Origin of the sequence: Tenacibaculum xiamenense, from assembly GCF_964513065.1 — a bacterium.
In the GTDB taxonomy this organism is placed as follows: domain Bacteria; phylum Bacteroidota; class Bacteroidia; order Flavobacteriales; family Flavobacteriaceae; genus Polaribacter; species Polaribacter xiamenense.
This window is the reverse complement of sequence record NZ_CAZEQU010000015.1, coordinates 1-105,271: the sequence shown is the minus strand read 5'-3', so window position 1 is coordinate 105,271 and position 105,271 is coordinate 1. Positions and strand designations below refer to the sequence as shown.

Genomic DNA, 105,271 nt, shown 5'->3' with positions numbered 1-105,271 from the left:
CCCATAGGCTTATGTACGATCCTCTCCCTTGGCAACAAGGGAGAAGGACACTCTTTAGATAGAAGTTAGAATTGAGAAGAGAGAATTTAGATATATCTAATCTCAATACTCAATACTAAATTCTCAATACTTGATAAAGCGATATGATTTTAGCAATATGTTAACTTATACAGTTGAGAGATACTGAAACGATTTAAGGTGATTATAGCAATGGGGCTCACCTCTTACCATTCCGAACAGAGAAGTTAAGCCCATTAGCGCCGATGGTACTGCCACTGGTGGGAGAGTAGGTCGTTGCCTTTCTTTTAAAAACTCCTCATTACATTAAGTAATGAGGAGTTTTTTTTTATCCTTATTTTACTTCTAATATCATTGAATTAAACAACATCTTAAAATACCCGTTTTAGCCAACTTTTAGATTGAAATATCTAACTTATCTATAAGTCTAATAGAATGAAGAGAGTGAACTGTCAGGAGACTATTTATAATAGGTTTTAAACTTGATGTTATTCTCTATTTAGTAATGAGGAGTTTTTTTATACCTATATTTTGGAGTAAATTTGCCCTCTAAAAGTACCTATCTCTTAAATAATGAACAAAGCAATATATATAGCAGCTACAGAAGCTAATTCTGGTAAATCTATGCTTACCCTTGGATTAATGCAGTTACTGCTTAGAAACAATCCTAAAGTGGGTTATTTTCGGCCCATAATTGATAATCCTATTGATGGGAAAAGAGACAATCATATAAATACTATTTTAAGCTATTTTAATCTTACTACTAACTATGAAGATTCTTATGCATTCACTAGATCAGAATTAGTTAATAAAATTAATAATGATGAGGAAGATGAAGTAATTAATACTATCATTGAAAAGTATAAGAAACTCGAAGCAGAATTTGATTATGTAGTCATTGAAGGAAGTGATTTTTCGGATCATGCGGCAATAATCGAAATGGATTTGAATACACTTATAGCAAAAAACCTTGGAGTCCCAGTAATAATTGTTTCTGGTGGAATCGGAAAAAGTCTGGAAGATTTCATACAAGGGCTTCGTTTGACTTATGATTCATTTTCAAATAAAGACGTGGAGGTTATAGCAGTTGTAGCCAATAAGGTTCAACAAAAGAATATACCTATAATTTTAAAGGAAGTTGGAGAGAATTTACCAAAATCTGTATCAGTCAATGCTATTCCTATTGATGAAAAGCTTAATAATCCCTCGGTTAAGGAGCTTTTAAATGGAATTAATGCTAATGTACTATTTGGTGATCAGTATTTAAACAATACTACTGGTGGAATCAAAGTAGGAGCAATGCATTTATCAAAATTTCTAAGTCATTTAACTGAAGATTGTGTGGTGGTAACTCCTGCTGATCGATCAGATATTTTATTAGGAACTTTACAAGCAAATATATCTAGTAACTACCCCTCTGTATCGGGTATTATTCTAACAGGAGGAATTGATTTAAGTTCTTCAGTCATTAAGTTAATAAAGGGACTAGAAAAGATTGTACCTATATTATGGGTAGAGGAAGGAACATTTAGCGTAGCTTCGAAGCTAGGAACTATCCGCTCTCATATTTATGCTGATAATAAGAGTAAAATTAAAATGTCTATTGCAATGTTTGAAACATATGTAAATGTAGAGACATTGAAAGAAAAGCTCGTTAGCTATAAAAAATCGGATACACTTACTCCGAGGATGTTCCAATACAACCTTTTGCAAAGTGCAAAAAAAGAACGAAAACACATTGTATTACCAGAGGGTTCCGATGATCGTATATTAACTGCTGCATCACAATTACAAAAAATAGATGTAGTTGATGTTACCATATTGGGTAAAAGAGTTAATATAGAGTCTTCAATTAAAAGGTTAAATATACCTTTCGATTTTGATAAAACACCTGTAATTAATCCAATAGAGTCTGAATATTTTCAAGATTTCGCTGCGACCCTATATGAATTAAGAAAGCATAAAGGTTTAAATTTAGCCATGGCAGAAGATTTAATGGCAGATGTATCGTATTTTGGAACAATGATGGTGTACAAGGGACTTGCTGATGGTATGGTTTCGGGAGCTGCTCATACTACGCAACACACCATAAAACCTGCTTTACAATTTGTAAAAACAAAACCTGGTTTTTCTGTGGTTTCATCCATCTTTTTTATGTGTTTAGAAGACAGAGTATCCGTTTTTGGAGATTGTGCTATTAACCCTAACCCAACGGCTGAACAGCTGGCAGAAATAGCAATTTCTTCTGCTGATTCCAGTATTGCCTTCGGAATAGATCCTAAAATAGCATTGTTGTCGTACTCGTCAGGAGCTTCAGGAAAAGGAGAAGATGTTGATATTGTTAGAAAGGCTACTGAAATAGTAAAAGAAAAGAGACCTGATTTAAAAGTAGAAGGTCCTATTCAATATGATGCAGCTGTTGATCCATCCGTAGGTAAGAAAAAATTACCGAATTCAGAGGTAGCTGGGCAAGCGAATGTATTAATTTTCCCAGATTTAAATACTGGAAATAATACTTATAAGGCAGTACAGAGGGAAACTGGAGCTTTGGCAATTGGACCAATGCTTCAAGGGTTAAATAAACCAGTAAATGATTTAAGTAGAGGGTGTACAATAGATGATATATTCAATACTGTAATATTAACAGCAATTCAAGCTCAAGGATAAAATTGATTTACATATGAAAATTTTAGTTATAAACTCAGGGAGTTCATCAATAAAGTATCAATTATTTGTGATGCCTGATCAGCAGGTAATATGTTCTGGAGTAATTGAGAGGATAGGACTAGAAGATAGTAAAGTTCGTTATAAAACGAAGGAAGAATCTCTTGAAGAGGTTTTGAATATAAAAGACCATAAAGAGGGCTTGGAAAAGGTTGTTACGTTATTACTTGATTCTAAAGTTGGTGTTATTGCTTCAACAGATGAGATTAAAGCGGTTGGTCATAGAGTAGTACATGGAGGGAGTTCTTTTACGGAAACTATAGAGGTAAACCAAGAAGTAAAAAATAAAATCAAAGACTTATTTCCTTTGGCTCCTTTACATAATCCAGCAAATTTAGAGGGAGTAAATGTTGCAGAAGGTATTTTTAATAAGGCGAAACAGGTAGCAGTTTTTGATACGTCGTTTCATCAAACGATTCCAGAAAAAGCATATAAATATGCCATTCCAAACGAATTTTTGGATAATGAAAATATTCGATTATATGGGTTTCATGGAACGAGTCATAAGTATGTTTCTGAGAAAGCGATCGATTATTTGAATAAAGAAAACTCGAAGATCATAACCATTCATCTTGGTAACGGATGTAGCATGACAGCTATTAAAGATGGAAAAAGCGTTGACCATAGTCTTGGATTTGGACCTGCGACAGGATTAATAATGGGAACACGCAGTGGAGATGTAGATCACAGTTTAATTTTTCATTTAATTAACTCTCTTGGTTATACTTCTGAAGAAGTAAATAAAATGCTTCATCAAGAAAGTGGGATGTATGGCTTAACTGGTTATAGTGATTTAAGAGATATCGAAGACGCGGCAGATAAAGGTGATAAATTGTGCCGACTAGCATTGGAAATGAATGCTTATCGTGTAAAGAAATATATAGGCTCATATCTTGCTGCAATGAATGGATTGGATGCTATTGTGTTTACGGCAGGAATTGGAGAGAATTCTCAAAAAATGAGAGAGTTAATTTGTAAAGATATGGACGGATTAGGTATTTCTTTAGATGAGAAAATCAATGATCAAAGAGTAAGTGAGTTCACTGATATTAGCGCAAAAGAAGCTAAGGTAAAAGTACTGGTGATTCCAACTAATGAAGAACTAGAAATTGCGAGACAATCTTTTGAATTATTGGGAAGGTAATTAAACCTATTTTGACACTATCCTAAAAAAGTAAGAGGTTTTCAAAATTTTATGAAAACCTCTTTTATTTAATTCAATGATTTTTTTCTGTATTGTACTAAATTTATTAAATCAACTTCAATGAAGTACTTAGACAATTTTTTGTTAGTATGCTATAACTGTTCTTTTAACTTTTACTTTTAAGTATTTATCATTATCAACCTTTAATAAAAAGTATAGATCTTTGAATAAAATATTAGGGTTATGTTCTTTCCAAGAATTATTTTGAAGCCATTTATAATCAACTAAATTCAAAGAATTAATATCATAACTCTTAATATATTCTATTTTACTACCATAGACTTTTCTAAATATTAATTCTTTTGGTCTTTTATAAAGTTGATAATTATAAAATGTCCCTTCTTTTTTATCTCTTAATATTTTCTTTTCTCTATTTTCATATTCAGTTCTATTATACAACCTAAATTTACTAGTTTTATTATTTATTACATTAGGTTTTAAAATATAATCTTTATGTTTTTTATCTAATATATAGAAAGCATCATCATTTATTGTTTGAGCATTTGATAAAAATGAAAACAAAAAAGTTATAATAGTAAGTTTAAATCTAATTACATTCATTTGTTCCTGAATTTTTAAAATTTCTTATTGAATTTAATATTCTTCGTTGTTCATTTTGAGTATATACAGGATCAGCAAACATGTTATTCCATACATTAGTGTTGTGCAAACCAGACCAAGCAATGTCTTTATATAACTGTTCTGGATATGTCTCTCCAATTAATTGAGCGTATTCCTTTAAACCATTTTCCATGGCTTCTCTGTAATAATCAGCCATATAATTATGTTGAGGATTATCAGGGTAATCATTATAATAATCAAAAAGAGTGGGGAAATCAGCTCTAGATCCATCAGGTAAATGATAAGTATTAGTATATTGATTTAGAACTAACTGACTTCTAGTCCTTATCATTCTATAAATTTTAGCATGAATAGCTTCATGTAATATTGTATGAGCTCCCCAAAGCGAAAGTGTATTATTCATATCAGAAGTATCTAATGTTATGGTTATTGTATCACCATAATCTGTTTCTCCAGAGACCCCATCTTCTTCTATATCTTCTTGTAAGATCTTTAAATTTACTTGAGCTTCTTCTCCTTCAAACTCATCCAATGTTTTATTTATTAAACTATTATTTTTCAATTTATCATATACACATTTTGCTTTTCCAGTAAGCTCGTTAATAATCTGATCATCTTCCTCGACAATTTTCACACAATCATATCCTATTTTTTGATACCCAATAGGACAAGGTAATTCGTCTCCTGTTTCATCATTACTACTTCCTGAGTAATTTCTTTGGTCGTTGGTATTAAAATTAGGACCTCTTGAACCTCCTCCAGTTCTTGAATCAAAAAAATCTATATATCTATTACCTCCACCTGAAACCCAAACCCATCGTAAAGCTTATTACTTAAATTAAATTACTATTTTTTATACTGGGTAAGCTTTGAATTATTTTCAGTTTACCTTAAACCCTCTTGTTCCTGTATAAGTCCAATCAACATCATATTTCAAAATCTTATCGTTATATTTTTCTACAATAATAACTTTAAAATAATTGTGGTTTTTGGTTATAGGCATTGGATATTTATTTTTTTTATCTTTCCAATACTTATCTTCCTTTAATTTCTGTTTAATAAATTCAAATTCGTTACTAGATAATTGATTGGCTTTTGAAAGTTTAATTTTTTTTAGATACTTGACATTGCATGTATCTATTTTGTTTTCTTTTTGAGAAAATTTAAATCTTTCTCCTTTTATATGAAAATACGTTTCTTTTTTAGATTTTATTTTTTCATGAATTTTTGGGTTAAAAAGTATATATTTAATTGGTTTTAAATGTTTTTCTCCTCCTTTATGAAATACAAAATAATCGCGTTCTTTTTCCTGAGAATGAGATAGGATAGTAAACCCTAATAATAAAACTAAAAATATTTTATCCATAATTAATTGCAATTTGAAGTTCCGTTAAAAAAATGTTCATTTAGTATATTGGTAATAGCTTGCTGTTCTGCAAAAGTTAAATTTTGCCAAGCAACAGTACTTTGATTATTTTCTATTTCACCCAAACCAGCCCATGCTATAGCCTCGTAGGTTGAACGAGAAAGATAATTATTATCAAAATCTTGAATAATATCTGCTAAAGTATTTCTATAATGAGTAGCCATCATATTGTGATTCCAAGTTGGCCTTATATCTTTTCCAATAATAGTCGTATAGACCAGGGAAATTATCTTTTAGTGAATTAACATACTTATCTGCCATATGTTCGTGTTGAGCTTGTCCTACTAGACCTTTATATTGCTATTTTAAAACATATATCCATTCTACCTCTATTTTACGAAAATTTCCATCTTCCATCGGCTCTATTAAAAACAATTTCAATATTTTGTTATTAAGAGGTCTAGGATATACAACAACTCCCTCTTCCTTTAGTCTTTTATTTATTTCTTCCTCTTTAATTTCTCCTAATTTCTCAAGTGTAGTTAATTTTAACTTATCTATACACTCTGAATTACAAAGTTTAACTACATGCTCTTCTTTTCTATGTTCTAGCATTGAATGATTAAAATAATAGACCACAGTATTTTTATTTTTATTAACTACCCTAACTTTGTTGTCTAACATTATGTTTCCAACAATTTTTTTATACTTTTTCCCATCTTTAAACAATGTATAAAAATCATTTTTATTTTGAGAGTAGCTCGTAATACTAACAATAAAAGTTAATAAAATTATTATAAATCTATTAGTTGCAATCGCTTGTTCCATTTGTAAAATAATTTGATATATTAGAATTTATACGCGATTTTTCATCTGGACTTAAATTATTCCAAGCTACAGAAATTTCAGAACCGCCAGTATTAGGGTTATTAATTATTGTTAATCCAGCCCAAGCAATATCTTCGTATACTTGTCTAGTTAATGTGTTATTATCAAACTCTCCTACTATATCTGCTATTGTAGATATGTAATGTTGAGCCATTAAATTATGATTCCAAGTAGATCTATATCTATCAACATAATAATCATAAATACCTGGAAAATTATTTCTTAAATTATTAATATAGTCTATTTGTTGCTGTTGTGTCATATTATCAGGATCTAAATCTCCTCTTTGAGCTGCTGATAGCATTTTTCTAAAAATTTCAGCATGGATTGCCTCATGAGCAATGGAAACAGCACTTCCTAAATCAGAAATATTTTCTAATTGAGTATTGCTAAATTGAATTTCAATAACAAAATTATTGGGAGGCATTGTAATTCCATAATTTCCATTAGATAACGTATTATTTATTGTAAAATTCAAATGACTAACAGGAAACTCACCGTCAAATTTTTTGATCATGTTTTTAAACCCTGTACTAGAATTTTTTAATGCATCGAAAATACATTTTGCTTTTCCAGTAAGCTCGTTAATAATCTGATCATCTTCCTCGACAATTTTCACACAATCATATCCTATTTTTTGATACCCAATAGGACAAGGTAATTCGTCTCCTGTTTCATCATTACTACTTCCTGAGTAATTTCTTTGGTCGTTGGTATTAAAATTAGGACCTCTTGAACCTCCTCCAGTTCTTGAATCAAAAAAATCTATATATCTATTACCTCCACCTGAAACCCAAACCCATCGTGAGGTTGAACCATTGTAAACTGTTTTTATATAAATGTATTTATTTCCATCAGTATGATAATAAATGGTTCCATCACTATTATCGCAGGTATTGCACATATTGTACCAATCTGTATAATTTCTAGTAGTTTCTAAAACATAACCACCACCGCCACCTCCAGCACCAGAGCCTGACCCGCTTCCATCATTTGAGCCAGTACAATTTTCTATTGGATTTCCGTTTAAATCGGTACAATCATCAAAATCGGCACTAGAAGCTGCTCGTGAAAATAATATATCAGTATATTTTCCTTTTCTATTATCTTTATTTTCATTAAAAGAAGCTATTTTATCTCCACTTTGGTAAGTGTAAATATCTTGAATTATTCCTAGCTCGTTGAAAATAAACTTCATTCCGCTAAACCCTTCTAAATTAGTTTCGCTTGGACTAACATTTAATGAATTTTTAAAAGGCTCATATCTTAAGATCGTAAAATCAACCTGATCTTCTTTTTCTGAAACAATAAGTTTAAAAATGAGTTTGTCTACAAATAAATCTGAACTATTAATGATTGACTCTTTTAATTCGATTGAATATTGGTACGTACCTCTTTTTTCATCTTTACTTAATTCTAAAATATTTGGTTGATTCCAATTAACATAAATATTGTCTTCTCCTAAGTTGAGTTGTTTACTTACTAGTTTAGTTTTAAATAACTTTTCAAATTTGTTTTTATCCTGAATATTTTCAGGTAAATTTTCGTTATCATCGTTTTGGCAGTTAAATAATAAAAAAGTTAAGCTACATAGCAATACAGCAATTTTAAATAAATTCGTAATTTTCATAATAATAGTTTTTCAAATTTTCACAATAATTTTTAATTCAAAAAGTAAAATAGGTGGGGCAATTTTTCGGTTCTTCAAAAGTATAAATAACTTATAAGGAAGGCAATACCTAGTATCCCTGAAATTATAGTCAGGGTTTTCCCTTGATTTATAAATTGTTAGTTATCAGTTGTCAATTTTGGGGGTTAGAATAGTTTCGTTTAATTGTATATCTTTTTTATGACGAGTATAAAAGCTTCGGCGAGATCGCTGAAGAAATTATAGTTAATACAAAAGTCTTAGCGACATCGCTGAGCAAATTATAGTGAGTACAAAGTGTTCAGCGACGTCGCTGGACAAATTATTGTCAATACAAACCAATTAGCGGCATGGTTAAACAAATTATAGTGAGTACAAAGACTTCAGCGATATTATTGAGTAAGCTAAATATGAAGTGAGAATTAAAAGTTTAAACTTTTGGGTATTCTAATAACCTTGAATGAAAAGAAAAACCCAAGTTCTTGAACTTGGGTTTTTCTTTTTTATGATTGACTTTGTTGCCATTTCCAGGCTGATTCCAAAGCTTCATCTAGTGTTTTTTCTGTTTTCCAATTGAGTTCTTTACTTGCTAATGTGGTATCGGCATATGCTGCGGTAATATCTCCTTCACGTCTACCAACAATTTTATAGTTTAACTTTTTGTCAGCCACTTTTTCGAAAGATTTTACGACCTCTAAAACAGAGCTTCCTTTACCAGTACCAACATTGAAAAATTCAAAGTTAGCTTTATTCTTTTTGTCTAATAATCGCTGAAGGGCAGCAATATGAGCTTTCGCTAAATCAACAACATGAATATAATCTCTAACAGCTGTACCATCTTCAGTCGGATAGTCATCGCCAAAAATAGAAAGTTCTTCTCTTATCCCAGCTGCAGTTTGAGTAACAAAAGGAATTAAATTTTGAGGAACTCCTAACGGCAATTCTCCTATTTTAATACTATCATGCGCTCCCACAGGATTAAAATAACGCAAGGCAATGGCATTAAAATTATGAGCATTACAAGCTTCTTTTATAATTTCTTCTCCAACTTGCTTTGTATTTCCATAAGGTGATTCAGCAGTTTTTACGGGAGCATTTTCGGTAATTGGTAGTTCATCCGCTTGACCATAAACTGTACAAGAAGAACTAAATATAAAATTATCGAAATTTCGATCTCTCATTTCTTGTAAAAGATAAACTAAGCTACCAATATTATTTTCATAATACTCCAATGGTTTTTGAACACTTTCACCAACGGCTTTAAAAGCTGCAAAATGAATAATTCCATCTATTTTGGTTGTATTAAAGAATTCTTTTACATCAGATTTAATTCTTAAATCTAATTGATGAAAGTCAGGTTTTTTGCCTGTAATCTCAACAATATTATCTAAAACTTCTATCGAAGAATTTGATAAATCATCAATTATTACAACGTCAAAGCCTGCATTTTGTAATTCTACTACAGTATGTGATCCAATAAAGCCCAATCCTCCTGTAACTAGGATTTTTTTCATGTTTGTTTAATTTTTTAGAGGTTAAAGAATTTAATTATTTCATGTTAGTGTAGTTAGTTTAAAAAATTTAAAACAGTTTGGCTTATAAATTCTAGTTGTTCAGTATCTAGTTCGGTATGCATTGGTAATGAAATAACTTCATCAATTAATTGATTTGTAACTTTAAAGTTGTCTTCATTATATCGCTCATCTTTATATGCTTTTTGAGCATGTAATGGAACTGGATAATAAATTGCATTTGGAATATTATTATCTAGTAAATGTTGGTGCAACTCATTTCTTTTTCCATTCGTAATTCTTAATGTATACTGATGAAAAACATGAGTAGTAAAAGCACTGATCACAGGAGTAACAATATTCTCGTTATTTTTAAAAGCATTTGAATAAAACTCTGCTGCCTTTCTTCTTGCCTCACAATAATTATCTAAGTTAGGTAACTTAGCTTTTAAAATAGCAGCTTGTATACTATCTAATCGAGAGTTTACTCCAACCACGTCATGATAATATCTTTTATACATTCCATGATTAACAATTCCTCTTAAGGTATGCGCTAATTCGTCATCATTGGTGAAAATAGCCCCACCATCACCATAACACCCTAAGTTTTTCGAAGGGAAAAATGATGTTGTTCCAACATGTCCAATAGTTCCAGCTTTTTTTACTGTACCATCAGCAAAGGTATAATTGGCTCCAATAGCTTGAGCATTATCTTCAATAACAAAAAGATTATGTTCTTTGGCTACTTCTAGAATGGCTTCCATGTTAGCGCATTGACCAAACAAATGAACGGGAACTATAGCTTTTGTTTTTGGAGTAATTGCTTTTCTTAGAGCTTCAATATTAATATTAAAAGTATCTATTTCAACATCGACTAAAATTGGAGTTAATTGTAATAAACCAATCACTTCCACAGTTGCAGCGAAGGTAAAATCAACAGTAATAACTTCATCACCAGGTTTTAATCCAAGCCCCATCATTGCAATTTGCAAAGCATCCGTTCCATTGGCACAAGGAATAACATGTTTTACATCTAAATATTTCTCTAGGTCAGCTTGGAACTCTTTTACATACGGACCGTTAATATATGCTGAAGAGTTTAAAACTTCTTCAATTGATGTATTAACAACGTCTTTTATTTTTTGATATTGACTCTGTAAGTCGACCATTTGTATTTTTTTCATTGTATACGTTTTATCGATTCAAAAATACGACTATAATTTGTTTTTTTAAAGGTGATCAAAGTAAGTTATTTAGGGTGCATAGAATGATAAGCCAATATTAAATGAATTTGAATAATATAAATTATGTTGAAACAACTCTCCGCTAAAATTTACTGTAAAATATTTTTGCAAATGGAAATTAAACTTCGCACGATAACGTGAAAAATATGAAGAGTAACTATCATAGAAATACATACCATCTAAAAGGATGAAAGTTTTGTCGATATCTGTATTTAATTGATATTGGAGCCCTCCACCAGCAAAATGTCGGTTAGTGGTCATCCAATAAGGAATACCATCTAAATTCGTCGTACCTAGAGAATGAGAACTTTCAGCAACTGTTCTAAAAATATTATTTCCATATTTGATAACTGGGTAATTCATAGCTAGAGAAAGAGTAACATCTGAGTTATTATCGGTGTAATAATTACTTTCTAAGTAGGCGGTGGTACTTATTTTATTTTTAAAATTTTTCTCATAGTAAAGTCCTAAAGAATTAACATACAAAAAATCGTTAAACCCTACATTATTTCTTACAGGAGAAGCCTTATAATTTAAAGAAAACAAACTACTTTCAAGATTGTAGCTTCCTTGGATTCCGAAGTGATAAAAATATTTATTTCTATCCGTTTCAAAACCAAAATTACCAGAATATTGAAATACTCGACTGAATGATTTTGAATTTTCAAATTTGTAGTCTAATCCATATAATGAAAAACTTTTTCCATTTCTATTTACAATATCATTAACTAATGAATGTGTGAATGAAAAATTATGAACATGTTTCTTTTTGTTAATTAAACTATAGGTAAATCTTTTATCAAAGGTGCTTATATCGGCTCTGTTTGTATTTAAAATAGATCGAATACTGTATACGTTGTTTTCTTCTATCATAATAATACGTTGAATACTGTCTCTATTTTTTTTATACAAGAAAGGATTATTATCAAGTATTCGCTTTTGAATATTCCTATTTTGGTAAAGAAAGAATGTATTCAGTTTTTTCCGAATGGATTTATATTCGGGATGTGATGGATCGATTTTAGAAGCAATATTCCAAGCTTTTAAAAACTTTTCTTTCGCTAGATAAAGATCAATCATGGTTTTGTCAGCTAAGAACTTTTCTTCAACTGATGAATACTTATAATCGATATAGAAAGACTCTAATTTCTTATAATTCTTAGTTTCAAATAACCAATAAAGTTGCGTGTCAATAGTAATTTTATCTGAGATAGAAGCCCATTGAATAGCTTTTGATAATTGTTTTTGTTCATAGAAATACCAAGCAAGTTCATTTGATATACGTTTGTAATCACTATTGATGCGAACAGCTGAAAGAACGCCTAATTTGTCATTACTTTCACTCCACAAGTAGGCAGATATATAAGCAATTTTATTTTCAATTGTAGGATTTAATTCAGCCATTAACTTAAGCTTTTCTTGAATAGCGATTCTATTGTTTTTGCTATTATAATTTTTGATATACTCTTCCAGTAAGCTAAGTTTTGTTTCAATTTTGTTTGCCGTTATTATTTTTCGCTCTAACCATATTAACTTACTTCTCTCTGAGGGGTACCAAATAAATTTAGCCATTAACTCTGGTAAACAAGCGGCCTGGTAGTTTTGATGTTTGTAATAGTAAAGTTCTAAATCATTCCAAAAAAGATTCTCTTGCTTAGCCCATCCAGCATATTTAGCATATTTATTCCACGTTTCTATAGATGCTTCCTTGCTTTTAAATATTTCGTCTCGTAGAAACTTTAATTTTTCGCTTAATAACTCTTCATCTGTTTCCTTATAATTTCGGAAATTATTGAATTCAGTTATGAAATTAGAGGAAACTTTTCTAGATGTTTTTTTATCTAAATTAGGGATACGAAGTCTCCCATTGGGCGTTTTTATGTTAATAATAAAACCATCAAGTAGTTTTGTTTTTGTAAAAGGATAATTGTTGTCAACCAAGTATTTAAAAAATGTTCGTGAATTATTAGTTGATATATATACCAACCAATCTTGTTGATTTTGTTTTGAGGTTAAATTATGAACGGTATAGAGCTCATTGTTTATCTCATGTTCAAAGTCGTCAACTCTTAATTTAGAAACAAGTTTACCAGCAGTTTTTACATCAGGGAATTTTGTAAATGGGTAATTTTTAATATGATTTTGAATTAATTTTTCAAAAGTTGGATACATACCAGCTAAATTCTGGTCGTTAGTTTTTCTCCAGTTTAACCCAAGCTTATTTCTAAAACTAAACTCTCCTTTTGTTTTTATGTTTCCCATTGTGGGAATTTGATAAACATCATCTGGATGAACAAAATGCGACCAAATACCAGTATATAAAAACATAGATTCCTTTAAGTATTTTTTGAAATTATTCAAATAAAAACCAGAGGTGTTTCTTGGAAAATCAAACATTTCATGTGTGTAGGGCTCTGGATTAAACTCTCGATCTCCTCCTTTTTTTAATTTACCAGTATAAAGACTGCACATGTATTTTAAAGAAGGTAAGCCAGCATGTAAGGCAAGTACCCCTTGCTTATCAATATAATTGGAAGGAGGAATGTAAGAAATAGGGTGATGGCCATAATCGCTAACATCCCACATTTTTTTTACAGTGTTCATGGCTATTTTAATGTTCTCCGATGTCCAGCTTTTTTTCAAAAGAGAAACATGATTGTAGCCATGTATACCCAATTCGTGATTCGTATTTAATACATCTTGAGTTATTTGATGTGATATGGGAACAAAATTATCTCTGGCCAAGTTCCATTGTTTATAAGAAAAGGGAGGTTCTACATTTTCTTCATAATCAAAAATAATAGTGGTTGTATAATGGAGATTGTATTTTTTTGCGAGTTTTAACATATCAGGCCACCAAATATCTTTAACAAATTTTTGACTCGAAATATTGAATTCGCTGAGTATAGGTTCTTTCATGAAAGGGTAAACAGGGCTAGGGAAATCATCAAGAAAAATAGTGTTTACATTGGCTATTGGATATGGTACACCTTCAAGGGATGATATAATACAGGGAAATAATAATCCTCGTTCGTATTTAGATATTTCGAAAGTTGTATTAAAAAGAATAACCTTTCCTGAACCAATAGTGTTTTCTAAAATAACAGGATAGTTTTTTTCATTTATTGAACTAAGTATTGTTTTTACATTTTTATGAAAACTCCGTTTATTGAAACCATAGTGAATTAAATCTTTAAAAACACCAACCTTATTAAGATTAGGAGTGAAGTTATTTTCGAACAAAATTCCTTTAGCGGTAGTGTTGTATGAATGTAATGAAGTTTTTTTTTGAAGTCCAATTAAATAATTTAAACGCTGATCTGTTGGTAAATTTGTTAGTATGATAGTGCCACCTTTTGCAGTAAATTGAATGAGTTTTTCTATTGCTTTTAACGTTAATGACTCCGTTTTGTCAAGACAAATAACTTTTAAGGAATTTGGAAGTTGATAGTTTTCATCTATTAAGTTATCTAGAGAAATTGAATAAAATGGAATTTTCGTATAATCACATAGCTGTTTTATATGATCTAATGTACTATTGTTATGTAAGGAGTTTCCTAAAAAACTAATTAAAGGGCTTTTTTTGTTAACAAAGAAATTACTCTTGGAAAACTCTTTTTTTGAATTAGAAATACTTGAGTTTAAAGGGCTATTATTTTTTGAGTAAAACCCATAAACAGAGCAAGCAAATAGGAATAGTATAATGCCTATTTTGATAAATTGGTTAGCTTTTCTTTTCATAAGAATAGATTTAGGTTAAGCACTTGTTTTACCTCCAAAATTTGATTTTAAATTAAGGAGCCATTTCTAGTTGTATCTTTATTGCCTGTGGGAGGAATTAAGAAGGTTTGGACTATCTATATTTATTATTAAACAATCATATCTTATAATCTTTTATCGTAAAACAACATTTTATTAATATCACTGCTGTTTTTCTTATTTATTATTTTATAAACTCTTATTCTTTCAGTATTTACATAAGTTGATATTTCTCGTCCTCTCGATTTCAAAATTTTAATAATACTGTCATTTTGTTTTAGTTGATTTTTAGGGGTTAAGAAACCAATACGACTAACATTTTTGTCAACTCCGAGTATTTCAAATAAAAACACGCTGTTCGGAATAATTGCATTTGGATTATTTTTTAAAAAATTTTCTTTTTTCTTATTGTTATGGAACAGGGAGTCTTTTTCAATATAGGTCTCGTTGAGTTCATGGTAGTTAATAAAGAAATGACTTGACTTACTAAATGTCATGGCTCCTTCGTGGTTTACCACAGCGAAACTATACGGTAAATGAGTCGTTATTATTTTGTCATAGGCGGAAAGGAGTTGCCTATTCGTTTCATTAGATTTTTTAACCTTTTTTATAAAGTCTTTTTGTAATATTCCACCAAAAAAGAAAACAAAGAAGATAAAGAAAAACGCAATATCTCTAGAGTTTTTGGAACGAGTCCATTGAATATTATTAAAAAAAAGATCTGAAATAATACACCCAACATTTATTGGAGTAAGAAAACTGAAAATAGTTAGTAAAAGCGTTTTGTCAATAAGGAAATGTTCAGTATGATAAAGTGCCGATATAAAAAGATAAAGAGTACATAAAGTAATAGAAATTAAGTTAAATCTATAGGTTAAGATGTTAACTAAAATGGTTGCTGTACACAATACTGATATTGACTGAATAATAATTTCATAATTAACAAATAGACTTTCTGTTTTTGTAAAATTAGATACCTCAATAAAACTATTCTTTATAAAAAAATCAATATCAAAATGACCGTACTCATAAAATGCCATAAAAAATGTTAGCGTGAGTAATCCAACAGTAAAAGGTAAAAGAGATAATGTTATTTTTTGACTTGTTGTTTTACTGCGATCAAAAAGAGTAAGAATAACAAATGAAGGAATTACCAAAATAAACATAGAAGCAAATGAAGTCAAGGTAATGGCAACAAAGGCAAAACAAATTAAAATCAAGTTTGTCCTAAATTTGTAGTAATGCTGTTTTTCGGATGTTTTTGCTATAATCGGAATTAAAATAAAAACAACGGTAAAAATTTTTTGATGTTTAAATATTGACGCGAGATCGATAGGTAAAATACTTAAGCCAGCAAAAAACAAAAACGAAATAATTAGCGGTATAAGTATTTTATCTTCTTTACTTATGGTTTTTATTATAAAAAATGTCAAAACGGACAGTATAACAGTTTGTAAGAGTCCGAACATTTGCAAACTCATTCCAGAACTAACTTTAAATATTAGACTAAACAAACTAATGAGAACATATTCTCCCATTTCTTGATATTCAATATTAAACCATTTCTGATTTTGTATTAGTGTAAGTTTTTCATAGTCACTAAACCAATTTTCTGAAAAGAGGAATAAATCATTTGTATAGAAATACATTCGAGTGAAAAACACAAAAAGGATAATAATCAATACAGAAAAAAGATCGTAAAGCTCATGATTGCTTGGTTTTTTCGATTTGATGTATTTTAAGATAGAATTTTTCTTTTGAGAGCTTTCTATGAATCCGATATAGTCTGTTGTAAGTTTTTCAAAGGAATGTTTTAACGAAGAATAAATGATTTTTGGATGGTTGAAGTTATTCAAATCGAAAATCAGAAAAACAATGACAAAACATAAGTAATTAAATAGATTAAAGGCTCCTATAAGAGTTAATAGAAAAATGATAACAATACTTAATGAGGCATATTTGCTAATATTGACAACAAAGAACTTTGAAAATAAATAATCACCTTTCTTTTTTGAAGATTTCCTTACAAAATAAAAAAGAACAAAAGTGAATACGAACCTTACCAAAGCATAAAGGAAGCTAGTTTCATGTATTTTCATTAGTTATTATTTAAAGGTAGGTTTGCTTTGTAAATCAATTTGTCCAACAAATATTTCCCATTTAAACTTTTTTAGTTTTCTGAGAATTTTGTTTTTCCCTTTATCACTGTTCATATATTCGATAACGATAAAAGGGAGGTTATACTTTTTCTCAATTTCTTTGATTTTAATTGCTTTTCGTTTGAATTCTTTTCTATCTCTAAACTGATATTTCCTTTCATCGAAACTATAAGAAGTAATTATTGATTCTATGGCTATGGCATTTATTGATTCGTGTGTTGCTTCAATTAAATCTAGCCCAGCATTTTGCATTAAAAAAATAGTAGGGAAAGCATTCTTAATATCTCTTATGAATGCTATTAAATGTTTCTTTAAATGTTTTTGTGTACCATATATCCCGTAATTATCAATATTATCTAAGAATAATCCATCGAATCCCTTCATTTGAATTTTTTCTTTAATATCTTTTAGTAGTATCTTTTGAAGTGGTTTTTTTTCTAAATCTAAATAATAACTATCCCATACTTTATTTTTACCAGAGAGAACAAAGGGTTTAGCTTGTTCATAAAAAGAGGTGAATTTATTTACTTCTCCTAAAGAAATATAACATATCACGTAACGATTGTATTGTTTCAAAACAGCTACTTCACCTGCGGTATAATGACTAGCTTCAACGATAACATAGGTGTAGTTTCGTATTTCATGTACAGGAACTTTTCCATAACATAAAAATACATTCTTAAGATTAGCAAAAGATTTAAATGATAGAATCGAGCTAAGTAATAAAATAAGGTATTTATAATGTAGCATAATAATCTATGTTTTTATAAACTTTTATATTTTCCTTAAAACTTAAAAAAGTAAAAGCAACAGAGGCTATTAGCATTCCATATACACTATCTTCATAAGAAAATAAGCGACTAAGTATTAATCCCGAAGTAATGTTTATAATGCAAGAAAAAGAGAGAATAAGCAATACTTCTTTTTGTTTTTTCATTGATAATAAATAAGATGAGTTTAGCATTCCACAGCACAAAAACAAATAACCGATAACTCCAATATTGGCTACTTTTATATTAATGCCTTTTAGGGGTTCAATAAAAAAGTGATTATACCCCCAACTTCCATAAAGGATGTATAGAATAATAAAATATATTGGAAGAGAAGCTATGAAAATAAGTAACAAGTTTTTGATGTAAAGATTTCTTACTTTGCGTTTATAACTTTTTAAATTGACAAGAGTGGTTTTGTTTTTATAAGTATTTAATAAATTAAATAAAGAGATGTTTCCATATTCAAGAATTCCAGCGAGAAGAAGAAAGAATACAATAGAAATATCCATACCAATTTCATAATCTTTTTCGTAATAAATGGGCATAAAAAAAATTCCGACTTCAGTACCCGACCATGCAATTATTCTATCAATAAAAAAGAAGATGTTGATTAAAATTCCATAGATAAAAGGATGTAGATTATTATAAAATATAGCTCCTTTATGAATTTTTATTTTTGAAGAGCTATGATGTCCTTTTTTTAGCTTAAAATAAATAATGAGGAATATTATAACAGTTGCAATTGCGACGAATAAACCTAAAAAATGAAGTTGATAAATATTAAAAAAAGTATTATCAGTTAATGGCAAGCAGGTTAGAGTGGCAACAATGGTGGCTAGTAAAATGATTTTCCGATTTCTTATTACATGCAGCGGAGCAAAAACTAAAAATAGCATAGCTACCCAGAAAGCATATGAACTAATTAATAAGGCTGTTTTTACAGGATAAAAAGGTAAGGCCAGATTAACTAAGAAAAGTAAGGCAATACAAGAAACAATAAACAAAGTACCTTTTTTTAATAGATAAAAAGTCATCTCCTCTACAAGTCTGAAGTCTTTTAAATAAAAGTGTTTTGATACTTGATTACCTATTACCTGTATAAAACCTCCGCTAATAATCATTCCAATAACAATACCTAAAACCACTACGGTCGATTGAACATGATTAAAACCAGTGTATATATATATCGAAAATCCGTAAGCAATAATAGACGTAAGTTGAATAGCAAATGCCAAAAGATATGAAGTACTCAGAAAATACTGCTTAAAAAAAAGGTATGCATTTAGTGCTATTTTTTTTGGTTTTTCGTCAATAGAACTTTCTTGGTCTAGCTGTTTGTTATTCTTAATAAGTGATTTTACATTAACGGTTAGCTCTTGAAAGATATATGTAGCTAATTCCCAAGAGTTTTTATAACCAAAATCTTCTTGGACATTTTCACTTTTTATACCTAAAGACTCTAAGGTTGCAACAACGACATCAACGGATACAGGGGAGCCGATTTTTTCTTTAATTTTTTGGAGTAGTATAGTAGTACTTTCCTCAATGTTTTTTACCATTGGTTAATAAAAAGGGGTTAATTTTTTTGCAGGTGATTTTTTGGGGGTTAGTTTTTCATAGGTTTCTTCGTACGATTGAATGATCTTGTCCAAGGTGAAATTTTCAAGCACTCTTTTCCGAGACTCAATACCCATATGTTTTCTTATGTCATGGTTGTTAAGTAAGTAAACAACCCTGTCACCTAGAGTTCTATAGTCTTTGGGTTTACAAACGAATCCTGTTTTTTCCGTAATGGCCTCGGCAACGCCACCAACATCAGTTCCAACAACAGGCACTCCGCAGCTCATTGATTCAATTACGGTATAAGGAAATCCCTCAGATATTGAAGTAAGTATTGAAATATCTCCTTCTAAAAAAGCTTTATTAGGCTGGCTGTGATGCCCTGCAAGTATGAAGTTTTCTTTTAAGTTGAGTTTCGCTATTAAAGTCTCACATTCTTCAACATAATCCAAATCTGCTTTTTTATCACCGTAAACGATAAACCTAACCGAGGGAATTTGATTTGCTACATATTCACAGGTTTTGATCATTGTGATGATATCTTTTAAGGCAAATATTCTTGCTATGGCAACAACAGTTGGAATGTTTTTTAAATGATCTGGCTTTTCACCAATATTAAATCGATTTTCATCAACACCATTGTAAATTACTTTGGATCTTTCTTCGTCCAAACCATATCTGAACTCCCACTTTGTATTGAACTTACTTACAGAAGTTACTAAATCAGCTTTTGTATAAGCGAGCCTACAAATTGATTCAGAACTTTTGATGATAAAGTTTTTAACGAAAAAAGACATCGACGAGCTGCTAATGTTAATCATGTTTTCTCTAATAAAAACCCCATGCTCAGTTGCCATTATCGATGCATTATATTGTTTTTTAGCAATTAATGCAGGCAGAATGGGTAAACCAGCTAATGTAATATGTACAATATCTACCTTAGGAATTGGAATGGCTAAAGGTAAAAGTAGTTTGCTTATATATTGAAGAGAAAAAGCAAGATCACTAATAACCAATTCATCAGGATTATTACTGCTTTCTTCAATAATTTTTTTAAATTCTTTCCATACCAATTGATGCTTTAGAGTAATATCAAAATCGTATTTTTCAAAGTATTCCCAAAGCTCATAGATACTCTGTTCCAACTTATCTAGATCTCTATCATTACCAACTAAATTGGAAACGAATATTTCGAAAGGCTTTAGAAAGTAATATTGTATACTAATGTTATTGGTGTTTTTTTTCTTATTAACTATATGTTTATAAGAATAACCATAATTCATTATATCGCATAAGTCATACGAAGCCCAAAGAGGAACTTGAATAATGTCTTTTACATTAGTATGAATACTATACTTTGGCTTCTCTTCATAGTGAGCATTCAAAGCATAAATAATATAATCTACCCGTTTAGTTAAGTTGCACAATGTATGTGACCAACTTGAGACCCCGCCGTAATTATAAGGATAGGTACCTTCGGTAACAAGAAGAACTCTTTTGTTTACAACAGATTCTCTTATTTTTTTTAATTTCATTTCAAATTGTTTAAAATTTAAAATAAGAGCTCGGGGGGAACCGCAAATTTATGTAAAAGGTATAAGTCCGGGGATAAGGGTTTTTGCTGAAACTTTACTAGGGGTTTTACTAGATGTTTTTAGGGTTTGTGAGTGGTTTTCGTGAAAGTATGCTGGTAATCATTAAAAATGAGAGGGTAAAAAAATATTTCTATCTATATTTATCATTGTAAAATTTTCAAAAATGAATTTATTAAAAAGGATTTTTAATCGAAAGATTGTAATATCTGTGTTTTTATTATTAATAATAGGAGGCTTTTTGTTTTATAAAAGTTTGAAACCAACTTACAATGGAGAACTAGATTTGAAAGGTATTTCGGAATCTGTGACTGTATATTTTGATGAAGTTGGGGTACCTCATATAAACGCAAATAATAATATTGATGCTTACACGGCTTTAGGATATGTTCATGCTCAGGACAGGTTATGGCAAATGGAATTAATTCGAAGAATTGCTTCTGGAAGACTTGCTGAAGTTTTTGGTAAAGATATGGTCCGAGTGGATAAGTTTTTTTCAGGATTAGGAATAGAGGAAGCTGGAGCAAAAAATATAGAGAGAGCCAATAAAAGTAGCGAGTCATATAAAATGGCCTTGGCTTATTTAAATGGAATAAATCAATTTATAGAAAACGGACCAACTCCGATAGAATTTTACCTTGTGGGAGTTGATAAGGAAGAATACACCTTAAAAGATATTTATAATGTTTTTGGATATATGGCATTTAGTTTTGCTGTAGCTCATAGAACAGATCCAATGCTTACCGAAGTTAAAGAAAAACTTGGTGAGAATTACCTTCAAGAGTTGATAGGGGCTGAGTACTCGAATTTGACATTGATCAAAAACCAACAAAACCCAGAACTCAAAGCGGACTTTGCAGGAGCTATCAATGACATTATGGACAAACTACCTGTATCACCATTTATTGGAAGTAACTCTTGGGTAATTGGCGGGCAGAAAACAAAAACAGGAAAAGTACTTTTTGCAAATGATCCTCATATTGGATATTCACAACCTTCTGTTTGGTATCAGTCACATATTAAAACTCCAAGTTATGAGATGTATGGTTTCAATTTGGCATTAACTCCTTTTCCGTTACTAGGACATAATAGAGAATATGCCTATGGAATGACGATGTTCGAAAATGATGATGTCGATTTTTATATTGAGGAGAATTCTGAAAAGGATGACATGTATTATAAAACCAAAGAAGGTCTGAAGAAATACAATTTGATTGATAAAAGAATAAAAATAAAAAATGAACCAGATACAACATATCAAATAAAAGTGAGCCAACATGGACCCATTATGAATGGTCTTATTGAACATCTAGAAGATTCTCGTCCTATAGCAATGCAATGGATTTATACTAAAATCGAAAATGACTTACTTGAAGCTTCTTATCGATTGTCACATTCGAAATCACTTTCACAATTTAAAGAAGGTGCGGCTATGCTTCATGCACCAGGATTAAATGTTATGTATGGTGATTCAAAGAATAATATAGCATGGTTTGCATCAGGAAAATTGTATAAATATCGAGATAGTTTATACACAAAAGTCTTTTTAGATGGTGCTTCTGGAAAAGATGAAATTATTGAGTATTTAGATTTTAAAGAAAACCCTCAAGCCATTAACCCCGATTGGAATTATGTGTACTCAGCGAATAATCAACCTGATACTATTGCTGGAATATTGTACCCAGGATATTATTTACCCGAAGATAGAGCAAGAAGAATTGAGAATTTATTAGACGCGAAGGACGACTTTTCTAAAGAGGATGTTGCAAAAATGATATATGACGTAACATCTGTTACTGCTCCAGAAATTATTAAATCATGGTTAGCACATGTTGACAAGAGCAACCTGACACCAAGTGAGGCAAAGGCCATGAATATTTTAAAAGAATGGGATGGGTATTTTGGTAAGGATGAAATAGGACCAGTACTGTATAATAGAATGTGGTATGAGTTTGCGAAAAACACCTTTAAAGATGAAATGGGAAAAGCTTTCAATCTTTTTATGAATACACCTTTTGAAGAAAAGGTGGTAGCTGCTCATGTGAAAAGAGAAGAGTCCGTATGGTGGGACGATGTAAAAACAACGGATAAGAAGGAAACTAAAAAAGATATTATTATAAAATCGTATAAAAATGCCATCGCATTTCTTCAAAATCAACTGGGCGAAAATGTTGACGATTGGAAGTGGAAAAGGGTTGCTTCTGTAGAGCATGAGCACGCCATAGGAAAAGCAGGAGGAGTTTTAAGGGAAATTTTTAATGTAGGGCCTTTTGAAACGGTTGGAGGAGATCAGGTGATTAATAACCACATTTATAAAATTGACAGTACTGGGTATTATAAAACTCATGCTGGACCTTCAACAAGAAGAGTTATTGATTTTTCAGATATAGAAAATAGTATTACCGTAATTCCAACTGGACAATCAGGAAATGTGTTAAGTCCATATTATAAAGATCAAGCAGAGAAGTATTTGAATGGAGCATTTGTTAAAATGAAGCTCAATCAAGAAGAAATTGAAAGTTCAAAGAGTGTCCTCATTTTTAAACCTAATTAATAATAAAATAGGGAGGTTCAAAACCTCCCTATTTTATTCTATTTTTTTATAAACTTCATTAAAAGGTATTCTGAATCGTTCACCATAAACACCTTCAGGTTTTCTAATCCCACAAGAAACAACCATATTTATTTCGGCTTGATAAGGTAAGTCTAATAAGTATTTTATACGTTTGGTGTCAGAGCCTTCCATAGGGCAGGTATCATAACCTTTAGCAGCCATTGATAACATAAAAGTTTGGGCAGCAAGACCGCAAGTTTTATGGGCTACTATGCGCATATCACTATTACGAACTTGCCTGTATATTGGGCGAAACAATCCAGTAATTGAAACCATAAAATATTTTAACCAACCAAAAACTCCTAAAAAATCAAAATAAGCAAAAGGAATAACCTTTCCATAGTAGTTTCTCGCTACTTTTTCACGCTTACGCCATTCAGATTTAGGCTTGTTTTTACCAAAAACCCTATCCATAAAATCTAAGTTAGCCTTGGCTCTTTTTTTCCATAAATCTTTTCTGACAACAAAAACAACTATTTGTTGAGCAGTTTTAGCGGCATTTTGATTAAAGCATAAAGGAGCTAATTTCTTAATTATATCTTTTGAGGTTATATGATAAAACTCCCATAATTGCATATTACTGCTGTTCGGAGCTAAACTTGCTAACTCTAGGCATTCAGTAATAATTTTTGAGTCAATGTTTTTTTCAGGATCATATACTCTGATCGATCTTCTAAATTTGATCGCTTCGGATGTGATTTTTTCAGACATTAAAGTTTTTTATAATGGTTTATCCTAGCTTCATTAAAGTTTTTAATTGCTTTAGCTTCCCTTTATACGGTGCATATCTCGTAGGGATGTCTAACCAAGTACCTCGTGAAACAATACCTTTTTTATGTGTAAATGTATCAAAGGATCTCTTTCCGTGGTAACTTCCTATACCACTTTCTCCAACTCCTCCAAAAGGAAGCCTGTGATTGGCGAAATGAACCGTTGTGTCATTAATTGTTCCACCACCAAAGGAATACTCTGATATCATTTTACGTATAAAGTTTTTCCGATTTGAAAAAATGTAAAAAGCCAAAGGTTTGTCGAATGACGATATTACGTTACCAATTTCTTGTTCAGAGGTATAAGAGATAATAGGTAAAAGTGGACCAAAAATTTCTTCTTGCATCACCTTACTTGTTAATAACGGTTCGTCAACAATGGTTGGAGAGATATAACGGTCTTCTTTGCTTGTTTTTCCACCGACAGCTATTGTTTCACCCTTAATCATATCAGAAAGTCTCTCAAAGTTTTTTGAATTAATAATTCTAGCATAATCTTCTGAAGATTTTGGTGCTTCTCCATAGGCTTTCTGTAACTCCTTTTTAAACAATTTAATAAATTCAGCTTTCGCCGATGTATGTATTAGAAGATAGTCAGGAGCAATGCAAGTTTGACCACAGTTGATAAATTTACCCCATACAATTCTTCTAGCAGCAAGTTTCAAACTTGCCGTTTCATCAATAATACAAGGACTTTTACCTCCTAGTTCTAAAGTTGTTGGAGTCAAATATTCTGCAGCAGCTTTTGCTACTATTTTACCAACTGAAACGCTTCCTGTGAAAAAGATATAATCCCATCGAATATTAAGTAGTTCTTGAGAAACGGAAACACCTCCTTCAATAACCGAAACATGGTCTTGTTGAAATATTTTGTGAACGATCTCGCTTGTTATATTACTAGTGTTTGGAGTAAGTTCAGAAGGTTTCAGTAAAACAGTATTTCCTGCTGCAACTGCACCGATGAGTGGGGCGAAAGCCAATTGAAATGGATAGTTCCATGGTGATATTATTAAAGTATTTCCAAAAGGTTCGCTATAAATTTTAGCAGAAGAAGGGAAATTCAATAAAGAGGGTAAAACTCTTTTAGGCTTACTCCACTTATGAATATTTTTAATAGTTAATTTTAATTCAGATAAAACAATTGATATCTCCGTCATTACCGTTTCATATTCTGATTTTTTAAAATCATTATGAATAGCGTTAATAATATCCTTTTCTCTCGCTATAATCTCTTTTAAAAGTGATTTTAAAACTTTTTTTCTAAAAGAAATGTCCTTCGTTTTTTGAGATTTGAAAAAGTCTTTTTGCAGCTGAACAATATTTTGAATACTCATTATTCTTGTAATACTTTGAGTTTTTTATTCATTAATTTAAACCAAATAGGAGGAAACAATGCTACAAGCATCATCCCTGGATATCCTGTAGGCATTTGCGGGCTTTCAGAAAGTGATTTTAAAAGTTGGTAGTGCTTACTTCCATTATAGTGATGATCCGAATGTCTTGAAAGGTTAAATAGCATATACTTACCAATAATATGATCCGAATTCCAAGAATGAGTTCTTTTTACTCGTTCATAACGCCCACGTTCGTTTCTTTTCCTTAATAATCCATAGTGTTCTATATAATTCACTGTTTCTAAAAGTAAAATTCCGACTACAGCAGCACTTATAAATGCAATTGCAGCTTTGAGTCCTAAAAAAAAGAAAATTAAAGAAATCAAAGATATAGACGATATTGTGTATATAATCATCCTGTTTTGATAATGAAACCAAGGGCGATTACTTGTCAAAAGCCTTTTATTTTCTAATCTCCAGGCTTGGTAATAACTTTGAAAATGAGAACGAATCCAGAAAAAATATAAATTTTCATTCTTTCTTGCTGTGGCTGCATCTTTAGGAGTTGCTACATTAAAATGATGCCCTGCGTTATGGTAAGGAAGAAAATGAGTATTCAATGAGGTAAGCAATAGGATTTCTCCTAAAAATTCATCCTTTCTATTATTTCTATGCCCCAATTCATGGCCAACATTAATACCAATAACTCCGCACATTAACCCCATAGAAAAAGTCTTTCCTAGAAGATCCGAAAGAGGCATGTTTTGATGCACAACAAATAGTAGAAACCATCCTAAGAAAAAGAGATGTATAGGAATGGTAAAGTATAAAATATAGGTATATAATTTATTGCTTTTTGCTACCTCCTCTTCCTCTGAGTTGAAGTTGTTATTGTTTGGTTTACAAAATAGTTCGAGTAAAGGAACAAATATAAAAAACGTAAAAATAGGTAAATACGTCAACCATCCTTCCTGAAGGAAAGAAATAGAAACCGTCAAAGGTAATATAAGGAAAGCCAGATATTTAAGAGGACGCATTAGGAATATTTTTCCTAAATATACAAAATTAGGAACAAGCTTTCCAAATAGAATTTTGAGGTGTAGGAGCAGTTATTTTAATGTTTTCCTTACTCACAGGATGTGTAAATTCAATCTTTCTTGCATGTAAAGAAATACCTCCATCATCATTACTTCGTTTATCACCGTATTTTAGATCACCTTTTATAGGATGATTTATGTGAGACAACTGAACTCTAATTTGATGATGCCTACCCGTTTCTAAGTTTATTTGAAGCAATGAATAATTTTGAAGTTTTTTTACGAGGTAATAATGAAGTATAGCTTTTTTGCTACCGGTTATTTCTTTTTTATAAACAAAAGATTTATTGAGCTTTGGATTTTTCTTGAGGAAATTTGAAAGGCTTCCTTGTTCATTTTTAGGATGACCTTTTACGATAGCCCAATAGGTTTTGGTTACTTTTTTATCTCTAAACATTTTATTTAAACGCTCAAGAGCTTTTGACGTTTTAGCGTAAATAACAATACCAGAGGTGGGGCGGTCTAACCGATGTACAGTTCCTAAAAAAACATTACCTGGTTTATTGTATTTTTCTTTGAGATATTCTTTAATAATATCACTTAATGGTGCATCACCCGTTTTGTCTCCTTGTGTAATATCTCCACAACGCTTATTTACAACAATGATATGATTATCCTCGAATAATACCTGAAGAGATTCTTTTGTTGTGTGCATTTTAATTATTTGAAATCTTGTGCAACATCCTCATTAACCTGTTCTATAAATTTAAGAAACTCATCTCTACCAAAATTATTGGCAGATGAGGTAATGAAAGACATAGGAAGCTCTTCCCAGTATTTTAGTAACTCTTTTTTATATGAAGTTATTTGTTTTCCTAGCTTTGAACTACCTAGTTTGTCTGCTTTTGTAAATATAATACAAAAAGGAACCTGATTTTCCCCAAGAAATTGCATAAAATCTAAGTCTATTTTTTGAGGATCATGCCTAGAGTCAACTAATACAAATGCACAAACCAACTGTTCCCTTTCTTTGAAGTAGTATTCAATGAATCCTTGAAATTTGGCTCTTTTTTTCTTTGAAACTTGGGCATAACCATATCCAGGGAGATCAACTAAAAACCATTCATTATTTATTTTAAAGTGATTTATTAGTTGAGTTTTTCCAGGTTTTCCAGAAGTTTTAGCTAAGTCTTTTCGTTCCATGAGCATGTTAATCAACGAAGATTTACCAACATTAGAACGACCAATAAATGCATATTCAGGAATGCGTTCTTTAGGGCAGTTAATTACATTGGTATTGCTAACAACAAACTCAGCAGACTTTATTTTCATTTGATTATATTTAAATTAAATACTTGTCATTAAAAGATATAAAAACAAGGTAGTATTCTATAAACCGAACACAAATTTTGTAAAAAGCAGATCAGTTTTGTTTTATTGTATTGAAAGAAGTTTAGGCTATAATTAAATATTACGCTCAATAAACCACTTTTCTAGAATATCGTTAAATTCTTCTGGTGTTTCCATCATTGCGGCATGACCACAATTATCAATCCAATATAAATTAGAATCAGGCAAAAGTTTATGGAAATCTTCAGCAACTTCAGGAGGAGTAACAGTATCTTGTTTACCCCATATAAGACATGTAGGTTGATTCATATTAGGTAAATCTTTAGCCATATTATGTCTCACGGCACTTTTTGCAATAGCTAATGTTCTCACTAAAGAGTTCCTATCGTTGATAACATCATAAACTTGTTCAACCAATTCATCCGTAGCAATTTCTGGGTCAAAGAAAACTGCGCGTGTTTTGTTACGAACAAATTCTTTATCACCTCTTCTTGGGTAATTATTACCCATAGAGTTTTCGTACAAACCAGAGCTACCAGTTAAGACAAGAGCGGAAACATCCTCAGGGTATTGTTTTATGTAATATAAGGCAATATGACCTCCAAGAGAATTACCTAATAAAACAACGTCTTTTAACTTTTTGAATTCAATAAACTCATGCAAAAATTTAGCTAAGTTTTTGACGTTAGTTTTTAATAAAGGTAATGTGTATAGAGGAAGTTCTGGGATGAAAACTTTGTATCCTTTTTCTGAGAAATATTTAAAAGTTGCGTCAAAATTACTCAATGCTCCCATGAGTCCGTGTAAAACGATAATAGCTTTTCCTTCTCCTGCTTCTGCGAACGTAAATTTGCCTTCTTTCTTTAAAAATTCAGTCATAAAAAGTTTGATTTGACTTACCGACAAATGTAGTTTTTTTTTACCACATTTTCATTTTTATTATTTTATTGAAGGAATTGATTTTATTTTAGAGTGCTAATACCTTGTTTTTTAAAGCTAAAACGATTGATTACTAGTGTTTAGAGGAATAGCTCTATAAAAGAAACAAGCCAGCACTTATTGCTGACTTGTTTATGTTTTAGGGGTGTTTATTTGTTTTCAAAAGAATTATTTCTTAATAAATTTTCTTGAAACGGTAACTCCATTATCTAACTGTATTTTTATAATGTAAACTCCTCTATTCAATTTGCTAATGTCAATATTGTTAACCTCGTTGTTTTTATCAGATTTATAGGTCATTTCTCTTTTACCCAAAACAGATACAATATCGTATTTTGTAATCTTCTGTTTTCCGGTATTCAGATAAATGGTGTTTCTTGTTGGGTTTGGATAAATACTTAGGTTTTCTGATTCGTTTCTATTTTCATCCAAGATAACACCGAATAGCGCCTTTAATTCCTCTTTTTGTTTTTCCGATAACACAGGACCAGTATTAGAAGACCTGTGGTTGTAGGTAAGTTGGTATGTCCAGCCTTCATCTAAACAACAATCAGGATTTGGAGGTGTGTATAATCCTATTAAGTATAAAGTGTCGTCATCAAAAGGATAGCCTGGAAAAGTTGTTGTGAGGTTCCATGCTGGTCCTGTTCCAGAACCAAATGGGGTTGTTACGTAACTACTTCCAGTGTTTCCCCAACCTAAGGTAGTAATATCGTACGTAAGAGTTCCTCCTGTATATCCTGTGACTTCAATAACATACCAGAAATAATCAGCTTGTCCAGCAACTGAACTATCACATAGTAATTTGTCATCTGAAGCGTCAATAGTATTGATAGATCCTGTAATTTCCTGCGGGTTTCCTTGATGTTGTACTGTAATACTGTATGCTGGATCATCTAATTGTTGAAGAGAAATATCGTCTATAGCTACGTCATTTCCATCTCCCAAACCATCTTCTTTCAAAACAAATTGAATGGTTATATTTCCTAGTCCATTGAAAACAGCGCTTTCCAGTTGCCAATCACAAGGATCAGATTCATCAGTGTTTACTGTAAAGAAACCAGAATTATATGTTGATGCTCCAGTTACTCTTATTTCAATTTCAGGTAAAATATCAAATGTAGCTTGGGGCATATTCTTGAAGTTTGCGCACAATTTGTATTTTTTTTCTTCTTGATCATCACTACTACCTAAGGTAATATTCTGTTCGTAGATTACACTTTCGGTTCCAGAAGGTTGGGTTGTTCTACCGTTAACAAATAGTACTTCATCATTAGTGCTTCCAATTGTACAGGAAGAATGGTCATTAATATTCCAAAGAGGAGAAATGTTTAATCCATCCGCGTTTGTTCCTACATAATATTGTCCAGGAACAGTTCCATAAAGGCTATTTGTCCCTACTGAATAGCTGCTAGAAAAACCAGAATTTCCGTTTTCGAAGTTTCCGTTTCTTATTTCATTTACATCTGAATCGCAGCAATAATCGGTTTCACCTTGAGGTTGAGTGTCGTCTACAGTTAAGCAAAAGTTGTCAAGACCAATGTATCTTTTCCCTCCTCCATCGCCATAGCTAATAACAGTATCGCTATGGGTAATCATTATGTGGGTAATGCTAGGGATGCTCATTCCTGCTGTCGCAATTGTAATACTTACATTTTGTTTAATGTTACTGCAGTCGCCTGTTATAGGTATTGTACCTAAAAGTACCGTGTTTCCAGGAAACAAATTTAAGTTGTCGGGAGTGAAATTTGAACTAGGAGTGGTACCCAAACTGGCTCCCGGGTTGTATATTCCATACACTCCGATTTCTACATCGGCATCAACGCCAGAATCTTTGTATAAACAAGCAACATCAAATGTAAAATCATAATTTCCAGTATTTGCAGGAATTGGGGTTAAAAAGGTGTTGTATAAACCTTCTCTCCAAGTTGTGTTTGGAAAAGGATGGTTTGAAATCCAAAAACCAGCATAATTGCCAGTGGCAGGAGCTGGATAAGTAAAAGGTCCAGCATTGAAGGCATAGAAATCAGCTAGTGATCCTGAGCCCCAAATAGCACTAAATCCTTGAGCGAGATTAATGTCTTGGTCGGATCCAGTCGGGGTTCCGATTTCTAGGTCTCCGTTGTCAAAATAATTTCCAGGGCAAAATTCTTGTTGACTGAAGCTAAGTGTATTAACCGCAATCAAAAAAATATACAGAAGGTAGTTTTTGAAATTCATGATAAAAGTTTTTATATATCCTACTCTTTTTAGGCTTTTCGGTTTCTGCCTTTTTATTGTATATCAGTAGTTCAGGTTTTTTGTTACCCCATTTTTCTAATTTTTTTATTTCGAGTTTATCTTTTATTGAATATTGCTTGCTTAATAGAGAAAGGAGGGAAGTGGTGAGGTGTTTAATTGGGTGCTTCAAAGTTTTTTTTGAAAATGTTTAAAGGGAAGATTGAAAATAAATTCATTAATGTCAGAAGTTGATGAATAACGTTTTTCTCCGTTTGTTCTGAACCTGTTGAAATATAAAACTGTGTTTGTGTCTTACTGTTTGCTAATCAAATAATTAGGTTGATTTGTAAAACTTATCAACAAAGTGGGGTAAAGTGGTAAAATGTGGTATTTTTTTTATACTTTTGGTGCAAACTATCAATTTATTAAGTGATAAGCCTAATCGGGACATATGAGTGTAAGATGGATGCGAAGGGTAGAATGATGATGCCTGTTGCGTTTAAGAAGCAGTTGTCTTCTGTTTTGCAGGATGGGTTTGTTGTGAAAAGATCGGTCTTTCAATCTTGCTTGGAAGTATATCCGATGCAAGAATGGAATTTGATGATGGCGAAAATAAATAAATTGAATCGGTTTGTTAAGAAGAATAATGATTTTATTCGACGATTTACAGCAGGGGTAAAGGTAGTGGAGATAGATGCTGCGGGAAGGTTTTTGATACCTAAAGATTTATGTCAATTTGCTGGGTTAGCAAAAGAGCTTGTTTTGTCATCAGCTGTAAATGTGATTGAGATTTGGGATAAAGAAAAGTACGAAAAGATAATAGATGATTCTGTTGTTGATTTTGCTGATTTAGCAGAAGAGGTGATGGGTAATATTGATTTGGATGAGTTATCATGATTCAGTGTTGTTGAAAGAGAGTATTGATGCTCTTAATATTAAGCCAGAAGGGGTTTATGTTGATGTAACCTTTGGTGGAGGAGGTCATTCTCGTGAAATTTTGAGTCGTTTAGGAGAGGAAGGGAAGTTGTTTGCTTTTGACCAAGATCCTGATGCACATGAAAATACTATTGATGATAAACGGTTTGTTTTGATTGGAGAGAATTTCAGATATATCACGAGGTTTTTGCGTTTTTATGGAGTGAAAAAAGTTGATGGTGTGTTGGCTGATTTAGGGGTTTCTTCTCATCAGTTCGATGCTGCTGAAAGAGGCTTTTCTACTCGTTTTGATGCTGATCTGGATATGAGGATGGATCAGAAATCGGAGCTTTCTGCAAAAAGAATCATTAATAAATATGACGAGAAAGACTTGGCGGATGTTTTGTTCTTGTATGGAGAGCTTCGAAATGCAAGAGTTTTAGCTAAAACAATTGTTGAGGCAAGGTTGAATGGAGAAATTAAAACAAGCTTTCAGTTAAAAGAGGTGCTGCAAAGGTTTTTGCCAAAAGCTAAAGAACATAAAATACTAGCTCAGATTTTTCAAGCGATCAGAATTGAAGTGAATCAGGAGTTAGAGGTACTGAAAGAATTTTTAAATCAGATTCCAGATTTACTTAATGAAGACGGTCGTTTAAGTGTGATATCGTACCACTCTCTTGAAGATCGATTGGTGAAGAGGTTTATTAGAACGGGAATGTTTAGTGGCGAACCTGAAAAGGATATGTTTGGGAATACAGATGAGCCTCTTAAAAAAATTGGAAAGTTAATTATTCCAACGAAAGAAGAGATTAAGGAGAATAATAGGGCAAGAAGTGCAAAGCTAAGAATAGCTACATTAAAATAAACGATGTCAAAAGTTAAAAGAAATATTTATGATGTTTTAAGAGGAGGTTTTCTAACTGATGATAGTTCCTTGAAAAACTGGAAGATGTTGTTTTTTGTCGTGGCGCTACTGTTGGTTATGATTTCTATAGCCCATAGTGCTGATGCAAAAGTGGTGAAGGTGGCTGAGTTGAATAAAGAGAAAAGAAGGTTGAGGGCCGAGTATGTTGATACAAGTACCATATTAATGCGGATGAAACTTGAAAGTAGTATAAGGGCCAAAGTAAAAGGTAAGGGGTTGAAACCTGCCCAAAAACCACCGAAAAAAATTAAAGTAACAATTAAACAAGAATAGAAAAATGGTAATAAAAAAAGGCATATTAAATAAACTCTATATAGTAGTGGTTTTAATGGCGCTTTTTTTTGTGGTTATTATTTTTAGAATTTTTGAACTTCAATATATAGACGGTGATAAATATCGAAAATTATCACTGGCTAAAACCCATAAAAACGATACTATTTTTGCTAACAGAGGTAACGTGTATGCAGCGGATGGAAATTTATTGGCAACTTCAATGTCAAAATTTACCATCAGAATGGATGTGATGTCTGTTAAGTCTACTGTTTTTGAAAGAAATATTAGAGCGTTGTCTGAATCCTTATCAGATTTATTGGGTAAAAGTGCAGATTACTATCAAAGGAAATTAAGGGATGCTAGAAAACGCAAGAACCGATATTTGTTGATAGCTAGAAATATAGGGTATAATGATTATGCCAAGATGAAACAGTTTCCCATATTTAAACTCGGGGTGTATCGAGGTGGTTTTATTGCAGAACAACAAACTGTCAGGGTACACCCAATTGGGAAAATAGCAGAAAGAACTATTGGTTATGATGACTACCGTGGTGGAGCCGGAATTGAAGGTGCTTTTGCTGAGTATATGCAAGGTGAAAATGGCTGGAGACTAAAGCAAAAAATAGCAAAAGGTCAATGGAAGCCAATAAATGACGTAAATGAAAAGGAGCCAATTGATGGTCATGATGTGATCACTACAATTGATGTAAATGTTCAAGATATAGCACATCATGCTTTGTTAAAACAAATGCATCATTTTGAAGCTGAACATGGCTGTGCTGTTGTGATGGAAGTGAAGACAGGAAAGATAAAAGCAATTGCAAATTTGGGAAGAACTTCTAAAGGAACGTATTACGAAAAAAGGAATTATGCGGTTTGGGAAAGTCATGAACCTGGGTCAACATTTAAACTGGCTAGTTTAATGGCGGCTCTTGAAGATAAGGTGGCTGACACGTCTACTGTTGTTGATTGTGAAAAAGGAAAGATTTATATAAATGATAGAAAGGTTGAAGATAGCAAGATAGGTGGGTATGGAAAAATTTCATTAGGAAGAGTTTTTGAAGTGTCTTCAAATGTTGGAATTGTAAAAACAATTCAAAAGCATTACGATAAAAAGCCGAAAAAATTTGTTGATAGAATTAAGTCATTTGGTTTAGATCAGCAAACAGGGGTTAAGATTAAAGGAGAAGGTAAGCCTTTGATAAGGAATCCACAAGATAAAAAGAGTTGGAGTCCAATAGCTCTTGAATGGATGGCTTGGGGATATGGTATTTCGTTAACACCATTACAAACCTTGGCTTTTTATAACGCGGTAGCTAATAACGGAAAGTTAGTGAAGCCTTACTTTGTTAAGGAGTTGAGGGTTGGCAATAAAGTTGATAAAAGATTTGGAACAGAGGTAGTAAAAGAGAAGATAGCGTCTCAAACAACCTTAAATAAAGTTCGAAAGGTGATGGAGAATACAGTTAAAAAGGGAACTGCAAAGAATATTTACTCTTCAAATTTTTCCATGGCCGGTAAAACAGGTACTGCAAAAAAATATATTCCCAGACATAAAAACTCTCAAGGGAAAATGGTTGGGGGTTATTATTCAAATTCAAAGTATGTAGCGTCCTTTGCGGGGTTCTTCCCTGCTGATAAGCCAAAGTACTCATGTATTGTGGTAATTCATGAGCCCAAAAAAGAAAAAGGGTATTATGGGGCTCAAGTAGCAGCACCTGTTTTTAAAGAAATAGCTCAGAAAATATATACAACTACTCCAGTAGATAATCAGTCGGTAACGGATACGATATCCTATGCTAAGATTGATAAGGATTATGATGAGTATTATTTAAAGTTAAAAAAGTATAAAACAATCATGCCTAGAGTTGTTGGTATGAGTGGAATGGATGCTGTGTCTCTATTAGAGAATATGGGATTAAAAGTGAAATTTACAGGAATGGGTAAAGTGGTAGAGCAATCTGTTCAAAATGGAATTAAAGTCTCAAAAGGGGCTACTATATATTTAAGGTTATCGTAAGTGAAAAAATTAAAAGACATATTATATAAGGTATCGGTGAATTCAGTTTATGGAAGCACTGATGTTTTAGTAAATGAGGTTTGTTTCGATAGCCGAAAGGTGAAAGAGGGGAGTCTTTTCTTGGCTCAAAAGGGAGTTCAAGTTGATGGGCATCGATTTATTGGAAAGGCGTTGGGATTAGGTGCTGCAGTAATTGTATGTGAAGTGCTTCCCGAGGAAATAAAAGAAGGAGTAACTTATGTTGAAGTAAGTGATTCGAGTACTGCACTAGCTGTGATTTCTGCGAATTTTTATGATAACCCATCCAAAAAAATAAAGTTGGTTGGAGTTACTGGAACGAATGGTAAAACAACGATAACGACTCTTTTGTATCAATTATTCAAAAAAACAGGAGCTAAGGTAGGTTTGTTGTCTACGGTAAAAGTTGTAGTTGATGATAAAGAATACGAAGCGACCCATACAACACCAGATTCAGTAATGATAAATAAGTATCTGGCTGAAATGGTGGAAGAAGGAGTGGAGTTCTGTTTTATGGAAGTGAGTTCTCATGGAATTCATCAGAGAAGAACCGAGGCTTTACATTTTGAAGGAGGTGTTTTTACCAATTTATCACATGACCATTTAGATTACCATGAAACTTTTGCAGAATATAGAGATGTCAAGAAGTCGTTTTTCGATAACCTACCAAAAACATCTTTCGCTTTAACCAATCTTGATGATAAAAATGGTCAAATAATGCTGCAAAACACAAAAGCCAAGAAGCAGAGTTATGCACTTAAAACCATTGGAGATTTCAAAGGGAAGGTTTTGGAGAAAAGTTTCTCTGGAAGTTTGTTAGCATTAAATGGTGTTGAGGTTTGGTCAAAATTGATTGGGGAGTTTAATGCATATAATTTGTTGGCTATTTATGGAGTTGCAACGCTGTTAGGGCTTGAGAAAATGGAGTCACTAAGGTTGTTGAGTGAACTTGAAAGTGTTAGTGGGAGGTTTCAATATACAGTTTCAAGTGATAACGTTACTGCAGTGGTAGATTATGCTCATACACCAGATGCCTTAAAGAATGTTTTACAAACTATAAATGATATTCGAACAGGAAACGAAAATGTTATCACGGTAGTAGGTTGTGGAGGAGATAGAGATACTACCAAAAGACCTAAGATGGCGAAAATAGCATCTCAATTAAGTTCACAGGTTGTTTTTACATCAGATAATCCTAGAACTGAAGATCCTCAAAGTATTATTGATGATATGGAAAAAGGTGTGGCGCCTGAGAATTATAAAAAAACATTATCAATTTTAGATAGAAGACAAGCTATAAAAACAGCTTGTAAATTATCTGAATCAGGAGATATTATTCTTATCGCAGGAAAAGGGCATGAGAATTATCAAGAAATAAACGGAGAACGATTGCATTTTGATGATTTAGAAGAAGTCATGAATTGTTTTAACCAGCTAAAAACATAAAATAATGCTGTATTATATTTTTGAATATTTAGAAAGTGAATTTAACCTGACAGGAGCAAGTGTGTTTCAGTTTATAACCTTCAGGTCTGCGTCAGCATTTATTTTGTCGTTACTTATAACTATGATCTTTGGAAAGAAGATTATCAACTTTCTTCGAAAGCAACAGGTAGGTGAAAGTATAAGAGATTTAGGTTTAGAAGGGCAAGTTCAAAAAGCTGGAACCCCTACTATGGGAGGAATTATCATAATTCTAGGAACTTTAGTTCCAGTATTACTTCTCGCTCAATTGGAAAATATCTATATCATCATATTGTTAATTACCACATTGTGGATGGGGGTAATTGGTTTTACTGATGACTATATAAAGGTGTTTAAAAAAGATAAGCAAGGGTTAAAAGGGAAGTTTAAGGTGTTAGGACAGGTTGGTTTAGGGTTAATTGTTGGATCAATGCTGTATTTTCACCCAGATGTAACTATCAAGGAGCATCTACCCGTAGAGCAACAAATAGTTCAAGAAAACGGTAAAAAGGTTGTGTTCGGAGAGGCACATAAATCTACCAAAACGACAGTCCCTTTCCTAAAACATAATGAGCTTGACTACGCAAAAGTTCTTAGTTTTTTAGGAGATGGATATGAAAAATATGGGTGGATAGTTTTCATTTTTGCCACAGTGTTTTTGGTTACCGCAATATCTAACGGGGCTAATTTAACAGATGGTATCGATGGGCTCGCTGCAGGTTCTTCTGCAATCATGGTTGTTGCCTTAGCAATTTTTGCATGGATTTCTGGAAATATCATTTTTGCTGATTATCTCGATGTGATGTACATCCCTAAATCTGGAGAAATGACTGTATTCATCTTTGCTTTCGCCGGGGCTTTAATAGGTTTTTTATGGTATAATACATATCCTGCACAGGTTTTTATGGGAGATACAGGTAGTTTGACTATTGGAGGAATCATTGCGGTTATTGCAATTGCTATAAGAAAGGAGCTCCTGTTACCCGTTTTAGCAGGGATTTTTGTCGTAGAAAATTTATCTGTGGTATTACAGGTGTCTTATTTTAAATACACTAAAAAGAAGTTTGGTGAAGGTAGGCGAATATTTAAAATGTCTCCGTTGCATCATCACTACCAGAAATTGGGGTATCATGAAAGTAAAATAGTAACGCGTTTTTGGATTGTTGGAATTCTATTGGCTGTATTGACAGTGGTTACTTTAAAACTAAGGTAAATGAAAAAGAAGCTAGTTGTACTTGGAGGAGGAGAAAGTGGTGTGGGAACGGCTATTTTAGGGAAAGAAAAAGGGTATGATGTTTTCGTTTCTGATAAAGGAGCGATAACCGAAAACTATAAAAAAGTTCTTAAACAATATGAGGTAAGCTTTGAGGAAAGACAGCATACTGAGGAGATTATATTTCAAGCAGATGTTGTAATGAAAAGCCCAGGGATTCCTGATAAAGTGGAGCTGATTCAACAATTGGTTAAAAAAGGTATTCCTGTAATTTCCGAAATAGAGTTTGCAGGGAAATATACTGATGCTACTATTGTTGGTATAACTGGATCAAATGGTAAAACAACTACCACCATGATAACGCATCATCTTCTTGAAAAGGCAGAATTTAATGTTGGGGTTGCGGGAAATATAGGTGATAGTTTTGCTAAGCAGGTAGCTGAAAAGGAATATGATGTATATGTATTAGAGTTGAGCAGTTTTCAGTTAGATGGAATTGAGAGGTTTAATTCTCATATAGCGATTCTAACCAATATAACACCTGATCATTTAGATCGATATGATTATAATTTCGATAATTACATCGAATCAAAATTCAGAATAACAAAGAATCAAACTGAAAGTGATTATTTAATCTACGATAGCGATGACGAAGTAATCACTGGATGGTTAAAAAGAAACACAACAAAAGCAACATTGGTGCCTTTTTCATTAGAAAAGGAACTCGAATATGGAGCTTTTATAAGAGAAAATAATATTATAATAAAATTTAATTCGGAAGAAGTATTAATGAACGTTTCAAATTTAAAATTACAAGGAAAACACAATACTAAGAATGCAATGGCTTCAGCAATGGCAGCGCGATTATTAAAGGCAAGGAAATCAACGATCGCTGAAAGTTTGTCTGATTTTGAGGGTGTTGAGCACCGATTGGAAAATGTGCTTAAAATAAATGGTGTACAATACGTAAATGACAGCAAAGCAACTAATGTAAATGCGGCTTATTATGCGTTAGAGTGTATGGATACTCCAACGGTATGGATTGTAGGAGGTGTTGATAAGGGAAATGACTATGCCGATTTGTTGCCTTTAGTTAGGGAAAAAGTGAAAGCAATTGTTTGTTTAGGATTAGATAATACAAAGATTATTGAGACGTTTCAAAATGTAGTAGATATTTTGGTAGAAACCGCAGGAGCGGAAGAAGCGGTAAAGGTGGCTCATAAAGTTGCTGATAAAGGAGATACTGTGTTACTATCGCCAGCATGTGCAAGTTTTGATCTATTTACTAGTTACGAAGATCGAGGAGATAAGTTTAAAGAAGCTGTTAGAGGTTTATAAAAATTAAGGAATGAAATCCCTATTTCAACATATAAAAGGAGATCGAGCAATATGGGCTATTGTAGCTGTATTGGCAGTGTTTTCGTTTATGCCAGTATACAGTGCTAGTACTAATTTGGTATATGTTGTTGGTAATGGGTCTACTTTAGGTCATTTAGTAAAACATATTGTTTTATTAATTTCTGGTTTTGCAATAATTTATGGTGTTCATAAGGTGCCGTATAGGTATTTTAGTGGAGGTTCCGTTTTAATGTTACCTATAGTTGTACTATTGTTGATTTTTACAATGTCTCAAGGTACCCTTATTGGTGGAGCTAATGCAAGTAGATGGATTCGTATTCCTTTTGTAGGGATTGGTTTTCAAACTTCTACTCTAGCTGGATTAGTGTTGATGGTGTACGTAGCCAGATATTTGGCCAAAAACAAAGAGAAACCGATTCAGTTTAAAGAGAGTTTATTGCAAATGTGGTTGCCTGTTGGTTTGGTGTTAATTTTGGTTTTACCTGCTAACTTTTCTACAACGGCAATCTTTTTTACCATGATATTGTTGTTGGCTTATATAGGAGGCTACCCATTGAGGTATATTGGGTATATACTAGGAATTGGATTGTTTTCTTTACTGTTTTTTATTCTGGTAGCAAAGGCTTTTCCAGATGCTATGCCAAACCGTATCCATACCTGGCAAAGCCGATTGGAGAATTTTTCGAATCCAAATGGAGCCGAAAATTACCAGGTGGAAAAAGCAAAAATTGCTATAGCAACAGGAGGTGCTATAGGGAAAGGACCAGGGAAGAGTATACAAAAGAATTTTTTACCGCAATCATCTTCTGATTTTATCTATGCTATAATTGTTGAAGAGTATGGGTTGGTAGGAGCCTTGTTGGTAGTGTTTATTTATTTCCTATTACTCTTTCGGATATTAATAACAGCAAAAAAAGCGAACACAATTTTTGCAACATTGTTAGTTATAGGTGTTGGAATACCTATTGTTTTTCAGGCCCTAATTAATATGGCCGTAGCTGTAAATATTTTACCAGTAACAGGTCAAACATTACCTCTTATTAGTAGTGGAGGTACTTCAATCTGGATGACATGTTTTGGGTTAGGAATGATACTAAGTGTCAGTGCCTCTAAAAACGAAACAGAAGAAACAATTTTGGATGATAATCCTTTAGATATTTTGCATGAAACAATATAAAGACTAAGAAGAGAACTAACCAGAGTTTAATATGAAAGAATCGATTAATGTTATCATAAGCGGTGGGGGTACAGGAGGTCATATTTATCCTGCTGTAGCTATAGCAAATGAAATAAAGCTTCGTTATCCTGAAGCAAACATTTTATTTGTTGGAGCTAAAGATAAAATGGAGATGGAGAAAGTGCCTCAGGCTGGATACGATATTAAAGGGTTGTGGATTTCTGGTATTCAAAGAAAATTAACATTAAAAAATTTAGCATTCCCATTTAAGCTTATGAGTAGCTTGTGGAATGCGAATAGAATAATAAATAAATTTAAGCCTGATGTTGCTGTAGGGACTGGTGGCTTTGCTAGTGGACCAACCTTAATGATGGCTAATAAAAAAGGTGTTCCAACGCTTATTCAAGAACAAAACTCTTATCCTGGAATTACCAACAAATTATTAGGGAAGAAGGCCAAAAAAGTATGTGTAGCGTACGATAACTTAGAGCGTTTCTTTCCTACTGGAAATATTATAAAAACTGGAAACCCGGTAAGACAGGACCTGCTTTTTATTCATACCAAAACTGAAGAAGGAAAGGAGTTTTTTGGGTTGGATAGAAAGAAAAAAACATTATTGGTGTTAGGAGGAAGTCTAGGTGCACGGAAGGTAAATCAATTGATAGAATCTCAACTTGACTTTGTCAAAAGTCAAAATGTTCAACTTATTTGGCAATGTGGAAAGTTGTATTATGAAGAGTATAAAAAACATAATGAACTTGAAAATGTTCAGGTTTATCAGTTTCTAGATAGAATGGATTTGGCTTATGCTGCAGCAGATTTTATAGTGTCAAGGGCAGGAGCAAGTTCTGTTTCGGAATTATGCATTGTTGGTAAACCTACTATTTTTATACCTTCTCCTAACGTAGCAGAAGATCATCAAACGAAAAACGCCAAGGCAATAGCTGATAAGCATGGGGCTATATTGATAAAAGAGAATGAGCTTGAAACATTTCCAATAGTTTTGGAAACGTTATTAAAAGATGTTGGTAAACAGGAGAGTTTAAGTGATAATATAAAAACACTGGCGTTACCAAACGCAACCAATGATATTGTAAATGAAATTGAAAAAATTATTAAGAAATAGATAGGAGAGAGTAGATGGATTTGAATAAAATACATAATATATATTTTATTGGAATAGGAGGGATTGGAATGAGTGCTATTGCTCGTTACTTTTCAGCTAATGGGAAAAAAGTTGCTGGTTATGATAAGGTAAAAACACCAATAACTAATTCGTTGGAAGAATTGGGAATTCGTGTACATTTTGAAGATGGAGTCAAACACATTGATTTGGCTTTTTTAAATAAGGAAAAGACGATTGTTGTTTATACTCCGGCAGTTCCATCGGATCATCAGGAGTTGACTTATTTTAAAAATAATGCTTACACCGTTTTAAAAAGATCTGAAATTCTTGGTGAAATCACTAAGAATACTTTTTGTTTAGGGGTTGCAGGGACACATGGAAAAACAACAACTTCTGCCATTTTGGGACATATAATGGAGCCATTGAAGGCAACATCATTTTTGGGAGGAATTTCAGAAAATTATAATTCTAATTTAATTCTTGGTGATGATAAGGTGTCTGTTGTAGAAGCTGATGAATTTGATCGTTCTTTTTTAAGGCTTTCACCAAACATAGCGTGTATAACGTCTATGGATCCTGATCATCTCGATATTTATGATAAGCCAGATGCTTTGCAAGAATCTTTTAAAGAATTTGCAGGAAAAGTAACGGATACTTTAATTGTTGCTGAAGGTTTGCCTCTTGAGGGATTAACATATGGTTTTGGAGATTCTGCAGCTTATCAAGCCTTAAATATTGAAATTAAAAATGGAGGGTATTTCTTTCATGTTAAAACTCCAACTCGCTTAATAAAAGAGATAGAGTTTTATTTACCAGGGCGCCATAATTTGATGAATGCCTTAGCCGCGTTTGCAATAGCAGATGTTTATGGTGTTTCATCGGATGTAATAAAAAAACAATTAGCCAGTTTTAAAGGTGTTAAAAGAAGGTTTTCATACAAAGTAAAATCAGAGAAAATTGTTTTAATAGATGATTATGCTCATCATCCAACAGAAATAAAGGCAGTTGAAGCTTCTGTTAGAGAAATGTACCCAGGTAAAAAGGTGTTGGCTGTATTTCAGCCTCACTTATTTAGTAGAACTAGAGATTTCATTGAAGACTTTGCTAATTCGTTATCAAAATTTGATGAAGTTTTATTACTGGATATATACCCAGCACGAGAATTGCCTATAAAAGGAGTTACGTCAGGATGGTTAATGGAGAAGATGACGCTTCAAAATAGGAAGCTTATATCAAAAGTGAATTTATCTGAAGAAGTTCTTAAGTCAGAAGCAGATGTTGTTGTGATGATAGGGGCAGGAGATATCGGTTTAATGGTCGATGATGTGAAGTTTAGATTGGAAGAAAAATTTAGTTTATTAAAGTGAAAAAAATAACAGCTTACATAGCATTTGTGGCGCTAATTGCTTTTTTGTTCTTTCTATATGGATTTTCTTCTAATAGAAACGGTGCGAAAAAGGTGAAAAATACAGTGGTTGAGTTCGAGGAAGGAGATAATAACTTCTTGACCCACAATATGGTTGATAAAATGTTAATACAAAATCAAAAATTTGTTGAAAACCAACCGAAAAGTGTAGTAGATTTACACTTTCTAGAAACTAATGTTTCAGCAAACCCTTATGTGGAAAAAGCAACCGTTTTTTTAACAATAAATGGGGTGTTGAAAACGCTTATAAAGCAACGTAAGCCCGTGGCTCGCATTGTTAATAATGACTCGATATTTTATGTTGATAATTTTGGAATGAAAATTCCTTTATCAACTAATTTTTCGGCTAGAGTACCGTTAGTTTCGGGGGTTGGAAATGCTGAAGAAATCAAAGAACTCATACAGTTACTACAAGCCATTTCAAGTGATGATTTTTTTAAAAAAGAAGTTATTGCCATTGAAAGAGATGCTCAGAATGAATATTTTTTTACAGTTCGTACTGGGGATTACAAAATAGCGTTTGGAAAGTTAGAGTCAGTCCCCCTGAAATTTAAAAAGTTAAAGGCATTCTATAATAAAGCACTTATAGATGGAACTATAAAGAAGTATAAAGTAATTAATGTAAAGTATCACAACCAAGTTGTATGCACAAAACATAATCAAGATGGAAAACAATAAAATAGCAGTTGGGTTAGATATTGGAACAACCAAGATTGTTGCCATGATTGGTCGCAAAAACGAATATGGAAAACTTGAAGTTTTAGGTATTGGTAAAGCGAAAAGTTTAGGTGTTAAACGAGGCGTGGTAAATAATATTACTCAAACGATTCAATCAATTCAACAAGCTGTTGATGAGGCTCAAAGTGTATCGGGATATCAAATTGAAAATGTAGTAGTTGGTATTGCTGGTCAGCATATTCGTAGTTTACATCATAGTGATTATATAACTCGTGAGAAGTCTGATGAAGTTATTGATAATACTGATATTGATAATCTTGTTGAGCAAGTGCATAAATTGGTAATGCTTCCCGGAGAGGAAATTATCCATGTGTTGCCACAGGAATATAAGGTAGATAGCCAACCAGATATTAAAGAACCTATTGGGATGTATGGTGGGCGACTTGAAGCTAATTTTCATGTAGTTGTAGGGCAGGTATCTTCTATCAGAAATATTGGACGTTGTGTTAAAAGTGCCGGACTTAGTCTTTCTGATATAACATTAGAGCCATTGGCTTCTGCATCGGCAGTGTTAAGTCAAGAAGAAAAAGAAGCTGGTGTTGCGCTTATAGATATAGGTGGCGGTACTACTGATTTGGCCATTTTTAAGGATGGAATTATAAGGCATACTGCTGTAATCCCATTTGGAGGAAACGTAATTACTGAAGATATAAAGGAAGGTTGCTCTATTATTGAGAAGCAAGCAGAGTTGCTTAAAATAAAGTTTGGTTCAGCTTGGCCAGGTGAAAATAAAGAAACAGAAATAGTTTCTATTCCAGGGTTAAGAGGTAGAGAACCTAAAGAAATTACATTAAAGAATTTATCTAAGATAATTCATGCACGTGTTCAAGAAATTATTGAACATGTGTATTTAGAAATAAAAAATTATGGACATGAAACGCAAAAAGGCAAACTAATTGCAGGAATTGTTTTAACAGGAGGAGGTTCTCAATTAAAACACCTTCGCCAGTTAGTTGAATATATTACAGGAATGGACGTTCGTATAGGATATCCAAATGAACATTTAGCAGGTGATTCAGATGATGTATTGTCAAGTCCAGCATATGCAACCGCTGTTGGTTTGTTAATGGAAGGACTTGAAAGAGAAGAAGAGGTAGTGGAAGAAATTACGCCAGAAGTGGAAGAGCCCGTTTTTGAGAGAAAAGAAGAGGAAACTGTAGTAGAAGAAGAGCCTATTAAAAAGGAAGAAATACAAAAAGGAAAATCTAAATCATTCTTTGAGAAGTTTACCGAAAGGTTCAAAGAGTTTTTAGATAACGCAGAATAAAAAGTAAAGTGAAAGCTCTGAATTTGTCCCCTATAAGAGTTGAATTAAATCATAACCATTAAAAGAAAAGTTATTATGAGCGCAGAATTTGATAACATTTCATTCGATATGCCTAAAACGCAATCTAACGCCATCAAAGTTATCGGTGTTGGCGGGGGTGGTAGCAATGCCGTAAATCACATGTATAATAAGCAAATTCACGGAGTAGATTTCGTAATTTGTAACACCGATGCACAAGCCCTAGAAAATAGCCCAATACCAAACAAAATCCAATTAGGAGCACACTTAACCTCTGGTTTAGGAGCGGGTGCGAATCCTGAAGTTGGAGCACAAGCAGCTGCAGAAAGTATTCAAGAAATTCAGCAAATGCTAAACACTCATACCAAAATGGTGTTTATTACTGCTGGAATGGGAGGTGGAACTGGTACAGGTGCAGCACCAATTATAGCCAAAATTGCAAAGGATATGGATATTTTGACGGTGGGAATCGTTACAATGCCATTTCAGTTTGAAGGAAGAATGCGCTCAAAACAGGCTCAGTTAGGTATTGACGAGCTCAGAAAACATGTTGATTCGCTCATCGTTATTAACAACAATAAGTTACGTGAGGTTTATGGTAATCTTGGTTTTAAAGCCGGATTCTCAAAAGCAGATGAAGTTTTAGCGACGGCAGCTAAAGGTATTGCAGAGGTAATTACACATCACTACAAACAAAATATTGATTTACATGATGCTAGAACTGTGTTATCTAATAGTGGAACAGCAATCATGGGGTCAGCAAAAGAAGCTGGTGCAAATAGAGCCAAAAATGCTATTATAAAAGCACTTGATTCTCCGTTATTAAATGATAACAAAATTACAGGAGCTAAAAATGTATTATTGCTAATTGTTTCTGGAGCGAATGAAGTAACGTTAGATGAGATTGGAGAAATAAATGATTATATTCAGGAAGAAGCTGGTTATGATGCCAATATAATCATGGGTATTGGTGAAGATGAGTCTCTAGAAGATGGAATTTCGTTAACAGTTGTTGCAACGGGATTTACGGCTGATCAACAAGGAGATATATCTAACACAGAAATAAAGAAGATTGTTCATACCTTAGAGGACGAACAAAAGGCTACATATAGTTTTGAAGAGAAAAAGGTAGAAAAGGCACCAACAATTGATGAACCTTTGACTCAAAAACCAGATGATAAAATAGTACATGTTTTAGGGGAAGATAAAATAGAGGAAAAGCCAAAGTTTAATCTTATTCCTACCACTGAAGCTATAAAGAATATTGACGTTGTTTATGAAGAAATCTCAATAGAATCAGTTTCTGAAGATGATTTTATTATAACTAATGTTTCAGAAACAAAAAAGGAAGTAAAAGAACCTAAGCAAGAGTATATTCAACAAGATCTATTATTTGATTTACCATTAAATTCATATGAAGAAATTAAGCCAACAAGTAGTATTGTTGAAACAACAGAGAAGATTAAAAATATAGAAGTAGAAGCAGAGGTTGTTGCTCCAAAGAAAGAAGTTCATAAGCGATATGTATTAGATGATTTTAGCGCAGAACCTACTATTGGGAAAAGTTCTACACCAACAATTACTAAGGAGGAAGACGAGTCTTTAAACTTCGAAGTAAAAACAAAATCAAAAGAAGATGAAGTATCTGAGGCTTCAAATGATGAGGCATCTCCGTTAAGTTTAACCATTTCTGAATTGCAGAAAAGAGCTCAAGAAAGACGCGAGAAAATGAAAGGGTTTAATTATAAGTTTGCGGATCAAGTAAGCAAAAATATTGACGAAATTGAGCGTCAACCAGCTTATAAAAGATTAGGAGTCGATATTGATGCTAATCAAGATATAAGTAAGACAGATAAGGCATTAAATAACGATAAAGATGATTTATTACGATCTAATAATTCGTTCTTGCACGATAATGTAGACTAATTAGTACCTTTAGTTCGTATAAAAAACTTTTATTATGAGTATACAAAAAGAGATAACTCAAAAAATGAAAGAAGCTATGAAATCGAAAGATACTGTAGCTTTAACGGCATTAAGAGCTTTAAAATCGGCTTTTATGTTGGCAAATACAGAGGCTCGTGATAGTGAGCTAACTGATCAGGATGAACTTAAAATTGTTCAAAAACAGGTAAAGCAACGTAAGGATAGTGCAGCTGTTTTCAGTGAGCAAGGAAGAGCTGATTTAGCTGAGCCTGAATTGGCGGAAGCCGCTGTGTTAGAACAGTTTTTACCTGAAGCTTTGAGTGAAGAAGAAATAGAAAAAATAGTTGTTGATGTTATTGCTAATGTTGGAGCTGAAGGAATGAAAGATATGGGGAAAGTAATGGGGATAGCTTCAAAGCAATTAGCTGGTAAAGCAGATGGAAAAACAATTTCTAGTATTGTAAAGAGTAAGCTTTCAAACTAATTAACGTGAAAGTTTTAAGAAAAATAAAGACCTTGTAGTTCAATTGGATAGAACATCAGATTTCGGCTCTGACGATGAGGGTTCGAGTCCTTCCTGGGTCGCTTTTTAAATTTACAACCTCTTATTTTATAAGGGGTTTTTTTATTTTCTGTTTATTAACAAGCTAAGTATTTACTAAAAAAGAAAAACACCCAATACTGCATTATAGGTGTTTTTTAATTAGAGGAAATTAACTTATTCTAGAGAGAAAACTCTCTTCAACACAACTGCAATAATAACTACAGTTTGTTGGGGTGTTATTCTGAAAGAATCAAGGGAAACTTTCACTTAAAACTAACTATATAATTCTTGAGACAAGCGCTTTTTAGGTACTTGTTAAAAGGAATTACAAGTAGCTTAGTAAATGTAAAATAATTAGAAAACTGCTTATGTAACATAAGTTACATAACTTTGGTTTTTACGATTTCTTTAACAACTATAGAGGTTAAATTTCTAATACTTGAATGAGGTTTCTTTGCAACTTAATTTTGCCTTGTTTTTCTAGTGATTTAAGAAGTCGAGAAACAACAACTCTTGAAGTGTGTAAGTCGTTAGCTATTTCTTGATGGGTTACGCTAATAGAATCATTGTGATTAACCAGAGCCTTGTCTCTTAAGTATTTAAATAAACGTTGATCCATATTTAGGAAAGCAATGGTATCAACAGCTTCGATGAACTCCTGAAGACGATTATGATAACTTTGTAGTATAAATTCTTGCCAAGATTTATATTTACTGAGCCAATCACTCATCTTCTCTTTAGGAACCATAAGTAATTTTACATCAGTCTCGGTAACAGCTCTAATTTTACTTTTAGTTTGACCAACACAACATGAAAGTGTTACAGCGCAAGTATCTCCTTTCTCTAAATAATATAAAACTAATTCATCACCATTTTCATCTTCCCTTAAAATTTTAATAGCACCTTCTAAAAGTAGTGGAATTGAAACAATATAGCTATTTGTATCAATAATAGTTGTACTGGATTCAAACTCTTTATAAACACCTATTGAGTGTATTTCGTTTAGTAAATCTTCTTCAAATAAATAGCCATAATTAAATTTTAATTCTTCTATCAAGGTAAACGATTTTAATAAATGAAATAATTTGCTGTATAATTAGTAAAGATACCTAATATAATAGGAAAATAAAACAATTCTTTTAATGATAAATGTCAGTATTTCACGTCGATTATTTATTGAAATTTGATATAGAAATTAAAGTAAAAATCATTTAATACCATGAAAAAAAGAACGCCTGTATCAGTTATAATGAGTAAGAACGTAATTACCTTAAATAAAACCGATGATTTAACCACAGCGGAAAGGTTGTTTAAGGAAAATAATATAAGACATATACCAGTGGTTAGTGGTAACACAATCGTAGGAATGTTGAGTTATACCGATTTATTGAGAATTAGTTTTGCAGATGCTATTGACGAAGATGAAAGTGATGTGGATACTGTAGTTTATAATATGTTTACTATAGAGCAAGTAATGGCTAAAAATTTAGTAACTGTGAGTCCTACAAATACCATAAAGGAAGTAGCAGAAATATTATCTAAAAAAGAATTTCATGCCTTACCGGTAATTGAAGGGGGTAATCTTGTAGGGATCGTAACAACAACAGATTTGATATATTTTCTTTTAGAACAGTTCAACTAGTTCAATAAAAAAAGCAGTAAGATCAATCTTACTGCTTTTTTTTACTTTATATAATATGTAATTAATTGACTATTGTTTTTAAATTTTCAATAGTTGCAATTGGGTCTTCACTTTTAAATACAAAACTCCCAGCTACTAAAACATCAGCACCAGCCTCAATTAATTGATTGGCATTTTTATCAGTAACTCCACCATCGATTTCAATTAATGTTGAAGCGTTACTAAATTCGATTAAGTGTTTTAATTGATTTACTTTTTTATAAGTGTTTTCAATGAATGATTGCCCTCCGAAACCTGGGTTAACACTCATAATACAAACCAAATCTAAGTCGGCGATAATATCTTCTAAAACCGCAATTGGAGTGTGAGGGTTTAAAGCGACACCAGCCTTCATTCCTGCAGCTTTTATTGCTTGCACTGTTCTGTGCAAGTGTGTACAAGCCTCATAGTGTACAGTTAAGATGTCGGCTCCTAAATCGGCAAATGTGTTGATGTATCTGTCAGGATCAACGATCATTAAGTGAACATCGATCGTTTTTTTCGCATGAGTAGAAATAGATTTTAAAACTGGCATTCCGAATGATATGTTTGGTACGAAAACGCCATCCATAATATCTATGTGAAACCAATCAGCTTTACTTTCGTTCACCATTTCTACATCTCTTTGCAGATTTCCGAAATCAGCTGCTAAAACTGAAGGAGCAATAAGTTTTTCCATTTAAATAAAAATTGTTGTGTTGTTTACGCCGCAAAAATACATGAATTTTTTCATTTAAAATTATGAGAAAATAACTGAGAAATTGAAATAGTTGTTAATGAAAGTTTAGGTGTTACTTAAAACGAAGAAAGCTCTCAAAACTGAGAGCTTTCATTCATTAATCAAAAAACGAATAGTTATGATAACTATTTGTTGCTGTAAATATATTATTAATAGAAAAATTAACCTAAATAAGTCATTAAAATCTTACTACGAGATGTGTGTTTTAGCCTTCTAATAGCTTTTTCCTTAATTTGACGAACACGTTCACGAGTTAAATCAAAAGTTTCACCAATTTCTTCTAAAGTCATTGGTTGGTGCTCTCCTAAACCGAAGTATAATTTTACAACATCAGCTTCACGAGGAGTTAAGGTTTCTAACGCACGGTTAATTTCAATACGTAATGATTCATGTAATAATGTTTTATCTGGATTTGGTGATTCACCAGAATTTAATACGTCATACAAGTTCGAATCTTCTCCTTCAATTAATGGAGCATCCATCGATACGTGACGACCAGAATTTTTCATTGACTCTTTAACATCATTTACAGTCATGTCAAGTTTCTTAGCAATTTCTTCAGCACTTGGTGGGCGCTCGTTTTCTTGCTCTAAGAAAGCATACATTTTATTAATCTTGTTAATAGAACCAATTTTGTTTAATGGTAAACGTACAATACGAGATTGTTCAGCTAATGCTTGTAAAATCGACTGACGAATCCACCAAACAGCATAAGAGATAAATTTAAATCCACGAGTTTCATCAAAACGTTTCGCAGCTTTAATTAAACCTAGGTTACCTTCATTAATTAAATCAGGTAATGTTAAACCTTGATTTTGATATTGCTTAGCAACTGATACCACAAAACGAAGGTTAGCTTTTGTTAATTTCTCTAAAGCTCTTTGGTCACCTGCCTTTATTCGCTGTGCTAATTCTACTTCTTCATCTGCGGTAATTAAATCTACCTTTCCAATCTCCTGTAAATACTTGTCTAATGAGGCGGTTTCCCTGTTGGTAACCTGTTTTGTAATCTTAAGTTGTCTCATGTAATAAGGCTTGTGTTTTATTAATTATCTATTGCTCTTTATTTACTTATACGGAGCATTTACATTAAATGTTACAAAAGTTTTTATTTTTTTTAAAAAAAGTTTCTCCACCGTTAAAGATTTGTTAAATTTGATTTAATCAAAAATGAAAAAGTGACCATTAAGAAAAATATGTGTCTTAAAAAACAAAAGTCTAAACGAAACATTAACCGAACTTAGCCGTTGAAGAGTATCGATGTTACAAAAATGAGTGACGAAGAGTTGGTCAAAAAAATAGTGGAGAAAAATGATACACATTTGTTCGCTGTTTTATATGATCGCTACGCTGGTCTTGTGTATAACAAGTGCTATGGTTTTTCTAATAGTAAAGAAGAAGCACAGGACTTAACACATGATCTTTTTATTCGCTTATTTGTAAAATTGCGTACCTTTAAAGGAAAATCAAAGTTTTCTACTTGGTTATATTCTTTTACTTATAATTTTTGTGTGAATTATGTTCAACGTAATAGTGCAAAAAAGAAAGAGAGAGTTACGGTTGTTACGGATCAAATCAAGGAAGAAGATAGCGGTTTAGATGAAATAGATGATGCAACTTTATTTGAGTTAAAATCAGATAAGCTTGCTAAGGCACTTGAGCTAATTTCTCCTGCTGAAAAAATGATTTTATTAATGAAATATCAAGACGATATGAGTATAAAAGAAATAGCAGGGTCATTAGAATTGGGAGAAAGCGCAGTAAAAATGCGATTAAAACGAGCAAAGGCGAAAGTCGTAGAAACGTATAACGAGTTGTAATTATTATGGATAATCCATTTAAGAAAATATTACATGACGAAGAGTTGCCAGAGGTACTTAGAGAAAAAGTACTTAATGATGTGGCAATGATAAAGCTTTCTATTGATGTAGCCGACTTGTTTGTTGTTAAATACCCCAATGCAATAGCCGACTTACTTAATGGTGGAGGAGCACGACCTTCAGATGATATGAATAAAGATGATAAAAAAGAAACGGATTAACATCATAAACTAAACTAATACTATCATGATTCCATTGCAAGAAAACATTTTAAAACCATTTAGGGATACTTTTGACGGGATAGTTAAATCATTACCAAAGGTAGCAGGTTTCGTGGCCTTTATCGTTGGTTCTTGGTTGGTAATTAAGCTATTCTTATATATTGTTCGAAAAGCTTTGGCCAAAACTAAAATTGATGAATGGTCTAAGAAATTGAGTAACACACAGATTTTTGGAGATACTACAATAAACATCGTTCTTACGAATGTAATATTAGCCGTTTTAAAATGGTTTTTGATATTTATGTTTGTGATGGTAGGTGCAGAGATATTTGGATTGGATGGAGTTTCAAGTGGGATAAAGAGCTTCTTTGCATATTTACCAAAACTATTAACCGCTTTAGGGATTTTTGTTGCGGGTGCCTATTTAGGTACCATGGTAAAAAAAGCTATTCAGTCAATGTTTAAATCGTTGGAGCTCTCTGGAGGAAATTTAGTCGGAAATATAGCGTTCTATTTAATAGTAGTGTTTTTGTCAATAACAGCACTAGATCAGGCGGGAGTTGATACGTCCATTATAAAAAGTAACTTAACATTACTAATAGGTTCTATCTTATTAGCTTTTACTATTGCTTTCGGTTTAGGAGCGAGAGATGCTGTTGGTAGATTGCTTTTTGGATATTATTCGAGAAAAAATATTGGTATTGGAGAGCACGTGATAATTGGAGATATAGAAGGCGTTGTTACTGCAATTGATAACATATGTATTACATTAAATACCAAGGATGGAAAAGTGATTTTACCTATTAAAGACGTGGTAGACAGTAAAATAGTGTTTAAGAAATAAAAAAAAATATATATATTTGCGTATCTATCAGAATGATATTAATGAAATTGGAACAAAGAGTTAACGATAGATTTCGGGGGACTTCTATCTAATAAGTGAAGGTTAACTTTACATATTCGAAAGGCTATCTTAATTGATAGCCTTTTTCATTTTCTATATTTAAGCGACTATTTTTTACGATAATTTTAATTTAAACTGTGACTTATTAAAAAATAATGTGTCACAACAATACACGAGATAGATTTCGGGGGACTTCTATCTAATAAGGTTAAAGGTTAGTATCCTTTTAAGAATGGCTTTCAATTATTGAAAGCCATTCGTTTATTTTATAAATAAGTATTTTAATTCGAAGGAAGGAATTACCTAATTGAGTTTCAATTTTACTCAAAGGCAAGGTGTAAGAAAACGCCTCTCGTACCTAAAAAATCTATTGGATCAGTCCAAGGACTGTTAGGACTGTTGTCGTAAGTTAACTCGTTGTTGATGGCAAAAACACCACGTATAGAAGGAGAAAGCTTGAAATAGTTAAGATATAAATCAATACCAATACCTAGTTCGTACATAAAATTACTAGTCTTTGTTCTAAAGTTTCCAGCAAAGTTGTCATCGCTATTGTTTTCATTACTGGAAAAATTATAATCATAAGAAATACCTCCTAAAACATAAGGTCTAACATTATTAATTCTGTTGGTGCTAGCCTTCAAAATTAAAGGTAAATGAAGAAATGTAGCTCCGACTTCTCTCGTTCTTCTATTTTCATTAGTAGAAGACATGTGGTTAAAAACAAGAGTTTTAGTATTGGACATTAATCCTGGCTCAAAACGCAAGTTTAAGTTGTTATGCAGTCTAAGGTCTCCTATTAGACCTACATTAAAACCAACAGACGATTGAACTTCTACCTGAGGAGTAATACGTTGCTGATCTAAAAAACTAGGTTTATATGAAACTTTGTAGCCATTTGAATTTAGTCCTAAGTAAAAACCGTAATGAAACAAAGGTTTATCAAAACTAGGAAGGTTCAGAATTTTTTCTCTCTGACCAAACGATGTGAAAATTGCACTAAAAAGTATTGCAAATACTAAAAATCTTCTTGCCATATTATTTAAAAGCTGTGTATATTGAAGCTACTCCAAATGTTACGGGTAAATTCTTTGCATCTTTAAACCCATTTTTTTGTAAAATATTGTTGAAAGCCTCTCCAAAAGGAAAAGAATTTGCACTTTCTGATAAATATGAGTAGGCAACTTTATCTTTTGAAAACAATTTTCCTATGATAGGTAAAATAAAGTTGGTGTAAAATTTATATCCTTGCTTGAAAGGGAATTTAGTGGGATTAGATGTTTCTAAAACAACAAATCTCCCTCCAGGTTTTAATACTCTTAATATTTCTTTTAAACCTTTATCAAGGTTTTCAAAATTTCTTACGCCAAAAGAAACGGTAATAGCATCAAATGTATTATCGTCAAAAGGGATATTCTCGCTATCTCCAACAACCATCTTAATTTTATTGGATAAATTCGCTTTGTCTATTTTAGATCTACCAACTTCTAACATACCTTCAGAAATATCTAAACCAACAATTCTATCAGGATTTAACTTGGTCATCATTAAAGCGAGATCTCCAGTACCTGTAGCAATATCTAAAATTTGTTTTGGAGAATTTTCTCCCACAAGTTTTACCACTTTTTTTCTCCAGCTTACATCAATTCCTAATGATATAACACGGTTTAAGCCATCGTAGTCTTTAGAGATGTTATCAAACATTTGAGCAACCTGCTCTTTTTTTCCTAGTTCGGAGTCTTTGTAAGGTTTTATTTGTTCAGACATAGAGTACTATAGATTATCCGTTTATTGCAACTACTTCGTTAACTTGATTAGGTAGCATTTCTTTCAACATGGTTTCTATACCGTTTTTTAGAGTAATAGTAGAAGAAGGGCACCCACTGCAAGCACCTTGTAAAATTACATTAACTTGCTTTGTAGATTCATCGTAAGATTTAAACGCAATATTTCCTCCGTCAGAGGCAACTGCAGGTTTGATGTACTCGTTAAGAATATCGACAATTTTAGCTTCGGTATCCGATAGGTTTACTTTCTCTTCAACTTGAGTGGTTTTATTTTCCTTAACCTCTGGTAATTTCGATATTATAGTTTTACCATCAAGAAGATAATTTCTAATGAAAGCGCGAACATCGTGGTACACTTCAGTCCATTCAACCATATCGTATTTCATGATCGAAATGTAATTCTCAGAAATAAATATTTCCTTCACAAAAGGGAAACTAAAAAGTTTTTGGGCTAATGGAGAAGATTTACTGGCGTCATCAATATTTTTTAATTCAACATCAGTTTGAGTTAAGACCTTATTTGTTCCGAACTTCATAACACTAGGATTTGGTGTTACTTCTGCATAAACCTCAATAGGGTCTTTTTTTTCAGTATTCTCTACAACAACAGGATCTCCTTTTTGAAGATAGGATTCAATTTGTTCCTTAACTCCATCGGCAACATCATCCCACTGAACAATATCATAGCGTTGAATTGCTATAAAGTTCGCCGTTACAAATACCTTCTTTACAAAAGGTAAATAAAACAATTGTTGAGCTAAAGGTGAGTTTTTAGCTTCATCAATATTGTTATATTCGTAGCTTCCACCATTGATTAAAATTGTACTACTTACAAACTTAATTATGGTTTCATTGTTAGTTTCTTGTATATTTATTGTAATCGAGTCCATATCTAATTAAATGAAATGCAAAATTACGGTAAAAAACTGAGAAATAAGAACACAAATGGGCTCGTAATTACGAGCCCATTTGTGTTCTTATTTTAGATTAAGTCCTCTTTGGTTTTATAGATTAATGGTAAGGGTTCCTGAAATTCTTGAAGTATCGTTGTTAAGAATAATGTCACCCGGATTATATATTGATTCAAACTCTTTATTCTCGAATTTGCTATAAGATAAATCAATTTTTATGTTACCAAAGTTATAACCTAAACCAGTAGAGAAGCCTTTAATGTTGTCTTCATTAGTTCCACCTCCAAAAGTAGCTAAAAGATTAGGGTTTTTAGAGTAATGGTATCCTCCTCTTAAGCTAAGTCTATCAAAACGCCATTCCGTACCTAAATTAAAAGAGTGTGTTGCTCTATAGTCAGTAGCAAAACCTTGATTTGCATTAATAAAATCAGAATTATTTTCTCTATACTTCAAATTTGGGTAATCTCTGTAGGTGTAATCAAAACTAATCAAACCTTGCTTTCCAAAAATATAAGCACCACTGGCCGTAATTCTACTATTGGTTCTAAATCGGTAAATAGCTCCTTCTTCAATTGGAATAATTCCTGTTCTAAGGAATCCGAGGTCGCTTATTTCATTATGAACTAAATCTTCGTAGTAATCTTCAGTTATTTCATTATACCATGTAGGGGTTTCATAGGCAAGCCCTAAGCGTAAATTCTGGTTAAATTTATAAATAAAACCTAAACTAAGAGAAAAACCATTTCCTTGGATACGTGTATCAATTAAGTTTTTAGCAATAAGAACATTCCCGTTTACGTCGTCATTATTTTCGGTTAATCGAGATATTCTGTTTAAATCTATATCATGAAAGTTAAGAGAACCTCCAATAAATAATTTGCTTTGATGTACTGCCGAAAAACCAAAGTTCATTACACTCGATCTACCGCGCTTTTCTGCAGAAAAATTTTGTTCAAGAGATCTGTCAAACTGAGTTTTTGGTGTATTGGGATCATCTAAATGTTCTACATTGTATAAATATTGACTGTTTCCAATAACTCTATAGAAAGAGCTGAAATCGCTTTTTATTCTGTAGTTAGCGGTAAACGCAACTCTATCCCAATCTTCTGAGTTTGTGTCAAAAGTTAAAATAGCTCCAGCTTGCGATAAATTAAAGGAATCATTTACTGAATTGGAAGAGCTTCCATAATACAATGAAGCATAATCGGTGTTTTTATTACTTAGCGTAACCGATGCGCTACTCGCTATTGCAACTGCACTACCAGCAGGATTTATTCCAAAAGCTGATATGTCTCCTCCAAGGGCTCCAAAAGCTCCACTCATTGCTTCAAACCTAGCCGTTCCGTAATTGTCATCTTGAGAAAAAAGTAACCCAAGTTGATTGTAATTGAGTGGTTGATATTCAAATCTTTGGGAAAATGAACTTAATGAAGTACATAGTAGCACTCCTACGAATAATAATCTTTTCATTATTTTAATTTTTTGTGGTTGAATATGACTTAAAATAGGCATGTTCACTTCCAAGCATAAGTTATAAATCTTTCAAAGATAAGACTATATGCTTATGTTAATAAATTGTTTTTACAAGTTTTGGTTTCTGTGTTTTTATCTTCTTCTTCCGCTTGATCTAGAACCGCTACTTCTCGATGAACTTCTTCCCGAAGAATAACTTCTAGAAGAGCTTCTTGATGAAGATCTAGATGAAGAGTAATTAGATGAGCTTCTCGATCTTGAAGGAGAGTAACTACTTCTTGAAGAGTTACTGCTTCTTGATCTTGAATAATTACTACCAGATGATCTGCTTGAACTTCTTCCAGGAGAATAACTACTACCTCTACTTCTTCTTGAGCTATTGTTGTAGCTTCTTGAACTTCTTGAAGGAGTACTACTACCATTAGAGTAGTTTCTGGTTCTAGCTCTTGATCTTACTCTAGATGAACTACGATTTCCGTTTCGGTATCTGCCTTCGGAACCTGCACTGCGAATGCGTCTGCTGGTAGTTCTATTATTTCTATAAACATTTGAAGAACGTCTTGATACATTTGATGAGCGTCTTGAAGTTGTAGTTCTTCTTGAATCGTAATTTCTATATGTGTTATAACCTCTTCTTGAAACAGCTGTTCTGTAAGGATTCGATCCTCTTCTATAATAAGGTCTGTTGTATGCATATCCATAAGGAGGGCAATAGTTATTCCATCCCCATCTATTACCATACCAGTAACGGCCTCTCCACCAACGGTTGTTCCAGCGCCAGTTATTCCAGCCCCATCCCCAGCTATTCCAACCTCCGTTGTTCCAGCCCCAATCGTTCCAGCCATATCGCCAATTGTTCCAGCCCCAGTTATTCCAACCCCAGCCCCAATCGTAGCCCCAGTTGTTCCAGCCCCAGTTAGGATTTGTATTTATATTGATTACAACATCGCTGTCATTTGAGTTATACCCCCAAGGAGCATTAGAATTGTAGGTAATTCTTGTTTCTGGCTCTTCAGTTACAATATTATCTTCTGGTTCAAATTCGTTTGAAGTAGCTGACTCATAATTTTCGATATCAGTAAAGATATCTGTACCATTAAGTAAACCAATTCTTTCAACTTCTTTAGTGAAATAATTATCTTCATAATTTTGATATCCTTTGTCGTCAGTTACAATTACTCTCCTTTCTGGAGATTCTATTGGAGCTGCAGGTTCATCATTATAAATTCCATCATTGCTTGCTACAGTTTGAGTTGTACCGCAAGAAGCGAATGATGCTGAGATAATCAGTAAAATAAAGTTCAGGTAGAATATTCGGGTTTTGGTATAATTTAGTATCATGTCAGGACTTATTTAAATTTGAACGATTTGTTTTTTCTCTTACCTTTTTATGCAAAAAACTCTTTTTTGTTGGGCTAATTGCCTTTTTAATGTAGTTTTGCAGGTACAATTTACGCATAAAAAATAACAAATTTTGTGCCAAACTTTTGAATATGAGTAAACATTTAACAAAAAGAGCAGAAGATTATTCTAAATGGTATAACGAGTTGATTGTTAAAGCCGACTTGGCTGAGACATCAGCTGTTAGAGGATGTATGGTAATTAAACCGTATGGTTTTGCAATTTGGGAAAAGATGCAAGCCGAATTAGATAGAATGTTTAAAGAAACAGGACATCAAAACGCTTATTTCCCTCTTTTTGTACCCAAAAGTTTGTTCGAGGCAGAAGAAAAGAATGCTGAAGGTTTTGCTAAGGAATGTGCAGTAGTTACACATTATCGTTTGCAAAGTGATCCAGATAAAGAAGGTAAACTAAGAGTAGATCCAGATGCTAAATTAGAAGAGGAATTAGTAGTACGCCCAACTTCCGAGGCTATTATATGGAATACTTATAAAGGTTGGATACAATCTCATAGAGATCTACCTTTATTAATAAATCAATGGGCTAATGTTGTTCGTTGGGAAATGCGTACGCGCTTATTTCTTCGTACTGCTGAATTTCTATGGCAAGAAGGTCATACGGCTCATGCAACAAAAGATGAAGCTTTGTTTGAAGCGAAACAAATGCAGGAGGTTTATGCAACTTTTGCGGAAGAATTCATGGCGATGCCAGTGGTAAGAGGAGCAAAATCAGAAAGTGAACGATTCGCTGGAGCTGATGCTACCTATACAATTGAAGCATTGATGCAAGATGGAAAAGCATTGCAAGCAGGAACTTCTCACTTCTTAGGTCAGAACTTTGCTAAGGCTTTTGATGTAAAATATACATCAAGAGAAGGAAAGCAAGAATATGTTTGGGCTACATCTTGGGGAGTGTCCACTCGTTTAATAGGAGGTTTAATAATGACTCACTCTGATGATGCAGGATTGGTTTTACCTCCAAAATTGGCACCAATTCAAGTGGTTATTGTACCTATATATAAAGGTGAAGATCAGCTGAATGCTATTTATGATAAAATGAGTGGTTTAATTTCAGAGTTTAAATCAAGAGGTATTTCAGTGAAGTTTGATGATAGAGATACGATGAGACCAGGAGCGAAATTTGCAGAATACGAGTTGAAAGGTGTGCCTGTAAGAGTTGCAATAGGGAATCGTGACTTAGAAAACGGAACAGCTGAGGTGGCAAGAAGAGATACTTTTGAAAAGCAGACTGTACAACAAGATCAATTAGTAGAACATATTACTGGCTTATTAGAGGATATTCAAGAGAATCTTTATAAAAAGGCGTTAGATTTTAGAGCCGATCATATTACTGAAGTAAACTCTTTTGAAGAGTTCAAAGATGTAATTGAAAACAAGGGAGGCTTTGTTTCGGCTCATTGGGATGGTACTATTGAAACAGAAGATAAGATAAAAGAATTGACTAAGGCAACTATTAGGTGTATACCTAATGATGTTGAGGATGAGGATGGTAAGTGTGTCTTAACAGGTGCCTCTTCTCCTAGAAGAGTGTTGTTCGCAAAAGCTTATTAAAAAAATAATTAAAAAAGTTTTGGTGTAAATTAAAATAGTTCATATATTTGCACCCGCAATCACGAAATAAGTATTGTGATGGTCCGTTCGTCTAGGGGTTAGGACGCCAGGTTTTCATCCTGGTAACACGGGTTCGATTCCCGTACGGACTACAAAAAGTTCTTAATAGCTCGGATACATTATCGGAGCTTTTTTTATCAAAAAGATAAAATTAGAATTATATTGCAGGTATAAAAAAAAGTTATATATTTGCAGCCTCAATCGAAATAAGATTGAACCAAATGGTCCGTTCGTCTAGGGGTTAGGACGCCAGGTTTTCATCCTGGTAACACGGGTTCGATTCCCGTACGGACTACAAGTTTTTTATAAACAATTAACGTCTAAGTAAAATGGCAAATCATAAGTCAGCATTAAAGAGAATAAGAAGTAACGAAACGAAGCGCTTAAGAAATAAATATCAGCATAAGACTACACGTAATGCTGTTAGAAAATTAAGAGCTACTACAGACAAGAAGGAAGCAGAAGGAATGTTTTCGTCAGTTGTTTCTATGCTAGATAAGTTAGCTAAGAACAACATTATTCATAAAAATAAAGCGGCTAACTTAAAGTCTAAATTGGCTAAACACGTAGCAGCTTTATAAAGTTTTAAGGTTAGTTAATAGTTAAAAAGGTACCTCGTTGAGGTGCCTTTTTCTTTTGTTTATATATTCTTCTTTGAACTAATGAGCAAGACCTATCTTAATAAATCATGTATCCTCTTATTAGGGTAATTTACCTGTAATTATCTGCATCTCATGGAAGGAAACGAACTCATTTTGGATGAAATTGCTAAATTTTCAGCTTTAAACGCAAATTTCTGTCTTAATGGATATGAGTTTTTTTATGAGAATAGGGAGATTAAATACGTTTGAAATAAGAAATAATAGTTTTTTACTAGGCGTAATTTCCCCAACTTTATATGTGTACGTAATATTAGTTCAGTATTTAAATCCGAATATAGTAGTGTTACCGTTCGCAAAGGAAGGGTTTGCAATGATGTTTTTAGGTTTTGGTTTACTTCCTTTAACTAGGAATAGAAAATTACTTAGCTATTACGGTCTTTTCGTTTTTGTAGCATTTTTTGCGTTTGAATACTTTTTAATTTATACACTTGCAGAAAACAATTTCTCGATAGATTGCCTACTGGGCGCTTATATTCTATTGTTTGGAGGAATTTTAGCAATTAACAATGCTTTGCTGCTTATTGTTTTTAGTTCCTTTCAATTATTACATATATTTTATAGACTTCAGGTAGGAGGGTTTGATATAATTACAGAGAGTGCCGTTTTAAGTTCAGCTTTAACGTTGTTTACATATTCATTTATTATCATAAATGGTTTTAGCAAACATAGAAGAAGTTTAGAAAGCACCAATAGTCTTTTAGAACGTAAAGTGAGTGAGCGGACTCGTGATTTAAAGAAAAGAGCAAAAAAGCTTTATGAGAGAAATAAAGATTTGGAAGATTTTGCCTTTTTAGTCTCTAATGATTTAAAGCGACCACTTCGAAATATACTTAATTTATCAGAGTGGTTAATATCTTCAGAAAATGTTAAAGATAATTTACAGGGAGAAAGAGGGGAGATTTATCAAGATCTAATCATAATTAAAGAACAGGTTGTTCAAATGGATATGTTAATTAATGGAATTTTAAACTATTCATTGCACTTGGAGAAAGAAAAAGAAATAAAAAAAGTCGATTCTTCCTCTCTTGTTAAGAGAATTATTATGGTAAATAGTTCTGAGAACTGCCGTATTCGAATGATAAATGAATTTCCTAGTGTATCTTTTAATGAATCGCAATTATTACAGGTTTTTCAGAATTTGATACAAAATGCTATAAAACATAATGATAAGGATTTAGTAAATATAGATTTGAATGTCAAGTACGAAGGAGGTTTTTATATTTTTTCTGTTTCTGATAATGGCCCTGGAATCGAAAAAAAGTATCATCGCAAAATATTCCAGCTATTCCAAAAATTAGAACTAAAAACACATGTTGATTCAATTGGTATTGGATTAGCTCTTGTGAAGAAAATTGTAGAGAGAAATGGGGGTAAAGTTTGGTTAGAAAGTAAGCTTGGCAATGGAACCACGTTCTTTTTTACTATTAAAAAGTGATACATTAGAAACAAGATACTTTACTTTAGGCGTATTAGAATTATACTTTTTGATATTAAATCATTAACTTTTAGATCTTAAACATAAATTCATGTCTTAATGGATAAGAGTTTTTTTGGAGAGTTAGGGAGGTTGAAATCTTTTGAGATTAAAAATAATGGTTTAGTACTGCGCATTATTTCCCCAACGTTGTATTTATACATCATGTTAATTGAATACTTGAATCCAAGTATATTTATTTTACCTTATTCTAAGGGGATTTTTGCTGTTTTTTTTCTAATTGTAGGAGTGCTTCCATTACTAAAGAATGAGAATATATTAAGACATTATGGGATATATGTATTTTTTGTTTTTTTTTCATTTCAATACTATTTGACCTATACACTTGCTGATAATGATTTTGCTATAGATTGTATCCTGGGTACCTATATAGTTATGTTTGGGGGGATTCTAACCATTAATAATAGTTTCTTATTAGTGTTATATAGCTCTTTTCAATTGTTACATATGATTTATAGGGTTGAAACACATCAGTTGGACAGTATCACGGAAGTCGCAATTTTAGGTTCTACCATAAGTATATTTACTTACTCGTTTATTATTCTTAATGGAAGTTTACGTCATAGAAGAAAGCTGGAGGATATGAATTCTCAATTAGGAGAGAAAGTTGTACAGCGTACAAAAGATTTAGAGAAAAGAGCTAAAGAGTTATATGAACGAAATAGAGATTTAGAAGACTTTGCGTTTATGGTTTCAAATGATTTGAAGAGACCGTTACGTAACATTCTCAATTTGGCGGAATGGTTAACTTCTAAAGAGAATGTAAAGGAGAGTCTGTTAGGAGAAAGGGCTGAGATTTATGAAGATCTTTTTATAATTAAAGAACAAGTTATTCAAATGGATATGTTAATCAATGGTATTTTAAGTTATTCATTGCATTTGGAGAAAGAAAAAGAGATCAAAAAAGTAAATCTGTCCTCACTTATTGACAGAATTATTCTAGTGAACAGTTCTGAAAACTGCAAGATAGAAGTGAAAAGCGAGTTTCCAGATGTGTACTTTAACGAATCTCAGTTGCTACAAGTTTTTCAAAACTTAATCCAAAATGCCATAAAGCATAATGACAAAAGTAATGTATATATTAAGCTTGATTTTGTAAATGAAATGGACTGCTATGTGTTTTCTGTTTCAGACAATGGTCCAGGGATAGAGAAGAGATATCATCGCAAAATATTTCAACTTTTTCAAAAGCTAGGTTTAAAAAAGCATGTCGATTCGATAGGTATTGGATTGGCTCTTGTAAGAAAAATTATTGAAAGAAATGGGGGAGAGGTATGGCTAGAAAGTAAATTAGGTGAAGGAACAACGTTTTTCTTTACCATAAGAAAAGATTAAGGCTGGTCCTTTGGTTGTAAAATTTTTTAAAACATGTATTCCGTTTCGCAGAGTTATTAAGAGAAATCTACCAGTCGTAAGATTTATGGGCATCTAATCTTATAAAAATAAACAATAGTAATGTAAAGCCCCATAATGATGAGCCTCCATAACTAAAAAAAGGAAGAGGTATTCCAATAGTTGGTAAAATTCCGATGACCATTCCAATGTTAACAATTATATGAAAAAAGAGTATTGAAGCGGCACCATAACCATAAATTCTTCCAAATTTGTTGGTATGCGTTTCAGCAAGATAAATAATTCTAAGGAGTAAGAGTGAAAAAAGAATAATTACAGTTGAACTACCTAGGAACCCCCATTCTTCGCTTACAGTACTGAATATATAATCCGTGTCTTGCTCAGGAACAAAGTTACCTTGTGTTCTATCTCCTTTTAAAAATCCTTTTCCGCTAAATCCTCCAGAGCTAATTGTTAATTGAGCTTGGTAAGTGTTGTAGCCGATTCCCCGATTGTCTTTAATTTTACCAAGTAAGATGTCAAAACGATCTTTTTGATGTTGTTCGAGAATATTGTTATAAGTATAACCTATACCTACAATAAAAATACTTGTAACTATATAGGTACTAATTACTCTTAAAAGATTAAAACGAAGAAACCTTTTGTTTTTGTAAGCTGCATATATTACATAAATAGATATTAAGGTTAAAGAAATTACTAATACCCACGTAATTCCAAAAGAAATAGTTAGTAAGAATAGTAATACTGATAAGGCTCCTAATACAAAATAGGCTAGTGTAATGCCTTCACGATTTAAAACCAGGAAAAAGGCAAAATAAATTACGACCGAACCCATATCTGGTTGTAAAGCGATTAGAAAAGCCGGAGAAAAAATTATAACGAATGCCTTTATTTGATTTTTAAGAAGGTCTAAATTATATTGTCGATCACTCATTAATTTGGCCAAAGCTAAGGCAGTAAAAGCTTTGGCAAATTCTGAAGGTTGTAACCCAACTCCTCCGAAATTATACCAAGAGGTTGCTCCGTTAATTTTTTTACCTAAAACAAGTACTCCTGCTAACAGAAGTAAAGAAAAGAGGTATAAAATGCTCGAAAATTTTTCGTAGAATTTAGAATTAAAAAACAAAACGAAAATAATAATTGGAACGCTCAGTCCTATCCAAATAAGCTGTTTTCCATATCTCGATGAAAAATCGAAGATTTCACGACTGTTTTCGTTAGAAGATGCGGCATAAATATTTACCCATCCAAAAACGACGAGTATGATATATAGAAATACCGTTATCCAATCTATTCCGGCAAATATGTTATTTCTCTCCTGACGCAATGGTGTCTATTTTAGGGATTAATTTATCGTATTCTGTTTGCAAGCTTAGGTCCAGCATTCTCTTTTCAACGTATTTTCTTTCTATTTCTCCTTTTAAATATTTTTCAATGAGGAGGCTAGTAATTGGGGCTGCTATGGTTGATCCATAGCCACCATTTTCAATATAAACGGCAAGAGCTATTTTAGGATTATCTTTGGGGGCAAAAGCGACTAAAATAGAGTGGTCTTCTAATTGCTTGCGTTTACCATTAATTCTAATAAAGTTTTCAACTGTCCCAGTTTTACCGCATATTTCAATTCCGGGTACTTGACTGCCTCTAGCAGTACCTTTTGTGAATACCTCATGCATAGCTTCGACAGCAATATTGAAATGCTGAGGATCGATGGTTGTGTTTATTTTTTCTACGTAAGCCTTATTTTTAATCGGATTGTCGTCTATTTTTTTTACAATATGTGGACGGTAGAAGTATCCTCTATTCGCAATAGCGGCAGTCATATTAGCCAATTGCATAGGGGTCGTTTCTACCTCTCCTTGACCAATGGAGTTTGAAATTGTCGTTGTTGGTCCCCATCTAAAAGTATATTGCCTATTGTAGTAAGTTGAGTCGGGAATTCTACCTTTTTGCCCTGTAGGTAGATCATAGCCGAGATAGTTTCCAAGACCAAAACTTTTGGCATGTGTACTCCAGTTCTCTAACCCAATTTTTGAGTTTTCCGCTTTATCGATTATTCGTCTGTAGGTGGTGGCAAAATAACTATTACATGACTTCGCGATGGCGGTTTTTAAACGAATAGGATACCCAGTGATTCCACAGTGACATCCCATAAATTCATTTTTTCTTTTACCATATCTATATCCACCATAGCAACGTACAGAAAATCTATCATCGATAACTCCTTCTTGCAAGCCAATTAAACCATTTATAATTTTAAAAGGTGATCCAGGGGCATACATGGCCTGTAAACCTCTATCAAAGGTAGGTTGGTTAATGGAATCGTAAAAAAGCTTTGTTGAATTCTTTGAACGTTTTCTTCCGACTAGTAAATTCGGATCATAAGAGGGAGCAGATATTAAAGCTAAAATTTCGCCTGTTTTAGGTTCAATGGCAACAATTCCTCCTCTTTTCCCTTCCATAAGCTTTTCACCATATTGCTGTAATTCAGTATCAATGGTAAGTGTTAAATCTTTTCCAGAGATGGCAAGTGTATCTAGTTTACCGTTGTTATAAGACCCAGTTATTTCATTTAAATTGTTTCTTTTGAAATACCTTTTACCTTTTACTCCTCTCAAGACTTCTTCGTATTGTTTTTCAATACCCAGCTTACCAATTAATTCACCTTGTTCATAATAACTACTCGATCTGGCTTTTTGTTCATTAACTTCTCCAATAAACCCCAGTACATTTGCTGCAGATTTAATAGGATAATTTCTAATAATACGTTTTTGAACATAAAACCCTTCAAATTTGGATAGTTTTTCCTGAAGAAAGGCAAAGTCTTCTTTAGATAATTGTTTTAAAAATACTGAAGGAAGCCACCTAGCGTAGCGTTCGGCTTTATTAAATCGTTTTAAAAAGTTCTCTTTAGTTATTTTAAGTAGCGAACAAAATTCTAATGTGTCTAACTCTTTCACCTCTTTCGGGATAACCATTACATCATAAGAAAGTTGGTTTGCTACTAAAAGTTTACCATTTCTATCATAAACATAGCCTCTTTCAGGATAATCGTACTCAACTTTGACTGTTGAACTAAGAGTTGGATTTTGTTTTTTGGCATGAAGAATTTGTAGCTGAAATAATCTTCCGATATAGATAACAGCAACTAAAACAATTAGAAAGACCAATAAAAAACTTCGTTTCATGATAGCTTTTTTCTAAAAATAAAACTTCCTAAAAAATATAATATTAAAGTGAATAACGTTGAAAGTAGTGTATTAATTATAACACTTGAAAAATTACTGAAACTAAAGTTAATAAAGCTAAACAATATAAAATGATGCAAAACTGTTAAAATTGCTACATAATTAAATACTTTATCAAATGTTTCCAATCGTAAATCAAATAATAGGTAATCCGATTCTGTTTTTTTGAAAATAGTTCTTACCAGAAACAGACGTATATAAGCTATAAATAAAGTAGCAAAAGCATGAATACCTCCTGAGTTAGAAAATAAATCGACACATAAACCAAGAAAGAAGCTAACGGTTAAAAAAGGAATTCGTTTTTGGCTAAGAGGAAATATAAAAATATAAGCTATGTATAAATATGGATTAATATAACCGAATAACAGAATATTATTAAGAACTAGAACTTGTAAAAGAACAAAAAACAAGAATAATAAAATAAGTTGTATGGTTTTATTCATTTGGGTTGCTTAAGTCTTTGATTTCATTTTTATGAAAATTAGTAATGATATTCACACTTCCAATATTTGTCATGTCATTAAACAGTCGAATGTTAATTGTGTTAATGGCCGAAACTTTTTCAGGAATATTTTCTACAGTTCCAATAGGAAGTCCTTCGGGAAATATAGAAGATTTTCCTCCAGTTATGATGGTATCTCCTATGGTTAATGCAGCTTGTCTTGGTATGTCAGAAAGTTGAACAATATTAATGTTTTCTCCATTCCATTCTAGCGTGCCAAAATGATGGCTGTTTTTTAGTCGAGCATTAATTTTACTATTCTTATTTAGAATAGATTGAACTCTGGCATAACTACCAGAAACATTTTCTGTAATACCAATAATTCCTTTACTGTTAACTACGGCCATTTCATGAGCAACATTATGATGCTGGCCTCTATTAATTGTAAGAAAGTTATAAGGAGTATGGTAATTGTTGTCAATTATCTTTCCGCTTATGTATTGATACTTTTGTTTGTAATATATACTATCATCCACAGTTCTTAACTGAGTTGTATCAATAGTGGTGTAAAGCTGTTCAAGTTTGTTTTTTAAAGCGGTGTTTTCTTCTAGTAATAAATCGTTTTCGCTTTTTAGTTTAAGGTATTGATTTATGTTATTCGTTTTATCTAGAAGACCACCAGAAATTACATTAGCGGAATTGATAAACTTACTTTTATGGAAAGAGTGATTATTGATGATTAATGCAACAGCTATAATTTCTAGAAAAATGAAATACAAGAAATATTTATACTTCTGTAAGAAATAAATAAGCTGTTGCATAAATAATCATCACGTTTATTTGATTAATACTGATTTGTATTTTTCTAAGTTCTTTAAAGCAATTCCGGTTCCACGAACAACTGCCCTTAAAGGATCTTCTGCTACATAAACTGGTAAATCTGTTTTACGAGACAAACGTTTATCTAAACCTCTTAACATTGATCCACCACCAGCTAAATAAATACCAGTGTTGTATATGTCAGCAGCTAATTCTGGAGGAGTTTTTGATAGGGTTTCCATAACAGCATCTTCTATACGTAAAATAGATTTATCAAGAGCCTTAGCAATTTCTCTGTAAGAAACTTGAACCTGTTTTGGTTTTCCGCTTAATAAATCTCGACCTTGAACCATCATATCTTCTGGTGGGGTATCGAGATCTTCAGTAGCCGAACCTATTTGAATTTTTATTTTCTCAGCGGTGGTTTCCCCAACATAGAGGTTGTGTTGTGTACGCATGTAATACATGATATCACTTGTAAATAAATCACCAGCGACTTTTACCGACTGATCGCAAACAATACCTGCAAGGGCAATTACCGCAATTTCGGTAGTACCACCACCTATATCAATAATCATATTCCCTTTTGGTTCCATGATATCAATTCCAACACCAATTGCAGCTGCCATTGGTTCATAGATTAAATATATTTCCTTGGCGTTCATATGACGTGCGGAATCAATAACCGCTCGTTTTTCAACTTCAGTAATACCTGAGGGAATACAAATTACCATTCGTAACGAAGGAGGGAATAACTTCTTTTTGATAGCAGGAATTTTCTTAACAAACTCCTTTATCATTTCCTCTGAAGCTTGGAAATCAGCGATAACTCCATCCTTTAATGGACGAATGGTTTTTATGTTTTCATGAGTTTTTCCTTGCATTCTATTGGCTTCATGACCTGTGGCAATAATTTTACCAGACAGCCTGTTCCTAGCAACAATAGAAGGGCTGTCAATAACTACTTTGCCATTATGGATTATTAGTGTGTTTGCAGTTCCTAAATCAACTGCAATATCTTCGGTCATAAAGTCGAAAAACCCCATAAAATGTTTGTCTTTTATCTAAATTATTGATGCGTTTACACAAATCTATAAAAAATATACATTGTTTTTACATCAAAAATAATTAATGTTTAAAATGTCTTGTCCCAGTGAATACCATTGCTACGTTGTTTTCATTACAATAGTCAATGCTTAATTGATCCTTAATTGAACCTCCTGGTTGAATTACACTTTTTACTCCAGCATTATCTGCTATTTCAACACAGTCAGGGAATGGGAAAAATGCATCGCTAGCCATTACTGATCCAGACAAATCGAAATTAAAACTTTTCGCTTTTTCAATTGCTTGTCTTAAAGCATCAACTCTACTAGTTTGCCCCGTTCCGCTTGCACATAATTGTTTGTTTTTAGCCAAAACAATTGTGTTTGACTTTGTGTGTTTGCAAATTTTAGAAGCAAATAATAAATCTTCTAACTCTTTTTCAGATGGTTTATTGTTTGTAGCATACGTTAAATCCTCTAAAACATCTGTTTTATTATCTTTATCTTGGACTAATACTCCATTTAAAGCAGTTCTTACTGTTTGTTCAGGAAGAGCAACATCTTTTTGAATTAAGATAACTCTGTTTTTCTTTCCTTTTAAAATCTCTAAAGCGTCATCATCATAAGAAGGAGCAATAACAACTTCACAGAACAATTTATGAATTTCTTCGGCAGTTGCCTTATCTATTTTATCATTAGCTATTAAAATACCTCCAAAAGCAGATACAGGATCTCCAGCCAAAGCATCTACATAAGCTTGGTGCATTGTATCACGTTGAGCAAAACCACAAGCATTATTATGTTTTAAAATAGCGAAAGTAGGAGCCTCTCCCTTAAATTCGTTCATTAAATTGACAGCGGCATCAACATCTAACAAATTGTTATAACTTAACTCTTTACCATGAAGCTTATCGAACATTGCATCCAAATCCCCAAAGAAATATCCTTTTTGGTGAGGGTTCTCTCCATAACGTAAAGTTTTTGAAGTGGTTTCACTTGCTTTATATACTACTTCATCTTCATTAAAATAATTGAAAATAGCAGTATCGTAATGAGAAGAGATATTGAATGCTTTCGCAGCAAACTTTTTTCTTTCAGAAATACTTGTTTCACCGTTATTCTTATCAATGATCGATAAAAACTCATCATATTGCTCCATTGATGAAACAATTACGGTATCTTTAAAGTTCTTAGCTGCCGCCCTAATTAAAGAGATTCCTCCGATATCAATTTTTTCGATAATGTCTTGTTCAGCAGCTCCAGAAGCAACTGTCTTTTCAAAAGGATATAAATCAACAATTACCAAATCAAGTTGAGGAATATTATATTCTTGCATTTCTGCAACATCACCTTCATGATCCTGTCTGTTTAATATACCTCCAAAAACTTTTGGATGTAAAGTTTTTACTCTTCCTCCCAAAATAGATGGGTAAGAAGTTACGTCCTCAACAGGTACTACGTTAATACCTAGATCTTTAATAAACTTCTCAGTACCGCCAGTTGAATAAATAGTAACATTTAACTCATTAAGTTTTTTTACTATTGGCTCTAATCCGTCTTTATGAAATACGGAGATAAGTGCTGATTTGATAGTTTTTGTGTTGCTCATTTTTGTTGTGTTGTTAAACGAGCAAAAGTACTAAAACCCTGAGGGTTTTACAATAGAAGAATTTAACTTTTTTACATTAAAAAACGCTGTCAAAATATAACATTTTTAGACAGCGTTTTTAACAATCAGATAAAGTGAGAATTTAGTTTTCACTCTGCATTTTCTAGAAAATTTCTAAACCATGTAGTAAATTTCTCTATTAACGATTGTTGAGCTCTGTTCTGAGAATTAGTATCACTCAGAGCGGCGTAAGTGGGGAATTCTTTACGACTCATAAACTAAGGGAATTAAATGTTAATAAAGTTGTTAATAAATATTTTATCAAATAAAGTAAAAAAAACTTTAATAATCAAGTATTTAAGTGTATTTTATACAAAATTGCTAACTTTCTCGCAAACAAACTCTAATAATTCTTCGTCTGCCTTCGAAAAAGGATTAATTGAATGCGAATCGATGTCAATCTGTCCAATGTTTTCTCCATTGACAAAAATTGGAATTACAATTTCGGATTTAACTTTCCAACCACATGAAATATAGTTGTCTTGCTCACTAACATCTTGCACTACAAAATTTTCATTACTGACAGCAACCTGACCACAAATTCCTTTTCCAAAAGGAATTATTGTGTGTTCCGTAAGTTCGCCATTAAATTGAGCTAATTTTAACTCTTCTTTATCTCCGTTTCTAAAGTAAAAACCTACCCAGTCATAATAAGAAATCTCAGACGCTAGGTGGTCGCAAATTTGTTGAAGTTTATCTTCCTTAGAAATCGGGGAATCACAAATTTTTCCAATTTGTGTTTTTATTTCTGCTATTTTATCCATAATTTAAGGTTCAAATAATAGTTGATAACAACGATGCAAAAATACTTTTAAGAAATGTATTGAGAAAATATTTATCGTTTTTTATAACTTTGCTTTAATGAGAATTTTATTCCAGAAAATATCATCTGTATTTTTAGCACTCATGCTAATACTTTCAACGATTTCTTTTACCGTTGAGAAGCATTTCTGTGGTGATTCTTTGGTGAATATCTCTTTTTTAGGAGATGCTGGCGCTTGTCAGGATGAGCCTGATGATGATTGTGCCGATTCATTGTTGACCTTAGAAAAGGACTCTTGTTGTAAGAATGAGATTACCTATTTAGAAGGACAATATGAGATAAACAAAGCAATAAAAGAGAAAAGCCTTTTTAATAAGATAAATAGTGTTGCTGTATTAAATGAAGAAAAGGTATTTCAGTTCTTCGGTGTTGTAGATACTCTCGACCTATTAAACCAGGAATATTCACCCCCTCAAATAACATACGATATCCAATTACTTTACGAAGTTTTTATCATATGATTTGTATTTAAACCTCAGGTTTAGAATAGAAATAATTGATAAAATAGAAAAATATGAAAAGTATAATCAGTACAATGGTGCTGTTTATAAGTGTAGTATCTTTTTCTCAAAGTCCCCTCAAAGGAACAATTTCATATATAAATGATTCAGGGATTGAAGAGTCAATTCAAGGAGCTTCGGTATATTGGTTGGGAACGCAAGTAGGTACGTTTACCAATGAAAGAGGAAGCTTTGTATTACCTTATAAAAAAGAGTATAAAAAAATAGTAGTTAGTTTTGTAGGGTTCAAAACTGATACGATAATAATAAACAAAAACACCCCATTAAGTTATGTTTTAAAAGAAGAAAATACTTTAGAAGAAGTAGAAATAAGAGTGGAGAAGGAGGCAACTCAACGATCTTTCTTTGAAGCGCAAAATGTTATGAATGTAGGAAGTGCTGAGTTGTTGAAAGCAGCTTGTTGTAATCTATCTGAAAGTTTTGAAACAAATCCATCAATTGATGTGAATTTTTCTGATGCTTTAACAGGAGCAAAGCAAATACAAATGTTAGGATTGAAGAGTCCTTATCTTTTAATTACCCAAGAGAATATTCCATCTATACGCGGAGCATCTCAGGCTTTTGGCTTGACATTTACTCCAGGAACATGGGTCGAAAGTATCCAAATAACAAAAGGAGCTGGAAGTGTTGTTAACGGTTTTGAAAGTATTTCTGGTCAAATTAATGCTGAGCTAGTAAAACCTTTTAGTGATAGTAAATTTTTTGTCAATTTTTATGGAGCGCTAGGAGGTAGATTAGAGTTAAATACGCATATCAACAGAAAAGTTTCTGATAAATGGCAAACAGGAATTTATGTTCATGGAAATCATAGAGGACAGAGGTTTGATCGTAATAGTGATGGTTTTTTGGATAATCCATTGGCAAATCAAATAAATATCATGAATAGATGGCAATATACCGACTCGGAAAAAGGTTGGGTTAGCTTTATTAATTTAAGGTATTTAAATGATAGCAAGCAGATGGGGCAACTCAATTTTGATTTTAATGAAGGGAAGGGGAGTACTGAAGTTTGGGGAAGTGAGATTGAAACTTCAAGATTTGATTTATCTACCAAATTGGGATATGTTTTTCCTGAATTACCCTTCCAAAAAATTAGTTTTCAGCTAGCATATTCCAATCATGATCAAGAGTCTTATTTCGGATTACGAGATTATAATATCAATCATAAAAGTTTTTATGGAAACGGACTGTTTAGTTCTATTATAGGAGATACAAGGCATAAGTTTAAAACAGGCTTTAGTTTCTTATATGATAAATATTCAGAATTAGTTATTGATAACAGCTTTGGTAGGACTGAACGCGGAGTTGGAGCTTTTTTTGAATATGCTTATGACAATAATGACAACTTTAGTTTAACAGCAGGGCTTCGATTAGATACTCATAATTTATTAGGAACGTTTGTAACACCAAGAGTTCATGTTCGATATACTCCTTGGGTAAAAGGAGTTTTAAGAGCTTCTTTTGGAAGAGGAGTAAGGAGCGCTAACATTTTTGCTGAAAACCAACAGTTGTTTGCTTCATCGAGAGCTATAAATGTGCAGAGAGAAGGAGGGCAAATTTATGGGTTAAACCCTGAAGTTGCTTGGAACTACGGTTTTTCCTTTTTGCAAGGATATAAATTGTTCGGACGTAAAGGTAGTTTTAGTGTTGAGTACTATCAAACTACTTTTCAGGATAAAGTTGTTGTCGATTGGGAAAACTCTAGTGCTATTTCGTTTTATAACTTAAAAGGAGATAGTGAGGCTAAAAGTTTTCAGGTTGAAGTAAATCAAAATTTGATACCTTATTTCAATCTTCGATTAGCGTACAGGTTGAATAACGTTACTACTGATTATAATGAAGGAAGATTGACAAAGCCATTATTGGCAAGAGATCGTTTTTTTACGAGTATATCCTATGAAACACCGTTGAAAGCGAATGGAGCCAAGTGGAAATTTGATACTACTTACAACTGGTTAGGAAAACAACGATTACCTGGAAGTCAGGAAGATCTTCTTAATAGAGGTTTAACCCAATATGCTCAATCATTCAGTACACTTAACGCTCAAATAACAAAAGTTTTTTCGGAGAAGTTTGAGGTTTATGCTGGAGCTGAGAATATTACAGATGTTCGTCAAAGTAGTCCAGTGTTAGGTAGTAATAATCCTTTTGGGGAAAATTTTGATACAACGATAGTTTATGCGCCAATTTTTGGTAGCAATTATTACACAGGTTTAAGATTTAAATTAAATTAATTATGAAGAAAATAGTTTTAATAGTATTGTTAATTATGGCAGGAATATCGGTTTCTGCTCAAAAGAAAAAAAAGAATGCAAAAGCGGTAATCAAGGTTGATGGCGTTTGTATGATGTGCAAGAAAAGAATAGAAAAAGCAGCCTTGTCTACAAAGGGAGTTAAATACGCCATTTGGAACGTAAATACTCATGACCTTAGTTTGATTTTTGATGAACGAAAAACTAATTTAAAATCAATTAAAGAAGTTGTTGCTAATGTTGGGCATGATACAAAGGAAATAAAGGCAACAAAAGAGGTTTACGATAATTTACATCCTTGTTGTAAATACCGTGATGAGGAAGTAAGAGATGATCATAAGCAGAAAGGAAAGTAAGTTTAAGCAAAATCCCGAGTTCAACTCGGGATTTTGTTATATCATATGTAAATTATTTAATTCTTGATTGGTAAGCTCTCTCCATCTACCACGAGGTAAATTCTTCTTTGTTAGTCCTGCGAATATTACACGATCAAGTTTTGTGACACTGTAATCAAAATGCTCAAATATTTTACGAACAATTCGGTTTCTTCCTGAGTGAATTTCAATACCAACTTCATTCTTTTTTCCACCTTCTACATAAGAAACAGCATCGATAAATACTTTTCTTCCTTCAATAACAACATCACCTCTCAATTTTTCCAAGTCAGCTAAAGTTAGCTTTCTATCTAAAGTTGCGTGATATAACTTTCTTACATTGTGTTTAGGATGAGTTAGCTTCTTGGCTAGTTCTCCATCGTTTGTAAATAAAAGTAAGCCTGTTGTATTTCTATCAAGTCTTCCGACTGGATAAATACGCTCAGAAGTAGCATTGCCAACTAGCTCCATTACTGTTTTTCTACCACGATCATCTTCCATAGTGGTAATGTAGTTCTTAGGCTTATTTAATAAAATATATCGTTTCTTTTCCATTGAAAGTAATGTTCCATCGAAACGTACTTCATCACCTGGCTGAACTTTATACCCCATTTCAGTAACTAATTTACCGTTAATAGTAACGCTACCATGCTCTATAAAGGTGTCGGCCTCTCTTCTTGAACAAATACCAGCATTTGCTATGTACTTATTTAAACGAACACCTGACTTTGCCTCTTGTTGAGGTTTTGTATTATCGGGTTTTGATTTTTTAAAGTTTTTCTTGAATTGAGGTTTGTTATGAGGATTGCTGTTTCTTCCAGCATGTCGTCCTCTCGACGAGTTTTTTGAATTCATATCTATGTTTTAAAAACGCGTGCAAAAGTACACTAATTATTTGAAAATTAATCCAAAACGTGAATTACTTTGTCTAGAATCAACGTTTTATCTATAAATAGTAGGCTAAATACACCAATTAAAAGTAATAGTTTCAGTATATTATGTAGCAAACGATATTGGTTTTTCTCTTTGGCTTTGTTTATATAAAACCCAACAAAAAATAAAATAAAAGCTGCGAAGTAAAAGTAATACTTCATATAGGTAATTGCTGGATAATTGAATAATATGGCTACTGGTAGTAGTGTTAATATTAATAGGAAAATAATTACTTGTTTCGACTTTTTTTCCCCATACTTTACAGGAAAGGTGTTGTAATTGTTAGCAATAGCTCCTTTTATGTTTTCTAAATCCTTAATTATTTCTCTAACCATGATAACTAAAAATAGGAAGCACGCATGAACAAATATTACTTTAGAAAAGTTCTTAAAATGAACTAAAATCGCAAAGAATGGTAGTATGGTCAAAACAGTAACCGAGGTAAGTCCAACGATTGGATATTTTTTGAGTTTATGGGAATAAAACCATATTGCAAAAATATAACAAGCAAAAAAAAGAGCAGCGCGCCAAGAAACCAACCATCCAAAACAAAAGCCAATAAAATTAAGGATAAAATAGAGAGATAGTTTTGTTTCTTGTTTTACAAAAGAATCTAATCCAGCTTTAATAGGACGGTTAATTCGGTCTGCTTTTACATCATAAAAATTATTAATAATATAACCTCCCGCGATTACACATGTAGTGGCCAGTACTAAATACAATAAATGAAAATCAAGAAGTATATGTTTTAGCGACTTTTGTTCAGAGAAAATAAAAATAGCAGCTAGATATTGGGCTGCTATTAATATTAATATATTATATCCTCTAACTACTGATAGAAGACTGAAAATTTTATAGAAGAGTGTATTTGCTTTAGATGTAGTACTCATAGCAAAATAAGTGTTTTAAAAACGATACACTAATTCTAATTTATAATCTTTTAAACTGTTTTTGGCTTTTTCGAAGTCCTCGGTAAAACCTAAAATATATCCGCCACCACCTGATCCGCATAGTTTCAGGTAGTAATCGTTTGTTTGAATACCATTTTCCCAAACCTTATGAAAGGCTGAAGGAATCATAGGTTTAAAATTCTTTAAGACTACTTTAGACAGTTTTTTTACATTTCCAAATAGAGATTTCATATTTCCTTGTAAGAAATCTTCGATACAAGCATCAGTATGAATAGAAAACTCTTCACTTAACATTTTTCTAAAGCCTTCATTTTTCATCTTATTCATAAAAATGCTAACCATTGGCTCTGTTTCTCCTATTTGCTCAGAATCTAGTAGAAATACAGCTCCTTTACCTTCTTTTTGAGAAGGTATACCCGTTGCTTCAATATTTTCTTTAGAATTAATTAATATTGGAAGACTTAGGTATGAGTTTAGAGGGTCTAAGCCCGAACTTTTTCCATGGAAATACGATTCCATAATAGAAAAAATTTCTTTTAGCTTCAATAATTTATCTCTGGTTAAATTTTCAAGAACTGTAATTTTGTTAATGGCGTACTTATCGTATATAGATGCAACTAAGGCACCAGAGCTTCCAACTCCATATCCTTGAGGGATTGATGAGTCAAAATACATTCCATTATCAATATCACTCTTAAAGCTTTTAAGGTCAAAATCCACAAGCTCAGTATCGAGCTTTGCTAAGTAGTCGTAAAGTCCAATAAGACTTGAGTTTGATTTCTTAGCTTCACCTGTTAAAGTTTTTACTGATTTGAGAGCTCCTTTATATGAGTTAAAGGGGATTGCTAGCCCTTTGGAGTCTTTGATAATACCATATTCTCCAAAGAGTAAAATTTTAGCATAAAATAAAGGTCCTTTCATAGATTCTTTGTAATTACAATATTGCAAAAATACGAGTAATTGTTCTAGTTTCCAATTTATTACTTCGTGTTTTTGTGGAATGTCTTCCAAATACCTGATTTCTCGTTATCTCGATATTTACCTTTTTCTTTTATTTTTCCATTTTTATAAAAGATTTTCCACATACCAGAACGTTTTCCTTGGTCATATCTTCCTTGTTCTTTGAGTTCGCCTGACTCATAATATACTTTTCTTAAACCGTGGAGTTTGCCATTTTTGTAATTTGCTTTATGAGAGGCATTCCCATTTTGGTAGTAATAAATTACTAAACCATCAAATTCTTCTCCTCCTGGAGTGTTCACGCTACTGAATCCTTCCATTTGAACTTGACCATTCTTATAGTAATCAACAATCCAAAACCCATTTTTAATCTTCTTTGGGTTAGGACGATAATACTCTCCTTCTGATTTGTTTGTTGGTTGCCAGTTTGCATCAAACCATATAGTTTCCTGTGCTATAATAGATGATGTTGAAAACCCAACAAACATTATATAAAATACGATGGTTGAAATTTTCATAATTAAAGAGGTTAAATGTTAAAAAGTTTGTGCCCCGAAGCCTGTATTATCACAAATATACTGATTTTTTTGGCAAAATTTTAACAATTCTGCATTTATGAATTCTTCAACTTGCTGTTTTTCATTGTGTGGGTATAAAACGTGGACATTTGCCCCGGCATCTAATGTAAAGCATATATTAGAGTTAGATTTCGAACGGTATTCCCATATTTTATTGATAACTTCAAGTGTATTAGGCTTCATAAGTATAAAATAAGGATTGCTCGTAAGCATCATGGCATGAAGAGTCAGGGCTTCACTTTCCACAAGCTCTATAAAATCTTTTATTTTTCCTTCCTGAAGTATTTTGGAAATCTTGGTTAAATTGTCATTTGCTTGTTTGAATCTCTGTTCGGCAAAAGGATGATCATGCATTAAATTATGACCTACAGTACTTGATACTTGCTTTTCGCCTTTGTCCACTAACAATATGCAATCTTGATAATTTTCAAAAATAGGGTGAACTTTATAAGGGAATTTAATGCCATAATTATCTGAACTTCCTTCAATATCGGGATGTTCTCCCCAAACGACCAAAGGACCTTCGATACTTCTACTTGCACTTCCAGAACCTAATCGAGCTAGAAAAGAAGCTTTTTGAGTTAGGTAGTTGTCATCTAGATTTGGATTCAACTCTTTTTCTAAACTGGTTAGACATTTTGCAATGGCAGACATTCCGCTTGCAGAAGAGGCAATACCACTACTATGAGGGAATGAGTTTTCAGAATGTATTACCATAGAGTAATTAAAGATATACGGGCAATATTCCTTAATTCTGTCGAAAAACTTGGCTATTTTTGGTTTGAAGTCATCTTTTCTTTTTCCTTCAAAATAAAGATCAAATTCAACTTCTGAACTTTTTTGAATTTTTTGAAATTCTATTTTCGTTTTAGTATGGCAATTATTTAATGTAAAACTAATAGACGCATTTTTGGGAAGTTGAGGTTCTGTTTTTCCCCAGTACTTTACAAGCGCAATATTACTTGGAGTTTGCCATTGATGTGTAGCTTTTTCAACCAATTTAACGGCTTCTTGAAAAATAAAATTGACCATATTAAATATGTAGATTTTTTAGCAAAAATACATGATTTTTTCCATTACAGTTGTCCTCTAAAAAGTAAATATACTCTAGGCAAAGAATTTTTGAATTAATGGAAGATTATGAGGATTACATACCTTGTTTTTCAGTTAAATGGAGCTAAGTTTTTGTAAGACATCTTCTTTATAACTTCTGCTAATTGGAACGGACTTTTTGTTAATTTCAATATATTCATTGGTGAATGATACAATTTGTTTAATTGAAACAATGAACGATCGATGTACTCGAATAAAATTATGGTTTGGCAACTTACTTTCTAAGTTGCTTATAGTTTCTCTAGTGACAATAGTTTTTGATTTTGTATGAATCTTTACATAATCACTCAAACTTTCTACATAAAAGATGTCATCAAAATCAACTTTAATCATTTTTCTATCAGAACGCAAGAATATAAAATTATTAGTATGTGAGCTTGGTACGGCGATTCCTGATGATGCTTCCTGGGGTGGATTTGAGGTTTCGAATAACTTGTTTACTGCTCTTAAAAATCTGTCAAAGGCAATAGGTTTTAGTAAGTAGTCGATAGCTTGTAAATCGAATCCTTCGACAGCATATTCTCTATATGCCGTCGTAAAAATTACTTTAATATTTTTTTGGATGGATTTAGCAAAAGTTAGCCCTGATATTTCAGGCATGTTAATATCTAGAAAAATTAAATCAATAGCATGATTATTAATTAGATTCAATCCCTCCATTGCACTTGAGCAACTTTTTATTAAGTTTATGTTTGGAATTTTATCTATGTATGTAGCAAGAATTTCCCTAGCCATAGGTTCATCGTCTATAATTATGCAATTAACTTGTTTCTTCATTTTTTAGTGGAATTGTTAATGTTGCTGAAAATACTTGTTTATCGATGCTTGTATTTAAAGAGTACTTGTCTTTGTATAACATAAATAATCGTTTTTTTATGTTTTCTAATCCAATTCCCTTAGCATTTTTGTTTGATGGTTTGGCACTATTTTTAACTTCGAAATAGAGAGAGGATTGGTTAACTTCTAGTCTAATATTTATTGATAATACTCCTTTTATAGGAACACCGTGTTTGAAAGCGTTTTCAACAAAAGGAAGTAAAAGCATCGGAGCTATTTCAATATTTGTTTTATTAACTTCTTTTAGAAATTGGATCTTAAGATTTTCTTGGAACCTCATTTTTTCAAGGGTGATATAATCTTCAATGTGTTCAACTTCATTACTTAATGGTACCAAGGGTTTTTCTACTTGGTATAAAATATAGTCCAAGAGATTTGATAACCTCAGGATCATATCAGGAGCTTCATCGGCTTTTTTTAGAGCAAATCCATATAATGTATTTAAAGTATTAAATAAGAAATGAGGGTGGATTTGCATTTTTAAAAACTTAAGTTCTTGCTCCTTTAATTCTAATTGAGTTTCGAGAAATTTGTTTTTTAAATTTTGCTTTTCATCAAGTACCCTATAATTACTCATTAATATTTTGAATCCACTAACCAATGTGATAATCAATAGCACGCATATTGAGATAACCGAAGGATTTTTAATTAATACAGGCATTTGTTGATATTCAAGGTTGAAGAAAAATGTAAACCCCAGAATTATGGTTAGTGTAACTCCGAATAATGTGAAAATTAGAGTGTATACAGTGTATAGAGCAAATTGCCAATATTTTTGAGTTAGTAAAAAATCAGGTATGAGTTTGCTAATAAAAACATAAGTAGCAACAATAGTTATTGAAGCCATTATGATTGAGAAAAAAAGAAGGAAGGAATGGTTTTGGCTTCCTGAACTAAAGAAAAGATAAAAAAATCCCCAAACGATTCCCCAAAACAAAATATGTAATGGAACCTTTTTTGAGAATGATATTATAAGCTTTTGCATCATGCAAAAAAGTGAAAAATAATTTAATTTGCCTGCTAAATATAGATGAAATACTAAATTAAAGATGGATTCGACTTAATATTTTATTATTTAATGAAATATTGAGATCATTGCAGAATCAAGAAGGAAAATTGTTGTTAGTCTCAAAATATTCAATTGAAGTTAAAAGCGGGTATACATTAGCGACAGAAACAATTAAAAAATTTATTATGACTATTTTACAACAAACGAGAGAGTTAACATCGGCTGAAATGGATGCACTTATAGAAGAAGGAGGTAGAAGTAGTGTTAACATATTAAATGAGGGAGGTTATTTATTTATGATTCCCTTGCTTATTCTTTTATTGGTGGTGGTTTTTCTATTTATTCGAGGGTTTAAATCTAATACTGAAAAGAATGCTCAATTATTAAAATCTATCGGGTTATTTTCGTTAGCCTTTGGTGTTTTAGGTTTTATACTAGGGATGTTAGGTGCTTTGGAGGCAATTGCACTTGCGAATAGCATTAGTCAACAAGTTTTGGCAGCTGGATTAAAAGTAGCGCTTATAGCTCCGACATTTGGATTGGTCATTTTGGTGTTTGCTAGATTATTTGACATTATTCTCCTTTGGATGAGAAAAGAAAAGGAAGAATAAGAAGTATAAAAATTGAAAAGGTAAGCTTAAAAGAGCTTGCCTTTTTTATGATATAGGGGTATTTAAATTGCAATCATTTTAAAAATAGAGTTTTAATGGTTTTTAAAATTGAAAGACTAGGGAAAACCCTTATGTTAAATCTAGGGTTTTTGAGTAGTGATAAACTTATAAATTTTAACATATTAAACAGGTAAACTATTATAACTTTGCAACTGTTCTAGGAGACGTCTTAGAATTTTTCTTTTTCATAGCAATTTTCCCGCTCTATTTTGGAGCGGGTTTTTTTATCCTTTAATTCAATAGAATACATCTACAGAAATCTACCTTTTGTCGAAGTAGTTGACGTTTAGTTTTTTATGTGTTTTATATTTACACCAGTAACAAAGAAAACAATATTCCCCTTATATATTTTCCCCTTGAATATTAGCAGGAAGACTTCAAAAAGAAGTCTTCTTACTGTTTTATAGAGGTTCGTTTAAATCTTTATATAGGTCTAATTCAAATTTGCAAGATTCTTAAATAAGCTTTAAGTTTGAAAAAAATTGTAATAGATAATACCCAGAAAAAACATACCAAAAAAATACTTTACTTACACTTTAACCGTTTAACCTTTGCGATACATAATTTATTTAAATAGTTAAAATGTTAAGTGTCCAAGATAGCGTCCCCTCAAGTAAAATCTTAGAGAGCTAAGTTTTGTTCTCATTTTAAATTTATTTAATTATTAAAATACCTATTTCTGTTTTGGAAATAGGTATTTTTGCGTAAACAAATATCCGTGAGTAGAAAAATCAAATTGATATGGGACTTTAAAGGTCCTGAGGGACTTGAAACAGCGAAACATCATTGCATTCATTTGAAAGAGTTTGCTGAAATAGATAATCTAACATATCATGAGGTTAATCATGAACAACTTCATGAGTTTCATGTGATAGCTTTCATTACAGTAGATGAAGCCGATATGAAAACATTTAGAGATGCGTTAAAACCGCATCGAGGAGTTCTAGCAAACTAAACAGAAGAATTTTAAGCTACAAATAAACTTCTAGTTAGGAAGTTGTTTTCTTTCATTTTTATAACTAGAAAGTAATTAAACTGTATATAATTCAGTCGTTGATGGCTATTTCCAGTGTTTTTAGCTAAAAAAAAAGGTAAATAATTATATACTGATTCATTTTAGGCAATACTAAATTAAACAAGCATTGTTCGAATGAATTATAGAAAACAACTTTACTTATTTCTTTTTTCCGTTATATCAATCTCTTGTAGTCAAAAACAAGAAAGCTATGATTTAATAAAAGAAAATTTATTTACTGGTGGAATAGAAGGTCCAGCTACAGATTATTTAGGGAATATTTATGCAGTTAATTTTGAAAAAGAAGGAACAATTGGTAAAGTAACTGCTTCTGGTGAAAGCAGTATATTTCTCGAGTTGCCTAATGGAAGTATTGGAAATGGTATTCGATTTGGTGATAAAAATCAAATGTTTGTTGCTGATTATACTAATCATAATGTTCTTGAAGTGAATCTTGAGACGAAGGAAATTCAAGTTTTTGCGAACCAACCTTTGGCAAATCAACCAAATGATATTGCGGTATTGTCTAATACAACGTTATATGCTAGCGATCCAAATTGGAAAGAAAGTACAGGGAACTTGTGGAAGGTGACCAAGGAGAATGGTTTTGAATTGTTAGAAAAGAACATGGGGACTACGAATGGAGTAGAGGTGAGCCCTGATGGTAAAAAGCTATATGTAAACGAATCTGTTCAAAGAAAAGTTTGGGTGTATGATATTAAAGAAAATGGTGATGTTGCGAATAAAAAGGAATTGATTTCATTTAAAGACTTCGGATTGGATGGTATGCGTTGCGATAAAGACGGAAACCTTTATGTTTGTCGCTACGATAAAGGTACAGTGGTAGTACTTTCACCAGAAGGAGAAGTGGTAAATGAAATACATCTTACAGGGAAAAAACCAACCAATATTACCTTTAGTCAAGATTATTCTAAATGTTATATTACAGTTGCTGATAGAGGTTGTATTGAAGTGATTGACTTAATATAGTCATATCAACTATTAGCTATACTTTGGGCGCATATGTAGCCTCCTGTCCAGGCGTTTTGAAAATTGAATCCACCAGTAATGGCATCTATGTTTAAAATTTCACCTACAATAAATAGGTTTTTATGGATTTTGCTTTCGAAACGCTTGAAGTTAATTTCTTTGAGGTCAATTCCTCCTGCGGTAACAAACTCATCTTTAAAAGTAGTTCTACCATTGGCATTGAAGAGCCCTTGAGTTAATTGTAGAGACAAGGCGTTTAATTGTTTATTACTCAAATCTGCCCAATTTGCTTTGGCTGAAATTTTAGAAGCATTTAGTAAGCGTTCCCATAGCCTTTTAGGAATGTCTGAAAAGGGAGATCTTAAATAAATCTGTTTTTTAGAAAACTCTTGTTTAAAGTTATTGAGCATTTCAAGAGCTAAATCGGTATCCATACCAAGCCAATTAACAATAACATTGTATTGATAGTTCTTTTCAGCTAATATTCTAGCTCCATAAGCAGAAAGCTTTAAAACAGCGGGCCCACTCAGCCCCCAGTGGGTAATTAATAAGGGACCAGAATTTTCAAGTTTTGTTTTAGCGATTTTTACGATGGCTTTAGGAACGGATATTCCTCCCAAATCAATAATACGAGGATCTTTAATGTTAAAAGTAAATAAAGAGGGTACAGGTGGAATGATTTTATGATTTAGTTTTTCGGCTAATTCCCATACTTTTTTACTACTACCTGCTGCGATAACTAAAAAATTACATTGGTAAGTTTCATTTTTAGTAATGACCTCCCATGTTTCACTTTTATGGGAAATATCAATTACATTTTGTCCCGTGGCGATTTTAATATTGAGTTTATTCGTTAATTCCGAAAAACAATTAATAATTGCCTGAGAGGTATTTGCCTCTGGGAATACACGGTTATCATCTTCAATTTTTAATGGAACTCCTCGGTTGTCGAACCATTCGAAAGTATCACCAGTCATAAATTGATGGAAAGGACCGAGTAATTCTTTTTCTCCTCTTGGATAATGTTTCACCAGTTCTTTTGGTTCAAAACATGCATGAGTAACATTACAGCGTCCACCACCTGATATTTTTACTTTTTGTAAAACGTCTTTTCCTTTTTCTAGGATAGTAATATCTAGCTCTGGATTTAATTCTTTCGCATTAATAGCTGTAAAGAAACCAGCTGCTCCGCCTCCTACAATAATTACTTTCTTTTTAGTGCTCACGATGTTTGTTTATGTTTAATGACATAAGATAAAGGTCAAATCCTTTAGCCCAAAAGTCATTAGTTATGCTGTCTGTTTGAAAACCTAATTTTTGATAAAATTTGAATGCCAATTGTGAAGTTCTCACAATAATGGTGTCAATGTTTCTGTTAGATTTTATAAGCTCAATTCTGTGATTGACTAGTTGCTTACCAATACCTCTTCCATGATGATTTGGATGAATAATATCCCAAGAAATTCTAGCTTTTTTATTTTCAATATCATAATTAATACCACCACAGCCAATAATTTCATTATTTACTTCAAAAACAAAATAATCTTCGATTTCATTTTTCAAATAACTTATATAGTCAAGTTTTTCAGAAGGATCGAAATACCTTGGAATATTTTGATCGAGTAATGCAATTAACTTATCAGTATCTTCAATGGAGTATTGTCTAATCATGACGTAAAATTAAAGAATCATTTCTGAGTAACTTAAAACAGTAGTATATCCTTTATTTTTAAAATACTTTGGAGTATCATCATTTCCGGTAGCCAAAACAAAATCGCCACCCCAAGCTCCTAAACTTTTCACTTCTCCAAAATAATCAGGAAACAATCTTTTCTTAACAGGTTCTTGCTGTATAATTTTACTTATTATTAGCTCGTGCTCGTTAATAAGAGTATTAAAATCGTTAATAGATTTAGTATTTAGAATATTGTGGGAAATTTCGTTTATCGTTGATATATGTTGAAGAGCTTCCTCTTTCGCTTTTCTATACTGTGCAATTCCCTCTCTACTGTTTTGCTTCTGATTTAAGTGAATAAAAAATAGTTGATTCTTAAAGTCGGGATTAAAATTGACTTCCTTTATTGTAGGGGTCTTTTCCTTAACACTATATAAAATTGGAGTATTATGTTTTGCACAAGCAATGTCGTAACCACTTCCTGAAAAAGAATTCCACAAAAGAGTAAATGGATTAACCTTTGCCCAAGAAGCAATATTGTTTATTAAAGTAGAAGAACTTCCAAGTCCCCAATTTCGAGGAAAAGACAAGTTCGTCTTAACAATATATCCCTTCAGGCTATTTAAAAACTCTGGATTTAATTTTTTGGCTTCTTGAAGAATTGTTTGAAGTGTTTCAGCAATAAACTCAGAACTTCCTTCTTTATCAGAATTAAAAGTAGCTGAGGTAAGTCTAAGTTTAGGTAAGTCAAAACTGGCTTCAAACCAGCATTCTCCAGTATTTGTAAAACTACCCCAAATTAACTCTGGCTCATCAATAGCTTCTACAATTAAATCTTGTCCAAATTTTGTTGGAACAGCCAAAGCTTGCGCACCATCAAGAACAAGATATTCACCTGTTAGTAATAGTTTACCATTACTGTAATGTTTTTGTGAACTCATTTAAACTTTCTTTCTTAAGTTTTCGAGTGCTTCAACAACACCACTATGAGATACTGTTTTGTTTTCAAACTCTTTTGAAATAAGCTCTTTTTCTTCAGAAGTCGCTCCCATTTGATTTAAAATATTCATCAAGTGCATTTTCATATGACCATGTTGAATCCCTTTTGTGGTTAGGGCCCTTAAAGCTGCAAAGTTTTGAGCTAAACCAGCGGTAGCCATAATTTCCATTAATTCGGGAGCTGATGGTCTTCCCATCATATCTAAAGATAATTTGGCCATTGGATGTAGAGCTGTTAATCCTCCAACAGTACCTAAAGCCAAAGGAAGTTCAATCCAAAATCTGAAAATGCCATCTTTCACCTCACAATGAGAAAGACTACTGTAACTGCCATTTTTTGAAGCATAGGCATGAACTCCAGCCTCAATAGCTCTAAAGTCATTACCTGTTGCCAAAACAACGGCATCAATACCATTCATAATTCCTTTATTATGAGTAACCGCTCTATAAGGTTCTATCTCAGCTATTTTTACAGCCTGTTCAAATTTCTTAGCGAATTTTTCTGGATTTTCACCACCTAAATCTTCTACTTTACAAGATACTTCAGCTCTAACTAAACATTCAGGAACATAGTTAGACAAGATGCTCATTACAATTTCAATATCATCTCTTCTAAACTGATTAGCCATAGCTTCAAGGCACGAATTGATAAAATTCGCTCCCATTGAATCTTTGGTTTCGAAAGTAACATGAAGTTGATAGTAATTCTCTAATTGTTCTGTTTTATCAACAAGAACAATATCTAAAATACCTCCTCCACGTTTTTCCATATTCTTGGTAATGGATGAAGTTGCTTCTCGAAGTTTTGGCTTTTGTTCTTCAAAGTAGTTAAAGAGGTCTTTTTTATCACCTTCAAACATGAAGTGAACATGTCCAATTTTTGTAGTAGAAATAACTTCAGTTTTGAATCCTCCACGTGTACTCCAAAATTTGGCTACCAAAGAAGCTGCCGCTACCACCGAACTCTCCTCAACAACCATAGGTATTACATGCTCTTTTCCATTGATAATGAAATTTGGGGCAATACCATAAGGCATATAGAAATTGGTAATGGTGTTTTCTATGAAATCGTCATGTAGTCTTTGTAGTCCTTCATCAGCATTCCAGTATTGCTGAATTGTTTCTATGATTTCGTTTTGGTTATTAAAAAAATTCTTTGCTAACCAATCAATCTTTTCTTGTTTAGAAAGTTTGGAAAATCCTGAAATAACTTTCGCCATTCTGTGTGTAAATTTTAAGGATTCAAAGATAAATGAATCCAGTTAAATTAGCGGTGTTTAAAGATATTTATGGGCATTTTAACCTAAAAATTAATGAATTTTCCGTAAACTTGGCAAACTTTTTACTTAAACAGCAACTAAATATGAAAAAACTGTTAATATTTTTTCTTGGGTTTGCTTCTTTGATGCAGGCTCAAAAAAAAGATATTTCTCTAGAAGATATTTGGAAAAACGGCACATTTAGAGCCGATTACATGAATTCTTTAAACTCCATGAACGGAGACTTTTATTCACTTCTTAACTATGATAACTCAGGAACATCAGTGGATAAATACAGTTATGAAACACTAGAGAAAGTTGAAACTATCGTACATAGTAAAGACTTAAAAGAAATAAAATACTTCAACTCTTACGAGTTTAACAATGACGAAACAAAATTAATTTTAGGAACTAACTTCAAACCTATATTTCGTCATTCATTTTTAGGAACATTTTATGTTTATGATATTGCAACTAAAACGTTATCGTTAATAGGTGAAGATATCCAAGAACCTACATTTTCTCCAGATAGTAAAAAGATTGCTTTCGCTAAAGGAAATAATCTTTACATCAAAGATTTTTCAAGAGATGAAACAATTTTTCAAATTACTTCGAACGGAGCAAAGAATAAGATAATTAATGGTATTACGGACTGGGTTTATGAAGAAGAATTTGGTTTTGTAAGAGCTTTTGAATGGAGTGGAGATAGTAAGAATCTTGCTTTTTTACGTTTTGATGAGAGTAAAGTGAAAACGTTCTCAATGGATATGGTTGGTGAAGAAAAGTACCCTTCTCAGCATGTGTTCAAGTATCCAAAGGCTGGAGAAGATAATGCAAAGGTTTCTCTGCACATGTTTTCATTAGAGACGAATAAAACAGCTGAAATTACTGTTGGAGAGTATGAATATATTCCAAGAATTAACTGGACTAAAGATGACAAAGTGTTAGCGGTAAGAACTTTGAATCGCCACCAGAACGATTTAAAATTATACTTTGTAAACGCTAATACATTTAATGCTCAAGTAGTTTTAAATGAAACTGATAAGGCTTATGTTGATATCAATGACGATTTAACTTTCCTCGATGATAATAGCTTTATTTGGACTAGCGAAAAAGATGGATATAATCATATCTATCACTATGACAAAAAAGGAAAGTTAATCAATCAAATTACTCAAGGAAATTGGGAGGTAACTTCATATTATGGATTCAATCCAAAGAAGAAAACAATTTACTATCAATCAGTTGAAAATGGATCTATAAACAGAGGGGTATATAGTATTTCAATTAAAGGAAAGAATAAAAAGTTATTGAGTAATCCATCAGGAACAAACTCAGCGGCTTTTAGTAAGAACTTGAACTACTTTATTAATACATTCTCTGATGCAAATACTCCACAAGTTTATACTTTGAGAAATGCGAAAGGAGAGGTGTTAAAAACAATCAAGGATAATGCAGCTTTAAAAGCTAAAGTTGCAGAATATAATATGGGAACAAAAGAATTCTCAACTATTTCTGTGAATGGTGAAGAATTGAATATGTACATGATTAAACCTGCAAATTTTGATCCTTCAAAAAAATATCCTCTATTTATGTATCAATACTCTGGGCCAGGATCTCAGCAAGTAGCAAACAGATGGGGTGGAGCAAATGATTATTGGTATCAGATGTTAGCTCAGCAAGGCTATATTGTAGCTTGTGTTGATGGTAGAGGAACTGGATTTAAAGGACGCGATTTTAAAAAGGTTACCTATTTGAATTTAGGAAAGTACGAAGTAGAAGATCAAATTGGAGCAGCGAAAGAATTAGGAAAGTTACCTTATATTGATGCTAACAGAATTGGTATTTGGGGATGGTCTTATGGAGGTTATATGAGTACAAATTGCATTCTTAAAGGAAACGACGTTTTTGCTGCGGCGATTGCAGTAGCTCCTGTGACTACCTGGCGTTTTTATGATAGCATCTATACAGAGCGCTATATGAGAACTCCAGAAGAAAATGCTTCAGGTTATGATGATAACTCACCGTTAAGCTACCCTGAGTTGTTAAAAGGAAAGTATTTATTAGTGCATGGAACTGGTGATGATAATGTTCACGTTCAAAATGCCTACAGAATGGTGGAAGCTTTAGTTCAAGCGAACAAAGATTTTGAATGGGCAATGTACCCAGACAAGAACCATGGAATATATGGAGGAAACACACGTTTACATCTATATACTAAAATGACTAACTTTATTAAAAATAACTTATAATACAATCATTATGGCTGACTCAGTAACCAATAAATATCGGGAAAAAGAAATTTTAGGGCATCCTGCCGGTCTATACGTTTTATTCTTTGTGGAAATGTGGGAACGTTTTTCTTACTATGGAATGCGTGCAATTTTAACACTTTTCTTAGCAGCTCCAGTTTTACTAGGAGATCCGCAATCAGGATACGGATGGACTAATGCCGAAACCCTATCTTTTTATGGAACATATACAATGTTCGTTTACTTAACATCGATTCCCGGAGGTTGGATTGCTGATAAATTTATCGGTCAGAAAAAAGCAGTAATGCTTGGAGGATTGTTATTATGTGCAGGGCATGGAATTTTAGCTATTGATGCACAATGGGCCTTTTTTACTGGGTTGATTTTAATTGTAATTGGTGTTGGTTTTTTAAAACCGAACATTTCAACTATGGTCGGAGGTTTATACAGACAAGGTGATGATAGAAGAGATAAAGGATTCTACATATTTTATATTGGTATTAATTTAGGAGCTTTTTTAGGTGCTCTTACCGTTGGAGCTGTTGCGGCTAAATATGGTTGGCACTATGGTTTCGGTTTAGCTGGAATCGGAATGGCTCTTGGACAGTTAGTATATATGTTCGGATTAAAATATTTAGAAGGTGTAGGTGAATTTTTAGGAAAAAAAGACTCTCCAGACAAAGAGTTAATGAAGAAGCCCTTAACTCAGGTGGAGAAAGATAGAATGTTGGTAATGTTCTTATCATTCCTTATTATCATTGTTTTCTGGGGAGCTTTTGAGCAAGCTGGAGGATTAATGAGTTTATACACTGAGCAAAAAACAAATAGAATGCTTTCGTTTTCATTACCATTGGTTGGAAATGAAATTCCTGCCGCAGTTTTTCAATCTATTAATGCGTTTTTCATTATTGTATTGGGTACTGCAGTTGGTGCATTCTGGTATAAATGGGGTAAAAAAGGAAAGGAATCTTCTTCATTATTCAAAATGGCTGTAGGAGTTATTATTATGGCTTTTGGATTCTTCTTTATGAGTAAAGCAAGTACTGAAGTTGTAATGAATGGAGATGAGGTTGTTGAAAAGTCAGCTATGATATGGTTGGTTTTAGCATACTTATTCCACACGATTGGTGAATTATGTGCTTCTCCAGTAGCATTATCTTTTATCACAAAATTAGCTCCAGTAAAGTATGCCTCTTTTATGATGGGAGCTTATTTCGCAGCAACGGGGCTAGGAAATAAGGTAGCAGGGTTTGTAGGAGAATTATCCGAAGGGGCTGGAGAGTTCCAGGTTTTTACTGGAATAGCTGTCTTTTGTACCATATTTGGAATACTAATAATCGCTTTGCTGAAACCATTAAAACGATTAACCCATGGTGCGGAAGACATTAATGGAACTTCAAAAGAAGAAGCAGAAGGATTTGAAATAGCAGATAATAATTAAAAAATATAAGAAGCAAGCCTCACAGTTTTAAAATTGTGAGGTTTGTTGCGTTTATAAACTAAATACTAGAAATACATGAGTACAGATATTGAAAATCTATTTAAAGATAAAGTATTAGGGCATCCAGCTGGGCTGTTTGTACTATTCTTTACGGAAATGTGGGAACGTTTTTCCTACTACGGAATGCGTGCATTATTAGTAATGTTTTTTACTGCATCTATTATGGATGAGGGATGGGGCTGGCCTAGAGAATGGGCTTATGCTATCTTCGGAACCTATACTTCATTAGTTTATCTTTCTACTATGTTAGGAGGATACTTTGCAGATAACGTAATAGGAATAAGAAAAGCCGTTGTTGTAGGTGCTTTGTTAATGACATTGGGGCATGGAGCTATGGCTATTGAAACACCTTTCTTTATTTATACAGGATTAACCTTATTAGTATTTGGTAGTGGATTCTTTAAACCTAACATGACTTCGATTATCTCCGAAATGTATACTGGTAAATCAGAGAAAAAAGATGGTGCCTATACGATTTTTTATATGGGAGTGAATGCAGGAGCATTTTTAGGAATTTTATTGTGTGGTTATTTAGGAGAAAAAATTGGATGGTCTTGGGGATTTGGTGTTGCTGGAATCTTTATGTTATTCGGATTGTTACAATTTTGGTTTATCCAAGGAATATTTGGTGACATAGGTAAAGAAGCAAAGAATAAGAATGTAGATGTTTTAGATGAGGTGTTAGATACAACAAATCCATCAGATAAGACAGATGAGATTAAAAGAAATCCTTTCACAGGAGTACAAAAGGTATTAATTGCTGTTTCGTCTATATTAGGATTGCTATGGATATTTAATGATCCAATCTCTAAAATTTCCGAAGGAAAATATAATGTATTTCCATTTGAGTTCGCTGGATATTCTGGATCGACAATAGCTATTATCGTCGCGTTCTTAATTTTTATAGCTCTGTTGGTAATGCGTATTCCAAAATATGATAGAGTTACTCGTGATAGAATGTTAGCAGTAATGTTTTTCGCCTTTGTAACTATATTTTTCTGGGCGATATTTGAGCAATCACCAAGTTCATTAACAATCTTTGCTAAAGATTATACCGACAGAGTACTGGAAGGAAGTGCAGGTATGATATTCAAGGTAGTAAATTCCTTAATGACCATTATACCTTTGGGTATAATAACTTGGGTGTTGTTCTTATTATTTAAAAAGACATTTGGAAAATATAAGTTATCTAATATATTTTTAGGAATTAGTTTTGTAATTATTTGGTATATAGCGTTATGGATGCTGAATGAGGAGTTTCAAAAAGATACGGCAGAAATTCCAGCTTCTTGGTTTTCAGTATTAAACTCGTTATATATTATTACGTTAGCACCACTATTTTCAAAATGGTGGGAAAGCAAGTATAATCCTAATGCTAATATGAAATGGGCAATTGGAATGGGATTATTAGGTTTAGGTATGGCTGTGATTGCGGTTGGAGCAAATGGAATTGAACCTGGGGCTAAAACAGCTTCGGTAAGTATTATTTGGTTAATTCTAGTTTATTTATTCCATACAATGGGTGAATTATGTGTATCGCCTGTAGCACTTTCTTATGTGTCTAAATTAGTACCAGGAAGAATGATAGCATTTATGTTCGGTATTTGGTATTTAGCAGTAGCGATTGGTATGAAGTTAGCCGGTGTTTTCGCTGAATCCTCTGAAAGTATTGCTCAGGAACAAGGATTAAGTAGTTTCTTCTGGTTATTAACCTTTATTTCGTTCGGATTGGCGGTGTTATCAGCAGTTCTATATCCTGTTATAAAGAAACTTATGCACGGAGTTAAATAGCACTTTTTTAAAAAGTTAAATAATATTAAACCTGTTAATTCGTTAGAAATTGACAGGTTTTTTTGTAAATTTGGAATAGTTATTGAGACCAAGAAGATATGAGGAAATTTATTTTTATAATAGTAGCTTTAGTTTCTTTGAGTGTTACTGCTCAGAATCAAAATAAGATAGAATGGTTGTCTTTTGAAGAAGCTATGGAGAAAAACGAAAAGGAACCAAAACCAATTTTAATTGATATTTATACAGATTGGTGCGGATGGTGTAAAAAAATGGATAATACAACATATAAAAATGATGTTATTGTCAATTATATAAATGAGAATTATTACCCTGTTAAATTAAATGGAGAGGATCGAAATGATATTAGTTTTCAAGGGAAAACATTCACTTATAAAGCTCAAGGAAGAAGAGGGTATCACGAATTGGCAGCTGCATTAATGAAAGGGAAGTTAAGCTATCCTTCAACAGCATTTATGAATAAAGACAAACAGTTATTACAAAATGTTCCTGGCTATATGGCAGAAAGGAAATTTGAAAAAGTATTAGCTTTTTTTAATGATGAAAATTATAAAAAAACAAGTTGGAAAGATTTCGAGAAGAATTTTAAGAGTTCTATTTAGTTCGTCTTTTTAATTTAAAATATAGGCACCATTTTTTTCAGTAGAATAAAATGGTGTTTTTTGTTTTCTACAAGCCTCCTCCCATTTTTGTATGAAGCTTTTGTAATTGCTACCATCGGCAATCACCATTTTGGGGTTGTTATTGATTAAGACCCTATTTAAGTTAATTTTAGGAGAATTACTCAGTAAAATAATCAGGTTTCCCTTTAAGCCTTTAATCATGGAAAAGTCATCGTTTTTCATAATAAATAGAATATTTTCTTTATGTCTTAAAATGTCTGGAACTCGTTTTTCTAAGGTAATATCTAAACTTTCATTTTTTTTGAAGGGAGAGATAATGTAATCTAAATTAGAGTCTTGGATTTTATTGTAAATAGTCATGTTTTTCCCTCTTTGTTTACCAATAATAGTCTCTCTGCTTTTGTGAAAAACAACTAAGGAATTCTTTGTGCTTATTGTTTTCTTTTCATGTATAAATAAAAATTGGAGAATTATAAAACTGATTAGAGCAAAAAAGGTTGTTTTTTTATTGAATTTATAAAGACTTTTGATACCTGCTATAATTATTAAATACCAAATAATTGTTTGAGTTTGATTTAATGAAATTTCATGTAATACAAATTGCTCAAAAGAAGCCATCCATTCAACAAAGGTATTCATCTGAATTATTATGAAATCATATGCTGAAACAATAAACCTGGGTAGTGTATTTGAAACAGCAAACAGGATTATTAGCATTCCTGAAATTAAAATAAAGCCCAAGAGAGAAACAATTACCAAATTAGAAATTAAGAAAAGTAAAGGGAATTGATGAAAGTAATAAATACTTAGTGGAAGTACGGCTATTTGAGCCGAAATGGATACTATAGACAATTGCCAAACTTTTTTTATGATTAAATATCGAGGATTCCATAAATTAAATAGAAGTGGATATATCCAGATAATTCCGAATACTGCTAAATAACTTAGTTGGAATCCTACATTGTATAAATTCATAGGGTTAATTAACAATAAAATAAACATTGAGCTGATAATAGAGTGTTCACTAAAAGTTTTTCTATGAAACAGATTGGCTAGAGTAATAAAGGAGAACATGGTAGCTGATCGAGTTACTGAAGGTGATAAACCAGAGATAAAAGCAAAGCCCCAAAGGATAAGGATTACAATAATTATCCTGATGTGCTCACCATATATGAAATACTGTAGAGGTTTTAAAATGAAGTTTATAAATATCAGTAGTATCCCTAAGTGTAAACCAGAAATGGCGAGAATATGAATTACCCCAGCATCGGTATAACTAGTTAATGTTTCTTTGGAAATTTCTTTTCGCTGCCCCAAAAGAAGTGCTTTCATGATTGAAAGAGCTTTCTTTGAAAATGGTTGGTTCTCTAGAGATTCTTCTAATTTAATTCTAATGTTTTCAGCAATACCCTTAAGAGTATGTTTTTGTTTTTCTATAACTTCAAACTCTCCTTTTCTTAAAAAGACCTGTTCATAAACATATTGCTTTGCTAAGTAATTGCGATAGTCAAATTGATAAGGGTTTAAAGGCGGGGAAATCGATTTGAAATCAGGTTTAGCTACTATTAACTGATCAATATTTAGCGTTTGAGAATACTTTTTTTCAATACTTAATAGAATGTTTCCTGTAGAAGAAAAATTACTTATAGCTATTATCTTTCCGATATACTTTTGATGAAACTTAGTTGATTTGAGTTTTTCTTTTATCTGAATTGTTATGACTTTATTTTTAGAGTTGTAATTTTTGTAATAGTTATAGTGGTTTTTGGGGTTTTTAATATGAGCAGTCAAATAACCAATACAAATAAATGAAGTAATTAGGATAGGAGGGAAGTATTTATTGTTTGAAGATCTTTTACTAAGAAACAATAAAATAACAAGGAAAATTACAACAATTAATATTTTAGAAATACTGATATGAAGATGAACGAGTTTATGATTTAGGTAGATTCCTATAATGAGGGAAACTACCATGTAAAAGGGTAGATATTCTAATAATTTTTTCATAGCACTATAAATTTATGAAAAATATTTAATTCAGGACTGGGGAGAGAAAATTGAGTTAGAATTTGTGTTTGTCTTGAAAAAAAAGGATATAAAAAAGTATTTTAGATCTTCATTTGTTTGTTTTGACACTTTTTTCACATTTGATAAACAACTTTTTACATTTGATGAATGAGAATGTTGAAGGTTGACGGTAAATTTGTGTAAGCATTAAATACTATTGGAAAAACGATATAGTTTTTGAAATAGTTGCTCTGGTTTTTAATTACTAAAAAATGAAAAGATGAAAACAAAATTTATTTACATACTAAGTATCGCAGTTATTTTTTCCTTGGCATTATATGGATTTAGTAATAATCAAAAAAAGAAAAAGAAAATGGTTTGTAAATCAACATCTGGAATTTCTTATGGTTTTGACTTGCCAGATAAGCCCAATAAAGAATTAAGCTACGTAATTAAACGTAAGGATAATAAAGTTGTGATATCTGAAAAATTAAAGAAGGCTAAAAAACTATCTGATTTTATAGATTACTTTCCGCACAATTGGATTTATGAATACGAATCAGTCACTATTGGAGTTCTGTCAAATGGTGTTGAAGAGAAAGCTATATCTAAGAATAACTTTTTAACAAAAGAGCAAGAACGTTTAATTAGTAAAGCGAAAATGTTTGATCTAATAACGGTGAAAGTTCATTATGATTCGAAGAACCCAGTTACAGATAAAAGAGAAAAGAACATCATGAATTTCGCACTAAGAGTATCGCCTAAGCATGAGGCGGAATATGTAGGAGGTTATTATAAAATGATTCAATACTTAAAGAAAAATACAGGAATTGAAGTATTAAATTGGTCGACTGATATTAAAAAACGCGCGATCATTCATTTTTGGATAGATCAGAATGGAGAAGTAACGAACTTAACTGTGAAAGAATCTTCTGGTCGTAATAATGTTGATGAGAAACTAATAAAATTACTGAAGAGCATGCCAAAATGGACACCAGCAAAAACTAGTGACGGCGAGCCAGCAATGCAGGAATTCGAATTTGCAATAGGAGGAGATATGTGTTAAATTTATTTACTTACTAAGTAAGCTTTAAAAGCTTCGGCACTTGTGTCGGAATTTTAAAAGTTGTTTCCTTTGAATGCCTTGTGAGCTTGCTCCAAGGTAGTTGGCTTTAATCCACACTAATGAGCGTGTTACTTTTTATTTGTTTGATTACGAAAGAGCTTTGAATATTTGAAATAATTTCTAATTGAGACATTTCTTTTAAAACAAAGTTTTGATATTCATCCATATCTTTTAAAATAATCTTTAATAAGATATCAAAGCTACCTGCAATATAGGATACTTCAGCTATTTTAGGCACCGAGTTAACATAGTCTTCAAACTTTTTAAAAGCGTTATCCTCATGTTGAACTAATGTAACTTGGCAATAAACAATTAATTTTTTGCCCAACATTTCAGGTTTAACAATAGCAACATATTTTTCAATTATCCCAGAAGCCTCAATTTTTTTTATCCTTTCATGAGTTGGAGTAATGGAAAGATTAATCTTTTGAGAAATTTGTTTAATTGATTGCTTACTGTCCTTTTGCAATTCTTCAATAATTTTCAGATCTATCGAGTCTAATGAAAGCATAGAATATTTTTTTAAAAAGCGTTTGTTTTTATCGAGTGTAAAGTTACTATATTTTGTTTAAATGTGGTTTTGCGGTAAAATTTCCTTAAATATACTTATGTGTGAAGTATTTTATTCTTTGTTTGTAACTTTGATAAAAAATAGTCAATATGCAATCATTTAGTAATATCTACAATAGAATAAAAGAAAGTTCAAATAGTTTTTTGGGTTACCCTTTGGCAAAAGATTTCAGTTTCAGCGAGTTTGCTCCATTTTTAGATTTATGTATAAATAACGTTGGAGACCCTGAATCTGATTCTACATTAACAATTGATACCAAAGAAGTAGAAAGAAAATGTGTTTCTTTTTTCGCAGATATGCTAAATGCTTCGACAGAAGAAGTATGGGGATATGTTACCAATGGAGGAACTGAAGGAAACCTTTATGGCCTTTATTTGGCAAGAGAATGTTATTCTAATGCAATTGTTTATTATAGTGAATCTACTCATTACAGTGTTAAGAAGAATCTACATTTATTAAACATGCGTAATGTTGTTGTAAGAAGTCAGGAAAATGGTGAAATTGATTACGAGGATTTAGAGCAAATATTAACGATTCATAGAGATAAACCTGCAGTATTCTTTTTGAATATTGGAACAACAATGACCGAGGCTGTTGATGACTTAGAAAAGATTAAAGAAATAATAAGAAAGTATGCTATAAAAAATTACTACATTCATTGTGATGCTGCGTTTCTTGGAACAATAGCTCCTTTTGTTGAACCAAGACCTAAATTCGATTTTGCTGAAGGAGTGGATAGTATCTCTATATCCGGTCATAAGTTTATTGGTGGACCAATACCATGTGGTGTTGTTATGTGTAAAAGAGCTCATAGAAATAGAGTGGCAAATTCGATATCATATGTAGGAACATTAGATACTACAATTACTGGATCAAGAAATGGATTGACACCATTGTTCTTATGGTCAGTTCTTGAAAAAATTGGCAAGGAAGGGTTAAAATTAAGAGTGCAGGAAGCACAAGAATTAGCTGCATATACTGAAAAAGAGTTGTCTGGTTTAGGTATGAATGCTTGGAGAAATAATGAGGCTTTAACTGTTGTTTTTGATAAACCTTCAGATGAGTTATGTAAAAAATATCAGATAGCTTCAGAAGGAAATATAGCTCATATTATATGTGTTCCAGGATTAACCAAAGACAGAATAGATGTGTTTTTAAGGGCATTGGAGTTAGAGGTTCAAGAACTTGTTGGTTAAGGTTAAGGAAAACTTTTATAGCAAAACTACTTTTATAATTAGTATGTAGGTTTTTAAGTTAAAAAAATGTACCTTTAAATAGTAATTTCATTTTCGGGGGGTGACTAGTTTATTAAGTTAAATAATGTATTAATATGCTATTGATCCAGAATGAATTAATCAATGCTTCTGAAGTGAATAATTCGGAAGCAAAAAAGCTCTTAGAGTTAGCTGAGCGGAAAAGTTTAAAGTATTGTAATTCTTTGTATTTAGAATTTTTTAATCAATTCTATACAAGGACTAATTGTAAAATCGATCATTTTTTTGACATTAACTTTGGAGATTCTCTTATTGAAGTAAAACAGAAACTCCGAGTTATCTATTCTATTATTGCTGTTAGGTCTTTTCTAGATGTCTTATGTTATAAGATAAGAATAGGAGAACATAGGATAGAGGTGGAGTTACATTTCTACAAAAATAAATTAGTGTTTTTTAAATACGCGTTTCCTTTTATTAAAGATAGAACTGATATTATTAGTCATTTAAATCAAAAGTACTTTATGAACATGAATCATATAGATTTTATAGACGAAGGTGCTGTTGATCTTGATGACAATTTTGTGAGAGTATGCGAGAAAGAAGTCTTTACTGTGATGTATTTATCAAGAGAATCAAGGTTTTTAGAGTATTTAAGCCAATTAGAAAACTTTGATATGTGTGCTAAAAAGAAAATAAAAAAACATATCGCTGGATAGCATAATTTTATACAAATAAAAAGCTTAAAAGCGATCTTGAAATAATGTAATAGCAAAATAAAGTGTTTAAAACAAGGTTTTTAAGTTTAAAAAGTGTATATTAGAAGAACATAGAGATTCCATGGGGGGTGATGAGTTTATTATAAAAAAATAGTAATATGCTGCTGATCCAAAGGAAATTGTCTGAATTACTGGGTAACAAGAGGTACTACAGTAATTATTATAATCAATCAATCTCTAAATATAGAGACATAAATTGTTACCTCTCTGTATACGATAAACTGCCAGAAAAACATTGCTCAATTCTTACTGCAGAGAAAATTAATCATTCTGATGATGTAAATTTCGGAGATTCGATTTATAGTGTTAAAAAGAAGTTGAATGTTGTATACTCAATTGTGAAGGTACAAAAGTACTGTCATGTCTTATTCTATAAGATGAGAATAGGGATTTACAAAATTGTTGTTGAACTTCATTTTTTTAAGAGCAAACTAGTATTTTTTAAATATACTTTTCCATCTATAAATAAGAGGTTAGAAATAGAGAAGTTTGTAAAGAAAAAATATCTTGATAGTAATAGATTGATAGATTTTAGTAAGCAATGTATAGTTGATAAATGGAATAACCATCTTCGGATTGAAAATGAAGTAGCGTTTAGCTTATATTATGCGTCTATGAAGTTTGGCTTTGCTGACTATCTAAAAAAGAAGAAAAAGACGATTAATAGGAGAAAAGTAAATCGTGAAAAGTATAACTTAAATGAATTATTAGAACGACTTTAAACTTTTCTTTGGTAAGAAAAAAGACCCCTGAATAAAAAATCAAAGGTCTTTCGTATTTATTTAAACTCCACGTTGTTTATTTATTTCATCTTGAAGTTTTCTTCTTAATTGTTGTTCCTTTTCGAGAGATTTCTTTTTATGAAGCTCGAATTCTTCCTCAATTTCGTTATAAGCTAATTGTGTTTTTTTAGTAATACTATTGCTATTTTTAAATCGGTAAATAAAAAATAGTAGTGATACAATTAAAACTGAGATAATACTCCAAACAAATAAATTATAACTTGTTTTAGTCAAGTTAATACCTAAAAAAGAAATCTCATTCTCTTGGGTTAATGAAACTTCTAGTTTTTGGTTTAATTCAGCGATTTTATTTTCCAGAGACTTTGATGTAGCTTCTAGAGTGGTAATACTTGTTTGTTTTAATTTGATAGTATCTTCAAGCCCTTTTACTGAGTTTACTACGTTTCCTTTAAGAGCTGAATAAGCTTTCTTATCAATTACTTTGTACTTTTGATAAGAACTAGACTTTTTATATAATTCTTCAAATTGGTTTTGAATTAACTTACTTTCTGAATTGTTTCCTTTGTCTTGAGCAACAGATAAAGATGTAGTTGTAGTAATAAAAATAAATGATAAGACTTTTAATAATTTCATAAAAGATTTTTTAAGTATAAATAGATGTTAGTAAAAAACCCAAACGTTAAAGTTTGGGTTTTTATTATAAGCAAGTTTATGAAACTTATTTTACTTTTTCTACAATGGCCTTAAAAGCTTCTGGGTTGTTTACAGCTAAATCAGCTAAAACCTTACGGTTTAACTCGATGTCATTTGCTTTAACTTTACCCATAAACTGAGAGTAAGACAAACCGTACTGACGGGCTGCAGCGTTAATACGCTGAATCCATAATGAACGGAAGTTTCTCTTATTGTTTTTACGGTCTCTATAAGCATATAATAATCCTTTTTCAACCGCGTTTTTTGCTACTGTATAAACGTTCTTTCTACGTCCGAAGTAACCTTTTGCTTGCTTCAAGATTTTCTTTCTTCTATTTCTTGAAGCTACTGAATTTACTGATCTTGGCATAATTCAAATTGTTTTTGTAGCAGGCGATTACAATGTTTCATGTAATTCTTTTATGAGCCCGACTCCATGGTTAATAATTAATTTACTACCTAGCTAACAATTATTTTAATACTAATTGTTGCTTAATACTTGCTTCATCAGACTTATGTACTAATGTAGCATGTGTTAATGCAAGCTTACGTTTTTTAGACTTCTTTGTTAAGATATGACTTTTAAACGCGTGCTTTCTTTTGATTTTTCCAGAGCCAGTTACTTTAAAACGTTTTTTGGCACTAGATTTTGTTTTAATTTTAGGCATTTTTGCTTTTCGTTTTTATCTTGCTTATATTCTTTCTTACTTATTTCGTCTTCTTTGGAGCAATAAACATAGTCATACGTTTACCTTCTAATTTAGGCATTTGTTCAACTTTTCCATAATCTTCAAGTTCTTGAGCCAATTTTAATAACAAAATCTGACCTTGTTCCTTGAAAACAATAGAACGCCCTTTAAAAAATACAAAGGCTTTTAATTTAGCTCCATCCTTTAAAAACTTAATAGCATGTTTCTTTTTAAACTCATAGTCATGCTCATCAGTCTGCGGTCCAAAACGAATTTCTTTAACAACTACTTTAGTTGCTTTTGCTTTAAGAGCTTTTTCTCTCTTTTTTTGCTCGTACAAGAACTTTTTGTAATCAATAATCTTGCAAACAGGAGGAACTGCTTTAGGTGAAATTTCAACTAAATCTAACTCCAATTCCCGTGCAAGTTCTTTTGCTTTGGATAAAGGGTATACACCAGTTTCAACATTATCGCCTACAAGACGCACTTCATCAACATATTTAATCTTTTCGTTGATTCTATGTTGATCTTCTTTAATTACTCTGGTGTTTCTTACACCTCTTCTTCTTTTGATTGCTATGACTTATAAATTTAAAATTACTATATACTATTTTAAAAAGGAACTAAGGTTTTATTAACTTCCTCTTTAATCAAAGATACAAAATCTTCGATAGAAAGTGCACCAATATCTCCTTCACCATGCTTCCTTACAGAAACAGTGTTTTCATCTTGTTCCTTCTCTCCGACAATCACCATAAATGGTATTTTACTTACTTCGGCATCTCTAATCTTTCTACCTGTTTTTTCATTTCGATCATCGATTAGGGCGCGAATTTCGGAATTTTCTAACAAATGTAAAACTTTTTCCGCATAATTTTGATATTTCTCGCTGATTGGCAGAATAATAACTTGTTCAGGAGTTAACCATAGAGGGAATTTTCCTCCTGTATGTTCCAGTAATATGGCAATAAAACGTTCCATAGAACCAAAAGGAGCTCTATGTATCATTACAGGTCTATGAAGCTTATTGTCTGAACCTTTGTAAGTTAATTCAAAACGTTTCGGTAAATTGTAATCTACTTGTATTGTTCCTAATTGCCAGCTTCTACCTAGGGCATCTTTTACCATAAAGTCCAGCTTAGGACCATAGAAAGCGGCTTCACCTTCCTCAATAACAAAATCAAGACCTTTATCCTTTGCTGCGTTGATAATAGCATTTTCAGCTAATTCCCAAGTTTCTTTCTCTCCGATATACTTATCAAGGTTCTCCATATCTCTAATAGAAACCTGAGCAGTGAAATTTTCAAATCCTAATGAAGTGAAAACGTAAAGAACTAAATCGATTACATTTTTAAATTCTGAATCAAGTTGTTCTGGAGTACAAAAAATGTGTGCATCATCTTGAGTAAATCCTCGTACTCTAGTCAATCCATGCAATTCACCACTTTGCTCATATCTATATACCGTACCAAATTCTGCATAACGAATAGGTAAATCTTTATATGAATAAGGCTTGTGAGCATATATTTCACAGTGATGAGGGCAGTTCATTGGTTTTAATAAAAACTCTTCATCATCTTTTGGAGTCGTTATAGGTTGAAAACTGTCTTCACCATATTTCGCATAATGTCCAGATGTTACATATAAGTCCTTTTGACCTATATGTGGAGTCATTACCATTTCGTATCCAGCCTTCTTTTGCGCTTTCTTTAAGAAATCTTCTAATCTACTTCTTAAAGCAGCACCTTTAGGTAGCCATAAAGGAAGTCCTTGACCAACTTTTTGAGAAAAGGTGAAAAGTTCTAATTCTTTTCCTAATTTTCTATGGTCGCGCTTTTTTGCTTCCTCTAATAGTTCTAAATATTCTTTAAGTTGTTTTTGTTTCGGGAAAGAAATACCATAAACACGAGTTAACTGGTTGTTCTTCTCATCTCCTCTCCAGTAGGCACCAGCAACATTCATTATTTTAACAGCCTTGATTAACCCCGTATTAGGTATATGACCTCCTCTACATAAATCTGTAAAGTTACTATGATCGCAGAAAGTAATGTCTCCATCTTCTAGTCCTTCGATGAGTTCTACCTTATATTCATTATTTCTACCTTTATAGTATGCCAAGGCATCAGCTTTAGAAACCTCACGCATTTTAAATTCTGCTTTCTCACGAGCTAATTCTAAAAATTTTTTCTCTATTTCAGGAAAATCCTTTTCAGAGATTACATCATCACCTAAATCAAGGTCATAATAAAAACCATTATCAATAGCAGGTCCTATAGTCAATTTGGCATTTGGATAAAACTCTAAAATGGCTTGAGCTAATACATGGGCAGAAGAATGCCAGAAAGCCTTTTTACCATCTTTATCATTAAATGTGTATAAAACTAAAGATCCATCGGTCGTTAAAGGAGTGGTTGTTTCAATGGTTGTTCCATTAAAACTAGCAGAAATAACATTTCTTGCAAGTCCTTCACTAATACTTTTAGCTACGTCAATAGGCGTGCTATTCATTTCAAATTCTTTAACGCTTCCGTCTGGTAATGTAATTTTAATCATTATGTTTTATATAAAATTATACTTAATTTCCTTACAAGTGGAAATTTTCGAAGGGCAAAGATATTGCAAATGCATTTTGTGTACAATAATATAGGTATATAATTAATGCAACTGTAATGCAGCTGTAATCCAATGAAAAGCAATACTCCTTATATAATGATACTAATTTAGGATTATTCCTGGTGTTCAGGTGTTGTATAATAAGGGAGGATGTGTTTAGGGTGTCGGTGTTTTTCGGGAGGGAAGCACTTTAAAAATCGAGTTTTAAAAAAGCTTAAAAAAAGTTAACGGCTTAAGTAGTTGAAAATAAGTTTGTTTATAGGTTAGGTTAAATGAGTTTTAAAAAAAGCTTAAAAAAAGTGTTGTTGGAATAAAAAATGGTTGTATGTTTGCAGCCGCTAACACGGAAACACAGACACGGCGTTAGCAAGTTCATTGAGGTTAGGGTTGGATTTAAAGATAAAATGAGGTTGAAAAAATAAGTTAAAAAAAGCTTGTTTAAATGATTTTAAAGTAAGTATCTTTGCAGTCCGATTTTAGACGGAAAGTTCATTGATTTGGTGTAAAGTTTTAAACGGAAAACGAAACAAAAAAAACTTTTAAAAAAAAAGTTTGTCAGTTTTAAAAGAGTTTATATCTTTGCATCCGCTTTCAGAAGGCGACACGATCACAGAAATTTTGGAATGATTTGTAATAAAAAAATCAGTTAGTTCGATTCTAGCATTTCTACAAGAAGTTGATTAAGATTTTGATTGAAAAAGTATCAAGTATTGCAATTAACAAGTTCATTG

The 105,271-nt window shown here is 32.2% G+C and carries 92 protein-coding genes, 3 tRNA genes and 1 rRNA gene; 43 read left to right on the top strand and 53 right to left on the bottom strand.

Annotation, left to right across the window (positions count from 1 at the left end):
* The first annotated feature begins 194 nt into the window (after positions 1 to 194).
* From rrf to ACKTTV_RS06845, 3 genes are all read left to right on the top strand, one after another.
* A 5S ribosomal RNA gene (gene rrf, locus ACKTTV_RS06855) occupies positions 195 to 303 on the top strand.
* A 288-nt stretch (positions 304 to 591) separates the two neighbouring features.
* The gene (pta, locus tag ACKTTV_RS06850) at positions 592 to 2,685 is read left to right on the top strand and encodes a phosphate acetyltransferase (RefSeq protein WP_408030080.1); all 2,094 of its coding nucleotides are present in this window, start codon (positions 592 to 594) and stop codon (positions 2,683 to 2,685) included.
* Between the two features lie 13 nt (positions 2,686 to 2,698).
* A complete protein-coding gene (locus ACKTTV_RS06845; RefSeq protein ID WP_408030079.1) occupies positions 2,699 to 3,886 on the top strand; it encodes an acetate/propionate family kinase in 1,188 nt (395 codons plus the stop codon).
* A 144-nt stretch (positions 3,887 to 4,030) separates the two neighbouring features.
* Here ACKTTV_RS06845 and ACKTTV_RS06840 read toward each other — a convergent pair whose 3' ends face one another.
* The 13 genes from ACKTTV_RS06840 to pelF form a co-directional block, all read right to left on the bottom strand.
* Positions 4,031 to 4,507, bottom strand: coding sequence for a hypothetical protein (locus tag ACKTTV_RS06840; RefSeq protein WP_408030078.1), 477 nt, complete (start codon positions 4,505 to 4,507; stop codon positions 4,031 to 4,033).
* Entirely contained in the window at positions 4,494 to 5,162 is a 669-nt protein-coding gene (locus tag ACKTTV_RS06835) for a hypothetical protein (RefSeq protein WP_408030077.1), read from the bottom strand. Before ACKTTV_RS06835 ends, ACKTTV_RS06840 begins: the two co-directional genes overlap by 14 nt.
* 246 nt (positions 5,163 to 5,408) lie before the next feature.
* Complete coding sequence (locus ACKTTV_RS06830) at positions 5,409 to 5,894, bottom strand: hypothetical protein (RefSeq protein ID WP_408030076.1); 486 nt, start codon at positions 5,892 to 5,894, stop codon at positions 5,409 to 5,411.
* Between the two features lie 2 nt (positions 5,895 to 5,896).
* A complete protein-coding gene (locus ACKTTV_RS06825) occupies positions 5,897 to 6,121 on the bottom strand; it encodes a hypothetical protein (RefSeq protein ID WP_408030075.1) in 225 nt (74 codons plus the stop codon).
* Between the two features lie 133 nt (positions 6,122 to 6,254).
* Positions 6,255 to 6,722, bottom strand: a complete 468-nt coding sequence (locus ACKTTV_RS06820; protein WP_408030074.1) for a hypothetical protein — start codon at positions 6,720 to 6,722, stop codon at positions 6,255 to 6,257.
* Entirely contained in the window at positions 6,700 to 8,412 is a 1,713-nt protein-coding gene (locus ACKTTV_RS06815) for a hypothetical protein (protein WP_408030073.1), read from the bottom strand. The genes ACKTTV_RS06820 and ACKTTV_RS06815 overlap by 23 nt, the downstream gene beginning before the upstream one ends.
* Before the next feature lie 521 nt (positions 8,413 to 8,933).
* Positions 8,934 to 9,944 carry a UDP-glucose 4-epimerase GalE gene (gene galE / locus ACKTTV_RS06810; RefSeq protein WP_408030072.1) on the bottom strand — a complete coding sequence of 337 codons (1,011 nt, stop codon included), beginning with the start codon at positions 9,942 to 9,944 and terminating at the stop codon, positions 8,934 to 8,936.
* A gap of 53 nt (positions 9,945 to 9,997) precedes the next feature.
* Positions 9,998 to 11,125, bottom strand: a complete 1,128-nt coding sequence (locus ACKTTV_RS06805) for a DegT/DnrJ/EryC1/StrS family aminotransferase (protein ID WP_408030071.1) — start codon at positions 11,123 to 11,125, stop codon at positions 9,998 to 10,000.
* Between the two features lie 69 nt (positions 11,126 to 11,194).
* On the bottom strand, positions 11,195 to 14,926 hold the full coding sequence (locus tag ACKTTV_RS06800) for a DUF2194 domain-containing protein (RefSeq protein ID WP_408030070.1): 3,732 nt from the start codon (positions 14,924 to 14,926) through the stop codon (positions 11,195 to 11,197).
* A 143-nt stretch (positions 14,927 to 15,069) separates the two neighbouring features.
* Positions 15,070 to 17,043: a hypothetical protein gene (locus ACKTTV_RS06795; RefSeq protein ID WP_408030069.1), complete on the bottom strand. Its 1,974-nt coding sequence runs from the start codon at positions 17,041 to 17,043 to the stop codon at positions 15,070 to 15,072.
* 6 nt (positions 17,044 to 17,049) lie between these two features.
* Complete coding sequence (locus ACKTTV_RS06790) at positions 17,050 to 17,853, bottom strand: endo alpha-1,4 polygalactosaminidase (RefSeq protein ID WP_408030068.1); 804 nt, start codon at positions 17,851 to 17,853, stop codon at positions 17,050 to 17,052.
* Entirely contained in the window at positions 17,840 to 19,435 is a 1,596-nt protein-coding gene (locus ACKTTV_RS06785; RefSeq protein ID WP_408030067.1) for an MATE family efflux transporter, read from the bottom strand. The genes ACKTTV_RS06790 and ACKTTV_RS06785 overlap by 14 nt, the downstream gene beginning before the upstream one ends.
* A gap of 3 nt (positions 19,436 to 19,438) precedes the next feature.
* Entirely contained in the window at positions 19,439 to 20,971 is a 1,533-nt protein-coding gene (gene pelF, locus ACKTTV_RS06780) for a GT4 family glycosyltransferase PelF (RefSeq protein ID WP_408030066.1), read from the bottom strand.
* Positions 20,972 to 21,194: 223 nt separating this feature from the next.
* Between pelF and ACKTTV_RS06775 the strand changes: the two genes are divergently transcribed.
* Positions 21,195 to 23,582, top strand: a complete 2,388-nt coding sequence (locus tag ACKTTV_RS06775; RefSeq protein WP_408030065.1) for a penicillin acylase family protein — start codon at positions 21,195 to 21,197, stop codon at positions 23,580 to 23,582.
* Between the two features lie 33 nt (positions 23,583 to 23,615).
* Here the strand turns inward: ACKTTV_RS06775 and ACKTTV_RS06770 are convergent, their stop codons facing one another.
* From ACKTTV_RS06770 to ACKTTV_RS06740, 7 genes are all read right to left on the bottom strand, one after another.
* Complete coding sequence (locus ACKTTV_RS06770) at positions 23,616 to 24,353, bottom strand: nitroreductase family protein (RefSeq protein ID WP_408030064.1); 738 nt, start codon at positions 24,351 to 24,353, stop codon at positions 23,616 to 23,618.
* Positions 24,354 to 24,372: 19 nt separating this feature from the next.
* Positions 24,373 to 25,746, bottom strand: coding sequence for an aldehyde dehydrogenase (locus ACKTTV_RS06765; protein WP_408030063.1), 1,374 nt, complete (start codon positions 25,744 to 25,746; stop codon positions 24,373 to 24,375).
* Positions 25,746 to 26,783, bottom strand: a complete 1,038-nt coding sequence (locus ACKTTV_RS06760) for an alkane 1-monooxygenase (RefSeq protein WP_408030062.1) — start codon at positions 26,781 to 26,783, stop codon at positions 25,746 to 25,748. The genes ACKTTV_RS06765 and ACKTTV_RS06760 overlap by 1 nt, the downstream gene beginning before the upstream one ends.
* Positions 26,784 to 26,811: 28 nt before the next feature.
* Positions 26,812 to 27,498 carry an RluA family pseudouridine synthase gene (locus ACKTTV_RS06755; RefSeq protein WP_408030061.1) on the bottom strand — a complete coding sequence of 229 codons (687 nt, stop codon included), beginning with the start codon at positions 27,496 to 27,498 and terminating at the stop codon, positions 26,812 to 26,814.
* Positions 27,499 to 27,503: 5 nt separating this feature from the next.
* Positions 27,504 to 28,115 carry a ribosome biogenesis GTP-binding protein YihA/YsxC gene (yihA, locus tag ACKTTV_RS06750; protein ID WP_408030060.1) on the bottom strand — a complete coding sequence of 204 codons (612 nt, stop codon included), beginning with the start codon at positions 28,113 to 28,115 and terminating at the stop codon, positions 27,504 to 27,506.
* A gap of 132 nt (positions 28,116 to 28,247) precedes the next feature.
* A complete protein-coding gene (locus tag ACKTTV_RS06745) occupies positions 28,248 to 29,012 on the bottom strand; it encodes an alpha/beta fold hydrolase (protein WP_408030059.1) in 765 nt (254 codons plus the stop codon).
* Between the two features lie 228 nt (positions 29,013 to 29,240).
* On the bottom strand, positions 29,241 to 31,292 hold the full coding sequence (locus ACKTTV_RS06740) for a T9SS type A sorting domain-containing protein (protein WP_408030058.1): 2,052 nt from the start codon (positions 31,290 to 31,292) through the stop codon (positions 29,241 to 29,243).
* A gap of 429 nt (positions 31,293 to 31,721) precedes the next feature.
* On the opposite strand from ACKTTV_RS06740, the gene mraZ reads away from it, so the two are divergent.
* The 15 genes from mraZ (at position 31,722) to ACKTTV_RS06665 (ending at position 47,742) form a co-directional block, all read left to right on the top strand.
* Entirely contained in the window at positions 31,722 to 32,189 is a 468-nt protein-coding gene (mraZ, locus tag ACKTTV_RS06735) for a division/cell wall cluster transcriptional repressor MraZ (protein WP_408030057.1), read from the top strand.
* Entirely contained in the window at positions 32,176 to 33,072 is an 897-nt protein-coding gene (rsmH, locus tag ACKTTV_RS06730; protein WP_408030056.1) for a 16S rRNA (cytosine(1402)-N(4))-methyltransferase RsmH, read from the top strand. The genes mraZ and rsmH overlap by 14 nt, the downstream gene beginning before the upstream one ends.
* Positions 33,073 to 33,075: 3 nt before the next feature.
* Positions 33,076 to 33,405, top strand: a complete 330-nt coding sequence (locus tag ACKTTV_RS06725; RefSeq protein ID WP_408030055.1) for an FtsL-like putative cell division protein — start codon at positions 33,076 to 33,078, stop codon at positions 33,403 to 33,405.
* 4 nt (positions 33,406 to 33,409) lie between these two features.
* Entirely contained in the window at positions 33,410 to 35,425 is a 2,016-nt protein-coding gene (locus ACKTTV_RS06720) for a penicillin-binding protein (protein ID WP_408030054.1), read from the top strand.
* On the top strand, positions 35,426 to 36,889 hold the full coding sequence (locus tag ACKTTV_RS06715; RefSeq protein WP_408030053.1) for a UDP-N-acetylmuramoyl-L-alanyl-D-glutamate--2,6-diaminopimelate ligase: 1,464 nt from the start codon (positions 35,426 to 35,428) through the stop codon (positions 36,887 to 36,889).
* A 4-nt stretch (positions 36,890 to 36,893) separates the two neighbouring features.
* Positions 36,894 to 38,120: a phospho-N-acetylmuramoyl-pentapeptide-transferase gene (mraY, locus tag ACKTTV_RS06710; RefSeq protein WP_408030052.1), complete on the top strand. Its 1,227-nt coding sequence runs from the start codon at positions 36,894 to 36,896 to the stop codon at positions 38,118 to 38,120.
* Positions 38,121 to 39,458 carry a UDP-N-acetylmuramoyl-L-alanine--D-glutamate ligase gene (murD, locus tag ACKTTV_RS06705; RefSeq protein WP_408030051.1) on the top strand — a complete coding sequence of 446 codons (1,338 nt, stop codon included), beginning with the start codon at positions 38,121 to 38,123 and terminating at the stop codon, positions 39,456 to 39,458. It abuts the gene before it with no gap.
* A 10-nt stretch (positions 39,459 to 39,468) separates the two neighbouring features.
* Positions 39,469 to 40,656, top strand: a complete 1,188-nt coding sequence (locus ACKTTV_RS06700) for an FtsW/RodA/SpoVE family cell cycle protein (RefSeq protein WP_408030050.1) — start codon at positions 39,469 to 39,471, stop codon at positions 40,654 to 40,656.
* Positions 40,657 to 40,687: 31 nt separating this feature from the next.
* A complete protein-coding gene (murG, locus tag ACKTTV_RS06695) occupies positions 40,688 to 41,782 on the top strand; it encodes an undecaprenyldiphospho-muramoylpentapeptide beta-N-acetylglucosaminyltransferase (protein ID WP_408030049.1) in 1,095 nt (364 codons plus the stop codon).
* Between the two features lie 14 nt (positions 41,783 to 41,796).
* Entirely contained in the window at positions 41,797 to 43,149 is a 1,353-nt protein-coding gene (gene murC, locus ACKTTV_RS06690) for a UDP-N-acetylmuramate--L-alanine ligase (protein ID WP_408030048.1), read from the top strand.
* On the top strand, positions 43,146 to 43,886 hold the full coding sequence (locus ACKTTV_RS06685) for a cell division protein FtsQ/DivIB (RefSeq protein ID WP_408030047.1): 741 nt from the start codon (positions 43,146 to 43,148) through the stop codon (positions 43,884 to 43,886). The genes murC and ACKTTV_RS06685 overlap by 4 nt, the downstream gene beginning before the upstream one ends.
* A complete protein-coding gene (ftsA, locus tag ACKTTV_RS06680) occupies positions 43,873 to 45,213 on the top strand; it encodes a cell division protein FtsA (protein WP_408030046.1) in 1,341 nt (446 codons plus the stop codon). Before ACKTTV_RS06685 ends, ftsA begins: the two co-directional genes overlap by 14 nt.
* 75 nt (positions 45,214 to 45,288) lie before the next feature.
* Positions 45,289 to 47,157 (top strand): cell division protein FtsZ, encoded by a 1,869-nt coding sequence (gene ftsZ / locus ACKTTV_RS06675; protein ID WP_408030045.1) that lies wholly within the window; start codon positions 45,289 to 45,291, stop codon positions 47,155 to 47,157.
* Between the two features lie 34 nt (positions 47,158 to 47,191).
* Positions 47,192 to 47,641 carry a GatB/YqeY domain-containing protein gene (locus ACKTTV_RS06670; RefSeq protein ID WP_408030044.1) on the top strand — a complete coding sequence of 150 codons (450 nt, stop codon included), beginning with the start codon at positions 47,192 to 47,194 and terminating at the stop codon, positions 47,639 to 47,641.
* Positions 47,642 to 47,669: 28 nt separating this feature from the next.
* A tRNA-Arg gene (locus tag ACKTTV_RS06665) sits at positions 47,670 to 47,742 on the top strand.
* Positions 47,743 to 48,125: 383 nt separating this feature from the next.
* Here ACKTTV_RS06665 and ACKTTV_RS06660 read toward each other — a convergent pair.
* On the bottom strand, positions 48,126 to 48,758 hold the full coding sequence (locus ACKTTV_RS06660) for a Crp/Fnr family transcriptional regulator (RefSeq protein WP_408030043.1): 633 nt from the start codon (positions 48,756 to 48,758) through the stop codon (positions 48,126 to 48,128).
* A gap of 162 nt (positions 48,759 to 48,920) precedes the next feature.
* Here ACKTTV_RS06660 and ACKTTV_RS06655 point away from each other — a divergent pair, with 162 nt between their 5' ends.
* Positions 48,921 to 49,343 carry a CBS domain-containing protein gene (locus ACKTTV_RS06655; protein WP_408030042.1) on the top strand — a complete coding sequence of 141 codons (423 nt, stop codon included), beginning with the start codon at positions 48,921 to 48,923 and terminating at the stop codon, positions 49,341 to 49,343.
* Positions 49,344 to 49,404: 61 nt separating this feature from the next.
* Here ACKTTV_RS06655 and rpe read toward each other — a convergent pair whose 3' ends face one another.
* Positions 49,405 to 50,061 (bottom strand): ribulose-phosphate 3-epimerase, encoded by a 657-nt coding sequence (gene rpe / locus ACKTTV_RS06650; protein WP_408030041.1) that lies wholly within the window; start codon positions 50,059 to 50,061, stop codon positions 49,405 to 49,407.
* 221 nt (positions 50,062 to 50,282) lie between these two features.
* On the bottom strand, positions 50,283 to 51,146 hold the full coding sequence (locus ACKTTV_RS06645) for a sigma-70 family RNA polymerase sigma factor (RefSeq protein ID WP_028891227.1): 864 nt from the start codon (positions 51,144 to 51,146) through the stop codon (positions 50,283 to 50,285).
* Positions 51,147 to 51,392: 246 nt separating this feature from the next.
* Between ACKTTV_RS06645 and ACKTTV_RS06640 the strand changes: the two genes are divergently transcribed.
* The 3 genes from ACKTTV_RS06640 to ACKTTV_RS06630 are packed head-to-tail and all read left to right on the top strand — an operon-like array spanning position 51,393 to position 53,006.
* Positions 51,393 to 51,941, top strand: coding sequence for an RNA polymerase sigma factor (locus ACKTTV_RS06640; protein ID WP_408030040.1), 549 nt, complete (start codon positions 51,393 to 51,395; stop codon positions 51,939 to 51,941).
* Positions 51,942 to 51,946: 5 nt separating this feature from the next.
* Complete coding sequence (locus tag ACKTTV_RS06635; RefSeq protein ID WP_408030039.1) at positions 51,947 to 52,162, top strand: hypothetical protein; 216 nt, start codon at positions 51,947 to 51,949, stop codon at positions 52,160 to 52,162.
* A 25-nt stretch (positions 52,163 to 52,187) separates the two neighbouring features.
* The gene (locus ACKTTV_RS06630; protein ID WP_408030038.1) at positions 52,188 to 53,006 is read left to right on the top strand and encodes a mechanosensitive ion channel family protein; all 819 of its coding nucleotides are present in this window, start codon (positions 52,188 to 52,190) and stop codon (positions 53,004 to 53,006) included.
* A gap of 380 nt (positions 53,007 to 53,386) precedes the next feature.
* Here the strand turns inward: ACKTTV_RS06630 and porT are convergent, their stop codons facing one another.
* The 5 genes from porT to ACKTTV_RS06605 form a co-directional block, all read right to left on the bottom strand.
* Entirely contained in the window at positions 53,387 to 54,103 is a 717-nt protein-coding gene (gene porT, locus ACKTTV_RS06625; RefSeq protein WP_408030037.1) for a type IX secretion/gliding motility protein PorT/SprT, read from the bottom strand.
* A gap of 1 nt (position 54,104) precedes the next feature.
* Complete coding sequence (gene ubiE, locus ACKTTV_RS06620) at positions 54,105 to 54,833, bottom strand: bifunctional demethylmenaquinone methyltransferase/2-methoxy-6-polyprenyl-1,4-benzoquinol methylase UbiE (RefSeq protein WP_408030036.1); 729 nt, start codon at positions 54,831 to 54,833, stop codon at positions 54,105 to 54,107.
* A gap of 13 nt (positions 54,834 to 54,846) precedes the next feature.
* Positions 54,847 to 55,743, bottom strand: a complete 897-nt coding sequence (locus ACKTTV_RS06615; protein ID WP_408030035.1) for a NifU family protein — start codon at positions 55,741 to 55,743, stop codon at positions 54,847 to 54,849.
* 114 nt (positions 55,744 to 55,857) lie between these two features.
* Positions 55,858 to 57,234 carry an OmpP1/FadL family transporter gene (locus ACKTTV_RS06610; protein WP_408030034.1) on the bottom strand — a complete coding sequence of 459 codons (1,377 nt, stop codon included), beginning with the start codon at positions 57,232 to 57,234 and terminating at the stop codon, positions 55,858 to 55,860.
* A 135-nt stretch (positions 57,235 to 57,369) separates the two neighbouring features.
* Positions 57,370 to 58,578: a hypothetical protein gene (locus tag ACKTTV_RS06605; protein WP_408030033.1), complete on the bottom strand. Its 1,209-nt coding sequence runs from the start codon at positions 58,576 to 58,578 to the stop codon at positions 57,370 to 57,372.
* A gap of 152 nt (positions 58,579 to 58,730) precedes the next feature.
* Here ACKTTV_RS06605 and proS point away from each other — a divergent pair, with 152 nt between their 5' ends.
* The 6 genes from proS (at position 58,731) to ACKTTV_RS06575 (ending at position 63,761) form a co-directional block, all read left to right on the top strand.
* A complete protein-coding gene (proS, locus tag ACKTTV_RS06600) occupies positions 58,731 to 60,209 on the top strand; it encodes a proline--tRNA ligase (RefSeq protein WP_408030032.1) in 1,479 nt (492 codons plus the stop codon).
* A gap of 80 nt (positions 60,210 to 60,289) precedes the next feature.
* Positions 60,290 to 60,361 (top strand) — tRNA-Glu (locus tag ACKTTV_RS06595).
* 131 nt (positions 60,362 to 60,492) lie between these two features.
* Positions 60,493 to 60,564, top strand: a tRNA-Glu gene (locus ACKTTV_RS06590).
* A gap of 34 nt (positions 60,565 to 60,598) precedes the next feature.
* Positions 60,599 to 60,850, top strand: coding sequence for a 30S ribosomal protein S20 (gene rpsT, locus ACKTTV_RS06585; RefSeq protein ID WP_320418538.1), 252 nt, complete (start codon positions 60,599 to 60,601; stop codon positions 60,848 to 60,850).
* 223 nt (positions 60,851 to 61,073) lie between these two features.
* Positions 61,074 to 62,366, top strand: coding sequence for a sensor histidine kinase (locus tag ACKTTV_RS06580; RefSeq protein ID WP_408030031.1), 1,293 nt, complete (start codon positions 61,074 to 61,076; stop codon positions 62,364 to 62,366).
* A 99-nt stretch (positions 62,367 to 62,465) separates the two neighbouring features.
* The gene (locus ACKTTV_RS06575; RefSeq protein WP_408030030.1) at positions 62,466 to 63,761 is read left to right on the top strand and encodes a sensor histidine kinase; all 1,296 of its coding nucleotides are present in this window, start codon (positions 62,466 to 62,468) and stop codon (positions 63,759 to 63,761) included.
* A 67-nt stretch (positions 63,762 to 63,828) separates the two neighbouring features.
* Here the strand turns inward: ACKTTV_RS06575 and rodA are convergent, their stop codons facing one another.
* The 7 genes from rodA to ACKTTV_RS06540 form a co-directional block, all read right to left on the bottom strand.
* On the bottom strand, positions 63,829 to 65,106 hold the full coding sequence (rodA, locus tag ACKTTV_RS06570; protein ID WP_408030029.1) for a rod shape-determining protein RodA: 1,278 nt from the start codon (positions 65,104 to 65,106) through the stop codon (positions 63,829 to 63,831).
* Positions 65,087 to 66,967: a penicillin-binding protein 2 gene (gene mrdA / locus ACKTTV_RS06565; protein ID WP_408030028.1), complete on the bottom strand. Its 1,881-nt coding sequence runs from the start codon at positions 66,965 to 66,967 to the stop codon at positions 65,087 to 65,089. Before mrdA ends, rodA begins: the two co-directional genes overlap by 20 nt.
* Positions 66,964 to 67,470: a rod shape-determining protein MreD gene (gene mreD / locus ACKTTV_RS06560; RefSeq protein WP_408030027.1), complete on the bottom strand. Its 507-nt coding sequence runs from the start codon at positions 67,468 to 67,470 to the stop codon at positions 66,964 to 66,966. Before mreD ends, mrdA begins: the two co-directional genes overlap by 4 nt.
* On the bottom strand, positions 67,463 to 68,290 hold the full coding sequence (gene mreC, locus ACKTTV_RS06555) for a rod shape-determining protein MreC (RefSeq protein WP_408030026.1): 828 nt from the start codon (positions 68,288 to 68,290) through the stop codon (positions 67,463 to 67,465). The genes mreD and mreC overlap by 8 nt, the downstream gene beginning before the upstream one ends.
* Before the next feature lie 15 nt (positions 68,291 to 68,305).
* Positions 68,306 to 69,334 (bottom strand): rod shape-determining protein, encoded by a 1,029-nt coding sequence (locus tag ACKTTV_RS06550; RefSeq protein ID WP_093668522.1) that lies wholly within the window; start codon positions 69,332 to 69,334, stop codon positions 68,306 to 68,308.
* An 82-nt stretch (positions 69,335 to 69,416) separates the two neighbouring features.
* Positions 69,417 to 70,943, bottom strand: coding sequence for a bifunctional phosphoribosylaminoimidazolecarboxamide formyltransferase/IMP cyclohydrolase (gene purH, locus ACKTTV_RS06545; protein ID WP_408030025.1), 1,527 nt, complete (start codon positions 70,941 to 70,943; stop codon positions 69,417 to 69,419).
* Positions 70,944 to 71,311: 368 nt separating this feature from the next.
* Positions 71,312 to 71,767: a GAF domain-containing protein gene (locus ACKTTV_RS06540; protein ID WP_408030024.1), complete on the bottom strand. Its 456-nt coding sequence runs from the start codon at positions 71,765 to 71,767 to the stop codon at positions 71,312 to 71,314.
* 97 nt (positions 71,768 to 71,864) lie between these two features.
* Here ACKTTV_RS06540 and ACKTTV_RS06535 point away from each other — a divergent pair, with 97 nt between their 5' ends.
* The 3 genes from ACKTTV_RS06535 to ACKTTV_RS06525 are packed head-to-tail and all read left to right on the top strand — an operon-like array spanning position 71,865 to position 74,955.
* Positions 71,865 to 72,287, top strand: coding sequence for an HYC_CC_PP family protein (locus ACKTTV_RS06535; RefSeq protein ID WP_408030023.1), 423 nt, complete (start codon positions 71,865 to 71,867; stop codon positions 72,285 to 72,287).
* Positions 72,288 to 72,340: 53 nt separating this feature from the next.
* Entirely contained in the window at positions 72,341 to 74,581 is a 2,241-nt protein-coding gene (locus ACKTTV_RS06530; RefSeq protein WP_408030022.1) for a TonB-dependent receptor, read from the top strand.
* A gap of 2 nt (positions 74,582 to 74,583) precedes the next feature.
* Positions 74,584 to 74,955: a heavy-metal-associated domain-containing protein gene (locus tag ACKTTV_RS06525; RefSeq protein ID WP_408030021.1), complete on the top strand. Its 372-nt coding sequence runs from the start codon at positions 74,584 to 74,586 to the stop codon at positions 74,953 to 74,955.
* Between the two features lie 36 nt (positions 74,956 to 74,991).
* Here ACKTTV_RS06525 and ACKTTV_RS06520 read toward each other — a convergent pair whose 3' ends face one another.
* The 7 genes from ACKTTV_RS06520 to ACKTTV_RS06490 all read right to left on the bottom strand — a co-directional run bounded on the left by ACKTTV_RS06520 (position 74,992) and on the right by ACKTTV_RS06490 (position 81,293).
* Entirely contained in the window at positions 74,992 to 75,828 is an 837-nt protein-coding gene (locus tag ACKTTV_RS06520) for a pseudouridine synthase (RefSeq protein ID WP_408030020.1), read from the bottom strand.
* Between the two features lie 47 nt (positions 75,829 to 75,875).
* A complete protein-coding gene (locus tag ACKTTV_RS06515; RefSeq protein ID WP_408030019.1) occupies positions 75,876 to 76,796 on the bottom strand; it encodes a geranylgeranylglycerol-phosphate geranylgeranyltransferase in 921 nt (306 codons plus the stop codon).
* A 15-nt stretch (positions 76,797 to 76,811) separates the two neighbouring features.
* Positions 76,812 to 77,738 (bottom strand): mevalonate kinase family protein, encoded by a 927-nt coding sequence (locus ACKTTV_RS06510; protein ID WP_408030018.1) that lies wholly within the window; start codon positions 77,736 to 77,738, stop codon positions 76,812 to 76,814.
* Positions 77,739 to 77,797: 59 nt separating this feature from the next.
* A complete protein-coding gene (locus ACKTTV_RS06505; protein WP_408030017.1) occupies positions 77,798 to 78,295 on the bottom strand; it encodes a toxin-antitoxin system YwqK family antitoxin in 498 nt (165 codons plus the stop codon).
* 18 nt (positions 78,296 to 78,313) lie between these two features.
* The gene (locus ACKTTV_RS06500) at positions 78,314 to 79,387 is read right to left on the bottom strand and encodes a diphosphomevalonate/mevalonate 3,5-bisphosphate decarboxylase family protein (RefSeq protein ID WP_408030016.1); all 1,074 of its coding nucleotides are present in this window, start codon (positions 79,385 to 79,387) and stop codon (positions 78,314 to 78,316) included.
* 135 nt (positions 79,388 to 79,522) lie between these two features.
* A complete protein-coding gene (locus ACKTTV_RS06495; RefSeq protein WP_408030015.1) occupies positions 79,523 to 80,245 on the bottom strand; it encodes a LytR/AlgR family response regulator transcription factor in 723 nt (240 codons plus the stop codon).
* Positions 80,229 to 81,293 carry a sensor histidine kinase gene (locus tag ACKTTV_RS06490; RefSeq protein WP_408030014.1) on the bottom strand — a complete coding sequence of 355 codons (1,065 nt, stop codon included), beginning with the start codon at positions 81,291 to 81,293 and terminating at the stop codon, positions 80,229 to 80,231. Before ACKTTV_RS06490 ends, ACKTTV_RS06495 begins: the two co-directional genes overlap by 17 nt.
* Positions 81,294 to 81,499: 206 nt before the next feature.
* Between ACKTTV_RS06490 and ACKTTV_RS06485 the strand changes: the two genes are divergently transcribed.
* From ACKTTV_RS06485 to ACKTTV_RS06475, 3 genes are all read left to right on the top strand, one after another.
* Positions 81,500 to 81,925, top strand: coding sequence for a MotA/TolQ/ExbB proton channel family protein (locus ACKTTV_RS06485; protein WP_408030013.1), 426 nt, complete (start codon positions 81,500 to 81,502; stop codon positions 81,923 to 81,925).
* 778 nt (positions 81,926 to 82,703) lie between these two features.
* Positions 82,704 to 82,940: a hypothetical protein gene (locus ACKTTV_RS06480; protein ID WP_408030012.1), complete on the top strand. Its 237-nt coding sequence runs from the start codon at positions 82,704 to 82,706 to the stop codon at positions 82,938 to 82,940.
* A 195-nt stretch (positions 82,941 to 83,135) separates the two neighbouring features.
* The gene (locus ACKTTV_RS06475) at positions 83,136 to 83,990 is read left to right on the top strand and encodes an SMP-30/gluconolactonase/LRE family protein (RefSeq protein ID WP_408030011.1); all 855 of its coding nucleotides are present in this window, start codon (positions 83,136 to 83,138) and stop codon (positions 83,988 to 83,990) included.
* Positions 83,991 to 83,995: 5 nt separating this feature from the next.
* On the opposite strand, the gene ACKTTV_RS06470 is transcribed toward ACKTTV_RS06475, so the two are convergent.
* The 4 genes from ACKTTV_RS06470 to ACKTTV_RS06455 are packed head-to-tail and all read right to left on the bottom strand — an operon-like array spanning position 83,996 to position 87,926.
* The gene (locus tag ACKTTV_RS06470; protein WP_408030010.1) at positions 83,996 to 85,216 is read right to left on the bottom strand and encodes a BaiN/RdsA family NAD(P)/FAD-dependent oxidoreductase; all 1,221 of its coding nucleotides are present in this window, start codon (positions 85,214 to 85,216) and stop codon (positions 83,996 to 83,998) included.
* Positions 85,206 to 85,661, bottom strand: coding sequence for a GNAT family N-acetyltransferase (locus tag ACKTTV_RS06465; protein WP_408030009.1), 456 nt, complete (start codon positions 85,659 to 85,661; stop codon positions 85,206 to 85,208). The genes ACKTTV_RS06470 and ACKTTV_RS06465 overlap by 11 nt, the downstream gene beginning before the upstream one ends.
* A 9-nt stretch (positions 85,662 to 85,670) precedes the next feature.
* Complete coding sequence (locus ACKTTV_RS06460; RefSeq protein WP_408030008.1) at positions 85,671 to 86,606, bottom strand: GYDIA family GHMP kinase; 936 nt, start codon at positions 86,604 to 86,606, stop codon at positions 85,671 to 85,673.
* Positions 86,607 to 87,926: a hydroxymethylglutaryl-CoA reductase, degradative gene (locus ACKTTV_RS06455; protein WP_408030082.1), complete on the bottom strand. Its 1,320-nt coding sequence runs from the start codon at positions 87,924 to 87,926 to the stop codon at positions 86,607 to 86,609.
* A gap of 101 nt (positions 87,927 to 88,027) precedes the next feature.
* Here ACKTTV_RS06455 and ACKTTV_RS06450 point away from each other — a divergent pair, with 101 nt between their 5' ends.
* The 4 genes from ACKTTV_RS06450 (at position 88,028) to ACKTTV_RS06435 (ending at position 94,087) form a co-directional block, all read left to right on the top strand.
* Positions 88,028 to 90,175, top strand: coding sequence for a S9 family peptidase (locus ACKTTV_RS06450; protein ID WP_408030007.1), 2,148 nt, complete (start codon positions 88,028 to 88,030; stop codon positions 90,173 to 90,175).
* Between the two features lie 10 nt (positions 90,176 to 90,185).
* Positions 90,186 to 91,616 (top strand): peptide MFS transporter, encoded by a 1,431-nt coding sequence (locus ACKTTV_RS06445; RefSeq protein WP_408030006.1) that lies wholly within the window; start codon positions 90,186 to 90,188, stop codon positions 91,614 to 91,616.
* A 75-nt stretch (positions 91,617 to 91,691) separates the two neighbouring features.
* Positions 91,692 to 93,467 (top strand): peptide MFS transporter, encoded by a 1,776-nt coding sequence (locus ACKTTV_RS06440; protein ID WP_408030005.1) that lies wholly within the window; start codon positions 91,692 to 91,694, stop codon positions 93,465 to 93,467.
* A 98-nt stretch (positions 93,468 to 93,565) separates the two neighbouring features.
* Positions 93,566 to 94,087, top strand: coding sequence for a thioredoxin family protein (locus ACKTTV_RS06435; protein WP_408030004.1), 522 nt, complete (start codon positions 93,566 to 93,568; stop codon positions 94,085 to 94,087).
* Between the two features lie 9 nt (positions 94,088 to 94,096).
* Here the strand turns inward: ACKTTV_RS06435 and ACKTTV_RS06430 are convergent, their stop codons facing one another.
* Entirely contained in the window at positions 94,097 to 96,115 is a 2,019-nt protein-coding gene (locus ACKTTV_RS06430) for a ComEC/Rec2 family competence protein (RefSeq protein WP_408030003.1), read from the bottom strand.
* A 280-nt stretch (positions 96,116 to 96,395) separates the two neighbouring features.
* Here ACKTTV_RS06430 and ACKTTV_RS06425 point away from each other — a divergent pair, with 280 nt between their 5' ends.
* Positions 96,396 to 97,181 (top strand): energy transducer TonB, encoded by a 786-nt coding sequence (locus ACKTTV_RS06425; RefSeq protein ID WP_408030002.1) that lies wholly within the window; start codon positions 96,396 to 96,398, stop codon positions 97,179 to 97,181.
* 106 nt (positions 97,182 to 97,287) lie between these two features.
* On the opposite strand, the gene ACKTTV_RS06420 is transcribed toward ACKTTV_RS06425, so the two are convergent.
* Positions 97,288 to 97,752 (bottom strand): Lrp/AsnC family transcriptional regulator, encoded by a 465-nt coding sequence (locus ACKTTV_RS06420; RefSeq protein WP_408030001.1) that lies wholly within the window; start codon positions 97,750 to 97,752, stop codon positions 97,288 to 97,290.
* Between the two features lie 149 nt (positions 97,753 to 97,901).
* Between ACKTTV_RS06420 and ACKTTV_RS06415 the strand changes: the two genes are divergently transcribed.
* The 3 genes from ACKTTV_RS06415 to ACKTTV_RS06405 all read left to right on the top strand — a co-directional run bounded on the left by ACKTTV_RS06415 (position 97,902) and on the right by ACKTTV_RS06405 (position 100,524).
* On the top strand, positions 97,902 to 99,008 hold the full coding sequence (locus ACKTTV_RS06415) for a histidine decarboxylase (protein WP_408030000.1): 1,107 nt from the start codon (positions 97,902 to 97,904) through the stop codon (positions 99,006 to 99,008).
* A gap of 134 nt (positions 99,009 to 99,142) precedes the next feature.
* Positions 99,143 to 99,742, top strand: a complete 600-nt coding sequence (locus tag ACKTTV_RS06410) for a hypothetical protein (RefSeq protein WP_408029999.1) — start codon at positions 99,143 to 99,145, stop codon at positions 99,740 to 99,742.
* Between the two features lie 158 nt (positions 99,743 to 99,900).
* Entirely contained in the window at positions 99,901 to 100,524 is a 624-nt protein-coding gene (locus ACKTTV_RS06405; protein ID WP_408029998.1) for a hypothetical protein, read from the top strand.
* A gap of 60 nt (positions 100,525 to 100,584) precedes the next feature.
* Here the strand turns inward: ACKTTV_RS06405 and ACKTTV_RS06400 are convergent, their stop codons facing one another.
* From ACKTTV_RS06400 to thrS, 5 genes are all read right to left on the bottom strand, one after another.
* Positions 100,585 to 101,178 carry a hypothetical protein gene (locus ACKTTV_RS06400; RefSeq protein ID WP_408029997.1) on the bottom strand — a complete coding sequence of 198 codons (594 nt, stop codon included), beginning with the start codon at positions 101,176 to 101,178 and terminating at the stop codon, positions 100,585 to 100,587.
* Positions 101,179 to 101,263: 85 nt separating this feature from the next.
* On the bottom strand, positions 101,264 to 101,608 hold the full coding sequence (gene rplT, locus ACKTTV_RS06395; protein WP_408029996.1) for a 50S ribosomal protein L20: 345 nt from the start codon (positions 101,606 to 101,608) through the stop codon (positions 101,264 to 101,266).
* A gap of 100 nt (positions 101,609 to 101,708) precedes the next feature.
* Entirely contained in the window at positions 101,709 to 101,906 is a 198-nt protein-coding gene (rpmI, locus tag ACKTTV_RS06390) for a 50S ribosomal protein L35 (RefSeq protein WP_408029995.1), read from the bottom strand.
* Between the two features lie 40 nt (positions 101,907 to 101,946).
* Positions 101,947 to 102,465, bottom strand: coding sequence for a translation initiation factor IF-3 (gene infC, locus ACKTTV_RS06385; protein ID WP_408030081.1), 519 nt, complete (start codon positions 102,463 to 102,465; stop codon positions 101,947 to 101,949).
* A 74-nt stretch (positions 102,466 to 102,539) separates the two neighbouring features.
* Positions 102,540 to 104,480: a threonine--tRNA ligase gene (gene thrS, locus ACKTTV_RS06380; RefSeq protein WP_408029994.1), complete on the bottom strand. Its 1,941-nt coding sequence runs from the start codon at positions 104,478 to 104,480 to the stop codon at positions 102,540 to 102,542.
* Between the last annotated feature and the right edge of the window lie 791 nt (positions 104,481 to 105,271).

What these genes read in the sequence shown, in the direction of transcription:
- ACKTTV_RS06415 (WP_408030000.1), top strand. Translation starts at nt 97,902, where the DNA reads ATGCAATCATTTAGTAATATCTACAATAGAATAAAAGAAAGTTCAAAT.
- ACKTTV_RS06505 (WP_408030017.1), bottom strand. Translation starts at nt 78,295, where the DNA reads ATGAAAATTTCAACCATCGTATTTTATATAATGTTTGTTGGGTTTTCA.
- ACKTTV_RS06420 (WP_408030001.1), bottom strand. Translation starts at nt 97,752, where the DNA reads ATGCTTTCATTAGACTCGATAGATCTGAAAATTATTGAAGAATTGCAA.
- ACKTTV_RS06720 (WP_408030054.1), top strand. Translation starts at nt 33,410, where the DNA reads ATGGTAATAAAAAAAGGCATATTAAATAAACTCTATATAGTAGTGGTT.
- ACKTTV_RS06645 (WP_028891227.1), bottom strand. Translation starts at nt 51,146, where the DNA reads ATGAGACAACTTAAGATTACAAAACAGGTTACCAACAGGGAAACCGCC.
- ACKTTV_RS06760 (WP_408030062.1), bottom strand. Translation starts at nt 26,783, where the DNA reads ATGCGTCCTCTTAAATATCTGGCTTTCCTTATATTACCTTTGACGGTT.
- ACKTTV_RS06530 (WP_408030022.1), top strand. Translation starts at nt 72,341, where the DNA reads ATGAAAAGTATAATCAGTACAATGGTGCTGTTTATAAGTGTAGTATCT.
- ACKTTV_RS06580 (WP_408030031.1), top strand. Translation starts at nt 61,074, where the DNA reads ATGGATATGAGTTTTTTTATGAGAATAGGGAGATTAAATACGTTTGAA.
- ACKTTV_RS06410 (WP_408029999.1), top strand. Translation starts at nt 99,143, where the DNA reads ATGCTATTGATCCAGAATGAATTAATCAATGCTTCTGAAGTGAATAAT.
- mrdA (WP_408030028.1), bottom strand. Translation starts at nt 66,967, where the DNA reads ATGAAACGAAGTTTTTTATTGGTCTTTCTAATTGTTTTAGTTGCTGTT.
- mreC (WP_408030026.1), bottom strand. Translation starts at nt 68,290, where the DNA reads ATGCAACAGCTTATTTATTTCTTACAGAAGTATAAATATTTCTTGTAT.
- rpsT (WP_320418538.1), top strand. Translation starts at nt 60,599, where the DNA reads ATGGCAAATCATAAGTCAGCATTAAAGAGAATAAGAAGTAACGAAACG.
- ACKTTV_RS06575 (WP_408030030.1), top strand. Translation starts at nt 62,466, where the DNA reads ATGGATAAGAGTTTTTTTGGAGAGTTAGGGAGGTTGAAATCTTTTGAG.
- ACKTTV_RS06775 (WP_408030065.1), top strand. Translation starts at nt 21,195, where the DNA reads ATGAATTTATTAAAAAGGATTTTTAATCGAAAGATTGTAATATCTGTG.
- rsmH (WP_408030056.1), top strand. Translation starts at nt 32,176, where the DNA reads ATGAGTTATCATGATTCAGTGTTGTTGAAAGAGAGTATTGATGCTCTT.
- ACKTTV_RS06605 (WP_408030033.1), bottom strand. Translation starts at nt 58,578, where the DNA reads ATGATACTAAATTATACCAAAACCCGAATATTCTACCTGAACTTTATT.
- ACKTTV_RS06755 (WP_408030061.1), bottom strand. Translation starts at nt 27,498, where the DNA reads ATGCACACAACAAAAGAATCTCTTCAGGTATTATTCGAGGATAATCAT.
- porT (WP_408030037.1), bottom strand. Translation starts at nt 54,103, where the DNA reads ATGGCAAGAAGATTTTTAGTATTTGCAATACTTTTTAGTGCAATTTTC.
- ACKTTV_RS06820 (WP_408030074.1), bottom strand. Translation starts at nt 6,722, where the DNA reads ATGGAACAAGCGATTGCAACTAATAGATTTATAATAATTTTATTAACT.
- ACKTTV_RS06825 (WP_408030075.1), bottom strand. Translation starts at nt 6,121, where the DNA reads ATGATGGCTACTCATTATAGAAATACTTTAGCAGATATTATTCAAGAT.
- ACKTTV_RS06475 (WP_408030011.1), top strand. Translation starts at nt 83,136, where the DNA reads ATGAATTATAGAAAACAACTTTACTTATTTCTTTTTTCCGTTATATCA.
- ACKTTV_RS06800 (WP_408030070.1), bottom strand. Translation starts at nt 14,926, where the DNA reads ATGAAAAGAAAAGCTAACCAATTTATCAAAATAGGCATTATACTATTC.
- ACKTTV_RS06515 (WP_408030019.1), bottom strand. Translation starts at nt 76,796, where the DNA reads ATGAGTACTACATCTAAAGCAAATACACTCTTCTATAAAATTTTCAGT.
- galE (WP_408030072.1), bottom strand. Translation starts at nt 9,944, where the DNA reads ATGAAAAAAATCCTAGTTACAGGAGGATTGGGCTTTATTGGATCACAT.
- ACKTTV_RS06770 (WP_408030064.1), bottom strand. Translation starts at nt 24,353, where the DNA reads ATGTCTGAAAAAATCACATCCGAAGCGATCAAATTTAGAAGATCGATC.
- ACKTTV_RS06465 (WP_408030009.1), bottom strand. Translation starts at nt 85,661, where the DNA reads ATGATTAGACAATACTCCATTGAAGATACTGATAAGTTAATTGCATTA.
- ACKTTV_RS06540 (WP_408030024.1), bottom strand. Translation starts at nt 71,767, where the DNA reads ATGGATAAAATAGCAGAAATAAAAACACAAATTGGAAAAATTTGTGAT.
- ACKTTV_RS06450 (WP_408030007.1), top strand. Translation starts at nt 88,028, where the DNA reads ATGAAAAAACTGTTAATATTTTTTCTTGGGTTTGCTTCTTTGATGCAG.
- ACKTTV_RS06430 (WP_408030003.1), bottom strand. Translation starts at nt 96,115, where the DNA reads ATGAAAAAATTATTAGAATATCTACCCTTTTACATGGTAGTTTCCCTC.
- pta (WP_408030080.1), top strand. Translation starts at nt 592, where the DNA reads ATGAACAAAGCAATATATATAGCAGCTACAGAAGCTAATTCTGGTAAA.
- ACKTTV_RS06425 (WP_408030002.1), top strand. Translation starts at nt 96,396, where the DNA reads ATGAAAACAAAATTTATTTACATACTAAGTATCGCAGTTATTTTTTCC.
- murG (WP_408030049.1), top strand. Translation starts at nt 40,688, where the DNA reads ATGAAAGAATCGATTAATGTTATCATAAGCGGTGGGGGTACAGGAGGT.
- ubiE (WP_408030036.1), bottom strand. Translation starts at nt 54,833, where the DNA reads ATGTCTGAACAAATAAAACCTTACAAAGACTCCGAACTAGGAAAAAAA.
- pelF (WP_408030066.1), bottom strand. Translation starts at nt 20,971, where the DNA reads ATGAAATTAAAAAAAATAAGAGAATCTGTTGTAAACAAAAGAGTTCTT.
- rpmI (WP_408029995.1), bottom strand. Translation starts at nt 101,906, where the DNA reads ATGCCTAAAATTAAAACAAAATCTAGTGCCAAAAAACGTTTTAAAGTA.
- thrS (WP_408029994.1), bottom strand. Translation starts at nt 104,480, where the DNA reads ATGATTAAAATTACATTACCAGACGGAAGCGTTAAAGAATTTGAAATG.
- ACKTTV_RS06740 (WP_408030058.1), bottom strand. Translation starts at nt 31,292, where the DNA reads ATGAATTTCAAAAACTACCTTCTGTATATTTTTTTGATTGCGGTTAAT.
- ACKTTV_RS06785 (WP_408030067.1), bottom strand. Translation starts at nt 19,435, where the DNA reads ATGGTAAAAAACATTGAGGAAAGTACTACTATACTACTCCAAAAAATT.
- ACKTTV_RS06655 (WP_408030042.1), top strand. Translation starts at nt 48,921, where the DNA reads ATGAAAAAAAGAACGCCTGTATCAGTTATAATGAGTAAGAACGTAATT.
- ACKTTV_RS06765 (WP_408030063.1), bottom strand. Translation starts at nt 25,746, where the DNA reads ATGAGTATTCAAAATATTGTTCAGCTGCAAAAAGACTTTTTCAAATCT.
- ACKTTV_RS06525 (WP_408030021.1), top strand. Translation starts at nt 74,584, where the DNA reads ATGAAGAAAATAGTTTTAATAGTATTGTTAATTATGGCAGGAATATCG.
- ACKTTV_RS06610 (WP_408030034.1), bottom strand. Translation starts at nt 57,234, where the DNA reads ATGAAAAGATTATTATTCGTAGGAGTGCTACTATGTACTTCATTAAGT.
- ACKTTV_RS06535 (WP_408030023.1), top strand. Translation starts at nt 71,865, where the DNA reads ATGAGAATTTTATTCCAGAAAATATCATCTGTATTTTTAGCACTCATG.
- ACKTTV_RS06745 (WP_408030059.1), bottom strand. Translation starts at nt 29,012, where the DNA reads ATGACTGAATTTTTAAAGAAAGAAGGCAAATTTACGTTCGCAGAAGCA.
- ACKTTV_RS06510 (WP_408030018.1), bottom strand. Translation starts at nt 77,738, where the DNA reads ATGAAAGGACCTTTATTTTATGCTAAAATTTTACTCTTTGGAGAATAT.
- ACKTTV_RS06490 (WP_408030014.1), bottom strand. Translation starts at nt 81,293, where the DNA reads ATGATGCAAAAGCTTATAATATCATTCTCAAAAAAGGTTCCATTACAT.
- ACKTTV_RS06500 (WP_408030016.1), bottom strand. Translation starts at nt 79,387, where the DNA reads ATGGTCAATTTTATTTTTCAAGAAGCCGTTAAATTGGTTGAAAAAGCT.
- ACKTTV_RS06830 (WP_408030076.1), bottom strand. Translation starts at nt 5,894, where the DNA reads ATGGATAAAATATTTTTAGTTTTATTATTAGGGTTTACTATCCTATCT.
- ACKTTV_RS06845 (WP_408030079.1), top strand. Translation starts at nt 2,699, where the DNA reads ATGAAAATTTTAGTTATAAACTCAGGGAGTTCATCAATAAAGTATCAA.
- proS (WP_408030032.1), top strand. Translation starts at nt 58,731, where the DNA reads ATGAGTAAACATTTAACAAAAAGAGCAGAAGATTATTCTAAATGGTAT.
- ACKTTV_RS06405 (WP_408029998.1), top strand. Translation starts at nt 99,901, where the DNA reads ATGCTGCTGATCCAAAGGAAATTGTCTGAATTACTGGGTAACAAGAGG.
- ACKTTV_RS06520 (WP_408030020.1), bottom strand. Translation starts at nt 75,828, where the DNA reads ATGAATTCAAAAAACTCGTCGAGAGGACGACATGCTGGAAGAAACAGC.
- ACKTTV_RS06435 (WP_408030004.1), top strand. Translation starts at nt 93,566, where the DNA reads ATGAGGAAATTTATTTTTATAATAGTAGCTTTAGTTTCTTTGAGTGTT.
- ACKTTV_RS06485 (WP_408030013.1), top strand. Translation starts at nt 81,500, where the DNA reads ATGACTATTTTACAACAAACGAGAGAGTTAACATCGGCTGAAATGGAT.
- ACKTTV_RS06795 (WP_408030069.1), bottom strand. Translation starts at nt 17,043, where the DNA reads ATGAAAATACATGAAACTAGCTTCCTTTATGCTTTGGTAAGGTTCGTA.
- ACKTTV_RS06460 (WP_408030008.1), bottom strand. Translation starts at nt 86,606, where the DNA reads ATGAGTTCACAAAAACATTACAGTAATGGTAAACTATTACTAACAGGT.
- ftsA (WP_408030046.1), top strand. Translation starts at nt 43,873, where the DNA reads ATGGAAAACAATAAAATAGCAGTTGGGTTAGATATTGGAACAACCAAG.
- ACKTTV_RS06550 (WP_093668522.1), bottom strand. Translation starts at nt 69,334, where the DNA reads ATGGGGTTTTTCGACTTTATGACCGAAGATATTGCAGTTGATTTAGGA.
- ACKTTV_RS06700 (WP_408030050.1), top strand. Translation starts at nt 39,469, where the DNA reads ATGAAATCCCTATTTCAACATATAAAAGGAGATCGAGCAATATGGGCT.
- ACKTTV_RS06440 (WP_408030005.1), top strand. Translation starts at nt 91,692, where the DNA reads ATGAGTACAGATATTGAAAATCTATTTAAAGATAAAGTATTAGGGCAT.
- murC (WP_408030048.1), top strand. Translation starts at nt 41,797, where the DNA reads ATGGATTTGAATAAAATACATAATATATATTTTATTGGAATAGGAGGG.
- rplT (WP_408029996.1), bottom strand. Translation starts at nt 101,608, where the DNA reads ATGCCAAGATCAGTAAATTCAGTAGCTTCAAGAAATAGAAGAAAGAAA.
- ACKTTV_RS06495 (WP_408030015.1), bottom strand. Translation starts at nt 80,245, where the DNA reads ATGAAGAAACAAGTTAATTGCATAATTATAGACGATGAACCTATGGCT.
- ACKTTV_RS06445 (WP_408030006.1), top strand. Translation starts at nt 90,186, where the DNA reads ATGGCTGACTCAGTAACCAATAAATATCGGGAAAAAGAAATTTTAGGG.
- rpe (WP_408030041.1), bottom strand. Translation starts at nt 50,061, where the DNA reads ATGGAAAAACTTATTGCTCCTTCAGTTTTAGCAGCTGATTTCGGAAAT.
- ACKTTV_RS06790 (WP_408030068.1), bottom strand. Translation starts at nt 17,853, where the DNA reads ATGCTACATTATAAATACCTTATTTTATTACTTAGCTCGATTCTATCA.
- mraY (WP_408030052.1), top strand. Translation starts at nt 36,894, where the DNA reads ATGCTGTATTATATTTTTGAATATTTAGAAAGTGAATTTAACCTGACA.
- ACKTTV_RS06840 (WP_408030078.1), bottom strand. Translation starts at nt 4,507, where the DNA reads ATGAATGTAATTAGATTTAAACTTACTATTATAACTTTTTTGTTTTCA.
- ftsZ (WP_408030045.1), top strand. Translation starts at nt 45,289, where the DNA reads ATGAGCGCAGAATTTGATAACATTTCATTCGATATGCCTAAAACGCAA.
- ACKTTV_RS06400 (WP_408029997.1), bottom strand. Translation starts at nt 101,178, where the DNA reads ATGAAATTATTAAAAGTCTTATCATTTATTTTTATTACTACAACTACA.
- ACKTTV_RS06640 (WP_408030040.1), top strand. Translation starts at nt 51,393, where the DNA reads ATGAGTGACGAAGAGTTGGTCAAAAAAATAGTGGAGAAAAATGATACA.
- murD (WP_408030051.1), top strand. Translation starts at nt 38,121, where the DNA reads ATGAAAAAGAAGCTAGTTGTACTTGGAGGAGGAGAAAGTGGTGTGGGA.
- ACKTTV_RS06815 (WP_408030073.1), bottom strand. Translation starts at nt 8,412, where the DNA reads ATGAAAATTACGAATTTATTTAAAATTGCTGTATTGCTATGTAGCTTA.
- ACKTTV_RS06670 (WP_408030044.1), top strand. Translation starts at nt 47,192, where the DNA reads ATGAGTATACAAAAAGAGATAACTCAAAAAATGAAAGAAGCTATGAAA.
- ACKTTV_RS06635 (WP_408030039.1), top strand. Translation starts at nt 51,947, where the DNA reads ATGGATAATCCATTTAAGAAAATATTACATGACGAAGAGTTGCCAGAG.
- purH (WP_408030025.1), bottom strand. Translation starts at nt 70,943, where the DNA reads ATGAGCAACACAAAAACTATCAAATCAGCACTTATCTCCGTATTTCAT.
- ACKTTV_RS06725 (WP_408030055.1), top strand. Translation starts at nt 33,076, where the DNA reads ATGTCAAAAGTTAAAAGAAATATTTATGATGTTTTAAGAGGAGGTTTT.
- ACKTTV_RS06630 (WP_408030038.1), top strand. Translation starts at nt 52,188, where the DNA reads ATGATTCCATTGCAAGAAAACATTTTAAAACCATTTAGGGATACTTTT.
- mreD (WP_408030027.1), bottom strand. Translation starts at nt 67,470, where the DNA reads ATGAATAAAACCATACAACTTATTTTATTATTCTTGTTTTTTGTTCTT.
- ACKTTV_RS06615 (WP_408030035.1), bottom strand. Translation starts at nt 55,743, where the DNA reads ATGGACTCGATTACAATAAATATACAAGAAACTAACAATGAAACCATA.
- yihA (WP_408030060.1), bottom strand. Translation starts at nt 28,115, where the DNA reads ATGAAAATAAAGTCTGCTGAGTTTGTTGTTAGCAATACCAATGTAATT.
- ACKTTV_RS06805 (WP_408030071.1), bottom strand. Translation starts at nt 11,125, where the DNA reads ATGAAAAAAATACAAATGGTCGACTTACAGAGTCAATATCAAAAAATA.